Consider the following 111997-nt stretch of genomic DNA (forward strand, 5'->3'; position numbering starts at 1 on the left):
AATTTAAAAAGTTAGGTGAAAGCATGAAAGTGGGAGTTGTTTTCGGGATCAGTGAACTCGCCAGCCCAAAGGCCTTTGAGGAGAAGGTTTCCAGTTTTATAACAAAGCTCGCAGGGGAGTTCGACGTTTCTGGAGGGTTTATCGTATCGACCAAGGCAGAATTCAAAGAGGCAAAAAACGAAGTCAACTTCAATGACGTTGATGTCCTTCTTTTGTACCCCCTAACTGGAGGAACCGAAGGTGTTCTTAGGGAGTTCGCTGTTTTCAGGAGGCCAACCGTGATATACGGAGATCCGTACAACAACTCCATAGCCTCGGGAATAGAGCTCAGAGAGTATTTCAGGGAAAGATTAATACCAACAACCCTTGTAAAGAGCTTCGAGGAACTTAAAGCGGCTGTTCTGGCTTATGAAGATTTAAAAGAAACTCTCGAAAAGTTCCTACGAATGAGGATTGGCTTGATAGGCAGGATATCCCCGTGGTTGATCAACGAAAGGCTCGATATACCCTACACGAGAATAAGCCTGAAGAAGTTTTACGAATATTACGAAAAAACAACCGACGAAGAGGGCCTGAGGGCCATCGAGGAAACAGTGGAAAAAGCAACAGAGATAAAAGAACCATCCAAAAAAGACCTCGCAATCGCAGGTAGGGTATATCTAGCCATAAAACGCATCCTTGAGGATTACAGACTTGATGGGTTTACAATCGGGTGTTTCGACCTCATCGAAAAGCTGGGAGGAACTCCGTGTCTCGCTCTGGCCCTATTCAACGCCGAGGGAATTCCAGCAGCGTGTGAAGGAGAGCTGAACTCCCTACTCGGCATGATGATCATCAGAAAGTTCTTCAGCAAGCCTGCCTTCATGGGGAACGTTGCAGATTATGGCGGAGACTACTTAATATTGGCCCACTGCACGGCTCCCCTCATTGGAAGGTACGTTCTCAGATCGCACTTCGAAAGCGGCAAAGGTGTTGGCGTCGAGGTTGAGCTTCCGAAGGGAAAAGCCTCACTCTTTAAGATCAGAGGAAGGAGGGCAGTGGTTGCGGGGGTTGAGGTAATTGGCAGGGAAAAGAATGAGAACAGGTGCAGAACTCAAGTTAAACTTAAAATTGAAGATGCTCCAGAGTTCATAGACGGAACCCTAGGAAACCATCACCTTTTAGCTTATGTAGACAGCGAAGAACTTGCGGATCTACTCAGCGAGCTTGGGTTCGAAGTTATGCTCTATTGAAACACGACCAAAATTTTAAATATTTTTTTCACAAATTTAATAACAGGAGGTGATAATATGAGAAGGGCACAGGCTGCGATAGAATACTTAATGATGATAGCTGTAGCCCTCATGATGGTTGCAATAGTAATAAGGTACGTAAAGCAGGCAGCAGAGCAGACCGGAAAGACAATAAATGAATCAACTAAAAAAATAGCTAGTTATGTAAACGAAAGCTGGGAGGACGTTTAAAATTTAGAAGAAAGATAAGTCAAACGGGGGTAACGTGGCCCCACTTCTCCAAAGCCCTTGCCAGTTCTTTATGGGTTTTCGCGTATTCATCGAGTGGGATTCCCTGCATGATGGCATCGATGGCCTGTCTGACCGCCATTGCTCCTGCCTTTGGCCCGTCTGGGTGGCCCATCGTTCCACCGCCGAGCTGCAAAACGATGTCCTTTCCGAGGGCTTCTATGACGGGCTGGATGTTGCCGGGGTGAAGTCCTCCAGAGCTCGTCGGGAAGACGGGCTTGATGTGGTAAAACTTCTGCTCAAGGTGATAGACATCGTTCTCGTCCGGAACGTAGTGGTCCTCGGTGATTATCCTCTTGTACTGGATGACCTCCCACTTCTCGCCCTCCATCTTGCCGGCCCCAGCGGTGCCGATGTGGAGCTGGTCAACGCCGATGACGCGGTAGAGCTTGGCCAGGACGAACATCGAGATGCCGTGGTACTTATAGCGGGCAAAGGCGGTGTGCATCGCTCTGTGGGCGTGCAAAGCTATGCCGTAGTCTTCGGCAAGCTCGCGGATGTAGTCGAGGACGCCCCAGCCGAGGACGACAACGTCAACCATCGCGTGGGGAACGCCGTAGTCGGCGAGTATTTCAAGCCTCTGCTCCATCTCGAGTATTGGCGAGGTAATGTTAGCGAACCATGTCTTCTTTTCTCCAGTCTCGTTTTCTGCCTTCTCCATGGCCTTGGTGACGACCTTAACGCGCTCCTCGAAGCGGTTGTACCACGGGCTGGTGAGGTTCTCGTCATCCTTTAGATAATCTGCTCCACCGGTGTAAAGGTCGAGGGCAAGCTTGTAGAGCTCTTCCGGCGAGTAGCCTACCTTCGGCTTTGGAACAACACCATAGAGCGGTCTGTCGTAGATTTCGAGCTTCTTTCTGACACCCTCGATCCCGAAGGCCGGTCCCGGGTAGTTCCGGAGGAACTTCTCCGGAAGATAGATGTCCTCAAGGCGGAGCCACTCAACGCGCTTCATTCCAAAGACGTTGCCAGCTATACTCGCGAGGAAGCCGGGCATGTTGCCCTCCTCAAAGATGTGCTCCGGGTAGGCAATCCTGACGATCCAGCTGCCGTCACCCATGTCAACGAAGTCGTAGGCCTTGGCTGACATGTCGGCCCAGCGCTCCTCCTCGTACCAGGGATAAAGGGTCGTCCAGGTTCCGGTCGAGCTCTCGGCGGCAACTGCACCTGCCGCCTGCTCGATCGTGTATCCCTCTGCCGGAGTAACGCGGAAAACGGCTATTACGTCCCTCTTCTTATTGGGCTCGTAGCCCTTGTCCACGTAGTAGTCGTATATCTTATCAAACTTCTCAACCATTTTCAGCACCTCCAATATTTCTGAGGTAAATATTATCTTATCAGAGGACTATAAAAATCTATTGACCATATCTGAGTACTAAAGAACAGAAAGATTGAACAACATTAAAGCGAGCTTACGTCGTTTCAGGCAACTTCGGAGGTGTTTCCAAAACACGCAGAGATATTGCCCCCTCATCCCTAACAGGTTAAGGCCCCTCAATTCCAACCACCATCATCCAGCACGTCTTTGTGGCTTAAGTTCTAACTCGCTCATCTAAAATCGGCTGAAATATGCCCTAAAAACACCGTTTTTCCGAAAGGTTTATATATCACTTTGCTCCTAATTTAAAACGCAGAAACCTTCAAAAAGCAATAAGGAGGTGTTGTGAATGGCCGAGCTTCCAATTGCCCCGGTTGACAGGCTTATAAGGAAGGCCGGTGCTGCCCGCGTTAGCGAGGAGGCCGCCAAGGTTCTCGCCGAGCACCTTGAGGAGAAGGCCCTTGAGATAGCCAAGAAGGCCGTTGCCCTTGCCCACCACGCCGGCAGAAAGACCGTTAAGGCCGAGGACATCAAGCTTGCCATCAAGAGCTGATGGCGCTTCCTTTTTTCTTCCACTTTCTGGGTTACCAGAGCTTTATCCTTCTGACACTGATATTCTCCCCACTTATCTCAAGGATGGCGAATCCTGGAGAGTCGAAGCGGGGGAAGACTGGAGAACCGGGGTTTAAAAGATGAACTCTTCTCCCGTATAAAGAGTACGTGTCATAATAAAACTTATGAGTATGCCCAAAAACGAGAACGTCAGCGTCCATCTCAAGGGCCTTAAGGGTAAGGAAATGGGCGTTTAGAGAGACGAACTGGTGACCATGGACCATTCCAACGGACACATCACCGAACCTCTCAACCCTCTCTTCCGGCAGGTTCGCCCTGTCGACGTTCCCCCTCACTGCCAATGTCGGGGCGATTTCCTCAAGCTTTTCAAGGAGCTCGGGAGCGGTAATATCGCCCGCGTGAAGAATCATGTCGGGGGAAATTTCTTTAAGATGATCAAAGAGAAAAATGGGGAGATTCTTCGTCTTATCGCCGTAGTGAGTATCGCTGACAACTGCAAGCTTCATATTCTCACATCGGCACCTTTATGCCAAGCTTTTCAACGAGCTCTTTGTAGCGATTTCTGACAGTTACCTCGGTAACGTTCGCAACTTCGGCAACTTCCCTCTGGGTCTTTTTCTCACCTTCGAGCAGGGAAGCAACGTAAAGGGCAGCGGCGGCAAGACCGGTAGGACCTTTCCCGCTCGTGATGCCCATTCTTATAGCTTCCTGAAGTATCTCCTTGGCCCTTTTCTTCGTCCGTGCACTCACACCTAGGGCGTCCCCAAAGCGGTCAACGTAGTCTATTGGGCTGGTCGGACGCAGGTTCAAACCAAGTCCACGGGCCATAAAGCGGTAGCTTCTTCCAATCTCCTTTTTGGTAACCTTCGAATACCGCGCTATCTCGTCCAATGTTCTTGGCACGCCTTCCATCCTGCAGGCAGCGTAAAGTGCAGCGGATACCATTCCCTCAATAGAACGGCCGCGGATGAGCTTTTTCATAACGGCCTTTCGGTACAGCGCGGCCGCCTGCTCCTTTACTCTCTTGGGAAGTCTCATCTGAGCAGCCATTCTGTCGAGCTCGCTGAGTGCAAATGCAAGGTTCCTCTCGGCGGCATCGTTTATGCGCATCCTTCTCTGCCACATTCTGAGACGTCTCATCTTGCTTCGGTACATACCGGTTATCTGGTTCCCGTGTATATCCCTATCGCGCCAGTCTATGTCGGTGGAGAGGCCCTTGTCATGAATCATAAGCGTCATCGGCGCACCGGTCCTAACTCGCTTGGCCCGCTGATCCGGATCGAAAGCCCTCCACTCAGGTCCTTCATCGACTATGTTCTCCTCAAGAACGTAGCCACAGTTTGCACAGACGAGCTCTCCCCTACTTCTATCATAAAAAAACTCCGTTGAACCGCAAACGGGACAGACCTTCCTATCGGCCAAAGGCTCTCACCCCCTCCTTTTGGGGGCGGGGCGTTTCTTAACGCGCCGGGATTGCTTTTCTTTCCCTCGGCCTTTGGCCTTCCTAGTGTCAACGTAGAGCACAGCACCAACGTAATCGGAGGGATTCCTGACGCGCGGTTTAACAGCTATAAACGGTGCCTTTACGGGACCAAAAACATCCTTAACAACGCCCACAAAGTTCAGGTTCTTATCAACAACTCTATCGTTGAGATTGGGTACCCAAGAACTGCGAAGGATCAAAAAGCCCTGCTTGGCATAGTGAGAAACCTTGCCCAGTCTCTTCATAGCCCCACCCCAGAACGACATTTCCTTTTAAAGTTTTCGATTAATTGATTTATAAACGTTTCGGTCATCTGCAAAAAGTTTTTAAGAGGTAAATCGCTAGTAATGGAATTTAGACCACCCATACAGACAGCAATTTTTGTTTTGTACATAGACGGCACTGCGTTTAGCAAATTTATGTCAAAAAAACGCTTATAAAGTGGTCTTATTATCAGATACCAGTCAACATGGAGGTTGAAACCATGGGATGGTTTGAAAAGTACTTCGAATTTGAAAGGTACGGCACCGATATGAAGACTGAAATCCTAGCAGGTGTTACCACCTTCATGACTATGGCCTACATCCTCTTCGTCAACCCTGCGATACTCAGCGATGCCATGGGTAAAGAGGCATTCAACTCGCTGGTGGCAGTTACAGCCCTCTCAGCAGGTTTCGCGACAATCCTGATGGGCCTCTACGCCAAGAAGCCCTTCGCCCTCGCTCCGGGAATGGGCCTCAACGCATACTTCGCCTACAGCGTCGTCCTCGGGATGGGCTACGACTGGAGGATAGCCCTCGCGGCGGTCTTCGTCGAGGGGCTGATATTCATAGCCCTCAGCGTCACCAAGGTCAGAAGCGCGATAATCCACGCCATCCCCCTCAGCCAGAAGTACGCCGTTGGAGCTGGAATCGGGCTCTTCCTCGTCTTCATCGGCCTCAACGATGTGGGCCTTCTCACCGCCGTCGTCAACGACTCAGGTGTCCTCCAGTTCACCGGGCTGAACGCAAGCGCCCTCGCGAGCAAGGAGATAGTGCTCTTCTTCTTCGGCCTCTTCCTCGCGGCGATACTCATATCGCTCCGCATCAAAGGGGCTTTGCTGATCTCGATAATAACCACCAGCGTCCTAGGCTGGCTGACTGGGGCCGCCCCCTGGCCCGACCACCTGTTCTCAACGCCTGACATAAGCTACACCTTCCTCAAGATGGATCTCAAGGGGCTTCTCAACGTCGGGGCACTGGGAGTCATCTTCGCCTTCTTCATGGTGGACTTCTTTGACACCCTCGGAACGGTCACCGGGCTCAGCGCCAAGGCCGGCTTCCTGACGAAGGACGGAAAGGTCCCGGATGCTGAGAAAGTTCTCCTGACCGATGCAATAGGAACCACCATCGGTGCCGTCCTGGGAACCTCAACCGTCACGACCTACATTGAGAGCGCCGCGGGAATAGAGGAGGGCGGAAGGACGGGAATGACTGCTCTTGTTACCGGTCTGCTCTTCCTCGGAATCGGTCTCTTCATAGCACCCCTGGCCCAAGCGATACCGGCCTTCGCAACAGCACCTGCGCTCGTCATAGTCGGCTATTACATGCTCAGCGCCGTCAAGGAGATAGACTTCACCGACCACACAGAGGCCATTCCGGCATTCCTCGTGCTCGTCATGATACCCTACACCTACTCGATAGCAGATGGAATAGGGGCTGGCTTCATCAGCTACACGCTGCTCAAGCTATTCAGCGGGCGCGGAAGGGAGCTTCACCCGCTCATGTACGCCCTGGCAATTGTGTTCCTGGCCTACTTCGCCTACCTCAGTGGAGTCTTTTGAGGCCCTTTTTTTACCATTTTAAAGGTTTAAAGGAGTAAAGAAGAGCGGTGTTCATTCTGAAGCTTTTTCGTTCTCGGATAGCTTCTCCTTGAGGAACTGCTTGAGAACGTATGGACACTGTTCACGAATAAACTGGGCAAATTCCCTAATCCGCTCAACAGTTATATCGTGAACGTAGTGCTCAAACTGACAGGCGTCTTGTTCGGCTATCTCGGGCGGGATCCCAAGAACCTCAATAAAGAACTCAGTTAGAAGCTTGTGCTTTAAATAGGTACTTTCCGCGATCTCTTTACCCTTCTCTGTCAGCAGTATGCGGTCGTACTTCTCGTATTCAACTAGCCCTTTTTCGCTGAGCTTTTTGAGGGCATCAACAACGCTTGGGGGCTTCACGTGAAGGGCCTTTGCTATGTCCTTGACCCGGATTACTCCCTTATTCTTGTGGAGCAGGTACATCGTCTCAAGATATTCCTCTTCCCTCTTCGTTATTTCCAACCCCACCACCAGAATTTAGGTCAGCCAAAAAGATTTAAGTAGTTTTCGTTCACGGGACCAGCTCAATCTCAATTCTGGATCCCTCGCTGTTGTACGCCCACACGTTTTCCCTGCTGTAGGGGTAAAACACTATCAGGTGAACCCCACCGAACTTTGAGAAAAACCACAGATCCTGGGGCGAGGGGTCGGGTATCGGAGCTGGATGCGAGTGGACTGTACCTACTATACTATCGTCCAGGGGAAGCATCCAGGTGTTGAAAAACACGGAAGTGGGGCCGGGCCTAATGTCGGGAGCTATCAAAACCTCCTCCACGACACCGTTTTTTGCCCGGAGAAAACCCATGAACTCATTGGGATGGGCGTTTCTTGCGAGTTCGAGCAGGTAATCCAAGAGCTCCTCACGAATTCTCACTTTGGCAACCACTGGCTTCACCTTCAAAAAAATAGGGGTCAGAACACCGCTATAGCCTCCACCTCAAGATCGACCCCTTTGGGCAGGTTTGAGACCTCAACTACCGCTCTAGCGGGCTTGGATTCGCTGAAAAACTCTGAGTAAACCCGGTTGAACTCATCGTACTTCCCAATGTCCCTGAGGTATACCGTGACCTTTACCACGTTCTCAGCACTCCCTCCAGCGCCTTCAACGACAGAGAGGAGGTTTCTCAGGGTCTGCCTGACTTTCTCCTCAAAGCTGCCCTCAACGGGCTTTCCGGTTGTTGGATCAAGTGGGATCTGGCCCGAAATGAAGAGAAACCTCCCAGAAGCCAGGATCCCCGGGCTGTACGGCCCAATGGGGGACGGGGCCCCGGGAGGGATCACGATTTGCTTCTCCATTTTCACCACCTCAGCGAAGCGAAGACTCCTCATCGGAGCCCCTCAGGTGTCCTCGGCCTCATCATGGAGTCTTTTCGAGGTACTTTTCAAGGCTCTTCGATGGGACGTCAAAGGGCAGGCCAATCGTCTCAACAGCCTTTCTGAGGGCATATAATCTGGCATGGGGCTCAAATTCCCGGGGTGAAACTTCGGACGGCTGGAATTCTAAGAACCTTTCAACAACCTTCGGTATGTCAGACTTTTTAACCTTCTTAAATTCTGAAAAGGCATCCTCAATACCGGCAACATCAATATTCGCATAAACCGGGAGTTTTGTCGTTATCGTTTCGTTTATGCTCGCTAATAGTCTAGCAACGTCTGCCATTTGGGTTGAATCGTCTATTATGAGTCTCTTAACAACTATCCACTTTCCATGCTTTGCCGTGAAGTTGATGTGGTCACTGGCGAACGGGAGAACGATTCTAACCTCGTTTAAAGGCTCCTCCGGATAGTAAACATCCACAAACCGGGAGAGAGTTTCCCTGACAAGGAGAGCCTTTGCAACATCAAGGAGAAGCTTTTTGAGCTTTTTGTCCTCTTCGTAGATATACGAATTCAACTTTCTCGAGGTTCCAGGCGATTTAAGGGCGATTAACGTTTCGGCGAGATCACCCTTGAGGGTCTCATTGACGAGGCTAAGCACACCGGTCACGTTGATAACATCGCTGAGGTATTCCGGTATCTTCATGGAGACAGTGTTAGAGACGCTGGACAAAAAGTGGGCTACTTTAACGTGGTCATCAACATCGAGAAGCTTGTCCCCAACCTTCCAGTTCCGATGCTTTGCTGTAAATATCACATGATCCTCAACTTTCATTTCCCATCCCTCAACCCTGATTACCGGTGAGGTATTTTAGCTTTTCTTTCTCTTAAGATAAAGTTATAAACCACACCTCGGAGCCTTTACCATCAGAGAAACGTTTCGAGAGGGATGGGGATGAGCGAGAATCCGGGCCAGGAGCGTCCCCTGGAGGCCAGGTACGGCGAGAGATTGGATTTAGGCGTTGAATTCGAGACAACTGAAGAGATTAAAGTTCCTGAGCGACTCATAGATCAGGTTATCGGACAGGATCATGCAGTTGAGGTAATCAAAACGGCCGCGGGCCAGAGGAGACACGTTCTTCTAATAGGTGAACCAGGAACCGGAAAGTCCATGCTTGGACAAGCCATGGCGGAGCTATTACCTACAGAGAACCTCGAGGACATTCTCGTCTTCCCGAATCCAGAAGACGAAAACATGCCAAAGGTAAAAACGGTGCCCGCCTGCCAGGGGAGGAAAATAGTCGAGCGCTACCGCGAAAAGGCCAGAAGCCAAGAGAACATAAAGTCCTACCTTCTAATAGCAGTAGTTTTCATGGTCATGATGGCGATCATGATAGACTACAGCACCACCAACTTCATTATGGGTCTCCTCGTAGTTCTCTTCACAATGATGATCCTCTCGAACATGAGGCTTCGCACAACGGTGTTAGTCCCCAAACTCCTGGTGGACAACTGTGGAAGAACCAAAGCTCCATTCGTGGACGCAACTGGCGCGCACGCCGGAGCACTCCTCGGTGATGTGAGGCACGACCCGTTCCAGTCCGGGGGGCTCGGTACTCCCGCACATGAGCGTGTTGAACCGGGTATGATACACCGCGCCCACAAGGGCGTCCTCTTCATAGACGAGATAGCAACACTAAGCCTGAAGATGCAGCAGAGCCTCCTCACGGCGATGCAGGAGAAGAAGTTCCCCATAACGGGCCAGAGCGAGCTTTCGAGCGGTGCAATGGTTAGGACTGAGCCAGTGCCGTGTGATTTCATACTCGTAGCTGCCGGAAACCTGGACACAATAGAAAAGATGCACCCTGCCCTTCGCTCCAGAATTAGGGGCTATGGCTATGAGGTCTACATGAGAACGACCATGCCCGACACGATAGAGAACCGGAGAAAGCTCGTCCAGTTCGTCGCCCAGGAGGTAAAGCGCGATGGAAAAATACCACACTTCACGCGCGATGCCGTCGAGGAGATAGTTAGAGAGGCCCAAAAGAGGGCCGGCAGAAAGGGGCACCTTACCCTGCGTCTCCGTGATCTCGGCGGAATAGTCAGGGCTGCAGGCGACATTGCGATCAAGAAGGGCAAAAAATACGTTGAGAGAGAAGACGTGCTAGAGGCAATGAAAATAGCCAAACCTCTGGAAAAGCAGCTCGCTGACTGGTACATCGAGAACAAAAAGGAATATCAGGTAATAAAGACTGAAGGCGGCGAGATAGGAAGGGTGAATGGTCTGGCCGTAATAGGGGAGCAGAGTGGCATAGTACTCCCGATAGAGGCCGTTGTTGCCCCGGCGGCCAGTAAAGAGGAAGGAAAAATAATCGTCACCGGAAAACTCGGCGAGATAGCCAAAGAGGCCGTCCAGAACGTTTCAGCAATAATCAAGCGCTACAAGGGAGAGGACATAAGCAAGTACGATATCCACGTTCAGTTCCTTCAGACGTATGAGGGCGTTGAAGGCGACTCGGCGAGCATAAGTGTCGCGACGGCGGTAATCTCAGCCCTCGAAAACATTCCGATAAGGCAGGACGTTGCGATGACAGGTTCGCTCAGCGTCCGCGGTGAGGTTCTGCCAATAGGCGGTGCCACACCAAAGATTGAGGCAGCCATTGAGGCGGGCATAAAGACCGTTATCATTCCAAAGGCCAACGAAAAAGACGTCTTCCTCAGCAAAGATAAGGCCGAGAAGATACAAATAATCCCCGTAGAAACGATAGACCAGGTGCTTGAGGTAGCCCTGGTTGACTCTCCCGAGAAAGATGGGCTGATCAAGAGGATACGCGACGCTCTCCCCATTGGGAGGGCCTAATCGAGCTTTTTATCCCCCATTCCCTGTCATTACCAGGTTATATCTTCAGGCGTTTTATTACAACTATTTATATTGGTAATTTGTAACTATTAATCCCATTTAGCCCAATACTCTGCAGCAATTCGTATAACGTTTAGTCATAGTATCTTTCTAGACATGCTTAGATATTGACAGTTAAATGAGCATTATGTTAATTAAACGTACAATGTACCATTAACATATTGAAAAATTTCCGAAAGTTTTATAACCATAAACACACTTCTATTAGTGTTGATATCGGCGATGCCGGGAGGTGGCGCAAATGGCAAATAAAATCGATGAAATTGACATGAAGATAATCAAGCTTCTATCCCAAAATGCCAGAATGACTTACAAAGAGCTGGCCGACAAGCTGAAGACTACCCGACAGAGGATATCCCGAAGGATGAACAAGCTAGAAAAGCTTGGAGTAATACAAAAGTACACGGCGATTCCAAATTACGAGAAGTTAGGATACACCTATCTGATTCTCGGCATAACCCTTAGGGCGGGTTCAGACGTCGATGAGATAATTGAAAAACTTCAAAATATAGAATGCGTTAAGATAATACAGAAGGCCATTGGATCCCACAATCTGGTGGTTCACATAATAGCTCCTCACGACATGAAGAGAATACAGGATATTATCAACGAAATATCCAAAGCTATCCCCGGAATTGATCACATGGATATAACCTTCATAACCGAGACTACCAAAATAGAGTTTTTCTGATCCTGTCTCCTGTCTACATTTTTCTCGCCAATAGTCGAGGGAAATGGTAATAAACGGTTACTCACAACCCTTTCCAAAATTGCAGGACAAAACAAGGGGTGCCAGTAATGAACCAGGGAACGCTCATTGTCGGCATGATCACAATTGGTATCCTTGGAGGGATTGCCTACACAACCAGAGCCCTTGACAAATCAGGCGTTTTAGCATCCATTATTTTAGGGATTCTAACGCTGTACCTTGGAGGAGTACTACCTTTTCTGGCACTCCTTGTTTTTCTCGTTGCAGGAGTTCTCGCCACAAAATATCGGTTTGAAGAAAAAGTCATGAGAGGGTTTTCATCACCAAAGGAGAAAACCCGGAGCCTAGGCAACGTTTTGGGAAATGGCCTGGCCGTTGTAATATTTTTGATTATAGAGTCCATTACAAAGCAGGACACGTTCTGGGCGGCCACATTTTCGGCCATTGCAACGGTCAACGGCGATACTCTGGCGAGTGAACTCGGAAAGATCTTCGGAAAACGACCAATATTGATAACGAACCTTAAACCTGTCAAACCGGGAACCAACGGTGGAGTATCTCTAGCGGGAGAAGCCTTCGCCCTTCTTGGATCCCTAATGATAATCCCCTTTGCGCTGCCTCTAACATCTTATAAGGTACCGATGGCCATAGCAATTGCCTTGGGAGGCTTTATCGGGGTCAACCTCGATAGCCTTATTGGAGCGACCCTAGAAAACCGCGGATTAACCGACAACAACTCAACGAACTTCATTGCATCCCTTCTGGGCGGACTAGCAGGTGCCGTCATCTTCAGGCTCCTCATCGGCGGATGATGACTACGGCGGATTCCCGAAAGGGATGAGGAGGACCTTAGGGTCTGACGCCTCACTCGCTGTCTTCCTCACCTTCCCTCAGAAACTCCTCATAAACCTCCCACAGGGACACTAAAGCAGCAGGAATCCCGTGCTCTGTGGCAAAGGTCAGATACGGTGCAAGATCAACCACGTAGTCGGCAAACCTGAAAAGCCCTCTGGGAATACCCTCCCGAGAGCCAATAAATATCACGACCTCTTTGGCGTAGTGCATGTCCCTTGCAAGTTTCTTCCCGACTTCCGCCAGAGTCGGCCCCTTTGGGTCGGTTATTATCAGAAGACGTTTGTTCCTCCTCTTGTCCCTAACAACCTGATAGAGATCCCAGACCGAAATGGGAACCTTTTCGACTTTCCAGGGGTATGCTTCCATTTGTATTTGATATCTGCTCTCCTGTCCAACTTTAACTCCCCTAATGAACTCCATAAGCTCGTATGCATCCATCTTCTCCTTGGGGGCGATTATAAGTTCCCTGACCTCAAAAGCCTGAGCGGCCCTTCCAATCTTTTCTCCAAAGGAACGGCAGGCTCTGTAGTCTCCCCAATAGGGCATTTGGACTAGCGTAACCTTCCTAAAGAGCTTTCTTGCGTCTATCTTATCCGGAGTAAACTTTCTGAACTCTTCCCCGGGGACAACAGACACGTAGGCCCTATCCCCTATTATCTCAACTTGAACAACCTTATCCGGCCAGCTCAGGTTTACGTCAGCTTTTGTTAGCTCCTGAATCCTAGCCCCCAGAGCACGGTTAACATCGATGCTCGAAAAGTCATGCTTTCCTCTCCTCTTAGTTTTAACCGCAAAAGTCTCGTTCTCACCTATCATAGGAGCCACTAGCTCGGCGGTCTTGACTATTTCATCGAGAACCGCAGGAACTTCAGCGAGTACTGGAATTACCCTCTCAACCTCAGGAATCTCTTGTATCTTCTCCAGAGCAGTTTCATCCTCGCTCTCGACCAGAACGAGACCGGAATACCCCATGGGAGAAGTCCAAACTTCGGCATTGCTCAAAGCTTCCTTAATATAATTGGCGGCAACGCTTTCCATACCCCTCTGAGTTTTCACTATAAACTTCTTTCCCATATCAACCACCGGAGCGAGATTGGAGAACACACTTATAGCCTTTGTTCCGCAACGTTTAAGTTCATAGAGCCCAACAACTCACAGATACAAAACCGGAGGGGAACCCAGATGAAAGCTTACATAGGAGAAAACGTTAGGGGCGTTTACGCCTTTGACGAAAGCGGAAAGCTCATTGCAGAGAAGCCTTTCAAAGGAAAACCCGAGGAGAGCCTGGACAAGCTCCTGAACGGTGAGCCGAGTAACGAACTTCTTGCACTACTCGACGAACTGAAGGAAGAAGGCTACGACGAGTTCGTCGTTGAGGACACCGAGCTCAGCAGAAACCTGAAGGAGCTCGGCTACAACGCTACTGCCGAGTTCCCGAACTTAGCCGGTGAAAAGCTCCGCTCAAGTCCAGAAGAGTTCCTCGGAAAGGACTGGTTCAGCGAGTACTACAACGTCGGCGTCGCCTTGACAAGGCTCCGCATACAGGAGCAGAGCGGGGCAAGGGACAAGATGATTATCCAGGCCATTGAGGCCTTGGACGACATTGACAAGGTCATCAACCTGCTCGTTTCAAGGTTGAGGGAGTGGTACGGCCTCCACTTCCCAGAGCTGGACGAGATTCTGCCGAAGCACCAGCAGTACGTCGCCTTCGTCAAGGAAATAGGCCCGAGGGAGAATGCCACGAGAGAAAAGCTGGAAAAGCTGGGCTTCTCCGAAGGAAAAATCGAGAAGATACTCAACGCAGCCGAGAAGTCGATGGGTGCTCCTCTCGGAAAGTTCGACAGCGAAATCATAAGGAAGCTCGCGAGCGAGATAAGCGACCTCTACAAGCTGAGGGAGCAGATAGAGGACTACCTCGAGACCGCGATGGACGAAGTCGCTCCAAACCTCAAAGCCCTCGTCGGTGCCAAGCTCGCAGCGAGGCTCATGAGCCTCGCCGGAGGGCTTAAAGAGCTCGCCATGATGCCGGCCTCGACCATACAGGTCCTTGGGGCTGAGAAGGCCCTCTTCAGGCACTTAAGGACGGGTGCAAAGCCGCCCAAGCACGGTGTAATCTTCCAGTATCCAGCGATAAACCGCTCACCATGGTGGCAGAGGGGTAAGATAGCGAGGGCCTTAGCTGGAAAGCTGGCCATCGCAGCTAGGGTTGACTACTTCTCGGGCGAATACATAGGCGAGGAACTCAAGAAGGAGCTCGAGCAGAGGATACAGGAGATCAAGGAGAAGTACCCGAACCCGCCGAAGAGGAAGGCCAAGCCCGAGAAGAAAAAGAAGGAGAAGTTCAAGGGCAAGGGCGGAAAGCACGAAAAGGGCAGGAAGTTCGAGAAGAAGGAGAAGGCCAAGGGCAAGAAGGAGAAAGGCGGAAAGGACAAGAAGTCCAAGAAAAAGAAGCACAAGGGTGGAAAGAGGTGATGTAAATGAAGGTTAAAAAGCACAAGTTCCCGGGCGTTTACATCGTCGTTGAGGACGACGGGAGCGAGAAGATAGCGACCAAGAACCTCGTTCCTGGGCAGAGGGTTTACGGCGAGAGGGTCATCAAGTTCGAGGGAGACGAGTACAGGATATGGAACCCGAGCAGGTCGAAGCTTGGCGCGGCAATCCTCAACGGCCTCAAGAACTTCCCGATTAAGCCCGGTTCAACCGTCCTCTACCTCGGAATAGCGAGCGGAACTACCGCTTCACACGTCAGCGACATCGTCGGCTGGGAGGGCAAGATATTTGGCGTCGAGTTCTCCCCAAGGGTTCTGAGGGAGCTGGTTCCCATCGTCGAGGAGAGGAGGAACATCGTGCCGATACTCGGCGATGCAACCAAGCCCGAGGGCTACCGCGCGCTCGTTCCGAAGGTTGACGTAATCTTCGAGGACGTTGCCCAGCCGACCCAGGCGAAAATCCTCATAGACAACGCCAGGGTTTACCTAAAGAGCGGCGGCTACGGCATGATTTCGGTCAAGAGCAGGAGTATCGACGTGACGAAAGAGCCCGAGCAGGTCTTCAAGGAGGTTGAGAAGGAGCTTTCCGAGTACTTCGAGGTCGTTGAGAGGCTTTCGCTTGAGCCCTACGAGAAGGACCACGCGCTCTTTGTTGTGAGGAAGCCGTAAGATAACCCAAGTGTTATCTTTTCCCTTAAACTCTTTTGAAAGCCTCCCTTCACGACGGGGAGGGGATCAGTTTAAAGCAAGAAGTACAATGGAAACGACCCCTGTAACAAATAGAGGGAGATAAATGCCAACAAGCCTCGTCCGGGTTCTAAAGGCACGGTGACGCCTTATCATGTCCCCTGCGATTTTAACGACTTCTCGGGGGATTTTGGGATCATCCACCAGCGGCTCAACTTGAAATCCCCCATTGCTCTCCCTTAAAACCGCCACCGCAACACCCTCAACGTTCCTTACCGGCATCTTAGGATCTAGGTGCCTCAGGTTGTCCCCCTTAGTCTGTATTGCCCTACCATCGGTCCAAACGAGACGATGAATGAAGTTCCTAGCCCGTGACATATAACGCAATGGAATCCTAACGTCAAGTATCATACCCGGTTCAAGTTTTCCAGGAACTTTTCGTGAGATCACAACAACGTCCCCCTCAAATATGGTAGGATTCATGCTCGTTCCTTGAACGAGAGTGAGAATAAAATCACTCCCCGGAACGGGTCTAGGCCTGAGGAGATACGTCACAACTGACTCAACAATCTGCCTTGAGAGCACGTAGATCGAAGTCATCAGAGAGCCAAAAATCATTAGCTTCGCCATTCTGTCAAGGGGAGCCGGAGCGTTTAATATGGAGAACATGAAGAGAAAAGGGAAGAAGAAGCGATCGAAAAGCGATGGAGCATAAAGCCTCTCAAAGAGGAAAGCATCTATCAATGTCAGAAGGGAGGCAATCAAGAGCAAACCGTCCCCGACGTAAACCCAAGCATACCAAGCCGATGGTTTAGCAACCTTTCCAAGGAGAAATAGGATATTCGAATACTCCACGTTGGCCGCAATAAGAATCATAAAAACTGAAAGAGCAAAGGACACACCTATTCTCAGGAGCAATCTCATCAAAAGGCCAATGTATGTGTCCCTATCCTCATATTTCCAGACAAAGGAAATCCAGAGGGTGGAAAACACAAGTGCGCTGGTACCAGTTGAGATTGCCAAGGCAAACAGCTCAAGAATGCCATGGGGTAGCACAACGTTACCCCGTCCTGAGAGTGTGAGAGATGTTATTACGCCAGCGGATAGACCGTTGGTGTAGAGAACCTTAAGGGTAAGGAACATGCCAGTAAATCCCCCGAGGACAATATCAACGAGAATAAGGAGATTGTGGAAAAGAATCTGCCGGATAAAAGATCCTACATGAGAAGCATTAATGGGCAGCGAAGCACCCCCTCCAGTAGACGGCAGAGAATGATAATAATAAGCCGAGAGTAAAACGAACATACAGAAAGAGAAAACTCCCAAACCCACTCCTACTAAAAACACTAGGTTGGCCTTGTTTATAACTTCACCACTTCCCTCATGGGATATAATTATCCCCCTCTCCTTTCTCCAGATTTCATAAAACCTAGGAAGAACGAGTGTGTCCAGAATCACGTCTATCACAAGAGTCCTACAGGTACAGGTTCCTCTATGGTTGTAAAAATGCCAGAGAACATCGGTAAAAGCCATGAGTAATACGAACAAGAGCGTGGCCATTATTTGGAACGAGGAGGATACGCGGATACCGTTTACCAGAAGATTAGCCAGAGAAATACCGAGAAAAATCAAGTAATAAAGCTTCAAAATATAAAAAGAGGATTTAAGCATCTATCTTGCCTCCATCATGCTATTGCTGCGATACTGGCAGCAAAAAGTATGAGGCCCCAGAATCCCATTGCATCTTCTATAATATGCTCAAGTGCAAATGTCAATGAACCCTCCTCAAACGCCTGCCATGCCGCACTGGAGGTAAGCATCTTTACTGCCACACCTGAAGGTAAGCCCATAGCACTCAAAGCAACCTCGGCATCATGGAAGCTAAGGTGTCCAGTAAAGTAGGCAGCAACTATTGCGTCGTTGCTTGAATTCACTCCTCCAAAGTGGGAGCTAAATCCCAAAAAACCAAAGGCCAAAATTCCTACTAGCAGCAATGCAGTTTTGGGAGGGATATAGGTGTGCCTATGTGACATACGACATCACCAAATACAACACTACAATCTACTTTAAAAAGTTTTCTGATTATATAGTAAAATAGCTGTTCAGACACAAGGGAGTATAAACAGAAAAAACAAAAACAAAGTGACTCAATCTTTCTTCGGCAGGTGTGGGATTATCCATCCAAGGAAGCTGTCCATGCTTCTCGTCTGTATTTACAATGTACCAGTTCCGTGGAACTCGGCAACGAGGCCTTCCCCGCTGAAAAGGGTGCTCTTAAGACCGCCAACACGATTAACTTTAAAGTCCAAGCCCTCAGTAAAGGCCACCATGTTTCTAGTACCGATTATGAAACTCTCGTTGTGGAACTCCCTCTTGTAGATTGCACCAAAGCTCGAGAGGAAAACTGGGCCAGAACCAGTTATCTTGAGCAAAAAGAGCCCTTCCCTTTCGAAGAAAGACTTGGCACCACCCCATTTCGTATCGATGCTTATCCCTTCAGAACTGGCCAAGAATGCCCTGCTTTGAGCGTAAAGCGTCCCGTTCAGCTCAAAGGCCCCATCCTGCACGGAAGGTGTTGATGAAGAAGCTTTCACCACCGAACATTGACCTCTTAAAAGCTCCAAGGGCACCTCCCTTGGCCTTGGTTTCGATCCTAACGTTGGGGGGTCATGTGAACAATGGCCCCTGCCTCCACCTGAACGGCCTCTCCATCAGAGAGCTCAACCTTCAGCGAAGAAAAACTAGATCTGTGCAGTATTCCATATGCTTCAATAGTATCACCACGAGAAGTTCGTCATTCTCCTTTATATACCCATTCATCGTCGATAGTCGATTATATATTTCACTTTTACCGAAAGACTTTTATAAGTCCCTCTGAAACCTTAGGCGAAGTTCAGTTCAAGTTTTCAGGTGATGCACGATGGGAAAACTGTTGAGGCCAAACCGGAAAGTTGGCATAATCGGCTACGGCGCCTACGTGCCGATGTATAGAATCAAGGCCGAGGAGATAGGAAGGGTCTGGGGAGTTTCAAGCTTTCCAATTCAGGAGAAGTCCGTTCCGGGCCTCGACGAGGACACCATAACCATAGGAATTGAAGCAGCTAGAAACGCCCTCAAGAGGGCTCAGATTGATCCGAAGCTCATCCGCGCGATATGGCTCGGAACCGAGAGCAAGCCCTACGCGGTCAAGCCGAGCGGAACGGTCATAGCCGAGGCAATAGGGGCCACCCCCGATGTTAACGCAGCCGACTTCGAGTTCGCCTGTAAGGCCGGAACCGAAGCAATACAGGCCGCTATCGGATTTGTGGGCTCAGGCATGGCCGATTACGCAATGGCCATCGGAGCGGACACGTCGCAGGGAAGGCCCGGTGACCACCTTGAGTTTACCGCCGCGGCTGGGGGTGCCGCTTATATTCTCGCCCCCAAGATCTCTGAGACGGTTGCGTACTTCGAGGCGAGCTACTCTTATGTTACCGACACGCCCGACTTCTGGAGGAGACAGCACGAGCACTACCCGAGGCACGGCAACAGGTTCACCGGCGAGCCCGCCTACTTCCACCAGATAATAAACGCCGCCAAGACCCTCATGGAGGAGCTCGGCTACTCCCCGAACGACTTCGACTATGCCGTCTTCCACCAGCCCAACGTCAAGTTCCCGCTTACCGCCGCCAAGATACTCGGCATCCCGAAGGAGAAGGTTCTCCCGGGACTGCTCAGCGGAATAATAGGAAACACCTACAGCGGGGCAACTCTCGTCGGCGTTTCAGCGGTTCTCGACATAGCCAAGCCCGGCGACAGGATTCTGTGGGTTTCATTCGGTTCAGGTGCCGGAAGCGACGCCTTCAGCCTTGTCGTCCAGGATGCAATTGAGGAGAAGCGCGACCTCGCCCCGAAGACGATGGACTACGTGAACAGGAAGAAGTACATTGACTACGCACTCTATGCCAAGCACAGGGGCAAGTACATAATGTGAGGTGGTCGAGATGGAGAAACCCGTCATCATTGGAGTTGGTATGGTTCCGGTTGGCGAGCACTGGAGGGTATCATTGAGGGACATGGCCGTTGAGGCCCTGCTTAATGCAATGGAAGATGCTGGAATAGACAAGGTGGATTCCCTCTACGTCGGAAACATGGCCTCCGGTTCCTTCATCGAGCAGGAGAACCTTGGAGCTTTAATAGCGGACTGGGCGGGATTAGGGAACATTCCGGCAGTCAAGGTTGAAGCTGCCTGCGGTAGCGGCGGTGCGGCAGTTCAGGAGGGCGCAAAGGCCGTCATGTCGGGCCTTGAGGACGTTGTGGCAGTTGTCGGTGTCGAGAAGATGACCGACGCATGGCCGAGCGACGCGACGCGCTATCTTGCCTACGCCGCCGATGCCGAATGGGAGCTCTTCCACGGGGCGAGCTTTGTAGCTTTGAACGCGCTCATCATGAGGCTTTATATGAAGACCTACGGCTACACCGAGGAGGACCTGGCACATTTCGCGGTCAACGCCCACAGAAACGGTGCCAAGAACCCATACGCGATGTTCAAGAAGGAGATAAAGCTTGAGACGGTTCTCAACAGCCCCTACGTCGCCGACCCGATAAAGCTCTTCGATGCTGCACCGATGTGTGACGGAGCCGCGGCCGTTATAATAACCTCGAAGGAGAAGGCAAAGGAGCTCGGTGTTCCAAAGGACAGGATGGTTGAACTGGCAGGCTTCTGGAGGGCCATAGACACCATCAACCTCGCCAACAGGGAGGACTTCCTCACGCTCAAGGCGGCAAGGGTTGCCGCTGAAAAAGCCTACAAGATGGCCGGCGTTACTGCCAAGGACATAGACTTCTTCGAGGTTCACGACGCCTTCACCGTCATGGCCGCTTTAAGCCTCGAAGCCCTTGGCGTTGCCGAGAAGGGCAAGGGCGCGGTGTTGGCGAAGGAGGGCCAGATAGCCATAGACGGCGACTACCCGATACAGACGATGGGCGGACTGAAGGCGAGGGGACACCCCGTCGGAGCCACCGGTGTTTACCAGACGGTCGAGGCTGTCCTCCAGCTCCGCGGCGAGGCGCCGGAGGGAATACAGGTGCCCGACGCCGAGATAGGTCTGACCCAGAACATAGGTGGAACTGGCTCAAACATAACGGTTAACATCCTGAGGAGGGTCTGAAATGGGGAAGCCGATGCAGGTTGCCCGGCACTGGAGGCACTTCCGTGAGAAGTACGCCCTGATTGGGGGTAAATGCGAGAACGGTCATGTATTCTTCCCGAAGAGGCCAATCTGCCCGGTCTGCGGCTCAAGAAACGTTGAGGAATACCAGTTCAGCGGAAAGGGTAAGGTGATAAGCTGGACGATAGTTAGGAACCCGCCGAGCGGCTTCGAGTACTACAGGCCTTATCCGCTGGCTCTCGTCCAGCTCGAGGAGGGGCCCGTCGTTCTGGCCCAGCTCACAGACGTTGAACCTGACGAGATAGACTTCGGAATGGAGGTCGAGATGGTCACGAGGAAGGTCAGGGAGTTCGACGAGGACGGAATAATCCTCTATGCCTACAAGTTCAGGCCCGTTTTGAAGTGATCTTGAGCTTTATTCTCCTATTATTTTATCAGCAAAGTGGGGCAATTCGATTTAGATTTCAAAAAAACCTAATAATGAAGAACAAAATCGAAAGGGAGTTTTTGACATCATGCCTTCTCTATCTTCATCTTATCCCCGTTTTCGAACTCAAGTTCGAGCTTTCCACTCTTCATGTTGACCTTAACCCCATCAACAGTCGCCTCTATCTTACCTTCTTTTGCTTCAACACCAAGCATCTCCGCTATTTCCTCAACGCTCCTGAGCGAACCGTTAATCGTCGTTTCAAGCCTTTCCCCTTCGCTTTCGACGACTACCTTAACTTTCCCCTTTCCTTCCCGGATGAAGCTTTCTTCCTTCAACGCCTTCACCTTTTCAGGCTGAGGTGGTCTTACGCATGGCATTTTTCATCATAATACCATTGGCAGAAAAGCTTATCACTCTTTCGTATCCTTCACCATCCTTATCCAGATACCATGCTGGCCAACCTTTCTGAAGCCGTACTTCTCGTAAAACCTTATGGCACCGTAATTCTTCTCCCCAACCCAGAGCTCTATTCTCCCGGTGTCCTTCAGGTATTCGAGGCACTTATCCATCAGCCTGTGCCCGATTCCATGCCCCTGATAGGCCTTATCAACCGCGAACTCATGAATGGCGCCGACGGTTTTTCCTTCGTACTTGCTGTACCAGTCTTTGTCGCAGACAATGAAGCCGACTATCTTGTCCTCAATCCTAGCCACAAAAAAGCCATCCTTGGCCTTACCCCAGCACCATCTCAAATAGCGCTTCGCGTAGCTTTCACCCTCGCCCCCGTATTCCCTCATCCCCTCGTAGGCGCTCATGTATATCTCGATCAGCCTTTCCAGAGTTTCCTGATCCAGCCTCTGAAGCTTCTCTATCTTCACTTCACTTTTTTCCTCTGGCATCAGAAGAGAATAATCGTCGGGTTTAAAAAGCCTGTTGGGTACCTTCTATGTCATGAAAAGGTGATTGAAATGGGGAAGGCCAAGCCCAAGTACTGCGAAATATGCGGTGCCCCGATAAAAGGACCGGGACACAGGATAAGGATAGAAGGAGCCGAGGTTCTGGTCTGCGATCGCTGTTACGAGAAGTACGGTGGGAAGAAACCCGGAACCTTCAGTATAATGCCAACGGGGAGACAGCCAAGGAGAACTGCGAGACCCGTCTCAAGGCCCAAGCCCCAGTCGAGACCCTATCATGAGAGGCCACTCGTCACCGAGGAAATAGTGGAGGACTTTGCCGAGCGGGTTTATAAAGCCATACAGCGGAGTGGGAAGAGCTACGAAGAGCTGTCCCACGAGATCGGTCTTTCGGTCAACGACCTCCGCGCGATAGCCCACGGCTACCGCGAACCGACCATAAAAGAGGCCAGGAAGCTTGAGAAGTACTTCAAAATCAAGCTCATCGAGAGTACAGGCGGGGAAGCATACGAAGAAAAGAAAACAATTCCAAGGGACTACGAGCCTACCCTTGGAGACATAGCGAACATCAGGATCAGGAAGAGGAAGAAGTGAAGGTTTAAATTTTCCTTTAACTCATTCATTAGCGGTGAGAGTATGGGGGAGATAGTGATAAACGTGCCCAATGGGCTTGAGAAGGTCATTTGGCGGAAGATATCTATACTCCTCAAAAAGGAAGGCAAAAAAGGCGTTAAAAGACAAATCTTAGAAAAGTACCTGGGAAAATTCCAGGGCACCATTGATGAGGAGGAGTGGTACCTCCAATGATTGAGGTCTTCGTCGATTCTTCAGTCTTGATTGAGGGACTGAAGGGGAACCCAGAAGCCGTTAGGATCCTAAACCTGCTGGCGGAAAAGAATGCCATCGCAATTATAAACGATATCGTCGTCAGTGAGTTTCTGTTCCATTATATACGCCTGAAATCCGGTGTTTCCTCGTTTACAATTAAACAGAGGGGAAAGATAAAAGAATTTATTCTGGAAGATGAAGCGTGGGATTTTATTAACTAATTTCATATTCTCCCAACGGATGAAGAGACTATCGAGCTTTCATATCACCTGATGAGGGCATACAACCTCCTGCCAAACGACGCAATCATACTCGCATCATGCAAGATAAACGAAATTAAAACGCTGGTCACGTTAGACGAAGATCTAAAGAACGCTGCTTTGAAAGAAGGCTTAAAACTCCTCTAACTCCCACTCTCCCTCCGTCTTTTTCTCCCGTTTTCGCTTGAGCTCCTCAGCCTTCGTTCTCTTCGGTGGATGGAACCCACGGAGCTTCTCGAATGTCCCCCAGAGGCGCATCAGCTCTTCCCAGACTTCGGTGTCTGGCGGGATGACGAGGATGTGAGCCGGCGGGTGGATGTCCATGAGCCTCCCGATGGCCTTCTTGGGGGGCAGATCAATCTGGGCAACCACGTGGGCCTTGAACTTCTTCCTCGGCTTCTCATCGCTTATCTTCTCGAAGGCCCAGTCGGATAATGCCGGCGGAATTATCCTCGGATCACCGCGAATCTTCATACCACCGTACCTCACGAGGTCAGCTAACGCCACGCTCGCCTTCTGGAAGTTGTCGGTTCTCACTAAAACTATCGTGTTTCTCATGATATCACCACCACCACTTTGGTGGTTGAGCTTATTAAGGTTTGGAGATTTTAGTTACCGAAAGTTTTAAAAACTTAGTGTTTTTAAAATGGGCGGTTGGTTTATTAAGGGAGAAAACCAATACGGGAGGAGGTGTGGATATGTACCTGAAGAAGAGGCACATCGAGATACTTAGGGAGATGAAGAAGACCGATAGCCAGGCCGAGATTGAGGCCAAACTGCCAGAGGAGTTCCAGATAAGGGCCATAGAGCTCTACATCCTCGGCTTTGCCGAGCTCGAAGGCGGGAAGATCAAGCTAACGGAAGCGGGAAGAAAGCTCCTCGAGATAAGCGACTCACTCAACCTCGAGGAACTGCCAGACGTTATAGCGGACACCGAGATTATGAAGATGCTCGAGCTCCTTGAGGAGACGGGGAAAATCCTCGAAAGCTGGCTTGAAAAGCTCAAGGAGAGGAAGCTGGCCGATGAGAACGGCCTCACCGAGTTTGGAAAGGCACTTCTCCAGCTCTATCGCAAGACTCATCCAGTTGTTTACTTAACCCCAGAGATAGCGTCGTTCCTGAGGGGAATGCCCAAGCTCGGAACGCTCGACGAGCTGGTGACCTTCAAGAACTCAAGGCTCTACGGCGACAACATCGTCAACGCGCTCCAGGCCATGCGTTTGCTCTTGATCTCGCCGCCGACGGAGAAGGGAAGGGCTTTCACTACCACTCCAGCGGCGAAGCTTGCACTGAGGGCCCTGAACATGATTCCGGTCTTTGCAAGGGCCATAGTCCTGAGGAAGGAGGACTTCGAGGCCCTTAAAGCGGGCAAGACCAACGCCGAACTTGAGAGCATGGGACTCAGCGACGAGAAGGGAACCACTGAGTTTGGAAAGGCCATGATGGAAACCTACGAAGCGATGGGAAGGGTTGAAGAGAAGGTTCTCCCGATTTATCTGCTCGAAGACGAGCTGAACGTCCTCAAGGCGATCCAGGAGATAGAGAAGAAGTACGAGACGAACCCAGATATACTGCCGACCGAGAAGGAAATCGCGAAGAGAGTTGACGTTGAAGACCTTGGAGCGGTGCTACACCTCCTCGAGAGCAAGGAGCTAATCGAGAGAAGGCTCGTCAAGAACAAGGACACCTACTGGCTCACCAAGTGGGGCAAGGAGGCAATAAACTTTGGAGTGGTCAGTCCGGACGCCATGAAGGCCGTAACCTACGCGGAGAGCGGTGACGTGCCCATAGCCGAGTGGGTAATAAAGGCCCAGGAGGAGGGAGTCGTCAAAGCGGGCATTACCGACAAGGGCAGGTTCTACCTCAGGCTCAGCAAGGAGATAAGGAGGAAGCCCTACCTCACGCGCTACGATGCCGCGATACTCGCGAAACTGCCGAGAAAGAAATACATACACAGAAACGAACTCGTTGAGCTCGTCCAGAACTACGTAGGCGGCGACGAGAAGGAGATAGTGAGGGCAATCGGTGAGGCAGAAGCTAAAGGCTTCGTCGTTGAGCTCCAGAACGAAATGGTTAAGCTAACAGAGCTTGGAGAGAAGGTCAAGACGGCACTCGAGAACGCGAAGCTCCAGGAGATCGTAAAGGTCAAGTTCAGCGTCACGCCGACGCTCTACAACGCCCTCAAGGTCATCTACGACAACCTCGAGACCTTCAATAGGATCTGGAAGGAGAAGGGAGAGGCCAGAGGCTACAAGATGGAAGAGGTCGACGTCATCAGAAAGCACCTCAGCCTGAGCGACGACGAGATAAAGAAGGCCTTAACGATGCTCCGCGAGCTCGGCTTCCTCGGAAGCAAGAGCCTGACAGAGGCCGGAAAGACTCTGGTTGAGGCGTATATGGCTATCTGATGCCACCGTTCTTTCTTCTTTGTTATCCAAATTGCTTATAAGAAACAAAACAAAAATAAAGAAGGTGAAAACCATGGACCCCCTTAGCGGATTTTTAGGTTCTTTGCTGTGGTGGCTGTTCTTCCTCTACCTGCTGATGTGGCCCCAGCTCCAGTTCAGGGCACTCCAGGCGGCAAGGGCAAGGCTCATGGCTCAGCTCGCCAGAAAGAGGAACTCCACGGTAATAGCCATGATCCACAGGCAGGAGAGCATAGGACTCTTTGGCATACCCGTTTACAAGTTCATAAGCATCGAGGACAGCGAGGAGATCCTAAGGGCGATAAGGATGGCACCGAAGGACAAGCCCATCGATCTGATAATCCACACACCGGGCGGACTCGTTCTTGCTGCAACCCAGATTGCCAAGGCCCTGAAGGAACACCCCGCCGAGACCCGCGTCATAGTTCCCCACTACGCGATGAGCGGAGGAACCCTGATTGCCCTAGCGGCCGACAAGATCATAATGGATCCGCACGCGGTTCTTGGTCCCGTTGACCCACAGCTTGGACAGTACCCCGCTCCAAGCATACTCAGGGCGGTCGAAAAGAAGGGCCCGGAGAAGGTGGACGACCAGACGCTTATCCTTGCTGACGTCGCGGAAAAGGCGATAAAACAGGTCAGAGACTTCGTTTACAGCCTCCTTAAGGATAAATACGGCGAGGAAAAGGCCAGGGAACTGGCCCAGATACTCACCGAGGGCAGATGGACCCACGACTACCCGATAACCGTTGACCACGCCAGGGAACTGGGCCTCCACGTTGAGACAGATGTCCCGGAGGAAGTTTATGCCCTCATGGAGCTCTACAAGCAGCCGGTCAAACAGAGGGGCACCGTGGAGTTCATGCCTTACCCCGTAAGGCAGGAGGGCAAAAAGTGATTTCAGTTCCTTTTTTTATTTCCCTACATGTATGTACCTGTTAAGACACTGTGACCTAAACATTTAAAAAGCAACGTTCCCCATTTATAAAGGGTTTTTAAACCCACCATTTGGAGGTGTAAACCTTGGTGGACATGAGCAAGGTCAAACTAAGGATTGAGAATATAGTCGCTTCTGTTGATTTGTTCGCCCAGCTGAACCTTGAAAAGGTTATAGAGATCTGCCCCAACTCCAAGTACAACCCCGAGGAGTTCCCGGGGATAATCTGCCGTTTTGATGACCCCAAGGTCGCTTTGCTGATATTCAGCTCAGGCAAGCTTGTCGTTACGGGGGCAAAAAGTGTTGACGACATAAAGAGAGGTGTCAACAAGCTTATAGAGCTGCTCTCGAAGAAGGTTGGCACAAAATTCACAAAACCACCCCAGATAGACATCCAGAACATGGTGTTTAGTGGCGACATAGGAATGGAGTTCAACCTCGATGCAGTCGCCCTAAGCCTACCGAACTGTGAATACGAACCGGAGCAGTTCCCGGGAGTTATATACCGCGTAAAGGATCCGAAAGCAGTAATCCTGCTGTTCTCATCAGGTAAGATAGTCTGTTCCGGTGCCAAAAGCGAAAACGATGCATGGGAAGCAGTCAAGAAGCTCATACGCGAGCTCGAGAAATACGGCCTCATAGAAGAGGAAGAGGAATGGTAAAATTTCCCAGCTTTTTACGTTTCATTTCGGATTAAGGTGAAAGTCTAAACGAGAAGACGTCCTTTTCGTAGGCATCCTTCAGATCCTCTCCCATTCTAATTGAAGAGACAAAGGATCCCACATCACTGAGACAGTTCTGGAGTTCCGGTGCGGTTATGTCCACGATTTCGGGTTCAACAACTTTAACTGACTCGGGAAGATACCTTATGAGCAATCCCACCAGCGACTCCAGGGGAGAAACTGCCTCCACTTCCGCCACCAGTCCTCTGCCCTCAGGGTAAAACTCCATTGAATTAACTCCCGCTCCTTCCAGCAGAAAGAGTGTTGGGATTATTTCTCTAGCCAAGGTTTCGTTCTCGGTCGAGAACCTCAGCCTGATTGAGTAAAGCAGGTTCCTTCCCTCATCAATCAGCTCCCACAGTTCGTCATCGTCAAACCCAACCCTCGGCTCGGGCAATTCCTCAACGTCAGGGACTGCGGGAACGTAACCCTTTTCCCTCGCGACCTTTCTGATCTCCTGTATCAGGTCGTTCAGCAGGGAAGAAAGTTCTTCTGCTGAAAGCTCAATTTTCCCGGGTGACAGAACTTCAACCATGGTCGGGGAGTACTCCACTACTGTCCTGAAGAGAGCATCCAGCGGTGCTTTCAGGGTGACCTCCACAAGGGAGGAGAAGCGAAGTGGATCCATTGAGGGATCCTCGATTATCTCCCCCACCTCAAGTCTAACCCCGGTCAATCCGCGCTTGACGCTCTCAAGTCTCTCTTCAACCGCCTTCCTGCTTCTGCCCAGGATCTCCAAGTAGAGTATTGCCTTGATCTCGGGGAGGGCCATCTTCACCACCACATGCCGGGATAGTGCCTCTTACGGTAAGTTCCGATGATGGGAATCTTCTCACCGCAGTACTTGCACCTTCCATCATCGGTAAGGTTGTACTCGGTTATCTCAAAGCCCCAGCGGACTATTAAAGGTTTGCCACACCTCGGGCAGTAGGTGTTCTCACCGGGGTGGCCCGGAACGTTACCGATGTAGACGAACTTCAGGCCTTCCTCCTTAGCGACCCGGTATGCCATTTCAATCGTCTCAAGCGGCGTTGGGGGGAGGTGTGTCAGCCTGTAGTGCGGGAAGAAGCGCGAGAAGTGAACTGGAGTATCGTCGCCGAGCTCTTCAACCACCCAGCGGGCGAAGGCCCTGATTTCCTCCTCCTTGTCGTTGAGCGTCGGGATTATAAGGTAGGTCAGCTCGACGTGGATTCCAAATTCCTTCTTCGCTATTACAGCGGTTCTTTTACTGGGTTCTCCGCTGGGAACGCTGGATATCTTCATGTAGAACTCGTCGCTGAAGGCCTTGATATCTATGTTCATGGCGTCGATGTATGGAGCCAGCTCCCTAAATGGTTCTTCGTTGATGTAGCCGTTGGTTATGAGGAGGTTGTATATCCCCTCCTCACTGGCGAGCTTCGCGGTGTCGAGAACGAACTCGTACCATATCGTCGGCTCGTTGTAGGTGTAGGCTATGCTCTCGCAGCCGTAGCGCTTAGCTATAGCGACTACCATCTCTGGACTCATATCGTGGAGGTAGGGAAAGCTCTCATCCGCCTGGCTTATCTCCCAGTTCTGGCAGTGCTTGCAGTGCATGTTGCATCCAACGGTGGCTATAGAGAGGGCACACGAACCCGGCCAGAAGTGAAAGAGCGGCTTCTTCTCAACGGGATCAGCAGCGATGGAAGAAACCTTGCCGTAGTTGAGCGTGTAGAGCGTCCCGCCTATGTTCTTCCTAACCCTGCAGGAGCCGCGCTTTCCCTCGTTGATTATGCAGTTGAGGGGGCAGAGTTTACAGCGGACCTTTCCTCTCTCAAGCGGCTCCCAGTACATGGCCTCTCTCATGCCGTTCACCAATAAAAGGATAGGCTCATTCACGTTTAAGGTTTCCGTAGAGATCGTAGTACTCGCGCATTGTAAGGAACATTGCACCCTGGGACTTGTAGTGGTCTATGAGCATTCCGAGGAGTTCGATGGCCTTGTCACCCGTGTTAAAGCGGCAGTCCCACCGTATCTTCTCCCTTTGCATCGGCACAAACTCCCAGGGGTGGGCGAAGTAAACCCTGGGCTCCTTGAGGCGGGAGTGGATTATCCTCTGGAGCCTCCAGGGGAGCCTTATCACGGAGCTGGTCGTGGAGGCTGGAACCTCCAGAACGTTCCCGAAGAACTTCACACCCCCCCTGTAACCTTTGTAGTTAGCCTTAGAGGAGTCAATAAGGACACCGTTCTTCTCAAGGATTTCATAGTAGTAGTCGGGGAACTGCAGGTTTGGTGCGCGGAAAGAGACTACATCGCCAAATTCCCTGAGAATTTTGAGGGACTTCTCTATTATTTTTGCCCCCTCCTCCTTTGTCAGCTTGTCAAGCCTCTCGTGGTTGTAGGTGTGGCTCCCGAGCTCATGCCCCTCGTCAATAACCCGTTTCACCAGCTCGGGAAAGCGCTTCGCCATCTCCGCCGTGAAGAAGAAGGTAGCCCTTATCCTCTTTTCCGCCATAAGGTCGAGGAGCTTCGGGAGGCCCTCCTCCATTCCCCTCGTTGTTGTTAGGTACGGCGGGCAGTCGTGCTCCACATCGAAGGTTATTGAAACGATCATCCTTTGACCCTCCTCCATAGCTTGTACAGGAGGTACCTCTTGTCGCTTCCATCGGCCAGATCAATGGTCATCCTGTAAACGTCAAGGATCTTCTTCAAAACTACCTCCCATGAGAACTCCTTGATAACGCGTTTCCTGGCTTCTCTGCCCATTTTCTCAATGAGCTCCGGATTTGTAAGAACTTTTCCAAGCTTCTGAGCCACTTCCTCCTCGCTGTCTCCTAGGAAACCGGTTGTTCCATCCAGTATAAGGTCTGAGAGGCCGCTCCCATTCCTGCCAACTACCATCCTTCCAGTTGCCAGGGCTTCAAGACCGACTATCGAAAAGGCCTCCAGGATTCCGGGCATCAAAACCACGTCGGCCGCCCAGTAGAACTCCAACAGCTTCTCGCGGGGGAGGAAATCAAAGACTTTCGTACGGGAGCCCAGAGCGGTCTTTCTGAGGTTCTCCTCGAACTCCGCTCTCATCTCACCGTTGCCAACCGCTATGAGCTTTATCCGATCCTTTGAAATCCCTGAGCTCTTTAGAGCCCGGGATATTATGAAAGGCAGCCTGTGGGCCTGTTTTCTCTTCGTCATTCTGCCGGTGTAAAAAAGAACTATCTCGTCGGAAAGCCCAAGTTTTCTCCTTGCTTTCTCCCTCTCCTCCGGTTCTGGTGGGCGCCACTTCTCGACGTCGATACCGTTTGGAACAACGAACACGGGCCTGCCGTTCAACCCCTTCCCGAGCAGCCGCTTCGTGTCCCTCGCGACGGGTTTACTCACGGCAATGAAGGAATCCACACGTCTGAGGTAATGCCTGAGCAGGGGGCCTATTATAGGATCGGCCTTGGGATTTCCGTAGAAGGAGTGGTTGGTAGCGACGACGGGCACGTCGCGAATGCCCCTGGACAGGTTCGCCACCGCTATCGAGAAGGGGGAGTATATGCTGTGAACGTGGGTTATATCAAAGTGAACCTCCTTGTAGAACTGGTTTATCTTCCAGAGCTGGGAGGGGCCGAGGCTTATGTGGTGTTTCTTCAGGTATATGGAGGAGCGGAACCTGACCACGGGATAGGGGAACTCATCGTCCATCGGGCCAAGGTAGCGGTAGTCATGGGTAATGACGTAGGGCTCGTGCCCGGCTTTTAACAGGTTGCGGGCGAGCTCATCCATGTGAGTCTCGATCCCACCGATTTTAGGAAAAAACCAGTCGCTGGCTATGGCGATTTTAAGGCTCTCCATATTTCCCTTCCCCCCGAGGTCACGAGTACAAAGAAACCTACGACCGTGCTGAGCACGTAGGACACGAAACGTTCCAGAAGAGTCACCGAGACTGCCATGGCCAGGGGGAGGCCAAAGTACGCCAGAGTACCAACCAGGCCACCCTCTATGATGCCGACTCCTCCCGGGGTCAGCGCAACAAGGCCAAGGAGGAGGTTGGCTATTGAGACGACAACCAGGATGGATATACTGAGATGGAGCCCGAAAGCGAGAGTTATGAGCTTAAGCCTGAGTACATCGAGGATCCATATGGCCGAGCTAAGGAGGATCCCCCCGAGGGTTACGTTGTGGCACCTTTTGAGGGACACTATCCGCTCCATCTCCTCATAGCTCACTGAAGTCCTGAACACCCTGAGCGAGATCCTTACAAAGTCCTCCCACCTGATCCATACGAGGGCGATCCCAAGGACGCCCAGAACGAAGAGTAAGCCTGGTATCGAGGAGAAGTAGAGCATACCCACGAGGAAGAGAACAAAAACCGGTATGGTCTCCAGGATGCGCTCGTACACAACGCTCATGGCGGAAAGTCCAACGGGAATCTTTCCTTTCCGGCTTATCCAGGCTATCCTGAGAACTTCACCGCCGCTGCGGCTCATGGGGGTTACGTTGTTCATAAATATCGACGCAAGGATTGATTTGACCAGTTCGAGGAACGGGACGTCCTTTCCAATGCCTCCAAGAATCAGTTTCCAGCGGAAGGCGTAAATTAGAACGCTGAAGTAGTAAACGAAGATCGCGAGTAACAGGTACAGGACGGAAACGCGCCCGAGAAGCGTGAGGTACTCATGACCGTCTCCCAGAACACTCCCAGGCATCAACTTTTTAACCCCCCAACATTCTCATTTTCTCTTTAGTGGGGTAATCGAATGGGTGATTATAAACTTTGCCTCACGTGGGCACCGAAACAAAAATAAAAACTCAATCCGCGAGATCCCTAGAACGGTACTTCTCGACGGTTTTCTTGAGCGCCTCCTCCAAGTCTATACCATAGTAGTTGGCGATGCAGGAAAGGGCGAAGAGGACATCGCCTAGTTCTTCCTCAAGCTCCTCCCTTTTGGCGCTCCCCTTGACGCCCTCCACTGCCAGCATAACGTCTGCCAGCTCGCCGACTTCCTCAACAAGGGCAGCCAGCATCTCAAAGGGTCCCCAATAGCCGCCGAGAGTTTTTATAAGTTCGTCTACCTCCTTCTGGAGCTCCATTCCAACACCTCACAGGCCCAGCTCGTTTTTGAGGTCATCAAAGTACTTCCGCAGTGTATCCTCGTTAGTCCTGTAGAACCTCAGCTTTCCTTCACGTCTCTCCTCAACGAGTCCAAGCTCCTTTAGCCGCCTCAGGTGGTGACTTATAAGCGTCTGATCCTGACCAAGGGCCTTCGCTATGAGACAGACGCACAGCCATCTGTTCCTGAGCATTTTGATTATGGAAAACCTGAGGGGATTTGATAGAACTTTAACAAAGTCGAGAACGTTCTTCTCAATCTCAACTGATATCTCCTCTTCGGGATTGAGGAGATTGCACTTCTCAATACACTTCTCAACGCTCTTCTTCTGCTTTTCGTTTAGGCCTTCGATCAATTCCACGACCTTCATCTCCAATCACCATAGTTCTTTGGATCTTTCATCTTAAAAGTTTTCATGTGAAAAATGCTCCCATCCCAGATGGGGCAGTGGCTCACCATCGAGGTAAACACCGCTTCCTTTTTCAACCTTTCCAACGACCGAGAAATCGAACTCAAGGCAGGAAGCCTTTTCGGGCTCAACGGTGAAAACGAGCTCGAACTCCTCACCGCTCGAAAGGGCCAGCTCAACAGGATCTTTCCCGAGAAGCTCCGCAACCTCAAAGACTTCCTCCCTTATTGGAAGGCTTTCAGAGCTGAGCTCTATCCTCACACCGCTCCTCCTCGCCAAGAGATTGAGTTCCCTGGCAAGACCATCGCTTACGTCTATGGCAGAATTAGCTATTTCACTGAGCTTTATCCCTTCGCTCACCTTTGCCTTCGGTTCGAGAAACTTCTCATAGAGGGCCTTTCGGACTTTTTTGGATATGTCAAGCTTGTTTTTCCAGACCAGATAGCCTGCCAAAGCTCTCCCCAAATCCCCGGTAACGCAGACCAGCTCGCCCGGTCTCGCCCCAGAACGTGTGAGAAGCCTCCCCGTAACGCCTAGGGCAATACCGTCTATTATCAGATCGTCGGCCTCGTTCGTATCAGCGCTAAGGACTGGTGTATAGTAGAACTCCAGCGCTTTTCCAATTCCCCTCGCGACCCCTTCAAGGTAGTCCCTCCCGACATCCGGAGGAACACCGAGGGAGAATAGAAAACCTATGGGCATTGCCCCCATGGCCGCAACGTCGCTCACGTTCATGGTTACGGCCTTAAAGCCAACCTGTTCGGGCGTCATTATATCGGGAACATCAGTCTTCCTCACGAGCATGTCGTTTGTAGCTACCAGCCACTCATCGCCCAGCCTAATAGCTCCGGCATCGTCTCCGAGCGGAAGGTCGCCCTGTTTCCTGAGGTGTTTGAGGAAGAGATCAATGATTTCGGATTCTCTCAAGGTCTCACCCCCAGGAACTCCGTTATGCTCCTCTGCTTGGGTTTCTCCTCCGCTGGAAGCTCGACCTCAACGCTCTCCAGCTCGTCTATGGAAGCGTTCCTTATCTCCTCCGGCAGTCTAATCTCGCCGTACTTACCGCCACCGCCGGGAACAACTATCAGCTTGCCCTCCCGGTAGGCCCACACCGCCTTCGCCACTTCCTCGTTAACCTGAGCCAAAGTTTCAACAGGGGCATCAACGAGAACCCTTATCTCACTCCCGAACTCCCGCAAAAAGCGCTCCCAGATAATCCTGACGGCCTTCGTCTCTACGCCCTTCCCGATGACCATCGCTATTATCTCCGCGAGGGGTGCGAGGTGGATGTAAGGTGGCCTGTCCTTTGGCCTCTCGTTAGTATCGGCCAGCTCAAGGATTCTGTCACGAACGCCCTTTTTTATCCTGCCCCCGCACTTTGGACACTTCCAGTGGAAGGCCTTGGCCTCCTCAAGGCTGTACTTCGTGTAGCAACGGGAGCAGGCCGTCAGGTGATACTTACCAAGGCGAGGGTCGAGGCCCGCGTTGAGGACTATCCTCCTGCCGCCGCGCCTCAGGATTGCCTTTCTGATTTCTTCAAAGGTTACTTCTTTCACCTCGAAGCGGTTGAACTCCCTGCCAAGCCTGTGGGGCATTGGCGAGTGGGCGTCGCTGTTGCTGAGGTAGGTAAGCTTATGGTGGGCCTTTATCATGTCAGCCATCTCGCTGTCGGCAGAGAGGCCCAGCTCAAGGAAGTGGATTTTGGCGTTGCCATAGGCCTCTTTAAGGTTGTTGTATTCCTTGTAGAGGCTCGTCCAGGGCGTAAAAGCGTGGGCCGGTCCTATCAAAACGTCCAGCTCGTTGGCCAGGTCAGCTATCTCCGCCGCCGAGAGGCTCAGGTGTGGCCTTCCTTCAGTCTCAATATCGCTCGAATAGGGCCTCAGCCTCTCCCGCATCTCGCGGACGGCCTCTATGCTCGGAAAGATTAAGACGTGGTGAACCCTTCTATTGTCTTCAACCTCAGTCGTAAGAAGAAACCCGATCCCGTTCCTCTCGTAGGTCCCCTCGTCGGCCTTTTCTGTGTATTTAAGCAGTTCCGCCTCCCACTTCGGGTTCAGTATGTCACCGGTTCCAACCAGGCCTAGACCCTTAAAGCGGGCGTTTTCAGCCAAGTTGGGAATCGTCATTGCCTTCGAGACCGCCTTTGAGTATCGCGAGTGAATGTGGAGGTCGGCATCAACCTGCATAGAACCACCTCATTCTATGTACATGCCCTCCAGTCCGCGGTAGTAGGCGCGGTATATGTCCCTTTTGGTGACCACGCCGACGAGCTTTCTGCTCTGAGGGCCCTCCACGACAGGCAGGAGGTTCTGGTCGTAGGCCATGAGCTTTTCGAGAGCATCCTGGGCGGTCTCGGTTGGATAAGTGACTCCGTAGGCCCTCTTGAGGAAGCGCCTAACTTTAAGCCTTTTCATCGAGCTGGTTCTCTTAAGGATGTCCTTTACCCCTATGATTCCGATGATCTCCATGTTCTCGTTGACAACCGGAAAGCAGTCGTGGCCGGTTTCAGCTATCAGGTGCTCAACATCGAAGAGCGTCATGTCCTCTGTGACGTACACCGGGTTTTTGGTCATTATCTCGCCGACGGAGATTGTCTCAAGGATGACAGGCTTCCCGGTCTTTATGTGGTAGCCTTTTCTAAGGAGCTTGAGAGTGTAGATTGACTCACCACCCAAGAAGAACCTAGCCGTCAGAAAACCCATCGTTGCAGAGGTCATGACCGCTGGCAGAACCGCGTAGCTCCTCGTGAGCTCGGTAACCATGAGTATCTGCGTCAGTGGCGCCTGCGTCATCCCGCTGAAGAAGGCGGCCATTCCAGCCAGGGCGTAAACTGCAGGGTCTGCTTGCAGGGAGGGAAGAAGAAGGTAGATGGCTTCCCCGAAAGCCGCTCCGAACATCGTCCCTATGTAGAGGCTGGGAGCAAAGACGCCGCCACTCTGGCCAGAGCCTATCGTTAAGGCCGTTGCCAGCATCTTGGCGAGCCCAAGCGTGAGGAGAAGACTTATTCCCAGCTTCCCGTAGAAAGCGAGCTTCATTCCATCGTAGCCAATTCCAAATACTCCGTAGCCCGGGAGGAGGAAGCCTATGAGGCCAACTCCCAGCCCACCGAGGAAGGGCTTTGCCCATTCAGGAATCCTCGAAGCCGAGAACCTGTCGAAGACACCGTAGAGGAAGCGGGCGTAGAAAGCGGCGAGGAGGCCGAGGACTATCCCGAGGATAAAGAAGAAGGGAAGCTCAACAATGGTGTGGCCAAGGTTGGCCGGTATCTCCACCTCAAAGGCTTTCTTGAGAAGGGCGAGCGTTACGGCGTTGCCTGTTATCGCCGAAAGAAATATCGGGACGAGGTTTATTGAAAACGCCCCCATGTAGACAACTTCCAGGGCGAACATCGCTCCGGCGAGTGGTGTGTTGAAAGTTCCCGCTATTCCAGCGGCCAAACCACAGGTAACGAGGAGCTTCTTCATCTCCTTTGAGAGACTGAACCACCTGGCGAAGATGGAAGTCAGGGAAGCCCCAATAAACCCTATCGGTCCTTCCCTGCCCGCGCTCCCGCCTGAGCCTATCGTTATTGATGTCGCTACTGTTTTGGCTACCGCGAAGCTCCAGGGGATGTTCCCGTTCCTGAAGACAACGGCCTCTATCACCTCTGGAATGCCGTTGCCCTTGATTTCGGGATACCGCAGGACTATAAAGCCAACGATGAGGGCTCCAATTGCAGGAAGAAAAATGTAGCCGAGGTTAAAGCTTCCAGCCTGGAGGGTCACGAGGGACAGAACCTTGCCAAAGAAGAACTCATGGGTGAGGGAGATAAGGAACCTAAAAGCTATTGCTCCAAGTCCACCGATTAGGCCTGCCATGAATGAGAACACCAAAACTTTTGCCCATTTCCTGAGGTAGTGCTTCCTCCAGGCCACCGAGGTTCCCCAATGGAATACGATGAGAATACTTAAGCTTTTATACCCGACCTCCAAACTAAGGACGGTGAATGCTGTGAAGGTTGAAGGATTCGTTGCCTCTCTTAAAAATGCCGAGACCATCGGTGAGCTGTTCAAGATACTCCAGGAGAAGGGCGCTCCGATTGTGGAGCTCGACGGCCAGAGGTTCCTCATCGTTGTTGAGGGCGACTTCGAGGGGAGGAAGTTCTGGACCGAGATAAACGGCGAGAAGGCCAACCAGGCCCTCGGCGATGCGATGCTGAACTCGTCAAGCTTCCCCTTCAAGTGCAAGAGGCCTTACACCGGTGGAAACGTAATCTTCGTGAACTTCGACGACATTGAAGTTGAGAGGTTCCTGGTTGCCTACCGCGACCCGGACTATGGAATATTCTACCTCGTCGAGAACGGTGACGCGAAGGAGATAACGAAGGAGGAGTACGAAAAGCTGATTCCAGAGATGCCGGAGTTCAAAATAAAGAGCATGAGCGAAGAGCAGATGGACATGATGGGGGCCTTCTTCGGGTGAATCAAAGAGAATAATGTGGAAACAGGGGCTCACTGGGAGCCCTTTAGCTCTTTTATCTTCTCCTTGGTTTCCTGGATTCTCTCAACTTTCTTGCTGGCTTTCTCCGCTTTTACTTCCTCTATTTCCCTCCTGAAGGCCCACTTGAGGAGAGGTGGCGTTATCAGGACTGATATTGTAATGAATATCAGCGTCGCCGCTATGAACTCCTGCGCGTGGTCTGGGCTTATGGCACCGCCGTGGATGGCCACCATCAGGTCAACGAGTGCAACCTCAGTCCTCGGAACAGAGCCTATGCCCATCTGGAGCGACATCCAGAAGTTTTCCCTGGTGAAGAGGAAGTCCTTTCCGCGGCCCCAGGCTGTTATCCATGCTCCAAAGCCCCTGCCTACTATCTTTCCGACCACCGCTATGGTAGTCAGTACTGCCGCCAGAACGAGAGCGTTCCTATGCTCGAAGACCTTAAGGTTGAGCATCGCTCCTGTGTGCACGAAGAAGAACGGTATCAACAGGCCGTAGCCAATCGCCCTGACGTCCTCCATGAGGCGCTTTCCTTCCGGGAGCTTCGAGAGGATAAGGCCCATCATGAAGGCGCCCTCAATGGCCGCCGCAAACCAGCCCTCGGCTAAAGCAGCGAAGAGGAACATCATCCCAATGGTCATTCCAAGGATGCCCTTCTCGACGTGGAGCCTCTCGGCGAACCTGATGTAGTAGTCTATGAAGTACCACCCGAGGACGCCGGTTATTATGAAGAAGGCCACGATCTTAACGCTCAGGTCTATCAAACTGCCGCTTCCAACCGCGAAGATAACCAGGGCTATGCCAAGAAAGTCGTCCATAACGCTCGCGCTCAGTGAAGCCGCCCCAACCTCGCTCCTGAGAACGCCTAAGTCCATCATTACCCTAACCGTCAAGCCTATGCTCGTGGCAGTCAGGAGAACGCCGCCGGCGAAGGCTTCTTTACTGGAATAACCCATGGCCATGAGGGCGTACCAGCCGAGGATTAACGGAACGAAAACTCCCAGGAGGGTGGATACGGTTGCGGTAACGCCGGTTTTCTTCAGCTGCTCTACGTCGGTATCGAGGGCACCGAGAAAGAGGAGGAATATTATTCCCAGCTTTGCTAGAAACTCGGATATCTGGGAGACATCGGTGGTAAAACCCTGCCCGCTGACGATGGGCAGGTACTGGGGAGCAACGAAACCGAAGTAAACGAGGTTTCCGAGGAGCATACCCATTATCAGCTCGCCGAGAACGCCGGGGAGCTCAAAACGTTCAATTATGCTGTCCCCTATTTTAGCCAGGATGAGAGCGATGCCTATCGTCGCCAGAAGCCATGCTACTCCTTCCATTGGGCACCACCCACCCTCAAGAGCCTTAAGAACTCGTCTATCAGTATCCTCAGGCTCACTTCACCGACCAGCTTTTCTCCCTCAACAACCGCCAGAACCTGGGCCCTGTACCTCCTCATTTTGTTGAGGGCATCGAGCACTGTGGCGTCTTCTTCTATCGTGAGTGGATGCCTGTCGGCGACGTCCTCAGCCTTGGCGGCCCCTCCGAGGAGGGATTTCAAGCTTTTGCTGGTCATCCCCAGCTTGAACCTGTGGGATTCGGGGGGGAGGAGTATGTCGATTACGTCAAGGTACTTTATAACCCCAACCAGTCCCATGCTCTCCCTGTCCTTGACGACCCATACGTGGTGCCTGGTTCTCAGAACCTTTAGAACGCTTAGAAGGTCAGAATCTGCAGTGACGATTGGCATCATAGTCGTCGAGGGTATTATCTCGGCCAATTTCATGGAGTGAAACTTTTCAAGGGCTGTCTCAACCTCCATAACCACCACCGGACTGAAAATTTAGAAAAAGTCCTCTTAAGGATTTCTGAATCCTAAAAAACAGAAAAGCACAGGAGAATTCACCCCTCAACGGATGTGTGACCAGTAAAAAGGAAACTAACGGCCGAATTTGGCCACGGCACCGATGAAGTAGAAAAGCAGCTTTGCGGCGGTCAGTGCGGTGGGATCTCCCAGCCTTTCGCCGGCCACTTCCATTATGTCAAAGCCGGCTATTCTCTTCTTTTCGGCAAGCCACTCGATGGCCTCAACGACATCCCAGAAAGTCAAGCCACCGGCCTCGGGCGTTCCTGTTGAGGGAACCATCGAGAGGTCGAAGACGTCTATGTCAATGGAGAGATAAATTGGATCGGGGAGGGAAGAGACTAGGTCAACGAAGGCATCGAAGCTGTAGTCCCTCGCGTGAACCCAGCGTATTCCGTTCTTTTCAGCGAACTCCACCTCATCTTTTGTACCGCTCCTTATCCCAAACATCGCCTCCTTAATGCCCAGCTCCGCTATTCTTCTGGCAACGCAGGCGTGGTTGTGGGGGTTGTCCTCGTAGCTGTCGCGGAGGTCGAGGTGAGCGTCGAAGACGACGTAGCTCTTTGGCTTTAACGCTTCAACGGCACCGAGGGTCTGGGAGTGTTCACCGCCGAGGAGTATTGGAAGGGCACTTGGGTTGGCCCTCTTTATCTCTTCAATCGTCTCGCGCACCCTATCGGCTGTCCTCCTGGGATCACCTGCCACCACTGCTATATCACCTACGTCAGCTATCGGAAGCTCAGCTATGTCGATGTCGTAGTCAAGGATGTAGCTCTCGAGGTTCAGCGTCGCGTGCCTGATGAGAGTCGGGCCAAAGCGAGCTCCGGCCTTGAAACTAGTGGTACCGTCGAAAGGAACTCCTACGATTATGAAATCAGCACTTTCCGGCTCGACCAGGGGAAACTCAAGCTTAAGGGTCTCGTAGGTATACAGGAAGTCCATATCCTCACCTCCGGCCGGGGGAAGGGCACCATCTAAAAAAGCTTTCGGGCAAAAATTATTTCTACCCCTTCGCCGTAGTTCTTCAGGTGGTTTACATGGAAAATCCGGTGCTGGAGTGGCTGAAAACGGGGAAGGACGACGCAGAAGATATAGTCGACCTCCCCTGGAGCGTTAAGCAGGTTGGGGAAAACCACTACGTAGCTGAACACCCGAAGATACCATTCCTTCTGAACGTCCTCTTCATGGACGGCTTTGTAAGGCTCGCGGTTCCCTCCGGAATAGAGACTATAGCGATGAGGCTGGAGGACAAGGTGAAGACCTATCATACTCTCCTCGTTCTAAACGAGAGGATGAACCTTCTTAAGTTCACCCTGAGCGGCATGAACGATGAGATAATCCTCCGCGTTGATCTCGATGAAAAGAGCCTTGGAAAGGAGGAGTTCAACGACGCGCTGACCGCGTTGCTTGTTGGAATGAACATTCTCATGGAATCCCTCGGGCTAACTCAAGAGTTCCAGGAGATGATCTTCGAGAGACTGGCCCTGATGGTTCTCGAAAGGATGAAAAACGGGGCAACTGAGAAGGAGATAGTCGAATTTCTGACCAAGAAGGTCGGCATGAGCAAGAATGAGGCTGAGACACTGCTTTCCGAGCTCAAAAAGTCGGTAACGGAGGAGGAGAGGGGATACATTTGAGGTTCGGGGTTCTTTATTCCCCTGTTTTTCTCGAACATAAGCCCAGGGATTATCACCCCGAGAATCCCGGAAGGCTTGAGAGGGCAGTTGGGAGCCTCAAGAGGACGGGGCTCTGGGAAAACGTCATTGGGCCAAAACCCGCCCAGGAGGAAGAGCTCCTCAAGGTTCATAGTGAAGACTACGTTGAGCTGGTGAAGTCGCTGGGAAAAGAATTCACCTACATCGACCCTGACACCTACGTTTCTCCCGGCACGTTCAAAGCCGCACTTACCGCCTTTGGGGCATCAAGGATGGCTGTTGAGCTTGCACTTGAAAAGAGGGGGCTTTATCTGGCTCTAGTAAGACCGCCCGGTCACCACGCCGGAAAATCCGGTAGGGCCTTTAATGCCCCAACTCTCGGTTTCTGCATCTTCAACAACGCCGCCTACGCAGCCAAAGTGGCAGAGGAGAAGATTGGGAAAGTTCTGGTTATAGACTTCGACGCCCACCACGGCAATGGAACGCAGGAGATACTGTGGAACGACGACAGGGCTGTTCACATAGACCTCCACGAGCGTGACATCTATCCGATGAGCGGGTACGAATACGAGGTTGGCGGAAAAGATGCCGAGGGAACGAAGATTAACATCCCGATGCCCCACTATGCTGGCGACGACGACTACGTTTACGCCTGGGATGAAATCGTTCTTCCAGTAATAGCACAGCTCAGACCAAAGCTCATCGTTGTCTCGGCCGGTTTCGACGGTTTTCTCGGCGAGAACCTGACGACGCTCCGCCTTAGTGAGGTCTTCTTCGCCTACGCCGGCTCAACCCTCTCCCGCTATCCGCTCGCAGTCATCTTTGAGGGCGGCTATTCTATCGGCCTCGACAAAGGCCTGCCGGTCTTCATCAGAGGCTACCTCTCGGGAGAGATAAGGGAAGTCCCGGTTACGCCGTCCTATGGGGCCCTAACAACAGTCTCAGCCGTAAAAGAAGTGCAGAGGCAGTGGTGGGGGCTGTAGCTTACCCGGGGGTAAGGAGCTTACCGGGGGGTAAGTTGAAGGTTCCTCACGACTTCCTTAACAACTGGATCCGGGATGGCGTATTCGTTTCCCCTCTGTTCAAGGTAGCCGTACTTGAGGAGGTTCTTCAGGAGGATGGAGAACTTCGCGTCGTTTACCGGCCCCATCTTAAACTCAACGTACTCCTTTATGGTGCTCCATCTGGTATTTCCCATGGCGACGGCTTTCAGTATAACTCCATATCTCCTGCTGTTCTGGATAAGGGATGAAAGCTCCTCCCGGATTAACTTTTCTGCCATGTTAAAGAGCTCATCCATGGCCTCAGAGTGGGAAAGTCCTCTAACTCCGCGAAGGTACCCGTACATCGTGAGCCATCCAACTATGCCGTCGAGTCTCTCAACGGCTTCCTCGATCTCTTTTTCAGCAGGTTCGATACCTATCTCTCCAAACCCCTTTCTGAGGAAGTCCACACTCTCCTCCCGTTTGAACCTTTGGAGCACTATCTCCCTCGCATACCTGCCGAAGAGGGGTTTTTTGGGGTCTTCCAGGCCAAGGAAATCTTGGAGCATTCCCACCTCGGATCCCGTGAGTACAAAGGTTATCGCGGGCAGGGTATCCACTGCATAGGCTATCAGACCGTCGTACCTGATTCCGGAAAGCCTGAGGTATTGGGCCTCGTCAAAGGCAATTATCGCCCTTAGGTTCTCATTTTCGGCCCAGGAGTTTATCTTTTCAAGGATTTCAGCAAGATCCGGTTTTCTCTCGAATTCTACACTCAGGCCTGAGATTCTAAGCCCCCTGATGGAGGACAATGTTTTTTCGAGCCTCAACAGGAGGGATTTGTGTGGCTTAACCGTTGAGAGGAAAGAACTCAAAATTTTCTGTGCCAGAATCTCCTGGGGTATTGAACCGTGGGTGAAATAGAGAGAGCGGACATCTATTTTTGCATAGGGAAATCCCAGCTCAGTGAGGGCGACGTTCAGGAGGGAGCTCTTTCCAAGGCGTCTTATGCCGAGCAGAAGAATCAGATTTTCTCCCAAGTTCACTGCACTCCGAAACTCCCTCAGTTCATTCTCCCTATCGTACAGGTCCTCCCGCTTAGTTTTCGGCTGCAGGTCGAACAGCAACTTACCCCACCGTAAGTTACTTACCCGGGGGTAAGTTATAAGGGTTTCGCAGCGATGACACAAAGGTTCAAGAATGAGAATAAAAAGCGAGAGAAGAAAGAAGAAAGGAAGAAGCAATCAAAGCCCCAGCATCTCCCTCGCGGCCTTAACGCCCAGATCAAAGGCCTTCATGTTTACCTCGACGGTCTTCGGAGGGACGCTGACCTTTATGACCTCCCTTACGTGCTCTGCCGAGAGCGGAAAGCCAGGCGTTTGAGTTAAAGCACCGATAAGGACGACGTTGGTTGTAACGATGTTTCCTGCCTCTATCGCGAGCTTCTCGGCGTCGAAGGCCATGAACTTGCCTCCAAAGTCCTCCTCGATGATCTTCTTCATCTCCTCAAGGGTCGGGTAAGTGGCGAGCCCCATCGAGACCTGAACCGGCGGAATGGGTCTGGAGTTCGTGAAGACAAGGCCACCCTTCTTGAGGTAGTTGATGTATCTCAAAGCCTCAACCGGCTCGAAGGAAAGGATAACATCGGCCTTTCCCTCGGGAACCATGGCGCCGTAAACGTCCTCGCCAAAGCGGACGTAGGCGATGACGCTTCCAAAGCGCTGGCTCATGCCGTGGACCTCGCCAACGCGAACCTTGTAGCCGGCGTGAAGAGCCGCCCAGCCGAGCAGGTTAGCGGCGGTGAGGATTCCCTGGCCGCCGACACCCGTGATAACGATGTTGTACTCCCTCATCTCACTCACCCTCCTCCATGGGCTCGAAGGCCCCAAACGGACATACCTGGGCGCAGCCACCGCAGCCCCAGCACATTGTCGGATCAACCTTGGCCTTCTTGGTCTCTGGATCCCAGTAGATGGCCGGACAGCCGTAGGCGTTGATACATATCTTACAGCCGGTACACTTGTCCTCGATGACGTGGTAGATCGGCCACTTCTCGCCCCTCCTTCTCATCTGGCCTATCCTGTAGAGTGCACACACCTGTCTCGAAACGATGACGCTCACACCGTCGACGGCTAGAGCTTCCTTGATGGCCTTCTCAGTTGCCTTTATGTCATAGGGGTCAACAACCTTGACGAAGTCAGCCCCCATGGCCTTAGCCACGTCCTCTATTGGAATCCTCTTGCCCACTCCATGGGGTGTCTGGCCTGTGCTCGGATTCGGTTGGTCGCCAGTCATTGCAGTGACGAGGTTGTCAAGGACGACTATGACAACGTTGGAGCGGTTGTAGATGGCATTCGCTAAAGCCGGAAGACCGGTGTGGAAGAACGTCGAGTCGCCTATGGTGGCGACTATTATCTTCTTCTCCTTGCCGGTCTTTCTCTCTTCCTCGCCCGGAACGCCATTCAAAGCGACGTCGAGACCGTGGGCCATGCCTATCGAGCCACCCATCGCTATGGTCGTGTCAACTGTCCTGAGCGGCGGGAGAACACCGAGGGTGTAACAGCCTATGTCGCTCGGGAATATCGCCCTTGGCGATGCCGCCCTTCTTATGGCGTAGAAGGTGTTCCTGTGCGGACAGGCCGGACAGAGGCTCGGCGGCCTCGGCGGGACTATAGCCTGAACCTTCTCGTACTTCCTGTCAATCTCCTCGAAGTCTACCGGTGTTTCCATATCGAGGAACTTCGCTATGGCCTCAACCGCCCTCCTCGTCGTCATCTCGTAAACGCGCGGAACGATGTCTTTTCCGTGAATCGGAATTCTAAGGCCTTTATCGTAGGCCCACACCTTCACCTGCTCCTCAACGACAGGCTCAAGCTCCTCAACGATGAGGACCTTCTCAAGCCCATCGAAGAACTTCTCAAGAAGGCCGTAGGGAACTGGATACGGTGTTCCAAGCTTGAGTATCTTCACGTTCTCGACGCCGAGCCATGCTAAAGCCTCCTTCACGTAGGCGTAGCTGAGGCCTGGAGCGATTATACCGACCTTCGCGTTCTCATCGCCTTCAATCCAGTTGAAGGGGCTCTCGTTGAACTCCTCGCGGAACTTCTCGATAGTTTCGAGCAGCCAGGGATGCTTCTTCTTCTGGAATGCCGGTATGTCAACGTACCTCTCCGGGTTCTTCTTGAAGTTCCCGAACTTCCTCTTTGCCTGCTTTATCTCCTCCGGCAGTTCTCCAAGGACGACGTCGCCGCGCATGTGGGAGCTTCTGGTTGTTGTCCTAAGGATTATCATCTGGTTGTACTTCTCGCTTATCTCGAAGGCGTACTTTACCATGTCCTTGGCTTCCTGGACGCTTGAAGGCTCCAAAACGGGAATTCCAGCGTTCTTGGCTATCGCCCTTGTGTCCTGCTCGTTCTGGCTGCTCCACATGCTCGGGTCGTCGGCGACCATAACGATTAGCCCGCCGTCAACTCCCATGTAGCTGGCGGTCATGAAGCTGTCCATGGCAACGTTCAGGCCCACGTGCTTCATGGCCGTCATGGCCCTTAGGCCGCTCCAAGAAGCAGCTAAAGCCGTCTCAAACGCTACCTTCTCGTTGGTGGAGTACTCCATGTAGACGCCGGCCCTTTTGGCGACGGCCGCCATCGTGTCGGTAAGTTCAGAACTCGGCGTTCCGGGGTAGGCGGCAAAGACAGCTATATTGCCCTCCAAAGCTCCCCTGGCTATCGCCTGGTTGCCGAGGAGGAGAACCCTCTCCCCGGGCTTGTCCCACAACACTATGTCGGTAACTTTCGCCATCTAAACCGCACCTCCAGATATCTCATTAAGGTATTCATCAAGTTGGGTTTCGTCCAAAACATAAAACGCTCTAATACCCATCTTCCTGGCACGGGCCACCATATCCTTGTCAGATGATATGAGCATCGCGTTGAACTTCTTGGCGGTTGCTATGAAGTAGGAATCCGCGGCCCTTGGATGAATCTTCCGGGCTATCGTCTTTGCATCCTCGAAGATCCAGTCTTCAGAGACCTGGAGAACCTTTGCCTCAAGGTATTCCAGGGTTAAATCAACTGCTTCCTCTTTACTGGTTAGTCTCTTCACTAAGCTTATGGTTTCAACTACTCCCAGGCGGGGCATTAGTAGGGGAATCCCCCTGGCTTCAGCCGCGGAGATTGCCCTTCTCGCCAGTCTGTTTCTATCTTCTTTACCTTTAACCGGAATGATTGAGTCAATGAATGCCGATGTGTCAACCACGAGCATTTCGCATCTCCCGCAGGATTCTGTGGGGATCCTCCTTAACTTCACCTACCAAGGCCTTCATTCTCTCGTAAAGGTCGTCTATGGTAATGGGATGAATAGGAGTTTTGGAGACCTCTCTCTTATGAGAATCCGCTTTAGCCTCCACCATTCACTCCCCCTTCAAAACCCCAGCGTTCTTCGCCTGCTGGACGAGTGCATATGCGCCAGCGGCGACATCTTCCGGCCTCTCGTAGCTCGGAATTCCGTTCTTCTCAAGCAGTTCCTTGGCCTTCTCACTCACGTAGCCGGCCATGAAGAGGCCGAGAACTGGCTTGCCATTGTTTACTTCCTTAACTGCCCTGATTACTCCTTCAGCGTGCTCCGTCGGTGTCATGCCGGCGAAGGTAGGGACGACACATATGGCTATGAGCATGTCAACGTTCTTGTCCTGCAGGAGGGCCTTCGCCGTCCTGTAGTAGTCTTCTCCTCTCGCGGAGGCTATCATATCAACGGGGTTCTTCACTGCCGCCATCGGCGGGAGGAAGGAGCGCAGCTCTTCTATGGTTTTCTCCTCAAGCTCGGCAAGCTTGAGTCCGCGCTTGTCAAGCTGATCGGCGGTCAGAACTCCCGGACCGCCTGCGTTGGTCATTATGGCAACGCGCTTGCCCCTGGGCAGGGGCTGTGTGAAGGCCCTCGCCATGCTGAGCATGTCGTCTATGGTCTCAGCTATGAGAACGCCGCTCTGCTTGAAAGCAGCTTCATAAATCTTCCAGCTTCCCGCCAGAGAACCGGTGTGGCTTGAAGCAGCTCTTGCACCGCTCTCGCTCCTTCCGGCCTTGAGGGCTATAACGGGCTTCTTCTTGGTGACTCGCTTGGCAACCTCAATGAACTTCCTTCCGTCCTTAAGGCCCTCGATGTAGAGGGCTATCGCCTTGTCCTCCTCGGTGTCAGCCAGATACTCCATAAGCTCGGCGAAGTCGAGGTCTGCCATGTTGCCGACGCTCACGAACTTTGAGAAGCCGATTCCCTCTTTCACCGTCTTGTAGACTATTCCAGCTCCTAAGGCACCGCTCTGGCTGACGAAGGCTATGTCGCCTTTCTTGGCGTCCATTATGAAGGTCGCGTTCATGTCGTTGTGGGTGTTCATAACGCCGACGCAGTTCGGGCCGATGAGCCTCATGCCGTACCTGTGGGCAATCTCCACCAGTTCGCGCTCCTCCTTCTTGCCCTCCTCGCCGATTTCACCGAAGCCAGCAGTTATAATGACCGCTCCCTTGACGCCCTTTTCGCCACAGTCAATAAGCGTCTGCTTTACAAACCTCTTCGGGACGACTATTATTGCCAGATCAACCTCGTCCGGAATGTCCTTCACGTTCTTGTAGGCCTTAACGCCCTGAACGACCTCGTCCTTGACGTTTACGGGGTAGACCTTCCCGTCTTTGTATTTTTTCAGGTTCTTGAAGACCTCGTAGCCGAGTTTAAGCGGATCATTTGATGCTCCGATAACAGCTATTGCCCTCGGCTTGAAGAAGTAGTCGAGACTCATTAACCTCACCGTTTAAACCTCCACCGAATCGTATATAAGCTTTCCCAAAACGGTCATCGGAGAATTATAGAGCACTGTTGGGCCTTTTGAGTCACTGACGAGCCTAATTGGTCATCGAAAGCTTTAAGTAAGCTCGGGTTATTTTAATTTGGAGGTGGTGGAGATGGTGAAGGTGAAGTTTCTGGGCCACGCTGCATTCTACATCGAAGGGAGCAAGAAAATCCTCATAGACCCGTTCCTCAGCGGCAACCCGCAGGCGGCAGTCAAGCCGGAGGAGCTTGAGGCCGACCTTATTCTGGTTACCCACGCCCACGGCGACCACATAGGTGATGCCATAGAGATAGCCAAGAGAACGGGAGCTAAGATAGTAGCAATGTATGATATTGCCAACTACATCAGCCAGCAGGCCAACGGCCAGGTTGAGACGGTAGGGATGAACTACGGGCCGACGGAGGTTGACGGCGTTGGCATAATTCAGGTTCCGGCCTGGCACTCCAGCAGCGACGGCGTTCACAGCATAGGCAATGCCTCGGGCTTCATAGTCAAGCTCGACGGGAAGACGATCTACCACGCCGGCGACACCTTCGTGTTCTCGGACATGGCCCTGTTCAGCGAGCTCTACGGGCCGATTGACGTTGCCCTGCTCCCGATAGGAGGCCACTTCACCATGGGGCCAAGGGAAGCTGCCAAGGCCGTCGAGCTGTTGAAGCCGAGGAAGGTCGTGCCGATGCACTACAACACCTGGCCGCCGATCGCCCAAGATCCGGAGGAATTCAAGAGACTCGTTGGCAATAAGGCTGAAGTGGTTATTCTCAAGCCGGGCGAGGAGATTGAGGTTTGAAGAGGTTTCGGTTCTTTTTTTACTTTAAAACATTATTCGATAAGAAAGGGCGCATTCTAGTGTCTTCTGTTGACTATATATGAAAACTCCAAACCACGATTTAACTCCAATCACAAAATTTATATATCCACCCCCTTTTAATCAAATGTCATTAAATATCATTAAAGCTGGAGGTGTTTAAGATGGCTGAGGAGAAGAAGTACACGACTGTTTCCATACCAAAGCCGCTCTATGACAAGATAAAGGCCAGGATAGAGGGCACCGGATTCACTTCGGTTTCCGACTACGTGACCTACGTTCTCCGCGAGGTTCTTGCTAGTTTAGAAGAGGAGGAGAAGGAGGAAGTCTTCACCGAGGAGGAGGAAGAAAAAGTCAAGGAGCGCCTCAGGGCACTCGGCTACCTCGACTGATTTCATTTTTGGGTGATAACAATGGTTTCAAAGCCCCACGGCGGCAAACTGGTCAGGAGGCTCGTTGCCGAGAGAACCCGCGAGAGGATCCTGAGCGAGCAGAAAGAGTACCCGCGCGTTAACATCAACCACGGAAGGGCCATAGACCTCGAGAACATCGCCCACGGCGTCTATTCTCCGCTCAAAGGCTTTCTGACTAGTGACGACTTTCAGAGCGTCCTCGACCACATGCGCCTGAGCGACGACACCCCATGGACGATTCCGATAGTCCTTGACGTGAGGGAGAAGACCTTCGAGGAGGGAGACGCGGTTCTCCTCTACCACGATGGTTTACCGATAGCCAGGATGCATGTTGAGGAAATATACACCTACGACAAAAAAGAATTCGCCGTCAAGGTCTTCAAGACCGACGATCCAGCCCATCCAGGAGTGGCCAGGGTAATGGGCATGGGCGACTACCTCGTCGGCGGCGAGATAGAGCTCCTCAACGAGCTGCCGAACCCCTTCGCCAAGTACACTCTGAGGCCGGTCGAGACAAGGGTCCTCTTCAAGGAGCTCGGATGGAAGACGATAGTGGCATTCCAGACGAGGAACGCCCCCCACGTCGGCCACGAGTACGTCCAGAAAGCGGCCCTTACATTCGTCGACGGCCTCTTCATAAATCCGGTTCTCGGAAGGAAGAAGAAGGGCGACTACAGGGACGAGGTCATAATCAAGGCCTATGAAGCTTTATTCAAGCACTACTATCCAAAGGACGCCGCGACCCTCGCGACGGTCCGCTACGAGATGCGCTACGCTGGCCCAAGGGAGGCGATTCATCACGCCATAATGAGGAAGAACTTCGGTGCGACCCACTTCATCGTCGGAAGGGATCACGCTGGAGTTGGCGACTACTACGGGCCATATGAAGCATGGGAGATGTTCGACAACTTCCCTGACCTCGGCATAACCCCGATGTTCATCAGGGAGGCCTTCTACTGCAGGAAGTGCGGTGGCATGGTCAACGCCAAGATATGTCCCCATCCCAAGGAGTTCCACGTCCACATAAGCGGCACCAAGCTCAGGAAGATGATAATGGCCGGCGAGCAGCCGCCGGAGTACATGATGAGGCCCGAAGTCTACGAGGTCATCCGGAGCTTTGAGAACCCCTTCGTGGAGTGATTTCCTCTCAAATTTTTATCCGGAGGAATGAGCATGCACCTCATAGTTCACCACTGGGACACGGACGGGATAACCTCGGCTGCGCTTCTCGTGAGGGCCCTTGGGCTGGAGGAGTTCACAAACATAACCGCCCCAATAGGCGAGTTCAGGTTTGATGAGAGGATATGGAACGCCATTGCAAGAGCGGAGACGCTCTACGTCCTCGACTTCAACGTGCCGAACGAGGTCGAGAAGGTAAAGATTCCGACCATCTTCATAGACCACCACACCCAGCCGAGAATCAAAAACCCCCTCGTGGAGCAGGTGAACCCCTCGCTGGAAGGCAATTATTACCCCTCCAACTCCCTCGTCGTCTCGGAGTACTTTGGAATATGGAACGCGTGGAGCGCCCTCGGCGTCGTTGGCGACATCGGAGAGAAGGCCTTCGAGCTAGAGACCGTTAACGAACTCCTCCGGAAAGCGAGCCTATCGCGGGCGGAAGCCTTAAGGCTGGTAGAGCTAATCGACTCCAACTACATCGCGATGGAGAGGGAGGCCGTCGAGGGAGCGGTGACAGTTCTCCTTGAGAGCGAAATCAAAGACCTTCTCGAATACGAACCCTGGATCAAAAAAGCGGATGCGATAAAGGAGGCCATAGATGGCGCCCTTTCAAGCGTTGAGGAGAAAAACGGCTTTGCCTTCGTGGAGTTCGAGAGCCCGTTCAACATTATCTCCAAGGTCGCGAGAAAGCTCGTCTGGGAGATGGGCTATAGAGGAGCGGTCGTCGTAAACAGGAACTTCCACGGGAAAGCTCAGGTCTACTTCCGGATCTCCCCTGAGGAGGCGGAGAGGAGAGACATGGGTAAAGTCATCACTCGCCTTAGGGAGCTTGGAACGAACGCTGGCGGAAAAAGGGAGGTTCTCGGCTGCGTCTGTGAGAGGGATAAAATCGAAGACGCACTCGCAATCATTGAGGAATACCTGAGGTGAGAGTTATGGAGTTTGAAAAGAAGGTTAGGGAAGGAATGGAGAACACCAAGCGTGTCTTCGTCATAGGCCTTGATTCGGCCCCACCGGAGCTTCTGTTCAACCGCTTCATTGACGACATGCCCAACGTCAAGAGGCTCTTAGAGAAGTCCGTTTACGGCCCTATGCAGACCGGAATTCCTGCGATAACCATCCCGATGTGGATGGTGATGGTCACTGGAAAGACACCGGGCGAGCTCGGCCTCTACGGCTTCAGGCACAGAACTGGCTATTCCTACACGGACTACTGGATAGCCCACAGCAGGAAGGTGAAGGAAAAGACACTCTGGGACTACCTCGGCGAGCGCGGGAAGGAGTCGATAATAGTCGGCGTCCCGCCGACCTATCCGCCAAAGCCCATTAAGGGCCACCTCGTCAGCTGCTTCATAACCCCCGATGCCAGTGTCGACTACACATATCCCAAGGAACTCAAGGGCGAGATAGAGCGCCTCGTCGGCGAGTACATATTCGACGTCCCCTTCAGGAAGGAAGCCAAGGACGAGGTGAAAGAGGGCATCTGGGAGATGACGGAAAAGCGCTTTGAGGTGATAAGGTACCTCCTCCAGGAGAAGGACTGGGACTACTTCCACTTCGTCGAGATAGGCTTGGATAGACTCCACCACGCCTTCTGGCGCTACTTCGATGAAAACCACCACCTCTACCCGGGCAAGGGCAACAAGTACGAAAACGTCATCCCTGACTACTACAAGCTTCTCGATAAGGAGATAGGCGAAACCCTCAAGCTCATAGACCTCGACGAGACGGCCGTCTTCATAGTTTCTGACCACGGAATAAAGGCCATGCACGGCAACTTCGCCGTGAACCAGTGGCTGGCCGAGGAGGGCCTGCTGAAGGTCAAGAACCCTGAGGTTCTCCACGACGGGAAGGTCAAGCGCTTCGAGCAGATTGAAGTCGACTGGAAGGAGACCACCGCCTGGGGATGGGGCGGCTACTACTCCCGCGTATTCCTCAACGTCCTCGGAAGGGAGAAGGAAGGGAAGATACCGCTATCGAAGTTCGAAAAGGTGAGGGATGAGATAGCGGAGCAGATAAAATCCATACGCGGCCCCAACGGAGAGACGTGGGACACAAAGGTGTTCTACCCCGAGGAAATCTATCCTGAGGCGAGGGGCAGCAAGCCGGACATAATGGTCTACTTCGACAACCTCAACTGGCGCGCGGCCGGAACCGTTGGACATCCAACCAACTACCTGCCGGAGAACGACACCGGGCCTGACGATGCGAACCACTCCGAGTTCGGGGTGTTCTCAATGTACTTGCCCGGCTTCGACGAGAGCAGGGCAACTCAGCTAACCATCTACGACTTCGCACCGACGATACTCCGGCTCTTTGGAATAGAGGAGCCGATAAAGGATATGCACGGGAGGAGCATCCTCTAAGCTTTCGTTTCCCCCATTCCATCCAGCCTTTAGAATTGGAGGGAGCTGAAATGACAGGACTCAAAAACCTCGAAAAAGGATTCACAATCTGGCTTACGGGGCCAAGCGGTGCCGGGAAGACGACTCTGGCCGTTAAGCTGGCGAAAAGGCTGAGGGAGATGGGCTACCGCGTGGAGATACTCGACGGGGACACGATAAGGAAGACCCTCTATCCGGACCTCGGCTTCTCAAAGGAAGCGAGGGAGATGCACAACAGGGTTGTAATTCACATGGCCAAGCTCCTCAGCAGGAACGGCGTTATAGCGATAGTTTCCCTGATATCACCGTACAGAGCGGTTCGCGAGTACGCTAGGAAGGAGATAGGGGACTTCATCGAGGTCTACGTCTACGCGCCCCTAGAAGTCAGGATCCAGCGCGACCCCAAGGGGCTCTACGCCAAGGCATTGAGGGGAGAGATAAAGGGCCTTACCGGCTACGACGGGGTCTACGAGGAGCCTGAGAACCCAGAAGTTACGGTGGACAGCTCGAAGATGACCCCCGAGGAGGAAGTTGAAGCCGTCATAGCGAAGGCCCGCGAGATGGGCTACCTGCCCTGATTTTCAAAGGGAGGGAGGGCGTTGGATCCAACCTTCATCGGGCTGGGCTTTGTAGTGGGCTTTCTCGTCGGTCTTACGGGAGTTGGTGGTGGGGCGCTGATGACGCCCTCCCTAATATTCCTCGGCGTTGAGCCGCTGACGGCGGTCGGAACCGACCTCCTTTACGCCACGGTCACGAGGGTCTTCGGCGTCTTCTTCCACGGGAAGAAGGGCAGGATAAGGTACGACATAGCACTGAGGCTCTTCGCTGGGAGCGTCCCTGCAATAATCCTCGGGGGAGTGCTCCTCCGCTGGATTAATAAGGAAGTCCTCAACAAGTACCTTACCCTGCTCCTCGGTGTTATTCTGATAATGAGTGCAGTCCTGAGCCTTCTCAAGGGTGAAATCCACATTCCGATAAGACCCAGATGGGCCTATGTCTATCTGCTCGGCTTCGTGGTGGGCCTGACCGTCCAGTTCACCTCCGTTGGGGCAGGCGTTATAGTGAGCTTCACCCTCATGAACGTGGCCAGGCTCGAACCGAAGGAGGTGGTTGGCGTGACGATAACCTACGGCCTGGCCCTCTCAACTTTCAGCTTCCTGAACTATGCGAGCGTCGGGAGCGTCGATTATGGAATAGCGTCCCTCCTCATCCTTGGAACGGTTCCCGGAGTTTACCTTGGCACTCACGTGAGTAGAAACGCGGACGGGGCGAAGCTTAAAAAGGCGATAAACATCATAATCCTGCTGATAGGACTCTTCACACTGATGAGCAGATGAATGGAATGAGTGGGTATGTGAATTTGTCCGGGGAAGCAAAAGTGCCATTTTGAGAAGGCATACTATGGCCTCCTCCCCGCCCTAAAGGGCGAGGCCTGTTGAAAGAAAAACCTCAAAGATTGAAGTCAGAGCACTCCTAAAGCTCAGAGGCTAGAAAACAATAACCGAGCTCGGCTCATTTACATTTTTCTTCTGAAAGTCTCATCCCAAGGCAAGGAGAAGGCCCAGTGCATTTTTCACTTCGGTTTTACCACTTTTGGAGCGCTGGGAATAATCTCATCTTTCGACCTGGGCAAACTAGAGGTCTAGGAATTCACGATTCATTTAACTCACTCATTCTTCACTCCTTACCAAGAGTTTTAATGTTTTTAGATACTTCTAAAATCTCCCTAAACCCCTCACGCTTGAATTTCATACACGCTTCAAGTTCTCTCTTAAGATAGTCTATCATCAAATCTTTCAGCTGTATTTCCCTTTCAAGGGAAGATATCTGCATCCCCAAGTAGAACATATTCATCCAGCAGTTTGCCTCCCTCTCAAAGAGCTCTCTTTTTCTGGTGAATCGCCTAAATCCGGGAGAAGAAAATTTCTTCCCCAGCTCCTTCTTGTAAAAATTCCATATACCTCTGGCTTTGTAAGTATCTGGGGCGATAACCATGTTAAGTTTCATAATGCCAAACCTCATCTCCTCCAAGATTTCTTTGATGTCCTCGAGAACGGTGGGAAATAGAAGGGAATGTTTTTCTTCGTCCTCCATAAGTTGTCTCAGGTAGCTCCATCCCTGCTTGTTTATGCTGTACATATATTTGTAGCCACAGTTGTATCTCTTTCCCTTCTTGTTTTCACACTCCCTTGGAACCTTCCGACGCCTGAGGAAGCCCATCATATATAACCTACGGAGATCGTTGGATATCAGCTTTGGTCTCACCCTCTCAAGGAGCTTTATCAGAGTCTTGAGGGTCATCGAATGAACAGAGTAACGTTATCTACCATGTCTGGATTAGCTTGTCAACTTCACTCAGGATAACATCACTAACACACCAATACCAAGCCGTAGTGCTGCTCCACGTGCCGGTAAACATAGAGGCCTTAGTTCAAGTTCAAGAGGACTAATACTCTCAGCATAGATCATCCCGAACAATGGCATGTCTGATTCCGCCTCTTCAAGGACGAGGACGAAGAACTAGAGCCTCCTCCACCGCGAGACAGGAACTACGACGATACAGACACCAAGAACCTGATCCTCAAAGCAGTAAATGGGAACGATACAGCGCTTGAAGCTGAACGTTAAAGTCCGTTGAGAACTTGTGTAACCCTTCTAACTACGTTATAGTTATGTAATAGAATTTAGAATTGCTTATAAACCTTTGAGTACTATATAACAAGCATGAGGGGGGATAAGAGGAAGAAGTCAAAGATAGAAGAGCTCATCAAGAAAGGCCTAGGAACAAGCGAAATAGCCAGGCAGCTAGGCGTCACTCCGGCTTACGTTTCAAAGGTCAAAAGAGAGATCAGAAATAAACGGATGATTAACGAAGGTGAGCGCGAGGCTGAAGTCTTTAAATTGTTGAAAGAGGGCAAATCTCCTGTGGACATTGTAATAGAACTCAAACTTCCTGCAGAGGAAGTTAACAGGATATACGAGAAATATCTAGAACTGAATAACCTTCCTCCTGTGACACAGCTCGACATTATGGATTATGTTGATGAGAGCTGTGAATCCATTAGAGAGGAGATTCTTGGTGAAATCCGGGAGTACATACAAAGGGCTATCACAGAGGTTCACAGAAAGCTGAGTAAAGACGTTGAAGAAATCCAGGCTAAAACAGAGGAACTCGGGAAGGAGAAGGATGACATGAAAAAACTCTTGATCTGGAGTATAGGAGAGCTTAGTAGGATCCTAGCACAGATCTCGATTGAGAGCTTAATAGAGCGTATGATTGTGGTGCAGAGCTTTCCTGAAACGCTTAGCAAATCACAGCTCTCCATGTACCAAGAGGCCGCTGAGGATGCATGTAAAATGTTCATCCTATCCAATCCAAATCCATCTGAAGTTCAAAAGATTGTGAGCAAGCTTGAGACATTTAAACAATCCTTTGAGATGTCAGGAGATAAAGAAGCGGTGAACAGGATAAACGTTCTCTTGAAGATACTAACCAAATACCAAGTTAAAACGGGATGATATTTAACTTCTGATTAACTCCCAATTTACCTGAATTTACCCAGTTGGTTTATCCTAAAAACACTGGGGAGATGCCCGGTTTATTGGGTAGCTTGGTTTTTAACTAAAGTTAACTGCCCTTTAGTTAAATTAAACTTTGTAGCTGAGTTAATAAACTGAGGTGAGATTGCCCTCTGTTTGGTGTAAACTTTTATGGAGAAGCTGTTTTTGGATCTTTAATTGGTTAACACTTTAGGTTTTTATTGTATGGCAGAGGATCTTTGATTGCAAAGCTTTGAAGTTGCGTGAATTTTTCACGCGACTTCAGCAGGGATCATCAGTTAAGACATGATCTTTTTGAGGGGCTGAGCGGCCAATAACCAGTTGGTGTGGGTCACCAGCTTTCTCTTTAGGCTCACGGTTTCATCACAAAACAAAAATGTCTTATTAGCATTTGGAAGTGAGTTTAACTGGCCTATCTTGGGATCACGCGTGAAAAATTCACGCGGGCTACAGCGGTTCGAAAAGCAAATCAATGACGTGGCGGAAACATTGAGACAAAACTTTGACTAAAAAGCATCAAGACCCAGACTTACTTTTGTGGTTTGTAATGCGAGAGCAGGAGAACCTCTATCACGTCCCCGGGTTTTATCCCCATAACTTCTCTTAAGGGCTTGGGGATGAATATAGAGCCCTGTTCACCAACACGGGCCATAAAAGTGCCCTCCTTTGGCCTTTTATCACTTTCATATTTCAGTATCTTAACCTCGACGAAATCACCGCGCTCTATACCGTAGAACTTTCTCGTGCCAGCTGGGATTATTATCCTGCCGATTTTGTGGACAATCACGTGAAACTTCGCCAGGACTTCCATGCTAATCCCCTAACAACTTCCTCATTTTGTTTTTAATATGCTTTTGGGTGTCCAAAAACTTTAAATATCATTTTATGTGATTTTACATCAGAAAATGATGTGGTGATTGAAATGCTGAACCTTGACGAGGCTGAGGAAATCCTCGAAAAGATGAAGCTCAGGTTCCTCATCCAGGAGAAGGCCAAGATTGTTGGGGCCGAGGTGCTGGATTCAGTAGCCATTCTAAGAGGTGACCGCCTCTTAGTTCTCTTGCTCTTTGATAAGAGACCAAAGACTGTTAAGTTCCGTAACTCTGATGTAGAATTCTGGCTCGTCTGGAGAAGTGGGAAGAAGGTATACGCCCAGAATGTGAAGGATGAAGAGGTTATTCCTCTTGAGGTTGGAGAAGTTGATGCTTTCATAGACTTGATGCTTCAATGAGTTCTTTGCTATTTTTACAAAAACCATCGCCCTTCAGGAGATAGGCAAAACTTTTAAGATAGCTCATCTTTGCCATAAACGGAGAAACCTATGAGCGAGGCAAGCGAAGCTCTGCAGAAGATTGCAAGGGGGACCGGAATAGTTTTTGCCGGGACGGTTATCTCGATGTTCTTTGGATTTCTGAGCAGGGCGGTTATAGCGAGGTACTTCTCGACTGCAGAGTATGGAGTGTTTAATTTAGCTCTGACTGTTTTGAGCATCGCCCTTGTCCTTGCTACACTTGGCTTTCAGAACGGCCTGCCGAGGGAAGTTGCATTTTATAGAGAGAAAAAGCCTTCGAGGGTTAGAGATTTAATTTCGACAGCCTTGGTGATTGTTGCCGTGAACAGTTTTGCAATCATGATGCTCCTGATTTTTGGTTCGGGCCTCATAGCTCAAGTGTTTAATGAAGAGAGACTAGTCTATTCTCTAAAAGTGATGGCTTTTGCCCTGCCGTTTTCGGCTTTAATTAGCGTGATGATTTCAATTTCCCGAGGCTTTGGGAGAGTAAGGGAGAAAGTATACTTTCAAAACGTAGTTTATCCTGTAATATGGCTGGTGTTAGTCATCTCACTTGCTCTCCTTGACCTCCCATTCGCTTCCTTGTTCTGGGCATACGTCATCGCCCAGTTCTTGACATTCCTCACATTGATCTTTGAAACCTACAGGATTGAACTCTTTGGGTTCAGACCTTCTCTCGACGCTGGACTCGGGCGGAAGTTAGTTGCATTCTCCCTTCCTCTGATGTTTGTTGGAATACTGAACTTTCTGATGACATGGACTGACACATTGATGCTTGGTTACTATAAAGGTTCCGAGGTCGTGGGGCTGTACAACGCTGCAACACCGCTGGCCAAACTGATTCCGACGTTTTTGAATTCTGCGGCTGTTATTTACTCCCCCATAGTCACCTCACTGTATGCTCAGGGGAAAATGGTAGAAATGAAAAGGGTCTACCAGGTGCTAACGAAGTGGGTATTTCTGCTGACTCTCCCGCTGTTTGCCCTCATGTTCCTCTTCCCGGAGGCCACGATATCGTTCATTTTTGGAGAGAAATATGTATCGGCAGCACTCGCACTTCAGGTTCTTTCCCTGGGCTTTATGTTTCACACGTTTCTGGGGCTAAACGGCATGACGCTGATAGTTATCGGTAAGCCGAAGCTCAACATGATCGGGGACACTTTTGCTGTGGTCTCGAACATTGCTTTGAACCTCGCTCTAATTCCCTCATATGGAATGGTTGGTGCTGCCGTTGCCACAGCAGTCTCTTATTTTATCGCCAACGTGTTCAGGTCGTACTGGCTCTATAGGATGACAGGTATCCACCCATTTAGCTGGAGCTATGTGAAGCCCCTAGCTATAGGATTTGTTTTACTCGGAGCTATTAAGTGGCTGAGTCCCAATGTTCCCAATATATGGTACGCCTTCCTGGTTCTTCTGGTCTTTATGGGGGTTTATGCTGTTCTCGTCCTTCTCAGCAGGAGCATTGATAAAGAAGATATCGAGCTGTTGCTGGCTGTTGAAAAGAAGCTGGGGATTGATTTAGGAGTGATAAAGAGATTTTTGAAGAGGTTCGTTTAGACTTTGATTTTCGGGACTTTGGCAATGGTGGCTGTTTTCAGGAACTTCATGACTTCCTTTTTCAAATGCTTTACAACATCTTCTGTGACTTCTATGCCAGGATCGTATGAGATCACTTCATCAAACTTCCAGTCTGTGACGTTGAAAATGCCCTTGAAGTTCTTGTAGTAGACAGCTATGCGGTATTTTTCAAGCTCTCTTATTTTTTCAAGTTCTTCATGAGATAAATTCATCCTAGAATAATCTATATGAGTTCCATATACCTCTGAAAAAACAGTAGAAGAGTATAATTTTTTATCATTGTAATACCTGCCCTCAGCCACATCTATTATCAGATCTCTGATCTTTGTGAGGCTTATATATCCATTTGAGCATTTCACAGGTTCAGATTCCCATGGATATTTTATCCATAGTGGAACCTGGATTAGCTCATCATACAAAAATGTGCCATGGTTTATCTTACCATGTTCCCCTAAGAGCTGGCCATGATCGCTAAGTATTATAACCAAGGAGTTGTCAAAGAGGCCCTTCTTCTTCAAAGCATTTAGCAATTTTGGTAGATTTTCAGAAAGGTATTTAATTTCCATCTCGTAACCTTTCTTATATCCAGTCACTATTTTCTCAGAGGGTTTTCCAACCCAACTTTTTACAGTCTGATAGTTTATCACTGAACTCTTAGGAAGTGTAGGATAAGGTTCATGCATCTCCATCAAATTTATTGTCATAAACATTGGTGACTTAAATTTAAAAGAAGATATCCACTGTGTAAATTCTGATAATCCAAGATCAAGTGGCCATTTTCTTAATTTACCATATACCTTTAATGTGAGATAATTATCGAGAATTACTTTTTGTATGCTAGCTTTTAAGAGCAACAGAAACTCTCCATGTTCCAATAATTTGAAAGCTGTCTGAATTGAATTCGTAGATGAATATCGCTGGAGTTTTTTCGATTCACGCTTTGAAAGGATACGAGGAAATTTTTTAGTAGGAACTACTACCTTATCGAATCCTACAAATCCAAAGTATGGTGTTACAAACATATTTGCTGATAGTAAATAGTTAGAGTACCCCAAAAGTTTTAACTCCCTAGTGAGAATATTATTATGCAGTAATTTTACTTTATCACTCTTATACTTTTTTGTCTCATGTGCACCATGAAGTGCAGGATATAGACCAGTAAATATTGATGCATGAGATGGTGTTGTCCACGGCGCGGGAGCTATTGTATTAGAATAATAATTGAATCCATACTTTTTCAATATGGGGTGTAGATATTTTTCCCCGTAGTCTTTGCGAAGTGTATCCAGGACTATTAAAATAATATTAGTGGCCTCCATCACAATTCCCCCCTAGTCTACCTCGAAGTTTTAAGTAAGTTTGATATAATGGAAGTAATAAGGGATAATAAAGAAATACTTTTGAAAGTAGCCATGATGAAATAGAGATAGCGGTTTTTAGATGAACTTTTTTTAGCATAGAACGTATTTTGGGATTTTTTAGGAGCTTATTGAAATATTGCAGATTACCATCGCAGCTACTAGCTATATATACCCTCCTAAGAATTCCAACTAACATATTTGGGATAAGTATATTCCGAAGAATATCGAGTATATCCCCTGGAGCATTATGCTTTACCAGATAATGATAAACACGTTTTTGTGCAGATATCCATTCAAAATCTTTGACACTATACGTATGGCTTAGTGAATTCCCCCGAACCCGGTAGAACGCCAAAACTTCGGAAACACAATCCACAATTTCAGCATGAAATAGCGCTTTGGATATAAATTCAAAATCTTCCCCCCGAGAAATACCTTCAGGGAATTTTATTCTGTTTGATGTTATCAACTTTCTTTTATATATCGCTGAGTGAGTCCATATTCTGAGTTCTCTTTTTAGGAATTTCCTTAGTGCAGTAATCCCAGTAGATGGAGACAATGAGCATAAAGAGTGGGGCTTGTAACTCTTGAGAATCCCCTTTTCTGCAACAATAGCGTATCCAAACAGTACTATATCAGCATTAGAGGAAACAGCCTGATTATAAGCTTTTTCTAGGCAGGTAGGGGTGATGTAATCGTCACCATCTAAAAAGTATAAATATTCTCCATTTGACAAACTGACACCTAAATTTCTAGCAGCACTGACTCCCGCATTAGGAGAGATAATAAGTTTCCATTCAAATGGGGCGTCTACTAGTCTTTCTTTTATTATCTCAACGGTACCATCAGTTGAACCTCCATCTATAAAAATTACCTCAAAGTTTCTAAAAGTCTGGTTCATTAGACTGTCAATAGTGTCCATTATGTACCTTTTGACATTTAAGGTTGGAATGACCACGCTAATTTTTGGTTTCATGGCAAAATCACCCCCACAGTACTACTTGTGTAAACTTGTGTATATTTTACTTTGATTAGGGCAATATTGGAATAAGGCTGCAAGCCATAGTATTCAGAAGCGTGTTTAAATTTTGTTCCATAATATAGGTAGTTCCAATGTAGTCTTGGATACTGCAATACACCACCAGGAAATGAGAATTTACGGATATTTGTAGGATACTCCGAAGGATAAAGCTCTCTTGCGACTACAACCTTGGAATAACCAGGTAATTTTTCGTTTCCAAAATATCCAGCAACCAAGAGTTGTTCGTCTTGAACGAAAAGTTGAGGCCCTACAGTCAGATTAGTCAGCTGATTGTAAGTATACATCACAGGAGCTATTATCAGGATAAGAACAGTAATTATTGAAATCCACCTATTTGATTTACTAGATAATACATACCTCGAAAACGGCATAAAAACTACCTGAAATACCCTCTGCCCAAGGAAGTTTGTGACCAATCCAACAACAAACAACGCCCCACTACTCACCAAGATGGAGATGTCAAATATCAATTGGTATGGCAACTGTCCTTTCTCAATAGAGCGCTTAAGATACACGATAAATCCATACGTTGCAATTAACAGCAGGCTTATCAGGATGATCCTTAAAATCCATGCCTGAAGTTCTACGATCCATTTAGGCACAAGCTCATAGTGTGGGTGAGGGGTGTATTTTATGGGGCCAAATGCTCCAGACTTCCGAAGAAATCTACCGAATATCCACCACGTCTCCCCTTCAACCTCACCCCATCTCTCGATGAGCGCTTTTAACGGAATAGAGAGGAGATTGTAGAATAACCATGTAAATCCCAACCCCCAAATTGACACAAGAAGACCGATAGTGGATGTCCTTAGATTTTTTTTATGGGGGGAGTAGTGGTTATACAGAACGATACCTCCAACAGGTAGGATATAAAACAGGAACATAAATGGGTGAGTAAATACGAGGGCAAACCAGAACATCGCTAGAATCAGAAACTTCTTCAAATTCTGACCGTGATCTATAAAGTCGAAAGTGACCTTATACAGATATGGTAAAAATACAAGGGCAAGAGTTTGTGGAGCAACTTGATCGTTGATGACATAGAAAGATAGCATCATGTAGGTCATAAGTGATATTACTGCGAACTTGATATCCCTTCCAAGTTTGCTGTAGTAGTATATCAAACCAACGTACAGTGCACTCATAAAAACAAATAGACCCACGGTGTATATGCTAATTTTTCCTATTCCACCGACTAATATAATTGAGGTTTCAAGGATGAACGAGATTGGATAGGAGAGGTATGAAAGAGAATAGGTAGCGAGTGCATCATGGGTTATTTTTCCTGTGGAGAGCATGAATTCTATTATATTAGACGGAAATATGTTTTCAACTTGTTCATAAGGAATTATAAAATACAAATTTGTCAAATAAAACAAAAGGCCATACATCAGCCCTAAAAGACTTACAGCGTACTTGCTGGTGTTTATGTAATATATTATTATCACTACGAGAACAACTGAATTTACTAAGAGAAGAACCCAGTGCACCAATGGAATCGCGCTCAAAACATTGTCCCCCTTAGAGTACGAAAAGTGAGGTTGATTAATTATGTAGATTAGGATGATTATGTATACAAATAATGAAAACAGTACTAATTGTATTTTTTTCATATTACAGACCCCCAGTTAACGTGGCCAACGTTCTTCAATTTTCATCATGTACGGCAATAGTGGGAAAGGAGCATGCTTCTTCGCCCAGAGCCACAGAGCGCTTTTTAAGGACAAATTTTGGAGGAGAAAGTCCATTTGGATATTAATTACTCCTTTGAGTCCCCATTTCTTCAGGAAGTACTCCTTTGAGCGTCTGTATCTCTCTTTACTAAACCGAAACTTTTTGTATGTTTTATTGCCACCGGGATAATGTTTAAACACCACGGCAGGAGTTACTGCAAATTTCCACTTGCCAAGTTGTTTATGTCCCCAGTAGAAATCAAGATGTTCAAAATTTATAACATAATTCTCATCCCATGTGTAATCTTTCAGAGCCTTCATTCTAAACAATGCAGAATTAGCAATAAAATCAAAATATATGTATGGAATTTCCCCGACAACTTCAAGTTTTTCTGGGACATATCGGATGAGATATCCGTTTTTATAAAACAAATTATGTCCTCCTCCACTTTTGATTTTTCCATACTCGTTCCAAATACCGGATACTCCTCCAAGCTTCTTATCTTTTTTTAGAATTTCCTTCAATAAAAACACGTTCTTGGGAACCACCATATCATCGTCTATAATTAGTAAATATTTTGTTCTACATCTTTCGACTATTCTGGCTCTTCCATATCCCAGCCCTGCATCATATGGAAGCTTTAGAACTTCTAACGGCAATAGCTCACTCATTGTTTCATAAATCTTTTCTTTTTGAGGGTCTTCCGGACCATCGTCTGCCACAATCACCTTTTTTACACCAAGTCCCACCAAAGATCTCAGGGTCATCTCAAGTTTTTCTGGTCGATAAAATGTCTTAAGCCCTACGGTAACATCATTGAGGTCTTTCACGTGGTTTCCCTCCTCCTAAGTTTTGTATTTTTAATCCATTGGAATCCTTTTAGACATACTTAAAGCGAATTCTGAGTTCTCCTCGAAGATCTCCCTCAACACTCTCCCATCTGTATCATTTGGAATTGGCAACCCAAATACGTGAAGGACTGTTGGGACTATATCGTAAACCCTCGGAAGCTTCTCGAACTTTATGTCTTCCTTTATGTGTTTACCATAAGCTGAAAAGACACCGTGAATCTCATGATCTCCCTTGTAAGTTTTCTCCATAGGCCCTTTTCCCAGTTCATGGGAAAACTCAACCCCTTTCTCGGGAATTACGATGAGCTCGGGCATATTTTTCAAGTATGGGCCTTTGTGGACCATGCCAAATTCAAGGACATCAAACACCTCTTCATACTCGCTTAGAGCCTTCATTATCTCCTTCTTTTTGCCCATGTTCCTCACATAAACCCCCCAGGTTGCTGGTTCTACCATAAACGCACTGGCATTTTGTGCTACATAATTCACAGCGCTTGATGATATCTTTGTTTTCTCTGTTATCCTGTTTAATATTTTTTTGGGTAGAGTTCTCTTAGCAATTTTAACTAACTTGGCCTTAGATTTCCTGTATTTTATAAATCCCTTTTCAGATAGAGCTTCATTTACGTAGAAGATTTTATTTTTCACTTCAAAGCCATGATCACTGACGATAAACATGACGTCGGAGACTGCCTGTGCAGTTTCTATGAACTTTTTAATAAGTCTAAAAGTAGGAGCGACAATGTGGGTATCATTACCCTCCAAGATCTGGGGAAAGATATGAGAGAACCAGTCTATCTCGCTGAAGACTATAAAATACAGATTCCAATCCTGACGCTCCAGTAAATCGTAGTATAGACCCATCCTAGTTTCGGTATATTCCTTAACACGCTTCGGATACTCGCTCTTTTTGTGTTTTGACCACTCGTGAGGAGGGTCAATTAAATACTCTGAATATTTTTTCTCAAGCTCTTCTGGATATATGGCCTGTTTTGGAGCAGCCCAATCAGAAACTATAATTGTGTTCTCTTTTTTTCGTATTCCATTAAATGGGTACGTCATTGGCAGGTTTATTAGAATGCTCTTTAAATTGGCTTCCTCAAGAATCTCTGTGAGTCGGGGATATTTCACGTCCCGCGAGGTTGCTAAACTTACTTTCCCACTTAACTTAGATACCTTCTGCCACCCTATTATTCCATGTTTTGCTGGATTGACTCCTGTTAGAATGGATGTCCATGATGGTGGTGTATACGGTGGGATTGTTGAAATAAAATCATGAAGTTGAGTGTCTACTCCAACTAACTTTGCGGTTGTTTTGTTTGCACCATCGAGGCCTATTACAACTACTTTTTTGTTTTTCATAGCTCTTCCTCCTTATTTAGCACCTTCATATAAATTCCAAGGCTCTTTTTTGCAATATTTTCTCAAGTAAACTGCTCCGCGTACTTCCTTATCTTCTTTCTGTCTCACTCATTCTCAAGGGTTATTAAAATTTTCTCCGCGAGACACACTCTGGATCAGTGGGAGGACACAGCAAACCGTATTAAGCTTTCTCAACGTTATACGTCATTTGCATTATTAGCTATTACTCTGTACTGATGCCTCAATTATCCTAACATTATAGATATCCATATAACTCCATGAACTCATTCAGTGTCCTTTCAACAAATTTAGCTTCCTCATCTGTAAGATCTCTTTTCCATCTTCCTAAATTACTCCTACTTAAATCTACCTTGAGCATGTTTTCATCAAATTCAATATTTAAGAATTCCGAGAGTTTACTCAGAGTTTTTTCCTTATTTTGTACTAACTCTTCCAAGGAGATCTCTAGATATTTATCAGTGTCTAACTTTTGTTTTTCTTCTTCCCATTTTTCAAGGATGAATTTTATGGTATGTGTCGCGTCTTCAACAGTGTTGCCTCCCCAATGTTTCGTCAAGTAAGAGGCAACAACATCCCGGAGATCACGATGAATATGGATGATCTTACAATCAGGGAACATTTCACAGAGCAATGATGCATGGAGAATATTTGTTGGAGTGTGATCAGCCCATATTTTCTTATTATACTTTCTAAGAATAGGCTGAAATAAAGAATTTACATAATTCCTTGAAATTCTAAATATCTCATCTCTTTTGAACCTCTTGGTCACGTATATCCTAGGCCTGAACCTAAATGAGGGAGTACCCAACCAAAATCCCTCAAATTCCCTAACTATTAAAGTATTGATAAATTCGTCTAAACGTCTAAAATATTCAGTTCTAGATATGAATGGAGAAAACGGTGCACGGGCATAACTAAAAAATTCTTCTCCCCTCCATTGGCGAGCCATCGCATAAGTATACTCAGGCGGGGAAATATGTAATTTGGGTAATATGAGGTATAGTCCTAGTCGGAGCTTATAATTAACTGAGCTCGGATAAAGTTTACTCATCAGTTGTCTAAACCTCTTTATAGCCAAATCAGACTTGTATTGGTCCCAGTACTCAGAAAGCGAAAGAGCCAGAGTTATAAGCCCATCTGGGTCCACAATAAACCTCGTCTCAAAGGGAAATACAAAAATATCTTTATGATATGATAGTATTCGTCCTAGTATCGTTGTTCCACTTCGCCCAGTTCCACCAATGAAGATCTGTTCGACCATGTTACCATCCTCCATACTGAGTTAGCACCTTATAATACAACTCAACGTACTTCTTACTAATATGTTGCCATTTGAATTGTTCCGCATATGTCCTTATCTTCTCCCTGTCCCATTCCTTTTCAAGGGCTATTAAAATTTTTTTGGCTAGACATTCTGGGTCAGCAGGTGGGCACAGTAAGCCATAGTCTTCTGAAGTTATTATCTCGGGAACTCCCCCCACAGCAGTGCCAACGAAAGGCAAGCCAACACCTAACGCTTCAAACATCACTGTGGGATTGCCCTCACTCAAACTCGGCAGGACGAAAATATCAGCGGCATTCATCCAGTAGTTTACTTGATCTCCGGGCACGTATCCAAGAAGTCTAATATGATCACCAAGATTCTGCTTATTGATTTTCTTTTCCAATTCTCCCTTTAAAGGACCTGTCCCTCCAACGTAACAATATACATCCTGCCTCTTCTTGAGTACTAATGACATAGCGTCAATGAGATATTTATGGCCCTTCTCCGGATACAGCCTAGCAAGGTTAAAGATAATCTTGGCGTTCTTTTCGAGTTGTAACTTTTCTCTTGCTGTTTCGCTGGGGATAAGATAATACTTCTCTGGATTATAACCATTTGGAATGTTGATGATTTTACTTGGATCTGCACCATATTGAATGAAGAGGGGAATATCACGTTTAGTTACGCGGACAAGTTTGTCTGCATTTTTCCATGTGTAAATAGCCTTATCCTTTAGGTTACTAAGGATAGAGTTCAAGTGAGGACCATTCTCGTGGAGGGTTATAATCACGGGTACATTGAATTTCTGGCCAAGCTTCACTGCTGCATACCCCTGAGGATAAGTGAAATGGGCATGTATTATGTCAAATTGTATCTTATTCTTTACAATATATTCTTCGAATTTCTTAGCTAATTTATCGCCCAACTCTTTGTTTCTTCCATCTGGTAACAGATAAATAACCGGTATTAGGTGAACTCTAACATTTGGAGGTCTCCTTTTAGTATTAACTAAGTTCTGCTTTGTAAATCTCTTCAGGTGTTCAAAATACAAAATACCACTAAAATAATTAGAGATTTCCGAAAGAGGGTTATAGTGGATTAAAACATCCACTCTAGCTACATATCTGCTTGTGACATCCACAAGTTCTTTTATAAATGCATCATACCGATGGGCGATTACCAAGACATTTAGGTCTTTTTGTACCTGCATAATACTTCTCCCTCCTCATGCACCCTTATAAATTCTTTTTCTTGTCTCTCCCAAGTAAATACCTTGGGATCTATGTTATGTCTATAATAATTATTAGTACTATTACCTAGTTCTTCAAATAAATCTGCCAAGTGCAGAGGATCAAAATTTTTAATAATAATCCCTGTCCCAATCTTCCTAAGAAGTTTCGCAGCATAAGTACCCTCATTGACAATAGGAATAGCACCACATGCAAGGCTTTCTGAGAGTTTCCATGGGGTTGCAATTTTCATATTCTCTCCTTGGAGAATTATGTAAGAATAATCAGACGCCTTAAGATACATAAAGATTTCCTCTCTAGGGATCATGCTTTTAAACGTTGTTATATCCTCCAAGTTATTTTCTTTAATGAATTTTTTAACAAAATTGCTTAATGGGCCATGACCAATTATGACAAAATGTAACTTCTTTTTAAGCTTTCTTTTTTTAATAAGCCTAATTGCTTCTAAAAATTCCTCCAAGGCGATTCCAACCCTCATACTACCCACATAAGTGATTATGACCTTATCTCTTGGCAGGTTTAAAAATGCTCTTGCTTGTTGCTTACTTACTGAAGGTATTAGTTTAGAACTTGGAAAATTGTAAAGATGAATTATAGGCTTATCGTTTGAGATAATTTCAAAATAAACCCCTACCGGGTAACTTGGGACTAGTATGTAATCCACATACCTCACGAGTTTTGTTTCAACTCCATACACAAGCTTTCCAAGGTTCTCTGAATACCAATCAGAGTACACAAAAGGTGTTAGCTCATATGCATCATAGATCAGCATAATATTATTGGGGAAAACCTTTTTTAGGAGGTAAGCCCCAAATAGTGTGTTGAAATCATTTGCATGGACGATTAAACATCCATACTTTTTAACAAGATATGCCCCATATAAAAATTCAATAACCTGAAACAAGACAGCGTTTAAAGCATATTTTATTTTACCAAAACTTCTAGAGCGTAATAAAGTTATATTCCTAACAAACACTCGATTTAAGACATTCAAATTATCAAATCTGCCCTCTCGATCTAATTGTAACACGTACACTTTAAAGCCTCGTTGTACTAAGCTTTGAATTTTCTGTTTTGTTCTACTCTCAGGATACAAAGCCTTAGAAAGGAACATCAGCACAGGAGGTTTTTTATCATGCATTTTTCAACACCTCTCAAGAATAAAATACAAAAATATCATGGCCATGGCCACTCACTGTCTTCTCCTTTTAGCTCTCCAGGGCCGTTCTCCAAGAACTCCTTAACTTTCTTTTTAAATCTCTCGTCTGTTACATAACCGACAATTCTGGCTGGATTACCGACAACTATCGCATAGTCGGGAACATCCCTTGTGACAACACTCCCTGCGCCAACCAGAGCGTATTTGCCAATGGTAACCCCAGGGCCAATGACAGCCCCTGCCCCAATGCTCGCACCTTTCTTCACCACTGTCTTCAGCTCCCTCCATTTTCCTCTGACTCTCGGATACTTGTCGTTAGTGAAAACGACGTTCGGGCCTATAAAGACATCGTCTTCAATCTTAACCCCCGAGGGAATGAAAGTAAAGGGTCTCACCTTCACGTTATCCCCTATTTCAACCCCCTCTTCAATATAAACGAAGGCGTCTATCTTAGTATTCTTGCCGATCTTGCACTTATATAGGTTTACTTGATCGTATATTCTTGACCCTTCTCCTCTCTCAACGTCCTTAATGATAGCATATCTTGGCTCCTTCATTCCATTTCACCCCTTGAATATCTCCACGGTCTGCCCAGTCTCTAAACTCTCTCTAATTTTCTCTAAAACAAAGACTGTCATGGCCCCAACGGTTGCGCTGTTTAATGGTGGCTCATTGTTCAATACCCTATCGGCGAAGTGATATATCATGTCTCTGATCGTGTTGTTGGGGATTACGGGAATTTCCCCTTCTTGGGAATCCGAGTATATTTTCACAGTCTGGGCTAAGGTGTCGATTACCAGAGTTCCCTTTTCAGTTACAATGTTTACAGCTCTGGTCTTCTTTCCATAGTCAATCCAGCTCAACTCAATGTTGACCAAAACATCATCGGGAAGCTCTGCGATTATGAAGGCCATTTCCTCAAGGCCGGCTTTGCCCCTGATGTAGCTCTTTCCGTTTCCATACACCCTAGCTGGCCACTCTTCCGTCAGGTAGTTAACGATGTCAATTGGGTGTGGTGCCAAATCAAAGATTATGTCCCTGTTTTTTGGGGGTTCGAGATAAGCACTCCATTTCAGGGTCATATAGTAGAGATTTCCAAACTCCCCCCGTTCGAGGAGTTCCTTTGTTACCTTTAGGGCATTGTTAAACCGGAATATATGATCCACTAGCAAGATCACGTTATTTTTCTCAGCTTCCCTCACAAGTCTAAAAGCCCTTCTGCTTGATAAAGCCATTGGCTTCTCCAGCACAATGTGCTTGTGGGCGTTTATTGCCCGTATTGCCAATTCATAATGAGTTTCGTTGGGAGTGGCTATGTGGACTGCGTTGATGTCATCCCTATCCAGGATGTCCTCATAACTCGTCGTGAGCATGCTCTCTGGGAGCGAGAGCTCTTTTGCCAGGGTTTTTAGTCTGTTGAAGTCCACGTCATAAATTGTCTTCAGGTTTATATCTTCCCTCTCCTCGGAAGCCGCTAGGTATTCCCTTACAAGCTTCGTTCCCCAGTATCCAGTACCTATAACTGCTACATTAAGTGCTTTATCCATTGTTCCGCCTCCCTCTTAAGTTCTCCGTTGTTTTCATAAACCCTCTTATCGAAGAATTCGTATATCTTTTCTCCCACGTATTCAGCCTGTTCCTTTGTCATTTCAACGAACATGGGAATCGTAAGAACGGTCTTTGACCATTTTTCAGTTAGGGGAAGGTCCCCCTCTTTATATCCGAATTGGGCATACGCAGGCTGTAGATGAACGGGTATCGGATAGTGGATTGCCGTCTGGATGCCGTTCTTTTCAAGCCATGCTCCCAGGAGATTCCTTTTATCTTCAGGAACCTGTATAACGTAAAGATGATAGACCGGCTTTACAGAGGGCGAAGGCTTCGGAGGCGTGATAACCTCATCAAGGTCTCCCAGTATCTTGTCGTATATTGAGGCTATCTTCCTTCTCTTTTCATTCCATCTGTCGAGGTACTTCAACTGCACTCTTCCAATCGCGGCGTTCACAGTGTTGAGCCTCGCAGTATAGCCAATGACGTCGTGGGTGTTCTTGCTCCTTCTTCCATTGTCTCTAAGTTTTCTAACGAGCTCTGCAATCTCCTCGTTGTTGGTTATTACCATCCCACCGTCTCCGCCCACGGTCATGTTCTTTGTTGGATAAAAGCTGAATATCGCAACTTCCCCGAAGGTTCCAACTTTTTTGCCCTTGTATTCAGCACCGTGGGCTTGGGCACAGTCCTCTAGTATTGGAATCCCAGTTTCTTCGGAGATTTCCATGAGCCTTTCCATATCCGCAGGGTACCCATAGAGGTGAACAGGAACGATGGCCTTGGTCTTCTCAGTAATCTTCCTTTTGACGTCCTCCGGATCGATGGTATAGGTAGTAGTGTCGATTTCTGCGAAGATAGGCTTGGCTCCAAGCAGAACGGCCCCGTTCATCGTCGCAATGAAAGTCGCTGAAGGTCCGATCACTTCTGAAGTGCTGTTCACGCCCAAAGCCTGAAATGAAAACAGCAAAGCCGTATTCCCCGAGTTTACTGATACAGCGTACTTCACTCCAAAATACTTTGCAAATTCTTCCTCGAATTTAAAGACGCTCTCTCCGAGCACCAGCTTCTCATTCTGTAGGGCATTAACTGCGGCTTCAATCATCTCTTCGTTCATAACAGGCCAAGCAAGGGGTATCTTCATTCATCTTCACCTCCGAATATCTCTTTCTCAATCTCTGATTTAACCTGTTCTAATGGCACCTTATTGGAAGCCTCAACCATAGAGAGGCCAACCCATGCTAAAATCCCAAAGGCAAGGGTCACGAGTAAAAATAGGGTTATTTTTGAAACCAAAACCCAATAGCTGGTGAAAAACAACAAATAACCATAAGTTATGATAAAGCCAATCGAGAGCATAAATAGAGATACTCCAAACAACTGACCTTTCTTTTCGCTCATTTACTCAACCCCCTTTTCGTTTATAGTTTGTGTTAATTTCAATTTTTCGTAATTCCCTCTTTATCTCCACCGAAGTTTTGAACAGATAACTCATTACGAATCCTATCGCAAGGAACTGTATTCCGCCAAGCACGAGGATGGCGGTGACGACGGCCAGCAAATCATGAGGTACGTGCCTGAACCATTCCACAACATCACGTCAACGACCTCATATCCTGCAGACGCAAACAATACTGCCCCCGTTGGAAGACCCATATTTAACCCTAAGACTGAGATCTTCATTTCACTCCCTCCTAACCATCCTCGCCAGTACGTTCAACATCAGCCCTGCAACGAACAGCTGAATCCCAATAACCACAAAAATCCCAGCCCCAATCAGTTGGGTCAAGTACACTCTCTCACCCCGGTAATAGGGACTGAGACCCCAATATGCCAATCCGGCGGCAATGATGAAAGAGACCAAACTTAAAACCCCAAACAACAGCAACGGCCTTTTGTACCCTATCAATCCGATTAGTCCCGCAAGCACCTCGAATCCGTGCCTCACAGGGTTCTTCTTGTGCTTGTTAGGAACATCATAACGGACGTCTATCGAAACCTCTCTTATCCTGAAGCCCTTCTCTGAAAGGTGCACCAGCATATCGCTCTCAACCTTGTAGCCTTCACTGTTAACCCGCAGTATCTCTCCGAGCACCTTCCTGTTCATCGCTCTGAAGCCAGATTGAGAGTCAGTTATCTTAAGACCATCTCCAAGGTTCATGTTCGTAGTGAAGTTCAGAACCCATAAACCCAGCCTGCGGTAGAGGGGTATGTTTTTCTTGGCACCGTTGAGAAACCTCGAGCCTATCACTAAATCCGCTTCTCCTCTAAGCAGAGGTTCCAGGAGGGCCGGAATCTCATCAGGATCGTGCTGTCCATCGGCATCTATCGTCACGACGAAGTCATATCCATTGGAGAACGCGTACTCAAAGCCCGTCCTCAGTGCTTTTCCCTTGCCCCCGTTAACTTCATGCCGTATAACCACTGCCCCGCTCTCTCTGGCAATTTCGGAAGTTCTGTCCTTAGAGCCATCATCAACTACCAGCACATCACCATACTTCCTGGCCAAAGTCACCACTGAGCCAATAGTTAGTTCTTCGTTGTAGGCGGGAATTATTATCAGCGTCTTCAATTTCACTTCCCCCAGATCACTGCAATTTCAAGTTGTCTCCGAGACATTGAATATTAGAGGATAGGTTCCAATAGCAAATATCACCAAACTGACAACTTTCCAAGTGCTAATAAGCTTTTCGTCACTTCAAAGTGCTAGGATTTTTAAGTCCCACCGACAATATAGCCGGAACACAGCAGAGAATAAGGGCACCTCTCATTTAAAGGGGTAGAGTAAAAAAACCAAGTCACTGTCCAACCTTGATGTTCAGCTTCCGGCTCTGTTGATAAAATAACCAAAGACGGGAGAAAACTCAAGCCGTCCCAAGGAGCTCCCGAACGGTTCTCCGGACTGCCTCGTAACTGTTCAGCTTTGGCTGCCAGCCGGTTTTCTTGGCCTTTTCTATGCTTAGGCGCATGAACTTGACGTCACCCTTCCATCCGCGGCCGCCATCAACACCGCCGGTGAAGACGAACCTCGGCCTGAGACCCATCTCTTCGCTAACTATCTCCGCTATCTCCTTCACCGTTATCCAGTCGTCGTTGCCGATGTTGTAGAAGTCGATTGTTTTGTTTTCCTTTTTGAAGTGCTCGAAGATGTGGAGCATGCCCTCAACCGTGTCGCTCACGTGTAGGTAGCTCTTCTTCTGCGTCCCATCCCCCAGGATTTCAAGTTCTTCCGGGTTCTTTTTCAGCTTGTTGATGAAGTCGTAGATGACGCCGTGGTTGGAGCGCTCGCCTATGATATTAGCAAGGCGGAAGACTAAGGCCCTGAATTCAAAGGTGTGAGCGTAGCCACTAATTAAAGCCTCGGCCGCCAACTTCGCCCCGCCGTAGACGCTTATCGGCTCCAGCGGGGCGTAGTCTTCAGGAGTGGGGATTACTTTCGCATCGCCGTAGACAGTTGAGGAGCTCGTGAAGACGAGGTACTCAACGTTTGAGTCCCTCATAGCATTCAGAAGATTGTAGGTTATGAGGACGTTGGTCTCGTAGAGCAGTTCGGGGCTCTGGGCACCGATTCTAACCTCCGGGTTTGCCGCGAGATGGAAGACGACGTCAACGCCCTCAACGGCCCTTTCAACGATCTCAGGGTTTCTCATGTCGCCCTTTATGAACTCAAAGCGCTCGTTCTCGAGCCAGTGCTTGATGTTGTCGATGCTTCCCGCACTCAGGTCGTCGAGGACGCGAACCTCGTTCCCCGATTCCATAAGCCTGTCCACGAGGTGAGAGCCTATGAAGCCAGCACCGCCCGTTACAAGGGCTTTCATAAGTACCACCAGAGCCTTATACATACTGTTATTATTAACTTTTTGGAAAAAGTTTTTTATTCCCTACACAGGATTTTGAATCATGATGAGAATCTTCACGCTCCCGAAAAAGGAGAAGGAGAGAATAGTCAAAGAACTCCGGGAAGCTTTGATGAAAAGGAGGGAAATCCTATTCGCTTACCTTCACGGTTCGTTCCTCGAGGAGGGACCGTTCAGGGATATCGATGTGGGGATTTACATAAGGGGAACCGTTAACAGGTTCTATGAAATGGAACTAGAGGAAGAGCTTAGCAGGCTTGTGAAATTCCCCGTCGATGTAAGGATTTTAAACGACGCTCCGGTAGCGTTTAGGTTTCGGGCCATAGGTGGCAAACTCCTTTTCTCGAGGGATGAAAGGGCAAGGTGCAGATTTGAGGAGATAACAATGGCGGAGTACCATGACTATTCTTATTACCTTGAACTTTACAGGAGGGAGGCCCTTGGAATTCCTCAAGAAGACCTGCAGTCATGATTTGTATCATTCCCGTAAAAATCTCAGAGGGGTGATCGAATGAAAGTCCTCATAATGGCCGGTGGCTACGCGACGAGGCTCTGGCCCATAACGAAAGACAACCCAAAGGCCCTGCTCCCTGTTGGAGAGAAGACTATACTCGACTACATAATGGAGAAGGTAAGCGAGCTGGGCTTAGAGACCTACATCTCGACCAACCGCTTCTTTGAGATGCACTTCAGGCCCTACGCGGAGAAGTACGGGGTTGGATTAATCGTGGAAGAGACCCTCCATGAAGAAGAGAAGCTCGGCACCATAGGGGCGATGAAGAGAGCGGTTGATGAGCTTGGTCTTGACGACTACCTCGTCATAGCGGGCGACAACCTCTTCTCGTTTTCTCTTCGGGACTTTCTGAGAGCCTACGACGGCAAAACACTGATAGCGGTCTACGATATAGGCGACCTTGAGCTGGCAAAGCGCTACGGTGTGGTCGTCCTTGAGGAGGATAGGGTTGTTTCATTCCAGGAGAAACCAGCCCAGCCTCAGTCCACGCTCATAAGCACCGGCGTTTACGTCTTTCCAAAGAGGGTTATGGAGCGCATAGATGAGTACCTATCAAACGGGAACAGGGATTCGCCGGGCTATTTCATTCAGTGGCTTTTGGAGAAGGGGGAACCGATAAAGGCTTACCGCTTCTCGGACTACTGGTACGACATAGGAAGCGCAGACAGCTATCTTGAAGCACTTAAAACCCTCCTTAAGGAGAGTCACATCGAGGAAATTCAAATAAGCCCGTACTCTAAGATAATTCCGCCGGTGGTTATAAAGAAAGGCACCAAAATCCTCGGCCGCTCGATAATTGGGCCCTACGCGTACATCGGCGAGGAGTGCGTCATTGAGAACTCCGACGTCAGCGACTCAATAATCTTCAGGAAGACCGTGATAAGGAACTCGACTATATGGCGCTCCATCATCGACGAGAAATGTGAGATAAGGAACCTTGAGCTGAGGAAAAGCCTCGTCGGCGGGCACGCTAAGATACAGAGGGGAGAATGAGGGAAAGGGGAGACAGACACCGTGCTGAAAAAGCGGAAGTGAAAACTACTTACGGGAGTTTAAAGCCGAGAAAGTCAAAGCTCCACTGCCAGTGAGCTTTTAAAACCTGAGTCCCTTCCATCTCCTGGTGCGGAAAATGATCGGACTGATCTTTGACATGGACGGTGTGATCTACCGAGGGAACAAACCCGTGGAAGGTGCGAGAGAGTTAATGGAATTCCTGAAGAGGAGGGGGATTCCCTTCATATTCCTCACCAACAACTCAACCAAAGACCCGGCCATGTACCGGGAAAAGCTCCTCTCAATGGGAATAGATGTTCCCGAAGACAGGATCGTAACCTCGGGACTCGCCACCAGGCTCTACATGGAGAAGCACTTCAGGCCCGGAAAAGTTTTTGTTATAGGTGGAAAGGGCCTGCTGAGGGAGATGGAACGCCTAGGCTGGGGAGTTATCGACGTAGAAAAAGCCAGAAAAGGTGAGTGGAAGGAAATAGAATACGTCGTTGTTGGCCTCGACCCGGATTTGACCTACGAAAAGCTCAAGTACGCCACACTGGCCATAAGAAACGGGGCGAAGTTCATAGGAACGAACCCGGACACAACTTATCCAGCGGAAGAAGGCCTATATCCCGGGGCAGGGGCGATAATAGCCGCAATAAAGGCCGCAACCGACATGGAACCTCTGATAGTAGGCAAACCCAACGAGCCGGTTTATGAGGTGGCCAGGGACAAGCTGAAGGGCGTCGATGAGATCTGGATGTTAGGGGACAGACTCGATACCGACGTGGCCTTTGCAAAGCGCTTCGGCATGAAGGCCGTGATGGTTCTTACCGGAGTGAGCACGTTGGAAGATATCGAGAGGAGCGATATGAAACCCGACCTAGTCCTTCCGAACGTCGGGGAACTGATTAAATACCTTGAGGTAGTGGAGGAAGAGGAATGAAGCTGGAGGAACTCCTCAAGAGGGTGATATGGCAGGAAAACGAGATGTACAACCTGTACAAACTCGGGGAAACGTTCGCAACCTACGAGAGGCCCGAGCTTGTTGAAGTCTTTAGGCTTTTGGCCGAGGAAGAACTGAGACACAGAAAAACCTTCGAAGGGTTGCTAAAAGGGAAAAGTCTGGAGGAGACGCAGGTAATTGACTACCTGGAAGCCCTCTCCCTGGAGCCGATGCTTGAAGACGAAAGGTCAGAGCCCTCCTCCCTGGAGGAACTCATCGAAGATGCCATAATAAGGGAGAAACACGCCTACGAGTTTTATTCAAAGCTCTCAGAAATCCTTGAGGGCTCACTGGCCCAGATAATGAGGATGATGGCCGGGGAAGAGCTCAAGCACGCCTACCGGCTGAGGTTTATATACGAGGGGCTCTGAGAGAGCAGGATTTTTTATCCAATTATTGAACTCCCGCCTTTTTAACTCAGTGGCCCAATCTACAAAACACCAAGACTCTTTTCGTCACCATGGCAAAATCAGATAGGGCAAGATATATCTACCTCAACTTACAATCATCCTGTGCTGTTCCTTCTACTAAAAAACCCAGAAATGGGCAATAATAAGACAGGGGTGTTTATATGCCTGTTGAAAAAGTGATGAAAAGAGATGGTAGAATAGTGCCATTTGATAAGGAGCGTATAAGGTGGGCTATACAGAGGGCAATGCTTGAGGTCGGAATCCACGACGAGAAGCTTCTCAACAAAGTCGTCAGAAGGGTTGTCAGAAGGATAAACGAGCTCTACGACGGGCAAATCCCGAACATAGAGAACATCCAGGACATAGTAGAGCTCGAGCTCATGAGAGCAGGGCTTTTTGACGTTGCCAAGGCTTACATAATCTACCGCAAGAAGAAGGCCGAGATAAGGGAGGAGAAGAAGAAAATCCTCAACAAAGACAAGCTGGATGAAATCGACAAGCGCTTCTCTCTAAACGCCCTCCGCGTTTTGGCATCCCGCTACCTCATAAGGAACGAGAAGGGGGAAATCATTGAAAGCCCAAAAGAACTCTTCGAGAGAGTCGCAACTCTGGCGGTGATTCCGGATCTGCTCTACGATGAGCGGGTTTTTGACAGGGAAGGCAACCATGAACAGGATTTAAAGAGGGTCAACTACTACCTGGAACACTTTGAGGAGTTCGACGGAAGGTACTCAATAGGTCGCTTTAAGCTGAACAAGTACCACTTCGAGAGAATGGTAAACCTCTACCGCGAGCTCGCTGAGAAGGGCAAGATGAAGATTTCCATAGACGAGTTTTTGAGCATGCTGGAAAACGGCGCCTTTGACGACTACGAGGCTGAAATCGAGGAGTACTTCAGGCTGATGGCTGGTCAAGTTTTCATGCCCAACACTCCAGCCCTCATAAACTCCGGAAGGCCCCTCGGCATGCTCTCAGCCTGCTTCGTCGTTCCAATAGAGGACGACATGGAGAGTATCATGAAGGCGGCGCACGACGTGGCCATGATACAGAAAATGGGGGGTGGTACTGGAGTTAATTTCTCAAAACTTCGTCCGGAGGGTGATTTCGTCGGTTCCACTGCCGGAGCGGCCTCGGGCCCGGTCTCGTTCATGCACCTCATAGATGCCGTCAGCGACGTAATAAAGCAGGGTGGCGTGAGGCGTGGAGCCAACATGGGCATCCTCGAGGTCTGGCATCCCGACATAGAGAAGTTCATCCACGCCAAGGAGAGAAACACGGGAACAAACGTCCTCAGCAACTTCAACATAAGCGTCGGCATCTGGGAGGACTTCTGGGAGGCACTAAAAGAAGGCAAGCGCTACCCGCTTGTGAACCCGAGAACCGGCGAGAAGGTCAAAGAGATTGACCCTAAGAGCCTCTTTGAAGAGTTGGCCTTCATGGCCTGGGCCAAGGCGGACCCAGGGGTTGTTTTCTTCGACGTCATCAACAGAAGGAACGTCCTGACGGAAGCAAAGGGAGGGCCGATAAGGGCCACCAACCCCTGCGGTGAAGAGCCCCTCTACGACTACGAGAGCTGCAATCTGGCCAGCATAAATCTTGCAAAGTTCGTGAAGTATGACGACGAAGGAAAGCCCTACTTTGACTGGGACGAGTACGCCTACGTGATACAGAAGGTCGCGAAGTACCTCGACAACGCAATCGATGTAAACAAGTTCCCGCTGCCGGAGATAGACCGCAACACAAAACTCACGAGAAGGATAGGCGTCGGAATGATGGGTTTGGCGGATGCACTCTTCAAGCTCGGAATCCCCTACAACAGTGAGGAAGGCTTTGCCTTCATGAGAAAAGCCACCGAATATCTGACGTTCTACGCCTACAAGTACTCAATTGAGGCCGCTAAAAAGCGCGGAGCCTTCCCGCTCTACGAGAAGAGCAGGTATAAGGACGGTGAACTGCCCGTCGAGGGCTTCTACCACCGCGAAATATGGAACCTGCCTTGGGACGAGCTTGTTGAGGACATAAAGAAGTATGGAGTCAGAAACGCCATGGTCACGACCTGCCCGCCGACCGGCTCCGTCTCGATGATAGCCGACACATCAAGCGGAATCGAGCCGATATTTGCCCTCGTATACAAGAAAAGCGTGACAGTTGGCGAGTTCTACTACGTTGACCCGGTCTTTGAGGCCGAGCTCAAGAAACGCGGGCTATACAACGATGAGATACTGAAGAAGATAAGCGACAACTACGGCTCGGTCCAGGGACTTGAGGAGATTCCAGAGGAGGTGCAGAGGGTCTTCGTGACGGCCATGGACATCCACTGGCTCGACCACATATTAGCGCAGGCCAACATCCAGCTCTGGCTCACAGATTCAGCGAGCAAGACCATAAACATGCCGAACGATGCAACGGTTGAGGACGTTAAGGCCGCTTATCTGCTCGCCTACAAGCTCGGCTGTAAGGGTGTCACAGTCTACCGCGACGGCTCGCTCTCGGTCCAGGTTTACAGTGTCGAGGGAGAGAAAAAGAAGCGCGTTCCGGCGAAGCCGAGCAAATACGCGATTGAGAAGCTCAAGGCGGTTGTCGAAGCCGAGCCGTGGCTGGCGCGCTTCATCAACGTCGAAGCTATACTCAACGGTACGAACGGGAAGAAGGACGCTGAGAAACCAGGACTGACCTTCTCAGTTTCCCATGTCTCGGCTCCAAAGCCCATCCACGAGCACCCGCACCACGCCGAGAAGCCCGACATCCCCGAGGAGAAAATAAGAGAACTCTTAGGCGTTGCCTACTGCCCCGTCTGCTACGAGAAAGACGGCGAGCTCGTCGAGCTTAGGATGGAGAGCGGCTGTGCAACCTGCCCACGCTGCGGCTGGAGCAAGTGCGTCATAAGTTAGCTTCTCTTCTTCCATTTCTATGCTTTCCCAGAAATTGACATTTCTCTGTCAAAGCATCCTTTTTAAGGGCCACGTTTTAACTTTTGCCACTCAGAGGAAAGCCTTAAGTGAACCGGCCCTAACTTTGGGTATTCGGGGGTGTTGACATGGACAAGGTCTATCTCACCTGGTGGCAGGTTGATAGGGCGATATTTGCACTAGCCGAGGAGCTAAGGAAAAATTTCATGCCGGACGTGATAGTCGGAGTTGCGAGAGGCGGACTCATTCCAGCCGTGAGGCTCAGCCACATCCTCGGCGACGTCGAGGTCAAGGTTATCGACGTTAAGTTCTACAAGGACATAAACGAGAGGATGGAGAAGCCCGTGATAACGATTCCGCTTCACGGCTCGCTGGAGGGTAAGAAGGTCGTCATAGTGGACGACGTCAGTGACACCGGGAAGACTCTTGAGGTCGTCATTGACGAGGTCAGGAAGGCTGGAGCGAGCGAGGTTAAAGTTGCATGCCTCAGCATGAAGCCCTGGACGAAGGTTGTTCCTGACTTCTACGTCTTCAGGACTGACAAGTGGATAGTCTTCCCCTGGGAGGAGTTCCCTGTCGTTGTGAGGGAGTAATCCCTTTAACCCATTTCTCCAACTTTTCTCGGTGGTGCTATGAGGGCGTTCATAGCGATTGACGTCAGCGACGAAGTTAGGGACAATCTCCTAAAGGCCCAGAAAAGGATAGGGAGTAAAGCGGCAAAAATAAAGTTCGTTGAGCGCGAGAACTTTCACGTAACGCTCAAGTTCCTCGGTGAGATAGACGAAGCAACCGCTAAAGAAGTCAAGAAGGTTCTAGCGGAGATAGCTAAGAAGCATAAAAAGCACCGCGTCCGCGTTAAGGGCATCGGCGTCTTCCCGAACCCCAACTACGTGAGGGTAATCTGGGCGGGCATAGAAAACGACGAGGGGCTTAAGGCGATAGCTCAGGATGTTGAGAAGGAGATGCGTCGCTTGGGCTTCAAGAAAGAGAAAGACTTCGTTGCACACATCACAATTGGCCGCGTCAAGTTCGTGAAGGACAAGCTTGAGCTGGCGATGGCGCTGAAAGACCTCGCCAACGAGGACTTTGGTGAGTTCGAGGTTAGCGCGATAGAGCTCAAAAAGAGCACGCTGACGCCTAAGGGGCCGATCTACGAGACGGTGGCGAGGTTCGAGCTGGCGGAGTGAGGTGTCAACATGACCATCGAGGCCGTCATCGCGGAAGTCCTCCGACAAATCAGGCCAACAGAAGAAGAGAGGACCTTCGTCAAAAGGCTGATGGGGGAACTTAAAGAGCTTGCCGTGGAGACCGTTGAGGAGCTCGGCCTCGACGTTAAGCCCCACTTCGTCGGCTCCCTCGCGAAGGACACCTATTTAGCTGGAGACCACGACGTTGACCTCTTCTTGGCTTTTCCCCTCGAAACCCCCCTGCAAGAGCTCAGGGAAAAAGGCCTGGAGCTCGGGAAGGTCATAGCGAGGAAACTCGACTCCTATGAGATTGCCTACGCGGAACATCCGTATGTAAGGGCAAGCTATAAGGGGGTGAGCGTTGACATCGTTCCCTGCTACGACGTTAATAGCTGGAGAGACGTCAGAACCGCCGTCGACCGCTCGATTCTCCACACGCGGTGGGTGAACGAGAACATCAAAGGCAAAAACGATGAAGTCCGCCTCCTCAAGCGCTTTTTGAAGGGTATTAACGCTTACGGGAGTGAAATTTACGTGCGCGGTTTCTCGGGCTACCTTGCCGAGATTCTGGTCATAAAGTACGGCTCGTTCCTCGACGTCCTGAAGAAAGCGGACTTCATGCTGAGGCAGAAGATAATCGACCCCAAAAACTGGTTGAGAAGAGAGCCAGAGATAGCGATGAGGACCGTGAAGAGGGAAGTTGAGTTGGACAGGCCTTTGATAGTTCTCGATCCCGTTGACCCAAGGAGGAACGTTGCCGCGAACTTAAGCTGGGAGCGCTATGGAGTTTTCTATTTCAATGCTATTAAGTTCCTCAAGGAGCCCTCAACGAAGTTCTTCTTCCCGGAGAAATCGAGGGCAGGGAACTACCTGGATGAGCTCAGAAGGAAGGGAACCCACTTGGTGACGCTGATTTTTGGAAAGCAGGACTTAGTAGACGACCTCCTTCTACCCCAGCTTGAAAGGAGCGCGCGGGGTTTCGAGAAGGCCCTGGAACGGGAAGGCTTCAGAGTCTTTGGCTGGGACTACGGGTACTCAGGCGATAAAGCATTCATAATGCTTGAAGTTGATAGAGCTGAGAGGCCATCGGTAAGAATACACCCCGGCCCGGAGTTTTTCACCGAGAGAGGCAGGGACTTCTACAGGAAAAACGAAAGAGTCTGGTTGAGGGGCAAGAGACTCTACGCGGAGAAGAGCGTGAAAGAGAACATTCTCGATGTTATTTCCGAACTTCTGGAGAAGAACCAGGTCTCACTCGGAAAGAACCTAAGGGAAGCGGTAAAAGATGCCGACTTTCTCGTGGACTACGTTCCGGGTGATCTGGAGGGAGAAGCCTACCTTTTCCTGAGCAGAAAGAAGGAGGGCCTGAAGGGCTAAGCCCTGTGCTCGCACCACTCCCTGTTCTCCCACTGGCCGTGAACCTCCCCGGGGATGTGGCCGGTGTCGGCAACTGCTCCACTGAAGTCATAGAGCACTTCAAGAGCCTTTCTTATCTCATCCGGAAGTGCTTCTTTGCCCGTGTAGAGCGCCGCCCTTGTGACGACGTTGTAGGGACTGTTGGGGACTTCACTTTCAAGGGACTCAAACCAGGCTTTTTCGGTTGTCTCCCAGCCCTCGAGACCGGGGAGCTTATAGAGATCATAGTCGTAGTAGAGCTGCGGGAAAGCCAGGAGCTTCATGTATTCCAAGAGAAGGAAGTTTGCCCTCTCCTCAAGGCCTTCCTTTAGGTAGACTTCCATGAGCTCAATCAAAGCCTTACTTATGACGGCAACGTTTCCAAAGGTCACCCTCGTGTCGATGTTCTCCCAAAAGCGCGGGCAGGAGTGGTTCGAAAGCAGCATCAGGTAGTAGATCCTACCAAGCTTCATGGCCAGGGCTGGATCAACATCCTCTATGGGTTCCATCACGTAATCAACACCGGTCTCCAGACCAAAGTACTCGTAGTGCTCGCGGAAGAAGACCCTCGAATACCTGACGAGAAACTCCCGGATGTTTTCCCTGCCAATCCCCGGATTTTCTCTGGTTATCAGATCAATGACCTCAAAGCGCACTGCCCGGTTAAGCTCGCGGAAGAGCTTGGTGAATGCATACTTCCACAGCTGGGAAACTTTTTTACCCTTATATATGCGGTTAACCACCTTGCCATCCTCCCTCCTCACACCGAGCCACCTAATGTCTCCCGTTCTCCCATCGACGCTGAGATCGTAGTAATCGCTCCAGCTCGAGTAATCCTTTATGTTTATCCTGAAGTGCTCGCTGCACTCGCCGGGCAGACACTTGTAGATGCCTTTCTTTTTCCTCCTCACGAATTCGACTGCATTAACTCCCTCAACCCCTCTTTCATCAAGACCGGCCATCCATCTAAGGAACCTGTCAAGCTGTTGAGGATTGGCAAGAAGCGCCTCAAGGTCGCTGGCAAGATGAACCAAGTACGGAACTCCTTCTTTTTCTTTGAAAGCGTCGACTCTATCCTCAGCAACCGCCTTAATGAGCCCCTCAACGTCCAGGGTGTTGAAAGCGAAGGCATCACTGAGCTGGTGATCTCTCCCAAAGGCGTAGGAAATCCTGCCATCGCAACGGTAGGTGTTGCACGAATACTTCGCCTGAGGTGGATTAAGGCCAACAAACTGCCTCTCATCAAGGAGGAAAACGACTTCAGCACTGGTCGAATTGGCGACTATCCCCGCGGTTTCCCGGGTTATAACTCCCTCCGGAAGCCAGTAACCGACTATGTCTTTCCCTCCAATAAACGGGGTGTAGAAATCAAACGACATCCTGGAGAGAACTTCCTGTTCAAATACCCCAAGATGCGGCATTATAGGGTGGAAAGGAGCGGTTGGAACCGCTTCAACATGATCACTGAGAAGATCGACGATCTCTCCATATATCTTGGGCTTGTACTTCAGCACCATATAAAGAGTGAAGGGCTCAAAATCCAGGCTAACGCTCTTTTCAGGAAGTTTTTCAAGAAGGTCAGAAGTGTATTCATAAGCCTTTATCACAGCCCTCGTCCAGTTTCTGCCCTTAACTTCAATATCCCTTATCTTCAGGGACACCGGACTCAGCCGCTCAGAGTATTTTATGGGATCCCACCCAGAGCCATCGTGAACGTACACTATATCACCCGGCTGATAGGCGTGGAAATGATAGGAGCGCTTCATCATCATTGCCAACACCTCCGGAGAAACTACGAATTCCCCTTTATTGAGGTTTCGATAGGGAAGCACGCCACTACCCAAAGTTGCCCGACAATCTAATAAAGAAGTACATCAAAAAACGATCGGTGAGAGGATGAAAAAGAAATTGAGAGAAATCTTTGGTGATGACCTTACCAACTATCTGGAGCTTCTAAGGGCCAAGTTGGCCTTTGCGGAGGAGATATACGGCGTCAAGATGAACTACATCCCCCTGATTATCGAAGAGCCGATAGTGATCCTAGACAAAAGAGACGGAAAGATAAAATGGCTCAAAAACAAAAAAGAGCTGACAGAAGAAGAACTTCAGAAACTGTCTGAGAAGATGAAAAGAAACCTAGAATCAGGTTTCGTTGAGGCACTTCTTGCCATGAATATGTCCTGCATCAACGGTCCTGGCGAATAAATTTTTAAGACCAGAAAAACTGCCTTATTTCATGAAGCGCGCGGAGCTAATACTCCTACTTGTAACCGTGTTCTGGGGTTTAACTTTTCCCGTAATGAAGATAAGTATATCCTACATGCCCCCGCTCCTCTTTCTGGCCTATAGATTTGGCATAGCCTCCGCATTGATGCTTCTTATTTTCAGATCGAAGGCCGTAAAAAAGGAAACGGTATTTGAGGGGTTCATACTTGGCATAACGCTGTTCTCAGGACACGCCTTCCAGATAATCGGCCTTAAATACACAACTCCCTCGAACTCGGCGTTCATTACATCACTTTACGTTGTATTCACCCCCTTCATCGCTTATTTCCTCCTGAGAGATAAAATAAAGAAAAAAGATGTAGTGTCCCTGCTCATAGCCATTGCTGGCCTGTACCTGATATCAGGTGCTGGAAAAGACCTGAACCACGGGGATATCCTTACAGTATTCTGCGCCATCAGCTTTGCCTTTCAGATAGTGCTAGTCCACAAGTTTCAGGGATCAGATTATATCAGCCTCTCGTTCTGGCAGATAGTCTGGAACTTCCTGTTCTCTCTCGTTAGCTCATCACTGATAGAAAAGCCCATTTTGCCGACTACACCAGCCTCTTGGCTTGGTATTATCTACACATCACTCTTTGCCACGGTGGTTGCATTTACAGCCCAAATAAAGTACCAGGGTGAAACTACAGCGTATAGGGCAGCCCTCATATACTCAACAGAACCGTTGTTTGGAACCCTGGGAACCGTGATTATAATGAGAACGATTCCATCAGTACGAGAACTCATAGGTGCGGGGCTGATAATGATGGCCGTATGGATGGCCATTAAAGAAGATGATGTTGAGGCACCGCTTTCCTTATAACCTCAAAAAATTGTACATATCAAGGAGATGCCCATGAAGTTCGAAGTTGTTGATAAAGATACCATGAACAAGCTCTCCAGGGAACTCAGCAGAGCAGGGATTATGAACAGAAAATACGAATCAGTCGACTATGATATCGATCACTACTTAATGATAAGGGAAAAGTACTCAGAGCTCCTCAAAAAATCCGGTGAAATCGACATCATAGAGGACACGCTTTCAAATCTCAGGCAGCTCTACGATGAGCTCATCGAGAAGGTTCAAGATACAATGGAACTGAGCATTGAAGAATTCCTTGGAGATGGAGAATCAGAGAGGTTAATTCTTCTAACGGCACTAATAGAGGACAAAATCGCAGAAGAAAGAGACGGAAAAATTGTTTTTAAAAAAATTGTCCCATTGGAAGATCTAACTATTGAACTCAGGTTTTCGTTAGATGAAGTCGAAGAATGGCTTGAAGAAATAGAAAAAAGGTTCAAGACGACTATGACAACTGAGGTCTCTATAGTTAAGCGCTACTACGTTGAAGTCATTGAAGTCGATAGAGAGCTGATAAACCTGGCCTTAAAGATAGCGGAGGAATATTCAACCGAAGAGAGCTACTTAAAAGCCATGTTCACAGGAATAGCAAGGGCCATGCTTGCAGAGACGGTGCTCCAAACAGCGGAAAAAGTCCGGAAAAAAGATAAGCTCATAGAGAGCCTCCTAGAGAGAGAACCAATAGTTCTAGAAAACGAAGGCGAGAAGGTCTACGTTTACTTCGACGAGGAATCACTGGAGAGCTTTTTAAAGGAACTGCAGACCCTTGGCTATCTCAAGATCAAAGGGAACAGGATATGGGTATGAAACGAAGAAGAAAATTTTAAAAATCCGAAAAAGAGTGAATGCCGGGGGTGAAGAAGCGATGGTAGGGCTTAAGGCGGTAGTCTTCTTCGACAGAGACGGAGAACCCTACTATCGCTGTCCAAAATGCGGAATGGTCTTCAAGAAGAGCAAGGATTACATAAAGCATGTCAACAAGTCCCATGGATGGATGTTTGGCAGGGGTAAGGTCAGAGGCAAAAGACTCCTCAAGAAGGTAAAGAACCGGAATGAGGAAAAGCTAGGACGCTGAGCTGTGATGAGCGGTAGGGCTTTCTGACCGTAAAATCTTTTATTTTTTGTCCTGTTCTAGAAAACTTCTGAGAAACCCAAAACACATGGTTCTTGAACAAAACCTAAATTTAAAGGAAGAAAAGGAGGAAAAGGTTTTTCACTTCCTCCTCCTGAGGAGGAGCGGGATTACTGCCAAGCCGATTATGGCAGCTGGACCGCAGAGTCCTCCATTGTCCTCGCTGGTAGTAGTGGTCGTGGTCTCGCTCGTGGTTGTCGGCTTGTTGGTGGTTGTCGTGGTAGTTGTTGTAGTGGTTGGCTTTGTAACGGTTACCTGGACCGGGCTGAGGCCTCCGATAGCAACGTTGTAAGTTCCGGGCTTGACAAAGGTGTACTGGAACTCAACCTTCTGGCTCTGACCGCCGTTGAGTTCAACATCAACCCACTGGACAGTCTTGCCATCGACCTTGAGCTCAACCCTGTACTTGCCGCTCATCTCTCCGGTGTTCTTAACGACAGCGCTGACGGTTACAGTAAGCGGGGCCTCACCGCTTGTTGTATCAACGCTGAGGTCGCTGAGCTCGAACTTGGCGGGCATCTTGCCAACGACCTTGACATCTGCAGTTGCGGTAGCGCCTATCGGGATAGTGAAGTTCCAGCTGTAGCCCTCGGCACCGTCCTTTGTGGCATAGGCCCTGAAGAGCTCACTTTCGGTTGTCGGAACGTCGTCGAAGGCGTAGTGTCCGTCCTCGCTGGAGGTAACTTCAAGCGGCCTGCCACATATGTCCTCTGCCTCAACCCACTTGCCAGTGGTGTTGTCCCAGACCTCGAGGATCACAGTGGCACCTGCAACCTGCTCGCCGAAGTGGTTGGTTACGTCACCGGAAACGTGGCCGACGCCGACGAACTTAAGGAGGGTGTAGTTGCTCAGGTTGTACACAATCCTCTGGAGCCTCTGTCCGGGCTCTATCTCAAGGGTGCCAGTTAGATTTGTCTCCGTAGTATTCTGAGCGGTGTAGTTGTATATGTAAACCATAGCATTGCTCGGAGCGTTGATGTTCCAGTACTCAGGAACCTTAGCCGTTGGTTCGGGCTCAACCTCGCTGGTAAAGCTAACATCGACCTTGAAGACGTTCGAGACGTTAGCGATTCCGATGTTTATGTGCCTGGCAACCTCTCCCGCGGAGACTGTTGACCAGACCCTGAACTTGGCAGTTCCGGTGTCTGGGTTGACTGGAACCAATATACTGCTTCCGTTCTCCGACTCATACTCAAGGATTCCGAGGTTCGGATCGTCGATTGTTACGTTGATAGTCAAATTCTCAAACTGTATGCCTTCCTCCTCAGCCTTGGCGAAGTTGTAGGGGTTGCCCTGGTCGTCGGTTATGGTAACTTCGACCTCAAACCACTTTCCGCTGGCTGCAGGAAGCATCGGAGCATTGGTGGGATCGTGTGCAGCATTCTCCTGAACAGACTGGCCATCACACGGGCTTATGTAGGAAACCTTGTCAACTTTGACGTGCGGAAGGGTAACGTTGATTTCCCTAACAGTCTCAATGATAGCCGGAGCGTTGGCCTGGACACTGGTTGTACCGGGCATTATTTCCACATATCCAGGAAGAGCGCTGCGGTAGGCACTAGCTTCAGGAATAGTGAACCTCTGCCTCTCTATAACTTTAACGTAGGTTCCATCCTGAACAACGGTAACATTCTCTGCATCGGGTTTGTAAGCTAGGATGAATACCTTGTATGTCTGATTGGATTCAGGTAACGTGAGTGGGAAAGTGTACTCACCGGGGAATCTCGAATCGGTGCTTGACACGTCCACTAGTATGTAGGGGCTGCTTTCGTTCTGGAGATTTACAGTTTCGATCTTTGCAAAGATGTAAGCACCAGGAACCCTCTCAAGAGTTCCCTCATAGTATTCCTGTCCAGTAAAGTCATAGTACTTAATGAATTTGCGAGCCCATCCATAAACCTGGACTCTCTTCGAAGGTGGTGCTGGGATTACTTCAATAGTCTCGTGCTTTTCAGCTCCCCTGTAGCTGACGGTGACCTGGAGGAAATCTAACGTGGGAGTCCACAGGGTTATGATTGAAGTACCCGACGAATTCGTTGAAGAGACATATGAGTAAGGTTCAATAGTACCATTCTCAGTGAGGTACTTTAGAGTCTTGGAGCTTATGGAAACATCAGCTCCCTGAATTGGAATACCTCCGGCAGTTACGTTTACTGTGACAACAACAACCTGTCCCTGGTAGATCCTTCCAGGAGTTACTGTAACCTCAAGTGGAACAACATTCAGAGTAACTCCTGTGTCTGTACCGTTGACAAAGACGTAGAGAGTTCCGGCTTTCGTCGGCTTTAGGTTGTCAAAAGTAACGGAGCCATTAACTGTCGTGTTCTGAACAAAGACATCGGTGTTGTTGCTGTCCCAGGCGAGGGTGACGTTGACACCATCAGCGATTGGTTCACCATTTTCAGTTATACTGAGTTTTAGTGTGTGAGTTGCATTAACTACCAAAGTTGCATTATCCACTAACACGCTGGGCTCTCCTTCAAGTTGGACCTCATAAACCGACTGGGCCTTAGCGGGGAGTAAGAACCCTGGAGTCACTGATGCTAGTAGCATTAGTATAAGGCCCACGACTTTTATCTTATTTTGCCAGCCCATATTCCTTCACCTACCTTCCTTTTTTGTTTGCCACTCTTTGAGGCCGGCCTCATGGAAGGCCAATAGAATATAGTTAGCCAACCAAATATAAACCTTTCGCAGAATTATCGAGGATTATTCAATAAATTAAAGCATTAGACCACAAAAATTAAAAAGAGGATGTTCGGCCGGTTCTGTTTCTACCGATAAAGATTTCTGCGTCCGTCGTAATATTTCAGCCCAGAGAGGCCTGAATTGCCTTTAGCGTCTCGATCAGCTGGTCTATTAAAGAGTCTAGTCCCAGCTGTTTGGGGGTAAGTTTCACTGTATAATCCGTAGAAATCGGAACTTCCAGAGTACCATCCGTTATTCCAAGAATCTCGTCAAGCCTGACCTCAAAAGAGCCCTGGACAGGGACGTCAATAGTGTCCTCAAAGTGTGTTGTTGTGCTGATATCGATAGGGACAGTAACGGTAGTACTAATCGGGACGTCTACCCAGGTATCCAGTGGAACAGTTATCGTAACCTGATTCCCGTTCTCATCGTATCCAGTTGTTGTTATGTTCTGTACGATGTGAACCCTAGTCAAAACGTTAACCGGCACAGAAACTTCATAATCGTGTATTTCTATAGGAATATCCTTACTTACGTGAACTTTAACTGTCTTATCAAAAGAAACTGTTACAGGTTTTGAGAGGTTCTTAACTGGTATCTTTAGAGTATCATTGAACGGTATCGAGAATTCGATTTCCTTGTTCTTCTGCTCTTCGAGCTGTGTAACAACTTGATCCAGTGAGGAAGCGGCCCTATTCTTTACCTTCATAAGGGCCACAACTGCGGCGATGTCAACTACCAGAAGGAAGATAACAACTGCCGTTAATACTCCAACCCAGATCTTAAGTTTTCTCTCGTCCACCATTAACACCCCCAATCAAAAGTTTTGTGATAATATTCCGAATCACAAGCAAAATAAACCTTTCTACCAAACCCGGCTAATAGCGTAGCGGGCAAGGAACAACCAAAAACTTTTTAAACCCTCTATCAGTCCTAATCCCGGAAGCGCCCCGGTGGTGTAGCCCGGTCAATCATGCGGGACTCTCGATCCCGCGACCCGGGTTCAAATCCCGGCCGGGGCACCAGAATTCTCCTGGGCCCGTGGCTCAGCCTGGTCAGAGCGCCCGCCTGATAAGCGGGAGGTCCGGGGTTCGAAGCCCCGCGGGCCCACCAACACAAACTTCGCCTTCGCGACGTTGAAGCGAAGCTTCAATGCACGGGACAATAGTCCCGTTGAGTTTGATTAAGATTTGCACTTCTTTTCCCCAAAATTCTGGCTTTGAGAGGGCGTGTTCATCCATGGTCAACTTTTAAAGCGTTTAGCTCCAAAACACCCCAGAAAGTAGACTAAAGTCGAAATCTCAATAAAAAGAATCCCTTAGCCTCTCTTCCCAACTATTATACCACCGACTATCATCGCAAGCCCGAGAACGGTAGCGGGCGCTATGTTCTCACCGACGATAACCGAGATGAAGAAGAGGCTCAGGAAGGGCACGAGATAAGCCAAATTTGACGCGAACTCCATCTCGTCCTCAATAGCCCGATACCAGATGAGAAAGGTAACACCCATCTCAAAGAGGCCGACGTAAACCGCCCCAGCGAGACCTTTAAGGGGCGGAAGGGTAAGCCCGCCCGACAGCACAAGAACCACCGAAACGTAAGTGAACCCGAAGAGAAAGTTCCAGAACATTTTCTCGAGAAGTGGCCTATCATCCCTCAGGTTCAAAAGCCAGTAGGAGGCCCATATCACCGCGCTACCGATGCCGAGGGCGACACCAACCGGGTCGGAGAAGTTCAGGCCGGTTAGGTTTCCCTTTGTGGCCACGACCAGCGCGCCAAGGAAGCCGATGGAGAGCCCCAGCACAGTCCTTGCCCCGGGCCTCTTTCCTAGGAGTGGAATCGAGAGGAGGACTAGCATCAGCGGCCAGGTGTAGTTCAGGGCCTGGGCCTCCTGGGCCGGAAGCCTGTCGTAGGCCGAGAAGAGGACTATGTAATAGAGGAGGGGGTTTATCAACCCAAGGTATGAGGAGCGTAGGTTCTCCCGCCTCAGCGAGAACTCGCGCGAGTAGAGGGCGCCGAAAACGATTAGGGAGGTCAGAGAGGCATAAAAGAGCAACTGGAGTGGCGTTAAATACCTCAGCGAGAGCTTGAAGGCACTGGCGACTGTTGACCAGAGGAGTACCGCAAGGAGGGCGTGCCTTTTGGACATGGAAAAAGAAGGGAGAGGAGATTTAAAAAATTCACTCCTCCCTGAAGGCGCCATACTTCTTGGGGTCGTAGAAGGGTGGTGCAACGGTTACCGCCTTCTTGGGCTTGCCCCTTATCTCGACCTCGATTTCCACGCCCGGTTGGGCATACTCCGGCTTCACGAAGGCTATTCCAATCCCTATGCCGAGAAGCGGTGAGAGTGTTCCACTGGTAACCTCGCCGATGGGCTCACCGTTCGCGTAAACCTTGTAGCCCTCTCTCGGGATGCCCTTGTCGACCATCTTGAAGTGCACCATCTTGCTCGGAAGGCCTCTCTCCTTCTGCTTCAGCAGGGCTTCCTTCCCTATGAACTCCTTATCCCAGAAGATTGCGAACTCAAGGTTGGCCTGGAGGGGAGTTACCTCGTCGATGTCGGTGCTGAGGAGCTGCTTCTCCTTCGTCTCGTTGCCGTAGAGGGTGTAGCCTGCCTCAAGGCGGAGCGTGTCCCTCGCGCCCAGTCCAGCTGGCTTTATGCCGTACTGCTCTCCCGCCTCAAGGATTGTCTTCCAGACGTGGAGTGCCTTCTCCGGCCCGCCCCTCTTAGACGGGTCTGGATGATAAGGGTTGGCGTCCTCGAAGTAGACCTCGAAGCCGTTCTCGCCCGTGTAGCCGCTCCTCGAGAGGAGCATCTTGATGCCGTCCAGCTCGACCTCCTTCGCCTGGAACCACCAGAGCTCGTTGATGTCTATGCCGAAGAGGTCTTTGGCGAGGTCCCTAGCCTTGGGCCCCTGTATCGAGAACATCGCCATGTCGTAGGTCTTGTTCTCTATCTCAAGGTCTATATCGCCGAACTTCTCGATTCCGCGCTTTATGGCGTTGAACCACGCGTCGAGCTTCTCGAATGCATCGCTGTCGCAGACCATCATGTAGGTGTCGTTTCCGAGGTTAAAGACAAGTGTTTCGTCCTTAACGGCACCGCGCTCGTTAAGAACCAGGGTGTACGTTCCACTTATCGCGGGAGGCTTGCTTATATCGTTGGTTGTGGCGTACTGGAGGAACTCAAGGGCATCCTTACCGCGGAAGAATATCTCCCCCATGTGCGAGACGTCGAAGATTCCAACTCCGTTCCTAACGGCGAGGTGCTCGTCCTTTATGCTCGAATACCAGATGGGCATCTCCCAGCCGGCGAACTCCTCAACCTTCTTCGCGTGCTCCTTATGCCAGTCGAAAATGTGAACCCTCTTGACCATAGCTATCACCGTTCAAACTTGGGTCTGGGCGTTATAATCCTTTCCAATACATGGGCAACTGTAATAAGCATTGAAGTACAAAGAAATACTGAGGTGGACAGGATGTTCGAGAAAGTTTTGTACCCAACTGACTTTTCGGAGGTTTCCCTAAAAGTCCTTCGAGAGTGCCTCCCAGAATTGAAAACCCTCGGAGCGAAGGAGTTCCACATTCTTCACATTGTGGACATAACCCTCACAGAGTTTGAAGCCTTCACCCTTCAGGAAATATACAGGGAAAAAATCAAAGATCTAAAGAAGGAACTGGAGGAAAAGGGGCTGAAGGTGAGGACAGAGGTTAAGATTGGAATACCTTCAGTGGAGATAGCCGAGTACGCCGAGAAAGAAGGCGTTGATCTCATAATCACACCGAGCGTAGGCCAGAACATCTGGAGAAGAATGTTCGTGGGCAGCACTGCCTCCAATCTCGCCAGAACAACCAGGAGACCGGTGCTTGTACTCAAGTACGTCCAGGAGGACGAGGAGTATAAGCCAACGTTTGACTCATGTTTGAAGATATTCCTAAGACCTCTGGTTGCAATAGACTTTTCTAGGTGCTCTCTCAGGATCGTGGAGACTGTAAAGAAGTTTGAAGAGCTAACAGAAAAGATTATCCTGCTCCACTCGGTCGATTATGGAAGTATAGACGAGATAGAGACTAACATCAAGCTAGCCGAGAAAAACCTCGAAAAAACTTCCAAGGCATTTAAACGGCCCGTGGAGAAAGAGGTAATGGTCGGAACAGCCAGTCAGGCCATAATAGGGACTTCAATAGCAAAGAGGGCAACCCTTGTTGTTATCGGCAAAAAGGGCAGGAGCTTTCTAAAGGATCTCCTTCTCGGCAGTACAGCAGAGAGAGTTCTCCGGGACTCAAAACTGCCAGTACTGCTGGTTCCCTGTGAATGACCTCAGACTGGAACGGCTTCCACATCAGGATTCGGCAGCTACCCTGTTGCCATCATCGGTCGTTTCCTTCTTTTCCAGCTGGCTTATAAACCTACTCCCTTTTGCTCTCGCCAGTCATGACCGCACTGGCAATCATGTGGGCCAGTCTAAGGGGTTCCGGGGTCAGACCTGTTTTAGTCGTAACCTCGACCACCTCACTGGCAGTTTTAAAAGGAAGACCGACTGTCTGGATGTAGAGCTTTCCGGGGATGAGTTCCATCAATGGGGGGGCTCTTCTCAGAAGGCGGATTCTCTCCTCAGCATCGGAAAAATGCTTTCTAAGCGCCTCTTCCATGGCTTTCAGATCGGGCTTCTTTCGTATGACTACAATAACCGGCAGACCGGTTTCTCGATACAGCTTTTCAAGATCAACAACGTTGAATCCCGCGTAGGTTATGCCCTTCAGCATTATCACTCGAAGGTCCTTGAAGCGGGAGGAGTTCACCGCATCGATAATTGCATCCGTGGCATCGGTTCCATCAACAGTGATCCAGCGGGAAAGAACGCCCACCACTTCGGAGGAACCCTTCATAACAACGCCGATCAAAACGGTCTTTTCTCTTCGGAGTTTGGAAGAAAAGGAAAAAGTCCCGTCATCGAATCCGACCACGCGGATCTGGGGCTTTACTTTCCGTATCATCCAAAGAGCACCCTGGCCATCCATTCGGAGTACTCTCTATTCAGCTTATCGAGGTCTATCCTGGCTATGAGGGGTACTTCGTAGGGGTGAAGCTCCCTAAGGGTATCCCTAACTTCCTTCCACTTGCTTATCTCCGTCTTGTAGATGGCACCGACCTCCTTTCCCTCCTCAATCTTCCCCTCCCACCAGTACATGGCCTCGTGCTCGCGAAGGTTGGCACAGACTATGAGCTTCATTTCCAGCAGTTTTCTCGTGATCTCCTTTGCAGTGTCCCAATCAGGAAAGGTCGTGTAAACCATAACCATCTCCATGGTTTCCACCGGAGGTTTTTTGGACGAATAAGCTTAAATCGGTTACGGGGTAATCCAGAAGGGATGGTTCATGGTGAGGGTTAGAGCCCACCTCAGGATATATGGAAGAGTCCAGGGAGTCGGCTTCAGGTGGAGCATGAGCAGAGAAGCCAGAAAACTAGGTGTGGCAGGCTGGGTGAGAAACCTACCAGATGGAAGCGTTGAAGCAGTTATAGAGGGAGAACCCGAAAGGGTTGAGGCTCTAATCGGCTGGGCTCACCAGGGGCCTCCTATGGCCAGGGTAACAAGGGTGGAGGTAAAATGGGAAGAACCAGAGGGACTGGAAGGCTTCAGGATCACTGGATAGCCATGCGCTCGAGGAGGACTCTCTTTGGGCAGTACTTGACTTCACAGTAGTTGCACACGAACTTCTCCTTATCCCTTTCTGGAGTGTGAATTATGAGCTTCCTGAAACCCGGGATGTCCTTAATTTTTACGAAAACCTCAACAGGGAGGGTGCCGTCGATAACTATGTAGAGTTTAGCCGGCTCTTCCCTCAGATTTCTGCTGAAAGTTTCCATGACTGCTATATTGTTTTCGTGAAGAAGTCTAAATACTTCCGATGACGCCTTAAGATAAGCATTCTTTTCCAGCTCTATCTCCAGAACCTCCCAGCCCATAAGGGGGGCCACATCGATGAGGCTGGGAAGTGGGTTAAGCCTCTCAAAGATAAGTTTGAGGGGATATGTCTTTTCAATGTAGTCGATGGTATGGTAGATTATCTTCCTGTTGACACCTATGACCCTAGCAAGTTCACTTATTGGAATTTCGACGTTTTGGAGGTAGATTTTACCGTTTTTCACGCTGAGCCCGTTCTCGAAAAGGAATTCAGCAACCTTCCTTCTCGCGGGGTAGTTCTTAAAGTACTCCTCTAGTATTAGCATCATTTTTGTTCACCTCTTGCCCATATATGAGTAGAAGTGAATATTTAAGCTTTTCCCCGAAAGGGTTTTATCCGAACAAACCCCATCCACTACAGGTGCAATCACATGCTTGACCCATTCGGTCAAGAGGCCAGGAAAATAATCCAGGACTTCGGTGGGATCGAAGAGTTTCTTGAAAAGATTCCGCGTTACGTTGAAATAAGCGACGTCATGAGCAGAGTTACATGGGAAGGGAATATCCCCAATGAGCTTGTTTCAATGGAGGGCTGGAAAGACTTAATGGAATTTTACGCTCTTCTAGGGGCTCTCGCTCACTCCCCTTACGGCTTCGAAATGGAGCTCGTAAAGGAGAAGAACATGGCCATATACCTAAAAAGGATTGAGGGGAGTCAGAGCCTGGAAAAACTCTCCCTCCCAATAAGGATAGTCAGAGAAGGCGAGGTCCCAGAAAAAGACCGCCTAATCCTGGAAAAGCTCCGACACAGGGAAATAGCGGAGGAAGAAAGGAGAAAGCTGAGGATAGAGTACAAAATATGGCTGAGGCACTTCCTCCCACTGTGGAATGGAAGCCTGAAGGACTTGTATATACGGAACAGCTGGGTGTACCTGAAAAGGAGCGACGTGATAGACCTGTGGAAGAAGCACTTCGAGAGAAACCTTGAAAGAGCCGTTAACTTGCTCTATGAGATAAGGGACGACCTCCCCGAGTTCTACACCGAAGTATATGAAAAGCTGAGGGAACTTGCCCAAGAAAGATTCAAGGAAAGAATTGAGAAGATGGGTTCAGTTGGAGCCCAGCCACTGCGCTTTGATCTCTTTCCACCGTGTATTAAAAAGGCCCTCTCCGGAGTGGGAAGCGGAATGAGAAACTACGCTATAACAGTCCTACTAACGAGCTTCCTGAGCTACGCCCGAATCTGTCCAAACCCCCCGAGGAGAGACATCAGGATCAAAGACTGCGTAAAGGACATGGGGGTCATAGAAAAAGAGATACTGCCCATCATAATAGAGGCGGGAAATCGCTGCAAGCCACCCCTGTTCGAGGATCAGCCGAACGAGGTAAAGAACATCTGGTACCATCTCGGCTTCGGTTACACCGACAGTCCATCCCTGGAGGACAGCGGCAACTCCACTTGGTACTTCCCGCCGAACTGCGATAAGATCCGGGCAAACGCCCCAGAGCTCTGCAAGCCGGACAGATACTGCCGGGGGATAAAGAATCCGCTGACCTACTACCTAAGGAGACTTTACTACGAGAGGAAAAAGGGAGAAGGTGAGGAAGGTGAGCGAGCTCTTTAGGGAAGCAACGCCGGAGGAGAGAAGAGAGTACTACACGAAAGAATGGAGCGCAAAGAAACTGCCAGACTTTATTGTGGAGACCCTAGAGGAGAGAGAGTTCGGTTTTGATCACACCGGTGAGGGGCCGAACGACAGGAAAAACGCCTTTTCAGACATAAGGGATCTGGAGGATTACGTCAAAGCAACGTCCCCCTACGCCATCTTCTCCAGTGTTGCCTTGTACGAGGATCCACGGGAAATGGAGGGCTGGATTGGGGCGGAATTGGTATTCGACATAGATGCAAAAGACCTTCCCCTGAGGAGGTGCCTGCACATTCACCCCTCGGGCCAGGTTTGTCCGTTGTGTCTTGAAGACGCCAAAGAGCTGGCAAGGGACACACTGGTAATCCTGAAGGAGGACTTCGGATTCGAGGAGGTTCACGTTGTCTACTCGGGGAGGGGGTATCACATCCGCATTCTGGATGACTGGGCCCTGGATCTGGACCACAAGGCAAGGGAGAAAATTCTTACGTACGTTAGCGCCGCCGAAGAGATAACCTTTGAGGATCTTCAAAGCAGGAGAATAATGCTCTCAAGCGGCTATTTTAGGGTGTTTCGACTGAGGTTTGGGTATTTTATAAGAAGGATAAACGAAAACCACCTGAGAAACATCGGCCTCAGAAAAAACCAAATTGAGAGCCTCCTAGAAAAAAGAGAAGAGTTATACGAAGGGTTCGTTAAAAATGCCTTTCTCACGGCTTTTCCACAGGGGATAGGGCAGAAGGGGATTCTAAAACTCTTCGCGCTGTCAAGCACCTTTTCAAAGGCATACTTTGATGGAAAGGTAACAATAGACGTAAAGAGAATTCTAAGGGTTCCATCCAGTCTTCACTCAAAAGTCGGCTTCGTGACTACATACATAGGTCAAGAGGAGGATAAACTGGAAAAGTTCGACCCGTTTAAAGATGCCGTTCCTGAGTTCAGGCGGGGGGAAGTAAGGGAAGCTTACCGGCAATGGACAGAAGAACACGGGGAGAGCATATGAACGGAGAGATTAAAATAGCCGCTTCCATGCTCATCTGGGGGAGTGTTGGTATATTCGCGCGTTTTTCGACCCTAGATGGGCTCAGCCTGGCCTTCATGAGGGTGCTTATGGGGAGTGCCATTTTCCTCGTCGGCTACTCCCTGATGGTGCGCGGATGGCTGAGCAAAGCGTTTTCAAGCGTAAGACCAAAACTTGGTTTCGTTTTTCTCCTCGGGCTGGCACTGGCACTGAACTGGGTTTTCTTCTTCTCGGCGATACTGCACACAACGATAGCCAAGGCCACGCTGATATACTACCTCGCCCCGATCATCGTCGTCCTTTTTGCAGGCATTTTCCTCGGGGAGGACATTAAGGGAAGGCTCCCCTACGTGGGGATGGCCTTCCTCGGGGCCCTCATGATAGGTCTCCAAGAGAAGCCTTCGCTCTCCAGTGGGGACTTCTTCGGAATACTCTTCGCCCTTGCGGGGGCCTTCTTCTACGCCCTGGTCACCCTCCTGGGCAGGCACCTGAGGGACGTGGAAAGCGATGCCCTTACTTTCTTCCAGCTCTTCTTCGCCACTCTAGTGCTGGCCCCGCTTGTTGCATTGAGGGGCCTCTCGCTAACCCCCCGCGCACTCGGAGTTGTGAGTATAATCGCACTGGTGCACACGTTTCTAGCTCTCCTCCTCTACATGGAAGGGCTGAAAGAAGTCGAGGCCGGAGAAGCAGCACTGCTCAGCTACCTTGACCCTCTGAGTGCAGTCATTTACGCCTTCATTATCTTCGGTGAGGTTCCCGGGGTAACAACGGCAATAGGGGGCGCCCTCATACTCCTCGCCTCTGCTTTGGACATTTTGAGTAGAAGGTGAGGCGAGGGGGCCGTAGCCCGCCTTCTGTATCAAGGGGGCATTCGACTGAGCGGCCTACCACGGGGCTCACACCGGGAACTCATCGCCCCTCTCTCGGCCTTGCACCCCGCGGGACGGCCGTTTCACCGCATCCTCCGGGATAGTCCGCGGGTTAGCTCGGGCACCGTCGCCGGGCCCTTCGCACGCGTCATCCACATCCCCCGGAGGCCGTGTCGTTTCTGCGCCGTTGCCCGGCCTCTCGGCCGGTGCCTTGCGGCACCGCGGCCCCGGTGCGGTGGGCGGAACTTCCTCGGGAGCACCCCGAGAGCCCCCGACCCCCTCGCCCAGTGGAATTAAGTTAAAGGCCCGATAAAAACCTTTGGTTCCCCCTCAGCCCGAAGAAAACAGGTTAATACTGAGGGCAACCAAGTAAATCCCGGTTATCAAAAGAACAACTGAAAAGGCCAAGCCAAAACGGTACAGGGGGTTGGACTTGAAGTGAGGATAGACAACCAGATGAATTACGGTGAGCATAATCCCGTAGATCACGGAGAAGAGTCCGAGGACCAACTCCACCTTCAGCCCGAGGATGAAAAGTATTCCTAGAATTGCACCGGCGAACACTGAAACCTGAGGTATCGTGAACACGTAGTAGTCCCTGAGCACTTTTTTCTCGTCCACCATACCTATCACGGCTCCGCTATAAAGGCGTAGGTTGTTGTGGTGGGAAGAACTTTTCTTATTTTCGGAAGAAGGTAGCGGGGGTACCTCCCTTCAGTTTTCTCATCCATGGGATCAAACTGACCCAAAACAACCTCAATGACCTTTACTTCAACCTTCCCTCTGACCCGGAAATAGCCTCTGTCCACGGTGTTGATCTCGAGGATTATCGGGAGCCGTAGGGACATTTTCTCCTTCTCATCCAGTATACCGGAGAGGTACTCCAGCTCGGATTCTCTAAAGTAGTGTTTACTCCCATCCCTCAGCACAACGTGGTCGATGCCCCTTTCCAAGAGGTCGTAGAGACTCACCCTGCGCCTTGGAAGGTGGAGGTTTATCCTCACTATTTCTTTCTTCAACAAGTCTTCTGCGGTTGGCATGTTTAAACCTACACGCCCCACCTGAAAAACGTTGGTAGGCAAGTTGGTGTTAAGTCTAATAAAAAATACCAGGCCATTTTACATTTTTGACTAAATCTCTCTCAACCCGTGGCCTGTTTAGTCATTTTGACAAAAAATTAAGAGAAAGAGTTAAATTTGAAAATCCATGCACTAAACACCGTTAATATTCAATGGATATACAAAATAGGTGATGAAAAAATGAACGAAAGTGCAAAACTCGTCGGGGTTGGCACGAAGGGCCTCCGGTTCCTCCAGCTCATATTCGTGGATATAAACGGCGTTCCAAAGGGGATGGAGGTTCCAATAGGAAGGTATGAAGAAGCCGTTGAAGACGGTATTCCCTTTGACGGTTCCTCCATACCCGGTTTCCAGGGGATAGAGGACAGCGATCTCATTTTCAAAGCCGATCCCAGCACGTACGCAGAGGTCCCCTGGGAAGGGATAGCAAGGGTCTACGGCTACATCTACAAGGACGAAAAACCCTACTGGGCTGACCCCAGGGGGATTTTAAAGAAAACCCTTGAAAAACTTGAGAAGGAGGGCTTCAAAGCTTACATAGGGCCCGAGCCGGAATTCTACCTTTTCAAGAAAAACGGAACCTGGGAGCTCCACCTCCCGGACAGCGGTGGCTACTTCGACATAGTTACGCTCGACAAGGCCAGGGAATTGAGGCGGGAGATAGCACTTTACATGCCATCCTTTGGCCTCGTTCCAGAAGTGCTCCACCACGAGGTAGGCAGGGCCCAGCACGAGATCGACTTCCGCTATGACGAGGCCCTTAGGACAGCTGATAATGTAGTGAGCTTCAAGTACATCGTCAAGTCCATAGCGGAGATGCGTGGGTTTCACGCCACCTTTATGCCAAAACCCCTCTACGGATTTCCGGGCAACGGAATGCACCTCCACATAAGCCTCTGGAAGGGCGGGGAGAACGCGTTCATCGGGGAAGAAGGGCTTAGCGAGACGGCGTTGCACTTCATGGCGGGAATCCTGAAACATGCGAAGGCTTTAACAGCGCTCACAAACCCGACTGTGAACAGCTACAAGCGCCTCGTTCCAGGTTACGAGGCACCGGTCTACATAAGCTGGGGCTACAGGAACAGGAGTGCACTGATTCGCATCCCGGCTTTCCGTGGCAATGGAGCGAGAATAGAGTATCGCTGTCCGGACCCGAGTGCCAACCCATACCTCGCTTTCTCGGCCATACTGATGGCGGGACTCGACGGAATAAAGAGAAAACTAGAGCCGGAAGCATACGTAGAAACCAACGTCTACGAAATGAGTGAGGAAGATAGGGAAAAGCTCGGCATCGAGACCCTTCCAGGAAGCCTTGGAGAAGCACTTGAAGAGCTGAAAAAGGACAAAGTCGTTAAGACAGCCCTCGGAGACGCCTACCAGAACTTCATGAAGTACAAGGAGGCCGAGTGGGAGGCCTACACGGAGTACCTTGAATCCAAGGGTCTGCCGGAAGATACGAAAAATGTGACCGAGTGGGAGCTTGAGAGGTATTTCTACGTCTAATGGGTCTCTTCAAGGGCCGCTTCTTCCGGCCCCTCTTTCTCCCTGGCATGGACTATTATGGAACCACCGATTATGAGGGCCGCACCGAGTATCTGCCTGGGACTCAGCGTCTCCCTAAAGAGGAGGAACGCGAGTGTTATCGCCACGACAGGCTCAACGGTTGCTATTATGCTCGCCCTGCTGATCTCGACCTCTTTCAGGGCATGGTTGTAGAGGATGTAGCCGAGGAACGTCGGGAAGAAGGCCAGTGCGAAGAGGTAGGGAACCGCCCCCGCGGGAACGTTGAAGTCCGTGAAGGGGAGCAGGAAAAAGAGGCCGAAGAGGAGCGTGTAGAAGAGGGCCTTCTCAGGCTCCTCGTTCCTCACCGCAAATTTGGCGAGGACGCCGTAAAGGGCATAAGTGAAACCGGTCAGGAGGCCGAAGAGGAGGGCCTTAGTCGAGAAGCCGCCGTTCACTCCATTGACGAGAACGACGCCCGTCATCACAAGGAACAGCGCGAGAACCTTTTCTCCAGTCAGTTTTTCTCCGAAGATCAACTTCCCCAGGACTATCGAGTAGATCGGCGCCGTGTAGAGCAAGAGGACGGCAAACGAGACGGAAGATATTGTGACCGTGTAGAAGTAGAGGGTGTAGAATAAGAATATGCTGAAGAAGCCGTAGAGAGCATAGAACCTCAGCCTGGAGCGCTCGATGGAGAAACCGATGCCTCTGAGCCGGAGGTACACCGCCAGAATGGAGACAGCAAAGAGGACCCTGTAGAAGACCATAGTGAAGGTGCTCAGGCCAAAGCCATCGAGATACTTGGCGAATATTCCGAGGGTTCCCCACATGCTTGCGGCCAGAAAAACAAAAAGGTAGCCGCGTCTCATCAGATCACCTCAGAAGGTCGGCCCGAGGGGCAGGTGGCGTTTGTGCTCGCTTTTCTTTACCAGGCTTTCAACGTACTCGACCCTCTCAAGTGGAACCCCAAGTTCCCTGGCGATTTCCTCCTTGGGCATCTTTAAGTCAACGAGTCTCCAAAGTATCTCGTCCAGCAGGCGGTAGCTTATTCCCAGCTCGTCCTCGTCTGTCTGGCCCTCCCAGAGACCGGCAGTTGGCTTCTTCTCGATTATCCTCTGAGGGACGCCTAAGAGCTTTGCAATCCCCCATACCTCAGTCTTGTAGAGGTTTATCAGTGGAGCGTAGTCGCTGGCACCGTCGCCCCATTTGGTGAAGTAACCTGTTAAGAACTCACTCCTGTTGCTCGTTCCGAGGACGAGGCGGTTTAGCTGGTTGGCGTGGGCATACAGCAGAACCATTCTCGTTCTCGACATTATGTTGCCGAGGGAGCGCTTGTCGGGCTGGAAATCGAGGTGAGAAACAAAGGAGTCAACGATGGGTTTTATGTTTATTTCTCTGCACTCGATTCCAAGGGAAGAGCACACAAGCCTTGCATCCTCAACATCCCTGTTGTGGTAGTAGGGCATTATCAGGCCAAGAACCCGCTCCTTCCCCAAGGCTTTTACTGCCAGATAGGCCGTTGTTGCACTGTCTATGCCGCCGCTGATACCGAGTACAACCCCTGAAGCATTGGCCTCACTCACTCTTTTTTCAATAAAGTTAATGAGGGTCTGAAGCACCGAGTTGTAGTCGAGACTCCTCAAATCAATCCCTCCTCGAGTTAAGGCTTACGTACCCTGCGATTATTAAGGATGTCCCAGCAATCATAAAGATAAACCCCGGAATAGCAAGATTCGAATAGGGGTAACTAATTGCCTTGGCCTTATAGGTGTAGTTCAGCTCCCCGTAAAAGACCTCAATGGAAGGACGTCCCCTGAGGTTCAGCGTGACGGTGGATGTTACGTTTATATCCTGAGTCGGCACGTCGTTCTCGATAACAACCACCGATGCGTTGTTAGATGACAGAATGAGGGTACGGTTGTAGCCAAGATAACTGTTCTCAAAGGAAGAATCTCCAAGCGTATAGTTTCCTGGCCCGAGAGAATCGGAGTGGGTGTACTCAACAACAGAACTATGAAGGCCAATAAGTGACATTATCAACGCCACGAAAAGAAAAACTAGGCCAATTATTACCGGCTTGTAAAAGAGTATCTTTTTGGCACTCTTCATGGCAACCACCAAGAATAAATGAGAAAAAGGTCAGAATTTGCCAACAAGGTGGCATTCAGCGAAGTGGTTGTGCTCGTACTCTATCAGTCTGGGCTGTTCCACGTCACAGAGTCCCTTCTGAGCATAGATGCATCTCGGGTGGAAGCGACATCCTGATGGGATGTTGACAGCACTCGGAACCTCACCTTTGATCGGAAGTTCTTTGATAACGTTCCTCCTCTCAGGCTTCGGCTCTGGAACGGCCGCCAGGAGAGCTCTGGTGTAGGGGTGAAGCGGGTTGTCGATAACGCGCTTCGCTGGGCCCATCTCGACTATTCTTCCTAGGTACATGACCGCCATCCAGTCGGCGAAGTACCTCGCGGTGGACATGTCGTGGGTGATGTAGAGGTACGTAACGCCCATCTTCTCCTTCAGCTCTTTCATGAGCTCGAGAATCTCAGCGCGGATTGACACGTCAAGCATCGAAACCGGCTCGTCTGCGACGATGAAGGTTGGGTTGAGGATAAGGGCTCTTGCTATAGCGACACGCTGTCTCTGACCACCGGAGAGCATGTGCGGGAATCTGCTGACGTAGTCTTCAGGCGGAGTTATCTTGACCATCTCAAGGGCCTTGTAGATGAGCTCCTCACGCTCTGCCCTTGTCTCACCGATGCCGTGAATGAGAAGCGGCTCCTCAAGTATGTCAAACACTCTGAAGCGTGGATTAAGTGAGGCGAAGGGATCCTGGAATATCATCTGAACTTTCCTTCTGTAGGCCAGTATCTCCTCCTTGGTTGTTATCTGGGTAACATCCTGACCCTCAAGGTATATCTTTCCATCGGTCGGTTCAAGCAACTTGACTATTAGTCTTCCAGTTGTGGACTTACCGCAACCGCTTTCACCCACTAGGGCAAAGACCTGCTGCTTGTAGACCTCAAAGCTCACACCGTCGACTGCATGGACGAATCTCTGAGGTTCTCCTCTAAGAGCAGATAGGAGACCTCTCTTAAGCGGAAAGTACTTCTTAAGGTTCTCAACTTTAAGTATCGGCTCGGCCATCTCTCACACCTCACAGCAGCCAACATGCAGCGTAGTGGTCTTTATCAATTTCCTTCAGCTCGGGTTCCTGCTGGCGGCAAATGTCCATAGCATATGAACACCTCGGGTGGAAGCGGCATCCCTTCGGCGGGTTAATGAGGTTGGGTGGCTGTCCAGGGATGAACTCCAGCTTCTCAACGTCCTCATGAAGCCTGGGTATGGCTGCTAGGAGCTTCTGGGTGTACGGATGAGCCGGCTCATAGTAGACCTTCTCACTGTCTCCTATCTCAACGATCTTACCTGCATACATGATAGCCACTCTGTCACTTATCTCAGCGAGGATGCTGAGGTCGTGGGTGATGAAGATCATCGAGAGGTTAAGCTTCTTTTTAAGGCGCTTCATCAGGTTAATGATCTGAGCCTGGACGACGACATCAAGGGCAGTGGTAGGCTCGTCAGCTATGACGACGCTGGGTTCCATAAGCAGAGCCATTGCTATAACGACACGCTGCTTCATTCCACCGCTCAGTTCATGGGGATATCGGTAAACTATCTCGGGGTCAAGACCAACGAGCTCGAGGTACTTCTGAGCCCTGTCGAGGGCCTCCTCCTTGCTCATATCCGTGTGGTACAGAAGAGGCTCTATCATCTGATAGCCGACGGTATAAACCGGGTTGAGGACGTTCATTGCACCCTGGAATATCATCGATATCTTCTGCCAGCGGATTTCCCTTCTAAGAACGTCTTCCGGGAGACCTACTATCTCCCTTCCCTCAATTTTTATGCTGCCATCAACGATCTTTCCTGGGGGAGTCGGCATGCCCAAAAGGGTAAAGCCAAGGGAGGACTTGCCGCAACCGCTCTCACCGGCAAGTCCGAGGACTTCGCCCTTCTTGAGGTTAAACGTGATGTTGTCGACGGCCTTAACAGCTCCCTTGTTGGTGAAGTAATACATCTTGAGGTCTTTAACTTCGAGCACGTTTCTAGCCATTTCTACCACCTCAAATCCTCCTAAGCCTCGGGTTGAGTACCTTGTCAAGCGCCACACCGATAAGGACGAACGTTAGACCAACGAGAGTAATCGCCAGTCCGGGCGGAATGACCTCCCACCAGTATCCGTTGACTGCGGCTCCAGCACGTTGCGCTTCATTGAGCATCTGGCCCCACGTGATCTGACTGGGATCACCGAGGCCCAGGAAGCTGAGTGAAGCTTCTGACAGGATGGCCCCCGGAACACCCAGAGCAATCTGGGCAAAGGCATAAGGCAGGAGCTGGGGTACCATATGCTTGAACACTATTCTGCCGGTTCCGGCACCAAGTGCCCTCGCGGCTTCAATGTACGTCTGCTCCTTAATCTGGAGTGCCATACTCCTTGCAACTTTTGAGATGCCAACCCATCCGAAGGCTACCAACAGTAGCACAAGCTGCCAGAGCATGATGTGCCCGCCGAAGTAAACACCAAGGAGGATAAGGATCGGCAGTGTTGGGATTGATGCGACGAACTCGTTAATCCTCTGCAGGAACTCGTCCTTCCAGCCTCCGAGGTACGCACTAGTAACTCCATAGAAGATTCCTATGAGAACGCTGAGCAGTGCAACCGCAATACCTATGGCCAATGAGACCCTGCTCCCCCATATAAGCCCGATCCAGATGTCCCTGCCGCGGTCATCTGTTCCCATGATGCCGTAAGTCCTACCCTTGAACACTATCTCAATGTTGTTGAAGTTCACAGAGATGCCTGGCTTTGAGGTTACGTTAACCATGAGGATGTACGTGCCGTGAAGGGGCTTGGGTTTGTTCATCATGTCCTGTATATTAGGCTGTATCTGGGAGAATAGGTACCTCATGGTGTCCATTGTGGCAAGGAGCTGGAACTCCAGGGTGGGCTCAATATTAACTTTGTTCTGCTTGAGCCAGTTAATAACGTTCTTCCTAACCTGTGTGTTGGTCGACAGCTGAATGGTGGCGTTTGAGGAAACAGGTTCATCGATCAGCAACGGAACTACCCTGCTGTATCCGTTTTGGACTGGTCTCTTGAGGGCTATAGAGATGTGCGGGGCGTCCATGGGGGATGATGCATTGGACAAAAGTTTGAAGATGACTATATCGTCCACAGGCTCGTCGTACTGGTATTTGTAAGGAATCTCAAAGCTGTAAACGGTGTTTCCGAACTGGTCCTTGCTCTCTGTTATATGAAGGTCGTGGTAGGTATAGATGACATGAGGAGCCTTTTTAGTTGAGGAGAAGTAGTTGATCCACGCCGGCGGCGCATTCTGTGGATTCTCCAGCCAGTACGTTTTCCATTTATGGGGTATGTCCGGACTCGTAATGAACGGAGCAGAAAGTGCAGTAAACAGGAGGAGGATGAGGAGGAGTAGCCCGAACATTCCGGACTTCTCCCTCCTGAAATCGTTCCAAAAGCTCTTCATGCTATCCTTCAGATCAACCCATCTCATTTCGCGTCACCTCACATGCTGGCTGATGCACCGACCTTAACACGCGGGTCGAGGAAAGCGTATGCGAGGTCGGCCAGTATCATTGCCGTCAGGTACAGCAGGGTGAATATATAGGTGAGGCCAACTATGAGTGTAGTCTCGTTCTGCTGGAGGGCAATCCAGTACAACCTACCCATTCCCGGCCAGTTGAAAACGGCCTCGGTGATGATGGCTCCGCCGAGGGAACCGAGGAGGCCGAAGATGGTCATCGTGACTATGGGTGGCGCTGCGGCACGGAGTGCGTGCCCGTAAATAACCTTCCTCTCTGGGACGCCCTTGGCCCTTGCTGCCATGATGAAGTCTTCCTGCATTGTTCCTATCATGATGTTCCTGGTTGTCCAAGCCCATCCTCCAAAGAGAACGGTAACTATGGTAATAACGGGCAACACCATCCTCCACATGACGTCCTTAATGTGCGCCAATCCCGTGAGGGTGGGGTCTGGGAAGGAGTTAACGGGGAACCAGCTTAACTTGAAGGCAAAGATGAGGATCATGACCATTCCAAACCACCACATCGGAAGGCTTGCGGTGATCATTGCCAAGACAGAGATCGTCCTGTCCACAGTGCTTCCCGGTTTCTGAGCGCTCTTAACACCCAGGAGGATACCTATTAGGATAACGATTATCTGTGCTGTGGTGAATAGGAGGATTGTTCTCGGAAGGGCTATCTTGATGATTTCACTGGCATCCCTGGTACCAAAAATCGTCTGTCTGGTCTGGCCAAAGTCAAACTTTAACGTTTTAATTGTGGTTTGCCAGACCCTAGTTCTGTAGGGTTTGTTGAGGCCATAGTAGTTGATCCAGTACTCCATCCTCTTTTTTATAAACTCGCTCTGATTAACATTTGAACCGGGGTGGTGCTGGGCGTACGCATTCCATTCAGCTTGAACGGTTTCTTGGATCTGAGACTGCAGTGTAACGTCTGCCAATTTGACAAAGAGTATGGACGTTAGCAACACGACAAAAAACAAAATTAACGCCGCATTGAACAGTCTGTACGCGAGGTACCTTCCAAATCCCATAGTCATACCTCCATCCGCTTATTCAGTATCTGCTAAGGTTTCCAATCGTGTAAAAGTTTTATATAATTTTCCCTTAAATATGCACAGATGTACACATTCGCCAGAATGCCACGTTGGGTTAGGGAAAGTTTCAGAAGATTCTTGCAAAGACACGAGAAAAACAAATAGAAAAAAGAGAAAAGAAGTTCACTTCCTCTTTCTTAGGAGGAGTGGTACGATGGCGAGGCCTATAATAGCCGCCGGACCGCAGATGCTGGTTCCCTTCTTGCTACTGCTGGTTGAGCTGCTACTTGAGGCAGTGCTACTGGTTGAGCTTGAGCTGCTGGACGGAGTGGGCTGGGCCTTGCTGAGGGACCTAATGGCCATTGTTGAGGCCAGACCGGTCAGCGGGTCGGCTATTCCGACGTTAACTGACTTGCTAACTTCAAAGAAGTTCCACTGCTCGACGGTGAAGACACGGAGGGCATCCATCATGAGCATGCCCTCACCAAGCTTGTAGAGGTCCCAGAACTGGTCCTCACTGGTTACCGTGTAGATCTTGTTGTTGTACTCGAGCTTGTTGTTGTATATGAGCGGGCCCACCTGGGTGTTGGTCCAATTGAGTATCTCCTGGAGCTTGTCGCCGGTGTAGTACTTGAGCCCGAGCTTCTTGGCGCCTGCGTTCACGTCGCCGTTGCCGACCTGCTTGAGTAGATCCTCAACGGTGGTCTCCGGAGTGTAGCTCCAGCCAACGACACCCGGAGCATACCACACGTCGTACTGGATGACACTGGAGGTTGGGTAGAGGGCGTAGGCGCTCGCGACCCAACCCTCAGTGTACATGTTCCACTCGTAGCTCTTCGGGTCGGTGATGTAAACGGTGTGAACTGCCTTCTTCCTGTCCCACTGGAGAACGTTGGCCTTGAATCCGGCCTTCTCAACGATGGTGCCAAGGTACTGGCCCTCCTGCAGCCTGTCGTCCTCAATCCTCGCTATGATGTTAATCTGTATCGGCTGGCCGTCGAAGAGCCACTTGCCGTCCTTCTTCTCAAGGGTGTGGCCCTGGAGGTACGGGCTGTTGGCGGCCTTGTTGAGGGCATCGTCGATGAGCTTGAGGGCGTATGCCTCATCGCCCTGGGCAGTCATGCCGAGGGCCTGAGCAACAACCTCGACGTTCTGGTACGGGACGACTGAACCGCTGGTCGGGGTGCCGTACATCGGACCGCCGCTGCCCTTCAGTATGTTTTGAACTATGAAGTTCCTGCTGATGAGCCAGTTCATGGCATACCTGACTTCCCTGATGGCGAACGGGTTGAAGTAGACCTTGTCACCGACGGTGATGAGGTATGGGTTGTTGTCGTCATGAACTGGGTTGAAGACCACGCTCCAGAAGGTACCGATGGTCTTGATGAGCTGAACCTTGTCGCCGTAACCCTGAGCGAGGATTCCAGTAAACTTGTAGCCGGGCTCCTCGTACCAGTACAAGTCGTAGTTGCCCTTTGCAACCTCAAGGATCGCGGTGTCCTCGTTGGTTACACCGTAAACCTCGATCAGATCAAAGTTGGCATCGAACGGGATGGGCTTCTTGGTGCCGTCTGGGAGTGTAATGGTCTTGTCCATGAAGTTGACCCTCTTCCCGGTGAACTTAACGAGCTTGAGGTACATGCTACTCGGTTTGTATGTGTCGAGGTAGTACGGACCGTTGCTGATTATCGCGTTGTTGTGCTTGTCAATCCACTGGATCATGGCGGTGAACCCGGCCTTGGCGGCGTCGTCAGTGAGACCTGCCTTAGCTGAGTCAATGCCCCACTGCTGGAACCAGTCCTTGAGGGTGCTGAGGTAAACTGGGAGGCCCTGGCCCTCAAGCTTCTGAGCCTCGGCCTTGAAGTACGGCATCTGGTCCGGGGCGATCATGTCTATTTGGTAGCCGTTCTGCGGCTGGGTGCTCCATGAGAAGGACTTACCGTTAACGCCGTTGGCGACCATCTCACTCATGGTGTAGTAGAGCTGCCAGGGTATTGCAGCGTACGGGACGTAGTTGTCTGCGGTGTACATGTCGTTGATCGGGAAGTCGTAGTCCTGGTAAAGGGTGATGGTGACGTAGTCGTCGGTGAGCTCGCTGACCTTGACACCCATAACCTGCCTGATGGTGTCGCCCGCCCAGCTGTCCCAGGTGTCGTCGTAGTACATGTCGTTCTCACTATCCTGCGTGACCCACTCAAAGTCCATCGCGATGCCGAACATTATGTCAGCGAGGGTCATCTTATGGCCGTCATGCCACTCACCGAGGCCGCACTTGTAGGTGACGGCAGTCTTGGCGGTGTCGCCGGCGTAAGCGGCAACCCACTGCTTTTTGGTGGAGTTGTATATGATGGCATCGTTGGGAACCTGAACGTTCCTGTCAACCTTAACAACCTGGCACCTGTAGTTGTGCGGGACTCCATCCGCACCCCAAATGAGTGCTGGATCGTTGAGGAACTGCCAGACCCTGAGGGTGTAAACGTCGGTGAGACCTCCACCTGGAGCCGGGTTGAAGACGCCCATAAAGAGGGCACCTGTTGAGGCCAGCTGTGCTATTTTGAGCTCATTGTTGGGTGTGGTTGCACTCACTGGCTTTGCTATGTAGAAAGTACTCAACAACATTAGGCCCATGACAAACAGGCCTAGAACTTTCCTATTCATATTCAACTGCCTCCTTCTGTTTTTGGCACGTCTGCCTTTTATAGGCTATGGCAGCATTAGATTATACATCCGAACCCTTTTAAGTATTACGCTCCACAGCCCGCTATCACTCTTTGGGATATATATTTGAGCGTTAATCAACGAAAAAAGAAACACATTAAGTCGAAAAGAGCAAAATTTTAAAGAGAATGGCCACTAACCACGTGCGGGCTTTCATGGAAGAGCTCGTTATAGATGGTAGATTTCTATTCGAGGGGAAGATTACCAGAGGACAGGTAGGAATAAGGAACGGACGGATAAGTGCCATCAAAAAAACGGGGCTAAAGGGTGAAAAGACCATTGTTCTTAAAAGTGACCAGATACTCTTGCCCGGATTGATAGACGTTCACGTTCATCTTAGGGACTTCGAGCAGAGCAACAAAGAGACCATCGAGAGCGGAACAATGGCAGCACTGCACGGGGGAATAACGGCCGTTTTTGACATGCCAAACACAAAACCTCCGGTTATTAATGTGAAGACCTTCAGAAGAAGGCTCAAACTTCTTGAAAAAAAGGCGTATTCAGATTTTGCCGTTGGATTCCTCATATCTGGAAACTGCAACGAGGCAAAAAAGGCAAAAGCAGACTTCTATAAAGCCTTCCTGGGAGCCTCAACCGGGGGGATATACTCAGAAGACTTCTCAAGGGACTACTCATGTTCACCGGGTATGCTAAGCGTTCACGCGGAAGATCCGGAAGAGATAAGAAAACACCCGGAAAGGCCTCCCTCAGCCGAGATTGTGGCCGTTAAGAAGCTTATCAGACTAGCGGAAAGCCTAAAAAAACCTGTGAACATATGCCACGTCTCAACAAATGGGGCAATGGAGGCAATACTATCAAAGAAACTCCCCCGGGTAAGCTTTGAGGTTACCCCACACCATCTCTTTTTGACTGAAAAAGACTACAGAAAAAACCCTCTCCTCAAGGTGTACCCCCCTCTAAGGGATGAAGAGCACCGGCGGTATCTCTGGGAAAACTTCTCAAAGATACCGATAATAGCCAGCGACC

General features: G+C 49.7%; 117 protein-coding genes, 2 tRNA genes, 1 other RNA gene and 2 pseudogenes (1 of these 122 running past the window's edge). 52 read left to right on the forward strand and 70 right to left on the reverse strand.

All coding sequences use genetic code 11. The features are described 5' to 3' along the window. Positions 1 to 23: 23 nt before the first annotated feature. The gene (locus tag A3K92_RS07035; protein WP_088885581.1) at positions 24 to 1232 is read left to right on the forward strand and encodes a hypothetical protein; all 1209 of its coding nucleotides are present in this window, start codon (positions 24 to 26) and stop codon (positions 1230 to 1232) included. Positions 1233 to 1289: 57 nt separating this feature from the next. Continuing rightward, the gene (locus A3K92_RS07040; protein WP_088885582.1) at positions 1290 to 1463 is read left to right on the forward strand and encodes a class III signal peptide-containing protein; all 174 of its coding nucleotides are present in this window, start codon (positions 1290 to 1292) and stop codon (positions 1461 to 1463) included. A gap of 19 nt (positions 1464 to 1482) precedes the next feature. Here A3K92_RS07040 and rbcL read toward each other — a convergent pair whose 3' ends face one another. Then, on the reverse strand, positions 1483 to 2817 hold the full coding sequence (gene rbcL / locus A3K92_RS07045) for a type III ribulose-bisphosphate carboxylase (protein WP_088885583.1): 1335 nt from the start codon (positions 2815 to 2817) through the stop codon (positions 1483 to 1485). Between the two features lie 370 nt (positions 2818 to 3187). Here rbcL and hpkB point away from each other — a divergent pair, with 370 nt between their 5' ends. Beyond that, positions 3188 to 3391, forward strand: coding sequence for an archaeal histone HpkB (hpkB, locus tag A3K92_RS07050; protein ID WP_088885584.1), 204 nt, complete (start codon positions 3188 to 3190; stop codon positions 3389 to 3391). 31 nt (positions 3392 to 3422) lie between these two features. Here hpkB and A3K92_RS07055 read toward each other — a convergent pair whose 3' ends face one another. Genes A3K92_RS07055 through A3K92_RS07065 form a run of 3 tightly spaced genes read right to left on the reverse strand, consistent with a single transcriptional unit; the run spans position 3423 to position 5139 of the window. After that, entirely contained in the window at positions 3423 to 3917 is a 495-nt protein-coding gene (locus A3K92_RS07055) for a metallophosphoesterase family protein (RefSeq protein WP_088885585.1), read from the reverse strand. 4 nt (positions 3918 to 3921) lie between these two features. Further along, entirely contained in the window at positions 3922 to 4833 is a 912-nt protein-coding gene (locus A3K92_RS07060) for a transcription initiation factor IIB (protein WP_088885586.1), read from the reverse strand. A gap of 6 nt (positions 4834 to 4839) precedes the next feature. Continuing rightward, on the reverse strand, positions 4840 to 5139 hold the full coding sequence (locus A3K92_RS07065; protein ID WP_088885587.1) for a Gar1/Naf1 family protein: 300 nt from the start codon (positions 5137 to 5139) through the stop codon (positions 4840 to 4842). Between the two features lie 239 nt (positions 5140 to 5378). Here A3K92_RS07065 and A3K92_RS07070 point away from each other — a divergent pair, with 239 nt between their 5' ends. Further along, positions 5379 to 6716 carry an NCS2 family permease gene (locus A3K92_RS07070; protein ID WP_088885588.1) on the forward strand — a complete coding sequence of 446 codons (1338 nt, stop codon included), beginning with the start codon at positions 5379 to 5381 and terminating at the stop codon, positions 6714 to 6716. 51 nt (positions 6717 to 6767) lie between these two features. Here the strand turns inward: A3K92_RS07070 and A3K92_RS07075 are convergent, their stop codons facing one another. The 4 genes from A3K92_RS07075 to A3K92_RS07090 all read right to left on the reverse strand — a co-directional run bounded on the left by A3K92_RS07075 (position 6768) and on the right by A3K92_RS07090 (position 8898). After that, positions 6768 to 7208, reverse strand: a complete 441-nt coding sequence (locus tag A3K92_RS07075; protein ID WP_088885589.1) for a metal-dependent transcriptional regulator — start codon at positions 7206 to 7208, stop codon at positions 6768 to 6770. Positions 7209 to 7257: 49 nt separating this feature from the next. After that, on the reverse strand, positions 7258 to 7632 hold the full coding sequence (locus tag A3K92_RS07080) for a Mov34/MPN/PAD-1 family protein (protein ID WP_088885590.1): 375 nt from the start codon (positions 7630 to 7632) through the stop codon (positions 7258 to 7260). Between the two features lie 26 nt (positions 7633 to 7658). Further along, a complete protein-coding gene (locus tag A3K92_RS07085) occupies positions 7659 to 8042 on the reverse strand; it encodes a Rid family detoxifying hydrolase (RefSeq protein WP_088885591.1) in 384 nt (127 codons plus the stop codon). 61 nt (positions 8043 to 8103) lie between these two features. Further along, positions 8104 to 8898 carry a DUF2666 domain-containing protein gene (locus A3K92_RS07090; RefSeq protein WP_088885592.1) on the reverse strand — a complete coding sequence of 265 codons (795 nt, stop codon included), beginning with the start codon at positions 8896 to 8898 and terminating at the stop codon, positions 8104 to 8106. A gap of 120 nt (positions 8899 to 9018) precedes the next feature. Between A3K92_RS07090 and lonB the strand changes: the two genes are divergently transcribed. The 3 genes from lonB to A3K92_RS07105 all read left to right on the forward strand — a co-directional run bounded on the left by lonB (position 9019) and on the right by A3K92_RS07105 (position 12504). Beyond that, positions 9019 to 10923 carry an ATP-dependent protease LonB gene (gene lonB, locus A3K92_RS07095; RefSeq protein ID WP_088885593.1) on the forward strand — a complete coding sequence of 635 codons (1905 nt, stop codon included), beginning with the start codon at positions 9019 to 9021 and terminating at the stop codon, positions 10921 to 10923. Positions 10924 to 11224: 301 nt separating this feature from the next. Next, the gene (locus A3K92_RS07100) at positions 11225 to 11674 is read left to right on the forward strand and encodes an Lrp/AsnC family transcriptional regulator (protein WP_088885594.1); all 450 of its coding nucleotides are present in this window, start codon (positions 11225 to 11227) and stop codon (positions 11672 to 11674) included. A 107-nt stretch (positions 11675 to 11781) separates the two neighbouring features. Then, positions 11782 to 12504 carry a DUF92 domain-containing protein gene (locus tag A3K92_RS07105; RefSeq protein WP_088885595.1) on the forward strand — a complete coding sequence of 241 codons (723 nt, stop codon included), beginning with the start codon at positions 11782 to 11784 and terminating at the stop codon, positions 12502 to 12504. A 52-nt stretch (positions 12505 to 12556) separates the two neighbouring features. Here the strand turns inward: A3K92_RS07105 and A3K92_RS07110 are convergent, their stop codons facing one another. Next, complete coding sequence (locus A3K92_RS07110; RefSeq protein WP_088885596.1) at positions 12557 to 13621, reverse strand: SPOUT family RNA methylase; 1065 nt, start codon at positions 13619 to 13621, stop codon at positions 12557 to 12559. Between the two features lie 108 nt (positions 13622 to 13729). Between A3K92_RS07110 and A3K92_RS07115 the strand changes: the two genes are divergently transcribed. Further along, on the forward strand, positions 13730 to 15019 hold the full coding sequence (locus A3K92_RS07115) for a C/D box methylation guide ribonucleoprotein complex aNOP56 subunit (RefSeq protein ID WP_088885597.1): 1290 nt from the start codon (positions 13730 to 13732) through the stop codon (positions 15017 to 15019). 5 nt (positions 15020 to 15024) lie between these two features. Next, the gene (locus A3K92_RS07120) at positions 15025 to 15705 is read left to right on the forward strand and encodes a fibrillarin-like rRNA/tRNA 2'-O-methyltransferase (protein WP_088885598.1); all 681 of its coding nucleotides are present in this window, start codon (positions 15025 to 15027) and stop codon (positions 15703 to 15705) included. Positions 15706 to 15771: 66 nt separating this feature from the next. Here the strand turns inward: A3K92_RS07120 and A3K92_RS07125 are convergent, their stop codons facing one another. The 3 genes and pseudogenes from A3K92_RS07125 to A3K92_RS09715 form a co-directional block, all read right to left on the reverse strand. Next, entirely contained in the window at positions 15772 to 17394 is a 1623-nt protein-coding gene (locus A3K92_RS07125; protein WP_088885599.1) for a stage II sporulation protein M, read from the reverse strand. 14 nt (positions 17395 to 17408) lie between these two features. Then, on the reverse strand, positions 17409 to 17756 hold the full coding sequence (locus A3K92_RS07130; RefSeq protein ID WP_088885600.1) for a hypothetical protein: 348 nt from the start codon (positions 17754 to 17756) through the stop codon (positions 17409 to 17411). Between the two features lie 180 nt (positions 17757 to 17936). Beyond that, a pseudogene (locus A3K92_RS09715) lies at positions 17937 to 18327 on the reverse strand (TIGR00266 family protein). Between the two features lie 316 nt (positions 18328 to 18643). Here A3K92_RS09715 and A3K92_RS07140 point away from each other — a divergent pair. From A3K92_RS07140 to A3K92_RS07150, 3 genes are read left to right on the forward strand one after another with little or no spacing between them, the layout of a single operon-like run. After that, positions 18644 to 19696 carry a hydroxymethylglutaryl-CoA synthase gene (locus tag A3K92_RS07140; RefSeq protein ID WP_088885601.1) on the forward strand — a complete coding sequence of 351 codons (1053 nt, stop codon included), beginning with the start codon at positions 18644 to 18646 and terminating at the stop codon, positions 19694 to 19696. 10 nt (positions 19697 to 19706) lie between these two features. Next, positions 19707 to 20873: a thiolase domain-containing protein gene (locus A3K92_RS07145; protein ID WP_088885602.1), complete on the forward strand. Its 1167-nt coding sequence runs from the start codon at positions 19707 to 19709 to the stop codon at positions 20871 to 20873. Position 20874: 1 nt separating this feature from the next. Beyond that, entirely contained in the window at positions 20875 to 21279 is a 405-nt protein-coding gene (locus A3K92_RS07150) for a Zn-ribbon domain-containing OB-fold protein (RefSeq protein ID WP_088885603.1), read from the forward strand. Between the two features lie 107 nt (positions 21280 to 21386). Here the strand turns inward: A3K92_RS07150 and A3K92_RS07155 are convergent, their stop codons facing one another. Continuing rightward, positions 21387 to 21647: a hypothetical protein gene (locus A3K92_RS07155; protein ID WP_232460941.1), complete on the reverse strand. Its 261-nt coding sequence runs from the start codon at positions 21645 to 21647 to the stop codon at positions 21387 to 21389. A 66-nt stretch (positions 21648 to 21713) separates the two neighbouring features. Further along, complete coding sequence (locus A3K92_RS07160; protein WP_088885605.1) at positions 21714 to 22202, reverse strand: GNAT family N-acetyltransferase; 489 nt, start codon at positions 22200 to 22202, stop codon at positions 21714 to 21716. 69 nt (positions 22203 to 22271) lie between these two features. On the opposite strand from A3K92_RS07160, the gene A3K92_RS07165 reads away from it, so the two are divergent. The 3 genes and pseudogenes from A3K92_RS07165 to A3K92_RS07170 all read left to right on the forward strand — a co-directional run bounded on the left by A3K92_RS07165 (position 22272) and on the right by A3K92_RS07170 (position 23452). Next, entirely contained in the window at positions 22272 to 22811 is a 540-nt protein-coding gene (locus A3K92_RS07165) for a multiprotein bridging factor aMBF1 (protein WP_088885606.1), read from the forward strand. 42 nt (positions 22812 to 22853) lie between these two features. Continuing rightward, positions 22854 to 23024, forward strand: a complete 171-nt coding sequence (locus tag A3K92_RS09480) for a hypothetical protein (RefSeq protein WP_198361931.1) — start codon at positions 22854 to 22856, stop codon at positions 23022 to 23024. Next, positions 23021 to 23452: pseudogene (locus A3K92_RS07170) on the forward strand (type II toxin-antitoxin system VapC family toxin). The gene A3K92_RS09480 and the pseudogene A3K92_RS07170 overlap by 4 nt, the downstream one beginning before the upstream one ends. Here the strand turns inward: A3K92_RS07170 and A3K92_RS07175 are convergent. Further along, positions 23438 to 23863, reverse strand: coding sequence for a DUF356 domain-containing protein (locus A3K92_RS07175; RefSeq protein ID WP_088885607.1), 426 nt, complete (start codon positions 23861 to 23863; stop codon positions 23438 to 23440). The pseudogene A3K92_RS07170 and the gene A3K92_RS07175 sit on opposite strands and share 15 nt — an antisense overlap. Positions 23864 to 24003: 140 nt before the next feature. Between A3K92_RS07175 and A3K92_RS07180 the strand changes: the two genes are divergently transcribed. The 3 genes from A3K92_RS07180 to A3K92_RS07190 all read left to right on the forward strand — a co-directional run bounded on the left by A3K92_RS07180 (position 24004) and on the right by A3K92_RS07190 (position 27330). Next, on the forward strand, positions 24004 to 25713 hold the full coding sequence (locus A3K92_RS07180) for a DUF505 family protein (RefSeq protein ID WP_088885608.1): 1710 nt from the start codon (positions 24004 to 24006) through the stop codon (positions 25711 to 25713). 73 nt (positions 25714 to 25786) lie between these two features. Further along, positions 25787 to 26629, forward strand: coding sequence for an SDH family Clp fold serine proteinase (locus A3K92_RS07185; protein ID WP_088885609.1), 843 nt, complete (start codon positions 25787 to 25789; stop codon positions 26627 to 26629). A gap of 125 nt (positions 26630 to 26754) precedes the next feature. After that, the gene (locus A3K92_RS07190; protein ID WP_088885610.1) at positions 26755 to 27330 is read left to right on the forward strand and encodes a TATA-box-binding protein; all 576 of its coding nucleotides are present in this window, start codon (positions 26755 to 26757) and stop codon (positions 27328 to 27330) included. A gap of 31 nt (positions 27331 to 27361) precedes the next feature. Here A3K92_RS07190 and A3K92_RS07195 read toward each other — a convergent pair whose 3' ends face one another. The 10 genes from A3K92_RS07195 to A3K92_RS07240 form a co-directional block, all read right to left on the reverse strand. Continuing rightward, positions 27362 to 28162, reverse strand: coding sequence for a hypothetical protein (locus tag A3K92_RS07195; protein WP_088885611.1), 801 nt, complete (start codon positions 28160 to 28162; stop codon positions 27362 to 27364). A 2-nt stretch (positions 28163 to 28164) separates the two neighbouring features. Continuing rightward, a complete protein-coding gene (amrS, locus tag A3K92_RS07200) occupies positions 28165 to 29214 on the reverse strand; it encodes an AmmeMemoRadiSam system radical SAM enzyme (protein WP_088885612.1) in 1050 nt (349 codons plus the stop codon). A 25-nt stretch (positions 29215 to 29239) separates the two neighbouring features. Beyond that, entirely contained in the window at positions 29240 to 29962 is a 723-nt protein-coding gene (locus A3K92_RS07205; RefSeq protein WP_088885613.1) for a polysaccharide deacetylase family protein, read from the reverse strand. Then, positions 29959 to 31185, reverse strand: a complete 1227-nt coding sequence (locus A3K92_RS07210; protein WP_088885614.1) for a glycosyltransferase family 4 protein — start codon at positions 31183 to 31185, stop codon at positions 29959 to 29961. Before A3K92_RS07210 ends, A3K92_RS07205 begins: the two co-directional genes overlap by 4 nt. After that, on the reverse strand, positions 31161 to 32039 hold the full coding sequence (locus A3K92_RS07215) for a lysylphosphatidylglycerol synthase transmembrane domain-containing protein (protein ID WP_088885615.1): 879 nt from the start codon (positions 32037 to 32039) through the stop codon (positions 31161 to 31163). The genes A3K92_RS07210 and A3K92_RS07215 overlap by 25 nt, the downstream gene beginning before the upstream one ends. A 103-nt stretch (positions 32040 to 32142) precedes the next feature. Next, positions 32143 to 32424, reverse strand: a complete 282-nt coding sequence (locus A3K92_RS07220; protein WP_088885616.1) for a nucleotide pyrophosphohydrolase — start codon at positions 32422 to 32424, stop codon at positions 32143 to 32145. Between the two features lie 9 nt (positions 32425 to 32433). Next, positions 32434 to 32814 carry an ArsR/SmtB family transcription factor gene (locus tag A3K92_RS07225; RefSeq protein ID WP_088885617.1) on the reverse strand — a complete coding sequence of 127 codons (381 nt, stop codon included), beginning with the start codon at positions 32812 to 32814 and terminating at the stop codon, positions 32434 to 32436. A gap of 33 nt (positions 32815 to 32847) precedes the next feature. Beyond that, on the reverse strand, positions 32848 to 33780 hold the full coding sequence (locus A3K92_RS07230; protein WP_088885618.1) for a thiamine-phosphate kinase: 933 nt from the start codon (positions 33778 to 33780) through the stop codon (positions 32848 to 32850). Then, a complete protein-coding gene (locus A3K92_RS07235) occupies positions 33777 to 35039 on the reverse strand; it encodes a TIGR00375 family protein (RefSeq protein ID WP_088885619.1) in 1263 nt (420 codons plus the stop codon). The genes A3K92_RS07230 and A3K92_RS07235 overlap by 4 nt, the downstream gene beginning before the upstream one ends. A gap of 9 nt (positions 35040 to 35048) precedes the next feature. Next, the gene (locus A3K92_RS07240; protein ID WP_088886063.1) at positions 35049 to 36710 is read right to left on the reverse strand and encodes a chloride channel protein; all 1662 of its coding nucleotides are present in this window, start codon (positions 36708 to 36710) and stop codon (positions 35049 to 35051) included. A gap of 133 nt (positions 36711 to 36843) precedes the next feature. Here A3K92_RS07240 and A3K92_RS07245 point away from each other — a divergent pair, with 133 nt between their 5' ends. Beyond that, a complete protein-coding gene (locus A3K92_RS07245) occupies positions 36844 to 37314 on the forward strand; it encodes a hypothetical protein (protein WP_088885620.1) in 471 nt (156 codons plus the stop codon). 29 nt (positions 37315 to 37343) lie between these two features. On the opposite strand, the gene A3K92_RS07250 is transcribed toward A3K92_RS07245, so the two are convergent. The 3 genes from A3K92_RS07250 to speB form a co-directional block, all read right to left on the reverse strand. Then, positions 37344 to 38663 carry a cation:proton antiporter gene (locus A3K92_RS07250; RefSeq protein WP_088885621.1) on the reverse strand — a complete coding sequence of 440 codons (1320 nt, stop codon included), beginning with the start codon at positions 38661 to 38663 and terminating at the stop codon, positions 37344 to 37346. Next, a complete protein-coding gene (locus A3K92_RS07255) occupies positions 38651 to 39145 on the reverse strand; it encodes a CBS domain-containing protein (RefSeq protein WP_088885622.1) in 495 nt (164 codons plus the stop codon). The genes A3K92_RS07250 and A3K92_RS07255 overlap by 13 nt, the downstream gene beginning before the upstream one ends. Positions 39146 to 39262: 117 nt before the next feature. Further along, positions 39263 to 40129, reverse strand: a complete 867-nt coding sequence (gene speB, locus A3K92_RS07260) for an agmatinase (RefSeq protein ID WP_088885623.1) — start codon at positions 40127 to 40129, stop codon at positions 39263 to 39265. 95 nt (positions 40130 to 40224) lie between these two features. Between speB and A3K92_RS07265 the strand changes: the two genes are divergently transcribed. Further along, positions 40225 to 40824: a DNA-binding protein gene (locus tag A3K92_RS07265; protein ID WP_088885624.1), complete on the forward strand. Its 600-nt coding sequence runs from the start codon at positions 40225 to 40227 to the stop codon at positions 40822 to 40824. After that, a complete protein-coding gene (locus A3K92_RS07270; protein ID WP_088885625.1) occupies positions 40821 to 41825 on the forward strand; it encodes a histone deacetylase family protein in 1005 nt (334 codons plus the stop codon). The genes A3K92_RS07265 and A3K92_RS07270 overlap by 4 nt, the downstream gene beginning before the upstream one ends. A gap of 20 nt (positions 41826 to 41845) precedes the next feature. Here the strand turns inward: A3K92_RS07270 and A3K92_RS07275 are convergent, their stop codons facing one another. The 6 genes from A3K92_RS07275 to A3K92_RS07295 all read right to left on the reverse strand — a co-directional run bounded on the left by A3K92_RS07275 (position 41846) and on the right by A3K92_RS07295 (position 47610). Further along, the gene (locus A3K92_RS07275) at positions 41846 to 42952 is read right to left on the reverse strand and encodes an AAA family ATPase (RefSeq protein WP_088885626.1); all 1107 of its coding nucleotides are present in this window, start codon (positions 42950 to 42952) and stop codon (positions 41846 to 41848) included. Between the two features lie 117 nt (positions 42953 to 43069). Beyond that, positions 43070 to 43678: an indolepyruvate oxidoreductase subunit beta gene (locus A3K92_RS07280; protein WP_088885627.1), complete on the reverse strand. Its 609-nt coding sequence runs from the start codon at positions 43676 to 43678 to the stop codon at positions 43070 to 43072. Position 43679: 1 nt separating this feature from the next. Further along, on the reverse strand, positions 43680 to 45623 hold the full coding sequence (gene iorA / locus A3K92_RS07285; protein WP_088885628.1) for an indolepyruvate ferredoxin oxidoreductase subunit alpha: 1944 nt from the start codon (positions 45621 to 45623) through the stop codon (positions 43680 to 43682). Further along, the gene (locus A3K92_RS07290) at positions 45624 to 46085 is read right to left on the reverse strand and encodes a type II toxin-antitoxin system VapC family toxin (protein WP_088885629.1); all 462 of its coding nucleotides are present in this window, start codon (positions 46083 to 46085) and stop codon (positions 45624 to 45626) included. Then, entirely contained in the window at positions 46072 to 46233 is a 162-nt protein-coding gene (locus A3K92_RS09485; protein WP_198361933.1) for a hypothetical protein, read from the reverse strand. The genes A3K92_RS07290 and A3K92_RS09485 overlap by 14 nt, the downstream gene beginning before the upstream one ends. After that, positions 46234 to 47610: an acetate--CoA ligase family protein gene (locus A3K92_RS07295; protein WP_088885630.1), complete on the reverse strand. Its 1377-nt coding sequence runs from the start codon at positions 47608 to 47610 to the stop codon at positions 46234 to 46236. Positions 47611 to 47773: 163 nt separating this feature from the next. Between A3K92_RS07295 and A3K92_RS07300 the strand changes: the two genes are divergently transcribed. The 7 genes from A3K92_RS07300 to A3K92_RS07330 all read left to right on the forward strand — a co-directional run bounded on the left by A3K92_RS07300 (position 47774) and on the right by A3K92_RS07330 (position 53782). Beyond that, positions 47774 to 48451, forward strand: a complete 678-nt coding sequence (locus A3K92_RS07300; RefSeq protein WP_088885631.1) for a metal-dependent hydrolase — start codon at positions 47774 to 47776, stop codon at positions 48449 to 48451. Positions 48452 to 48633: 182 nt separating this feature from the next. Further along, on the forward strand, positions 48634 to 48861 hold the full coding sequence (locus tag A3K92_RS07305; RefSeq protein WP_014788819.1) for a ribbon-helix-helix domain-containing protein: 228 nt from the start codon (positions 48634 to 48636) through the stop codon (positions 48859 to 48861). 21 nt (positions 48862 to 48882) lie between these two features. After that, on the forward strand, positions 48883 to 50022 hold the full coding sequence (sat, locus tag A3K92_RS07310) for a sulfate adenylyltransferase (protein WP_088885632.1): 1140 nt from the start codon (positions 48883 to 48885) through the stop codon (positions 50020 to 50022). A 33-nt stretch (positions 50023 to 50055) separates the two neighbouring features. Next, complete coding sequence (locus tag A3K92_RS07315) at positions 50056 to 50991, forward strand: DHH family phosphoesterase (protein WP_088885633.1); 936 nt, start codon at positions 50056 to 50058, stop codon at positions 50989 to 50991. A gap of 5 nt (positions 50992 to 50996) precedes the next feature. Continuing rightward, positions 50997 to 52427, forward strand: coding sequence for an alkaline phosphatase family protein (locus A3K92_RS07320; protein WP_088885634.1), 1431 nt, complete (start codon positions 50997 to 50999; stop codon positions 52425 to 52427). Positions 52428 to 52477: 50 nt separating this feature from the next. Next, positions 52478 to 53023: an adenylyl-sulfate kinase gene (gene cysC / locus A3K92_RS07325; RefSeq protein ID WP_088885635.1), complete on the forward strand. Its 546-nt coding sequence runs from the start codon at positions 52478 to 52480 to the stop codon at positions 53021 to 53023. 21 nt (positions 53024 to 53044) lie between these two features. Beyond that, positions 53045 to 53782, forward strand: coding sequence for a sulfite exporter TauE/SafE family protein (locus A3K92_RS07330; protein WP_088885636.1), 738 nt, complete (start codon positions 53045 to 53047; stop codon positions 53780 to 53782). Positions 53783 to 54122: 340 nt separating this feature from the next. Here the strand turns inward: A3K92_RS07330 and A3K92_RS07335 are convergent, their stop codons facing one another. Next, positions 54123 to 54668 carry a hypothetical protein gene (locus A3K92_RS07335; RefSeq protein ID WP_157722437.1) on the reverse strand — a complete coding sequence of 182 codons (546 nt, stop codon included), beginning with the start codon at positions 54666 to 54668 and terminating at the stop codon, positions 54123 to 54125. Between the two features lie 501 nt (positions 54669 to 55169). On the opposite strand from A3K92_RS07335, the gene A3K92_RS07340 reads away from it, so the two are divergent. Continuing rightward, complete coding sequence (locus A3K92_RS07340) at positions 55170 to 55964, forward strand: hypothetical protein (RefSeq protein ID WP_088885638.1); 795 nt, start codon at positions 55170 to 55172, stop codon at positions 55962 to 55964. Between the two features lie 571 nt (positions 55965 to 56535). Here the strand turns inward: A3K92_RS07340 and A3K92_RS07345 are convergent. Further along, the gene (locus A3K92_RS07345; protein ID WP_088885639.1) at positions 56536 to 56817 is read right to left on the reverse strand and encodes an AbrB/MazE/SpoVT family DNA-binding domain-containing protein; all 282 of its coding nucleotides are present in this window, start codon (positions 56815 to 56817) and stop codon (positions 56536 to 56538) included. A gap of 111 nt (positions 56818 to 56928) precedes the next feature. Here A3K92_RS07345 and A3K92_RS07350 point away from each other — a divergent pair, with 111 nt between their 5' ends. Continuing rightward, a complete protein-coding gene (locus A3K92_RS07350) occupies positions 56929 to 57237 on the forward strand; it encodes a hypothetical protein (RefSeq protein WP_088885640.1) in 309 nt (102 codons plus the stop codon). A 90-nt stretch (positions 57238 to 57327) separates the two neighbouring features. Continuing rightward, a complete protein-coding gene (locus tag A3K92_RS07355; protein WP_088885641.1) occupies positions 57328 to 58857 on the forward strand; it encodes a flippase in 1530 nt (509 codons plus the stop codon). On the opposite strand, the gene A3K92_RS07360 is transcribed toward A3K92_RS07355, so the two are convergent. From A3K92_RS07360 to A3K92_RS07430, 15 genes are all read right to left on the reverse strand, one after another. Then, a complete protein-coding gene (locus A3K92_RS07360) occupies positions 58854 to 60197 on the reverse strand; it encodes a sulfatase-like hydrolase/transferase (RefSeq protein ID WP_088885642.1) in 1344 nt (447 codons plus the stop codon). The two genes, A3K92_RS07355 and A3K92_RS07360, sit on opposite strands and share 4 nt — an antisense overlap. Next, positions 60184 to 61215, reverse strand: a complete 1032-nt coding sequence (locus A3K92_RS07365; protein WP_088885643.1) for a glycosyltransferase family 2 protein — start codon at positions 61213 to 61215, stop codon at positions 60184 to 60186. Before A3K92_RS07365 ends, A3K92_RS07360 begins: the two co-directional genes overlap by 14 nt. Beyond that, positions 61212 to 62771, reverse strand: coding sequence for a hypothetical protein (locus A3K92_RS07370; RefSeq protein WP_198361934.1), 1560 nt, complete (start codon positions 62769 to 62771; stop codon positions 61212 to 61214). Before A3K92_RS07370 ends, A3K92_RS07365 begins: the two co-directional genes overlap by 4 nt. 138 nt (positions 62772 to 62909) lie before the next feature. Continuing rightward, positions 62910 to 63785 carry a glycosyltransferase family 2 protein gene (locus tag A3K92_RS07375; RefSeq protein WP_088885645.1) on the reverse strand — a complete coding sequence of 292 codons (876 nt, stop codon included), beginning with the start codon at positions 63783 to 63785 and terminating at the stop codon, positions 62910 to 62912. A 30-nt stretch (positions 63786 to 63815) separates the two neighbouring features. Then, a complete protein-coding gene (locus A3K92_RS07380; protein WP_088885646.1) occupies positions 63816 to 65168 on the reverse strand; it encodes an alkaline phosphatase family protein in 1353 nt (450 codons plus the stop codon). A 256-nt stretch (positions 65169 to 65424) separates the two neighbouring features. After that, a complete protein-coding gene (locus A3K92_RS07385; protein ID WP_157722439.1) occupies positions 65425 to 66450 on the reverse strand; it encodes a sulfotransferase family protein in 1026 nt (341 codons plus the stop codon). A gap of 1 nt (position 66451) precedes the next feature. Next, entirely contained in the window at positions 66452 to 67663 is a 1212-nt protein-coding gene (locus A3K92_RS07390; RefSeq protein ID WP_088885648.1) for a glycosyltransferase, read from the reverse strand. Then, the gene (locus tag A3K92_RS07395) at positions 67642 to 68844 is read right to left on the reverse strand and encodes a glycosyltransferase (protein WP_088885649.1); all 1203 of its coding nucleotides are present in this window, start codon (positions 68842 to 68844) and stop codon (positions 67642 to 67644) included. Before A3K92_RS07395 ends, A3K92_RS07390 begins: the two co-directional genes overlap by 22 nt. A gap of 35 nt (positions 68845 to 68879) precedes the next feature. Further along, positions 68880 to 69419 (reverse strand): acyltransferase, encoded by a 540-nt coding sequence (locus tag A3K92_RS09705; RefSeq protein WP_088885650.1) that lies wholly within the window; start codon positions 69417 to 69419, stop codon positions 68880 to 68882. Positions 69420 to 69425: 6 nt separating this feature from the next. Next, positions 69426 to 70409, reverse strand: coding sequence for a Gfo/Idh/MocA family protein (locus tag A3K92_RS07405; protein WP_088885651.1), 984 nt, complete (start codon positions 70407 to 70409; stop codon positions 69426 to 69428). Next, the gene (locus A3K92_RS07410) at positions 70388 to 71551 is read right to left on the reverse strand and encodes a DegT/DnrJ/EryC1/StrS family aminotransferase (protein WP_088885652.1); all 1164 of its coding nucleotides are present in this window, start codon (positions 71549 to 71551) and stop codon (positions 70388 to 70390) included. Before A3K92_RS07410 ends, A3K92_RS07405 begins: the two co-directional genes overlap by 22 nt. Beyond that, the gene (locus tag A3K92_RS07415; protein ID WP_088885653.1) at positions 71548 to 71808 is read right to left on the reverse strand and encodes a transcriptional regulator; all 261 of its coding nucleotides are present in this window, start codon (positions 71806 to 71808) and stop codon (positions 71548 to 71550) included. Before A3K92_RS07415 ends, A3K92_RS07410 begins: the two co-directional genes overlap by 4 nt. Before the next feature lie 4 nt (positions 71809 to 71812). Further along, a complete protein-coding gene (locus A3K92_RS07420) occupies positions 71813 to 71998 on the reverse strand; it encodes a hypothetical protein (RefSeq protein WP_198361935.1) in 186 nt (61 codons plus the stop codon). A gap of 93 nt (positions 71999 to 72091) precedes the next feature. Then, entirely contained in the window at positions 72092 to 72979 is an 888-nt protein-coding gene (locus A3K92_RS07425) for a glycosyltransferase family 2 protein (protein ID WP_088885654.1), read from the reverse strand. Between the two features lie 292 nt (positions 72980 to 73271). Continuing rightward, positions 73272 to 74225 carry an NAD-dependent epimerase/dehydratase family protein gene (locus A3K92_RS07430; protein ID WP_088885655.1) on the reverse strand — a complete coding sequence of 318 codons (954 nt, stop codon included), beginning with the start codon at positions 74223 to 74225 and terminating at the stop codon, positions 73272 to 73274. 82 nt (positions 74226 to 74307) lie between these two features. Here A3K92_RS07430 and mntA point away from each other — a divergent pair, with 82 nt between their 5' ends. The 8 genes from mntA (at position 74308) to cca (ending at position 82657) form a co-directional block, all read left to right on the forward strand. Continuing rightward, positions 74308 to 74736: a type VII toxin-antitoxin system MntA family adenylyltransferase antitoxin gene (gene mntA / locus A3K92_RS07435; RefSeq protein ID WP_088885656.1), complete on the forward strand. Its 429-nt coding sequence runs from the start codon at positions 74308 to 74310 to the stop codon at positions 74734 to 74736. A gap of 39 nt (positions 74737 to 74775) precedes the next feature. Continuing rightward, positions 74776 to 75771, forward strand: a complete 996-nt coding sequence (locus tag A3K92_RS07440; protein ID WP_088885657.1) for a sugar phosphate nucleotidyltransferase — start codon at positions 74776 to 74778, stop codon at positions 75769 to 75771. A 136-nt stretch (positions 75772 to 75907) separates the two neighbouring features. Next, positions 75908 to 76714 carry an HAD-IIA family hydrolase gene (locus tag A3K92_RS07445; protein WP_232460942.1) on the forward strand — a complete coding sequence of 269 codons (807 nt, stop codon included), beginning with the start codon at positions 75908 to 75910 and terminating at the stop codon, positions 76712 to 76714. Further along, positions 76711 to 77145: a ferritin family protein gene (locus tag A3K92_RS07450; RefSeq protein WP_088885658.1), complete on the forward strand. Its 435-nt coding sequence runs from the start codon at positions 76711 to 76713 to the stop codon at positions 77143 to 77145. Before A3K92_RS07445 ends, A3K92_RS07450 begins: the two co-directional genes overlap by 4 nt. 200 nt (positions 77146 to 77345) lie before the next feature. After that, positions 77346 to 80075: an adenosylcobalamin-dependent ribonucleoside-diphosphate reductase gene (locus A3K92_RS07455; RefSeq protein WP_088885659.1), complete on the forward strand. Its 2730-nt coding sequence runs from the start codon at positions 77346 to 77348 to the stop codon at positions 80073 to 80075. Between the two features lie 146 nt (positions 80076 to 80221). Continuing rightward, positions 80222 to 80686 carry a phosphoribosyltransferase gene (locus A3K92_RS07460; RefSeq protein WP_088885660.1) on the forward strand — a complete coding sequence of 155 codons (465 nt, stop codon included), beginning with the start codon at positions 80222 to 80224 and terminating at the stop codon, positions 80684 to 80686. Positions 80687 to 80725: 39 nt separating this feature from the next. Further along, complete coding sequence (gene thpR, locus A3K92_RS07465) at positions 80726 to 81280, forward strand: RNA 2',3'-cyclic phosphodiesterase (protein ID WP_088885661.1); 555 nt, start codon at positions 80726 to 80728, stop codon at positions 81278 to 81280. A 9-nt stretch (positions 81281 to 81289) separates the two neighbouring features. Beyond that, a complete protein-coding gene (gene cca / locus A3K92_RS07470) occupies positions 81290 to 82657 on the forward strand; it encodes a CCA tRNA nucleotidyltransferase (RefSeq protein ID WP_088885662.1) in 1368 nt (455 codons plus the stop codon). On the opposite strand, the gene A3K92_RS07475 is transcribed toward cca, so the two are convergent. Then, positions 82654 to 84447, reverse strand: a complete 1794-nt coding sequence (locus A3K92_RS07475; RefSeq protein WP_088885663.1) for a polysaccharide deacetylase family protein — start codon at positions 84445 to 84447, stop codon at positions 82654 to 82656. The genes cca and A3K92_RS07475 overlap by 4 nt on opposite strands. A 124-nt stretch (positions 84448 to 84571) precedes the next feature. Between A3K92_RS07475 and A3K92_RS07480 the strand changes: the two genes are divergently transcribed. The 4 genes from A3K92_RS07480 to A3K92_RS07495 are packed head-to-tail and all read left to right on the forward strand — an operon-like array spanning position 84572 to position 86877. Continuing rightward, on the forward strand, positions 84572 to 84880 hold the full coding sequence (locus A3K92_RS07480; protein WP_088885664.1) for a hypothetical protein: 309 nt from the start codon (positions 84572 to 84574) through the stop codon (positions 84878 to 84880). A 31-nt stretch (positions 84881 to 84911) separates the two neighbouring features. Next, the gene (locus A3K92_RS07485; RefSeq protein ID WP_088885665.1) at positions 84912 to 85763 is read left to right on the forward strand and encodes a DMT family transporter; all 852 of its coding nucleotides are present in this window, start codon (positions 84912 to 84914) and stop codon (positions 85761 to 85763) included. Positions 85764 to 85796: 33 nt separating this feature from the next. Then, positions 85797 to 86609 (forward strand): hypothetical protein, encoded by an 813-nt coding sequence (locus A3K92_RS07490; RefSeq protein WP_088885666.1) that lies wholly within the window; start codon positions 85797 to 85799, stop codon positions 86607 to 86609. A gap of 58 nt (positions 86610 to 86667) precedes the next feature. Next, positions 86668 to 86877 carry a C2H2-type zinc finger protein gene (locus tag A3K92_RS07495; protein ID WP_088885667.1) on the forward strand — a complete coding sequence of 70 codons (210 nt, stop codon included), beginning with the start codon at positions 86668 to 86670 and terminating at the stop codon, positions 86875 to 86877. Between the two features lie 138 nt (positions 86878 to 87015). On the opposite strand, the gene A3K92_RS09640 is transcribed toward A3K92_RS07495, so the two are convergent. Continuing rightward, a complete protein-coding gene (locus A3K92_RS09640; protein WP_232460860.1) occupies positions 87016 to 89529 on the reverse strand; it encodes a CGP-CTERM sorting domain-containing protein in 2514 nt (837 codons plus the stop codon). A 214-nt stretch (positions 89530 to 89743) separates the two neighbouring features. Next, complete coding sequence (locus A3K92_RS07505) at positions 89744 to 90424, reverse strand: hypothetical protein (RefSeq protein ID WP_157722440.1); 681 nt, start codon at positions 90422 to 90424, stop codon at positions 89744 to 89746. A gap of 145 nt (positions 90425 to 90569) precedes the next feature. On the opposite strand from A3K92_RS07505, the gene A3K92_RS07510 reads away from it, so the two are divergent. Together A3K92_RS07510 and A3K92_RS07515 are read left to right on the forward strand one after the other, a co-directional pair. Further along, positions 90570 to 90647 (forward strand) — tRNA-Glu (locus A3K92_RS07510). 10 nt (positions 90648 to 90657) lie between these two features. After that, positions 90658 to 90735, forward strand: a tRNA-Ile gene (locus A3K92_RS07515). 205 nt (positions 90736 to 90940) lie between these two features. Here the strand turns inward: A3K92_RS07515 and A3K92_RS07520 are convergent. Next, positions 90941 to 91771 (reverse strand): DMT family transporter, encoded by an 831-nt coding sequence (locus A3K92_RS07520; protein ID WP_088885669.1) that lies wholly within the window; start codon positions 91769 to 91771, stop codon positions 90941 to 90943. 31 nt (positions 91772 to 91802) lie between these two features. Beyond that, on the reverse strand, positions 91803 to 92999 hold the full coding sequence (gcvT, locus tag A3K92_RS07525; RefSeq protein WP_088885670.1) for a glycine cleavage system aminomethyltransferase GcvT: 1197 nt from the start codon (positions 92997 to 92999) through the stop codon (positions 91803 to 91805). Between the two features lie 102 nt (positions 93000 to 93101). Here gcvT and A3K92_RS07530 point away from each other — a divergent pair, with 102 nt between their 5' ends. Further along, the gene (locus A3K92_RS07530) at positions 93102 to 93941 is read left to right on the forward strand and encodes a universal stress protein (protein WP_088885671.1); all 840 of its coding nucleotides are present in this window, start codon (positions 93102 to 93104) and stop codon (positions 93939 to 93941) included. A gap of 91 nt (positions 93942 to 94032) precedes the next feature. Here the strand turns inward: A3K92_RS07530 and A3K92_RS07535 are convergent, their stop codons facing one another. Further along, positions 94033 to 94620, reverse strand: coding sequence for an endonuclease dU (locus A3K92_RS07535; RefSeq protein ID WP_088885672.1), 588 nt, complete (start codon positions 94618 to 94620; stop codon positions 94033 to 94035). After that, the gene (cutA, locus tag A3K92_RS07540) at positions 94617 to 94931 is read right to left on the reverse strand and encodes a divalent-cation tolerance protein CutA (RefSeq protein ID WP_088885673.1); all 315 of its coding nucleotides are present in this window, start codon (positions 94929 to 94931) and stop codon (positions 94617 to 94619) included. The genes A3K92_RS07535 and cutA overlap by 4 nt, the downstream gene beginning before the upstream one ends. A gap of 70 nt (positions 94932 to 95001) precedes the next feature. On the opposite strand from cutA, the gene A3K92_RS07545 reads away from it, so the two are divergent. After that, positions 95002 to 95277: an acylphosphatase gene (locus A3K92_RS07545; protein ID WP_088885674.1), complete on the forward strand. Its 276-nt coding sequence runs from the start codon at positions 95002 to 95004 to the stop codon at positions 95275 to 95277. Here the strand turns inward: A3K92_RS07545 and A3K92_RS07550 are convergent. Next, on the reverse strand, positions 95267 to 95857 hold the full coding sequence (locus A3K92_RS07550) for a regulator of amino acid metabolism, contains ACT domain protein (RefSeq protein WP_088885675.1): 591 nt from the start codon (positions 95855 to 95857) through the stop codon (positions 95267 to 95269). The genes A3K92_RS07545 and A3K92_RS07550 overlap by 11 nt on opposite strands. Positions 95858 to 95959: 102 nt before the next feature. On the opposite strand from A3K92_RS07550, the gene priL reads away from it, so the two are divergent. The 3 genes from priL to A3K92_RS07565 are packed head-to-tail and all read left to right on the forward strand — an operon-like array spanning position 95960 to position 99025. After that, a complete protein-coding gene (priL, locus tag A3K92_RS07555) occupies positions 95960 to 97153 on the forward strand; it encodes a DNA primase large subunit PriL (RefSeq protein ID WP_088885676.1) in 1194 nt (397 codons plus the stop codon). After that, positions 97137 to 98177: a DNA primase catalytic subunit PriS gene (priS, locus tag A3K92_RS07560; RefSeq protein WP_088885677.1), complete on the forward strand. Its 1041-nt coding sequence runs from the start codon at positions 97137 to 97139 to the stop codon at positions 98175 to 98177. Before priL ends, priS begins: the two co-directional genes overlap by 17 nt. Beyond that, positions 98174 to 99025, forward strand: coding sequence for a DMT family transporter (locus tag A3K92_RS07565; protein WP_088885678.1), 852 nt, complete (start codon positions 98174 to 98176; stop codon positions 99023 to 99025). The genes priS and A3K92_RS07565 overlap by 4 nt, the downstream gene beginning before the upstream one ends. A 1-nt stretch (position 99026) precedes the next feature. Here A3K92_RS07565 and rnpB read toward each other — a convergent pair. From rnpB to A3K92_RS07580, 3 genes are all read right to left on the reverse strand, one after another. Further along, positions 99027 to 99348: RNase P RNA component (gene rnpB / locus A3K92_RS07570), an RNA gene on the reverse strand. A gap of 46 nt (positions 99349 to 99394) precedes the next feature. After that, positions 99395 to 99688 carry a hypothetical protein gene (locus A3K92_RS07575; RefSeq protein WP_088885679.1) on the reverse strand — a complete coding sequence of 98 codons (294 nt, stop codon included), beginning with the start codon at positions 99686 to 99688 and terminating at the stop codon, positions 99395 to 99397. 5 nt (positions 99689 to 99693) lie between these two features. After that, entirely contained in the window at positions 99694 to 100104 is a 411-nt protein-coding gene (locus A3K92_RS07580; protein WP_088885680.1) for a DUF61 family protein, read from the reverse strand. A 219-nt stretch (positions 100105 to 100323) separates the two neighbouring features. Between A3K92_RS07580 and glnA the strand changes: the two genes are divergently transcribed. Continuing rightward, positions 100324 to 101646 carry a type I glutamate--ammonia ligase gene (glnA, locus tag A3K92_RS07585; RefSeq protein ID WP_088885681.1) on the forward strand — a complete coding sequence of 441 codons (1323 nt, stop codon included), beginning with the start codon at positions 100324 to 100326 and terminating at the stop codon, positions 101644 to 101646. Here the strand turns inward: glnA and A3K92_RS07590 are convergent. The 8 genes from A3K92_RS07590 to A3K92_RS09490 all read right to left on the reverse strand — a co-directional run bounded on the left by A3K92_RS07590 (position 101643) and on the right by A3K92_RS09490 (position 110950). After that, the gene (locus A3K92_RS07590; RefSeq protein WP_088885682.1) at positions 101643 to 102515 is read right to left on the reverse strand and encodes an EamA family transporter; all 873 of its coding nucleotides are present in this window, start codon (positions 102513 to 102515) and stop codon (positions 101643 to 101645) included. The genes glnA and A3K92_RS07590 overlap by 4 nt on opposite strands. A 9-nt stretch (positions 102516 to 102524) precedes the next feature. Beyond that, positions 102525 to 103289 carry an NAD+ synthase gene (locus A3K92_RS07595; protein ID WP_088885683.1) on the reverse strand — a complete coding sequence of 255 codons (765 nt, stop codon included), beginning with the start codon at positions 103287 to 103289 and terminating at the stop codon, positions 102525 to 102527. Between the two features lies 1 nt (position 103290). After that, a complete protein-coding gene (locus tag A3K92_RS07600) occupies positions 103291 to 103755 on the reverse strand; it encodes a hypothetical protein (protein WP_088885684.1) in 465 nt (154 codons plus the stop codon). A gap of 30 nt (positions 103756 to 103785) precedes the next feature. Beyond that, positions 103786 to 104793, reverse strand: a complete 1008-nt coding sequence (locus tag A3K92_RS07605; RefSeq protein ID WP_088885685.1) for an ABC transporter ATP-binding protein — start codon at positions 104791 to 104793, stop codon at positions 103786 to 103788. Positions 104794 to 104803: 10 nt separating this feature from the next. Further along, positions 104804 to 105763, reverse strand: a complete 960-nt coding sequence (locus A3K92_RS07610) for an ABC transporter ATP-binding protein (protein ID WP_088885686.1) — start codon at positions 105761 to 105763, stop codon at positions 104804 to 104806. Between the two features lie 10 nt (positions 105764 to 105773). Next, positions 105774 to 107228, reverse strand: a complete 1455-nt coding sequence (locus A3K92_RS07615) for an ABC transporter permease (RefSeq protein ID WP_088885687.1) — start codon at positions 107226 to 107228, stop codon at positions 105774 to 105776. Positions 107229 to 107239: 11 nt separating this feature from the next. Further along, positions 107240 to 108289, reverse strand: a complete 1050-nt coding sequence (locus A3K92_RS07620) for an ABC transporter permease (protein ID WP_088885688.1) — start codon at positions 108287 to 108289, stop codon at positions 107240 to 107242. A gap of 186 nt (positions 108290 to 108475) precedes the next feature. After that, positions 108476 to 110950 (reverse strand): ABC transporter substrate-binding protein, encoded by a 2475-nt coding sequence (locus tag A3K92_RS09490; RefSeq protein ID WP_088886066.1) that lies wholly within the window; start codon positions 110948 to 110950, stop codon positions 108476 to 108478. A gap of 215 nt (positions 110951 to 111165) precedes the next feature. Between A3K92_RS09490 and A3K92_RS07630 the strand changes: the two genes are divergently transcribed. Further along, positions 111166 to 111997, forward strand: partial view of a dihydroorotase gene (locus tag A3K92_RS07630; RefSeq protein ID WP_088885689.1) — the 5' portion only. The gene runs 422 nt beyond the window's last position; the window shows 832 of its 1254 coding nt (coding positions 1-832); its start codon is at positions 111166 to 111168; its stop codon lies off the right edge, out of view.

The sequence above is a fragment of the Thermococcus gorgonarius genome (genome assembly GCF_002214385.1).
Classification (GTDB): Archaea; Methanobacteriota_B; Thermococci; order Thermococcales; family Thermococcaceae; genus Thermococcus; species Thermococcus gorgonarius.

Excerpts from the sequence above, each read along its gene's own strand:
- A3K92_RS07140 (WP_088885601.1), top strand. The coding sequence starts at position 18,644 with ATGGGAAAACTGTTGAGGCCAAACCGGAAAGTTGGCATAATCGGCTAC.
- A3K92_RS07415 (WP_088885653.1), bottom strand. The coding sequence starts at position 71,808 with ATGAGCGAAAAGAAAGGTCAGTTGTTTGGAGTATCTCTATTTATGCTC.
- A3K92_RS07620 (WP_088885688.1), bottom strand. The coding sequence starts at position 108,289 with ATGGGATTTGGAAGGTACCTCGCGTACAGACTGTTCAATGCGGCGTTA.
- A3K92_RS07160 (WP_088885605.1), bottom strand. The coding sequence starts at position 22,202 with ATGCCAGAGGAAAAAAGTGAAGTGAAGATAGAGAAGCTTCAGAGGCTG.
- cutA (WP_088885673.1), bottom strand. The coding sequence starts at position 94,931 with ATGGAGATGGTTATGGTTTACACGACCTTTCCTGATTGGGACACTGCA.
- A3K92_RS07530 (WP_088885671.1), top strand. The coding sequence starts at position 93,102 with ATGTTCGAGAAAGTTTTGTACCCAACTGACTTTTCGGAGGTTTCCCTA.
- A3K92_RS07395 (WP_088885649.1), bottom strand. The coding sequence starts at position 68,844 with ATGCATGATAAAAAACCTCCTGTGCTGATGTTCCTTTCTAAGGCTTTG.
- A3K92_RS07390 (WP_088885648.1), bottom strand. The coding sequence starts at position 67,663 with ATGCAGGTACAAAAAGACCTAAATGTCTTGGTAATCGCCCATCGGTAT.
- A3K92_RS07040 (WP_088885582.1), top strand. The coding sequence starts at position 1,290 with ATGAGAAGGGCACAGGCTGCGATAGAATACTTAATGATGATAGCTGTA.
- A3K92_RS07145 (WP_088885602.1), top strand. The coding sequence starts at position 19,707 with ATGGAGAAACCCGTCATCATTGGAGTTGGTATGGTTCCGGTTGGCGAG.
- priL (WP_088885676.1), top strand. The coding sequence starts at position 95,960 with ATGCTTGACCCATTCGGTCAAGAGGCCAGGAAAATAATCCAGGACTTC.
- mntA (WP_088885656.1), top strand. The coding sequence starts at position 74,308 with ATGATGAGAATCTTCACGCTCCCGAAAAAGGAGAAGGAGAGAATAGTC.
- A3K92_RS07520 (WP_088885669.1), bottom strand. The coding sequence starts at position 91,771 with ATGTCCAAAAGGCACGCCCTCCTTGCGGTACTCCTCTGGTCAACAGTC.
- A3K92_RS07350 (WP_088885640.1), top strand. The coding sequence starts at position 56,929 with ATGCTGAACCTTGACGAGGCTGAGGAAATCCTCGAAAAGATGAAGCTC.
- A3K92_RS07580 (WP_088885680.1), bottom strand. The coding sequence starts at position 100,104 with ATGCCAACCGCAGAAGACTTGTTGAAGAAAGAAATAGTGAGGATAAAC.
- A3K92_RS07360 (WP_088885642.1), bottom strand. The coding sequence starts at position 60,197 with ATGGAGGCCACTAATATTATTTTAATAGTCCTGGATACACTTCGCAAA.
- A3K92_RS07345 (WP_088885639.1), bottom strand. The coding sequence starts at position 56,817 with ATGGAAGTCCTGGCGAAGTTTCACGTGATTGTCCACAAAATCGGCAGG.
- A3K92_RS07355 (WP_088885641.1), top strand. The coding sequence starts at position 57,328 with ATGAGCGAGGCAAGCGAAGCTCTGCAGAAGATTGCAAGGGGGACCGGA.
- A3K92_RS07475 (WP_088885663.1), bottom strand. The coding sequence starts at position 84,447 with ATGATGATGAAGCGCTCCTATCATTTCCACGCCTATCAGCCGGGTGAT.
- A3K92_RS09705 (WP_088885650.1), bottom strand. The coding sequence starts at position 69,419 with ATGAAGGAGCCAAGATATGCTATCATTAAGGACGTTGAGAGAGGAGAA.
- A3K92_RS07440 (WP_088885657.1), top strand. The coding sequence starts at position 74,776 with ATGAAAGTCCTCATAATGGCCGGTGGCTACGCGACGAGGCTCTGGCCC.
- A3K92_RS07550 (WP_088885675.1), bottom strand. The coding sequence starts at position 95,857 with ATGATGCTAATACTAGAGGAGTACTTTAAGAACTACCCCGCGAGAAGG.
- A3K92_RS07445 (WP_232460942.1), top strand. The coding sequence starts at position 75,908 with ATGATCGGACTGATCTTTGACATGGACGGTGTGATCTACCGAGGGAAC.
- A3K92_RS07610 (WP_088885686.1), bottom strand. The coding sequence starts at position 105,763 with ATGGCTAGAAACGTGCTCGAAGTTAAAGACCTCAAGATGTATTACTTC.
- A3K92_RS07575 (WP_088885679.1), bottom strand. The coding sequence starts at position 99,688 with ATGGTGGACGAGAAAAAAGTGCTCAGGGACTACTACGTGTTCACGATA.
- A3K92_RS07235 (WP_088885619.1), bottom strand. The coding sequence starts at position 35,039 with ATGCAGGTTGATGCCGACCTCCACATTCACTCGCGATACTCAAAGGCG.
- A3K92_RS07365 (WP_088885643.1), bottom strand. The coding sequence starts at position 61,215 with ATGAAACCAAAAATTAGCGTGGTCATTCCAACCTTAAATGTCAAAAGG.
- glnA (WP_088885681.1), top strand. The coding sequence starts at position 100,324 with ATGAACGAAAGTGCAAAACTCGTCGGGGTTGGCACGAAGGGCCTCCGG.
- A3K92_RS07240 (WP_088886063.1), bottom strand. The coding sequence starts at position 36,710 with ATGGCAGGCCTAATCGGTGGACTTGGAGCAATAGCTTTTAGGTTCCTT.
- A3K92_RS07120 (WP_088885598.1), top strand. The coding sequence starts at position 15,025 with ATGAAGGTTAAAAAGCACAAGTTCCCGGGCGTTTACATCGTCGTTGAG.
- gcvT (WP_088885670.1), bottom strand. The coding sequence starts at position 92,999 with ATGGTCAAGAGGGTTCACATTTTCGACTGGCATAAGGAGCACGCGAAG.
- cysC (WP_088885635.1), top strand. The coding sequence starts at position 52,478 with ATGACAGGACTCAAAAACCTCGAAAAAGGATTCACAATCTGGCTTACG.
- A3K92_RS07495 (WP_088885667.1), top strand. The coding sequence starts at position 86,668 with ATGGTAGGGCTTAAGGCGGTAGTCTTCTTCGACAGAGACGGAGAACCC.
- A3K92_RS07265 (WP_088885624.1), top strand. The coding sequence starts at position 40,225 with ATGGAAAATCCGGTGCTGGAGTGGCTGAAAACGGGGAAGGACGACGCA.
- speB (WP_088885623.1), bottom strand. The coding sequence starts at position 40,129 with ATGGACTTCCTGTATACCTACGAGACCCTTAAGCTTGAGTTTCCCCTG.
- A3K92_RS07180 (WP_088885608.1), top strand. The coding sequence starts at position 24,004 with ATGTACCTGAAGAAGAGGCACATCGAGATACTTAGGGAGATGAAGAAG.
- A3K92_RS07110 (WP_088885596.1), bottom strand. The coding sequence starts at position 13,621 with ATGGGAAAGAAGTTTATAGTGAAAACTCAGAGGGGTATGGAAAGCGTT.
- A3K92_RS07295 (WP_088885630.1), bottom strand. The coding sequence starts at position 47,610 with ATGAGTCTCGACTACTTCTTCAAGCCGAGGGCAATAGCTGTTATCGGA.
- A3K92_RS07485 (WP_088885665.1), top strand. The coding sequence starts at position 84,912 with ATGAAGCGCGCGGAGCTAATACTCCTACTTGTAACCGTGTTCTGGGGT.
- A3K92_RS07165 (WP_088885606.1), top strand. The coding sequence starts at position 22,272 with ATGGGGAAGGCCAAGCCCAAGTACTGCGAAATATGCGGTGCCCCGATA.
- A3K92_RS07150 (WP_088885603.1), top strand. The coding sequence starts at position 20,875 with ATGGGGAAGCCGATGCAGGTTGCCCGGCACTGGAGGCACTTCCGTGAG.
- A3K92_RS07070 (WP_088885588.1), top strand. The coding sequence starts at position 5,379 with ATGGGATGGTTTGAAAAGTACTTCGAATTTGAAAGGTACGGCACCGAT.
- cca (WP_088885662.1), top strand. The coding sequence starts at position 81,290 with ATGACCATCGAGGCCGTCATCGCGGAAGTCCTCCGACAAATCAGGCCA.
- A3K92_RS07115 (WP_088885597.1), top strand. The coding sequence starts at position 13,730 with ATGAAAGCTTACATAGGAGAAAACGTTAGGGGCGTTTACGCCTTTGAC.
- A3K92_RS09640 (WP_232460860.1), bottom strand. The coding sequence starts at position 89,529 with ATGGGCTGGCAAAATAAGATAAAAGTCGTGGGCCTTATACTAATGCTA.
- A3K92_RS07185 (WP_088885609.1), top strand. The coding sequence starts at position 25,787 with ATGGACCCCCTTAGCGGATTTTTAGGTTCTTTGCTGTGGTGGCTGTTC.
- A3K92_RS09485 (WP_198361933.1), bottom strand. The coding sequence starts at position 46,233 with ATGGTGGAGGCTAAAGCGGATTCTCATAAGAGAGAGGTCTCCAAAACT.
- lonB (WP_088885593.1), top strand. The coding sequence starts at position 9,019 with ATGAGCGAGAATCCGGGCCAGGAGCGTCCCCTGGAGGCCAGGTACGGC.
- A3K92_RS07175 (WP_088885607.1), bottom strand. The coding sequence starts at position 23,863 with ATGAGAAACACGATAGTTTTAGTGAGAACCGACAACTTCCAGAAGGCG.
- amrS (WP_088885612.1), bottom strand. The coding sequence starts at position 29,214 with ATGAGAGAGGCCATGTACTGGGAGCCGCTTGAGAGAGGAAAGGTCCGC.
- A3K92_RS07385 (WP_157722439.1), bottom strand. The coding sequence starts at position 66,450 with ATGGTCGAACAGATCTTCATTGGTGGAACTGGGCGAAGTGGAACAACG.
- A3K92_RS07210 (WP_088885614.1), bottom strand. The coding sequence starts at position 31,185 with ATGGAGAGCCTTAAAATCGCCATAGCCAGCGACTGGTTTTTTCCTAAA.
- sat (WP_088885632.1), top strand. The coding sequence starts at position 48,883 with ATGGTTTCAAAGCCCCACGGCGGCAAACTGGTCAGGAGGCTCGTTGCC.
- A3K92_RS07090 (WP_088885592.1), bottom strand. The coding sequence starts at position 8,898 with ATGAAAGTTGAGGATCATGTGATATTTACAGCAAAGCATCGGAACTGG.
- A3K92_RS07455 (WP_088885659.1), top strand. The coding sequence starts at position 77,346 with ATGCCTGTTGAAAAAGTGATGAAAAGAGATGGTAGAATAGTGCCATTT.
- A3K92_RS07035 (WP_088885581.1), top strand. The coding sequence starts at position 24 with ATGAAAGTGGGAGTTGTTTTCGGGATCAGTGAACTCGCCAGCCCAAAG.
- A3K92_RS09490 (WP_088886066.1), bottom strand. The coding sequence starts at position 110,950 with ATGAATAGGAAAGTTCTAGGCCTGTTTGTCATGGGCCTAATGTTGTTG.
- A3K92_RS07565 (WP_088885678.1), top strand. The coding sequence starts at position 98,174 with ATGAACGGAGAGATTAAAATAGCCGCTTCCATGCTCATCTGGGGGAGT.
- iorA (WP_088885628.1), bottom strand. The coding sequence starts at position 45,623 with ATGGCGAAAGTTACCGACATAGTGTTGTGGGACAAGCCCGGGGAGAGG.
- A3K92_RS07450 (WP_088885658.1), top strand. The coding sequence starts at position 76,711 with ATGAAGCTGGAGGAACTCCTCAAGAGGGTGATATGGCAGGAAAACGAG.
- A3K92_RS07065 (WP_088885587.1), bottom strand. The coding sequence starts at position 5,139 with ATGAAGAGACTGGGCAAGGTTTCTCACTATGCCAAGCAGGGCTTTTTG.
- A3K92_RS07225 (WP_088885617.1), bottom strand. The coding sequence starts at position 32,814 with ATGAAGGTCGTGGAATTGATCGAAGGCCTAAACGAAAAGCAGAAGAAG.
- A3K92_RS07195 (WP_088885611.1), bottom strand. The coding sequence starts at position 28,162 with ATGGCCCTCCCCGAGATCAAGGCAATACTCTACTTGGAGATCCTGGGC.
- A3K92_RS07340 (WP_088885638.1), top strand. The coding sequence starts at position 55,170 with ATGAGGGGGGATAAGAGGAAGAAGTCAAAGATAGAAGAGCTCATCAAG.
- A3K92_RS07130 (WP_088885600.1), bottom strand. The coding sequence starts at position 17,756 with ATGTCACATAGGCACACCTATATCCCTCCCAAAACTGCATTGCTGCTA.
- A3K92_RS07405 (WP_088885651.1), bottom strand. The coding sequence starts at position 70,409 with ATGGATAAAGCACTTAATGTAGCAGTTATAGGTACTGGATACTGGGGA.
- A3K92_RS07290 (WP_088885629.1), bottom strand. The coding sequence starts at position 46,085 with ATGCTCGTGGTTGACACATCGGCATTCATTGACTCAATCATTCCGGTT.
- thpR (WP_088885661.1), top strand. The coding sequence starts at position 80,726 with ATGAGGGCGTTCATAGCGATTGACGTCAGCGACGAAGTTAGGGACAAT.
- A3K92_RS07280 (WP_088885627.1), bottom strand. The coding sequence starts at position 43,678 with ATGAGGGAGTACAACATCGTTATCACGGGTGTCGGCGGCCAGGGAATC.
- A3K92_RS07055 (WP_088885585.1), bottom strand. The coding sequence starts at position 3,917 with ATGAAGCTTGCAGTTGTCAGCGATACTCACTACGGCGATAAGACGAAG.
- A3K92_RS09480 (WP_198361931.1), top strand. The coding sequence starts at position 22,854 with ATGGGGGAGATAGTGATAAACGTGCCCAATGGGCTTGAGAAGGTCATT.
- A3K92_RS07125 (WP_088885599.1), bottom strand. The coding sequence starts at position 17,394 with ATGCTTAAATCCTCTTTTTATATTTTGAAGCTTTATTACTTGATTTTT.
- A3K92_RS07305 (WP_014788819.1), top strand. The coding sequence starts at position 48,634 with ATGGCTGAGGAGAAGAAGTACACGACTGTTTCCATACCAAAGCCGCTC.
- A3K92_RS07250 (WP_088885621.1), bottom strand. The coding sequence starts at position 38,663 with ATGGAAGGAGTAGCATGGCTTCTGGCGACGATAGGCATCGCTCTCATC.
- A3K92_RS07205 (WP_088885613.1), bottom strand. The coding sequence starts at position 29,962 with ATGATCGTTTCAATAACCTTCGATGTGGAGCACGACTGCCCGCCGTAC.
- A3K92_RS07490 (WP_088885666.1), top strand. The coding sequence starts at position 85,797 with ATGAAGTTCGAAGTTGTTGATAAAGATACCATGAACAAGCTCTCCAGG.
- A3K92_RS07255 (WP_088885622.1), bottom strand. The coding sequence starts at position 39,145 with ATGGAGGTTGAGACAGCCCTTGAAAAGTTTCACTCCATGAAATTGGCC.
- rbcL (WP_088885583.1), bottom strand. The coding sequence starts at position 2,817 with ATGGTTGAGAAGTTTGATAAGATATACGACTACTACGTGGACAAGGGC.
- A3K92_RS07430 (WP_088885655.1), bottom strand. The coding sequence starts at position 74,225 with ATGAAAGCCCTTGTAACGGGCGGTGCTGGCTTCATAGGCTCTCACCTC.
- A3K92_RS07480 (WP_088885664.1), top strand. The coding sequence starts at position 84,572 with ATGAAAAAGAAATTGAGAGAAATCTTTGGTGATGACCTTACCAACTAT.
- A3K92_RS07220 (WP_088885616.1), bottom strand. The coding sequence starts at position 32,424 with ATGGAGCTCCAGAAGGAGGTAGACGAACTTATAAAAACTCTCGGCGGC.
- A3K92_RS07315 (WP_088885633.1), top strand. The coding sequence starts at position 50,056 with ATGCACCTCATAGTTCACCACTGGGACACGGACGGGATAACCTCGGCT.
- A3K92_RS07300 (WP_088885631.1), top strand. The coding sequence starts at position 47,774 with ATGGTGAAGGTGAAGTTTCTGGGCCACGCTGCATTCTACATCGAAGGG.
- A3K92_RS07545 (WP_088885674.1), top strand. The coding sequence starts at position 95,002 with ATGGTGAGGGTTAGAGCCCACCTCAGGATATATGGAAGAGTCCAGGGA.
- A3K92_RS07590 (WP_088885682.1), bottom strand. The coding sequence starts at position 102,515 with ATGAGACGCGGCTACCTTTTTGTTTTTCTGGCCGCAAGCATGTGGGGA.
- A3K92_RS07085 (WP_088885591.1), bottom strand. The coding sequence starts at position 8,042 with ATGGAGAAGCAAATCGTGATCCCTCCCGGGGCCCCGTCCCCCATTGGG.
- hpkB (WP_088885584.1), top strand. The coding sequence starts at position 3,188 with ATGGCCGAGCTTCCAATTGCCCCGGTTGACAGGCTTATAAGGAAGGCC.
- A3K92_RS07615 (WP_088885687.1), bottom strand. The coding sequence starts at position 107,228 with ATGAGATGGGTTGATCTGAAGGATAGCATGAAGAGCTTTTGGAACGAT.
- A3K92_RS07335 (WP_157722437.1), bottom strand. The coding sequence starts at position 54,668 with ATGATGGGCTTCCTCAGGCGTCGGAAGGTTCCAAGGGAGTGTGAAAAC.
- A3K92_RS07605 (WP_088885685.1), bottom strand. The coding sequence starts at position 104,793 with ATGGCCGAGCCGATACTTAAAGTTGAGAACCTTAAGAAGTACTTTCCG.
- A3K92_RS07380 (WP_088885646.1), bottom strand. The coding sequence starts at position 65,168 with ATGAAAAACAAAAAAGTAGTTGTAATAGGCCTCGATGGTGCAAACAAA.
- A3K92_RS07100 (WP_088885594.1), top strand. The coding sequence starts at position 11,225 with ATGGCAAATAAAATCGATGAAATTGACATGAAGATAATCAAGCTTCTA.
- A3K92_RS07535 (WP_088885672.1), bottom strand. The coding sequence starts at position 94,620 with ATGATACGGAAAGTAAAGCCCCAGATCCGCGTGGTCGGATTCGATGAC.
- A3K92_RS07320 (WP_088885634.1), top strand. The coding sequence starts at position 50,997 with ATGGAGTTTGAAAAGAAGGTTAGGGAAGGAATGGAGAACACCAAGCGT.
- A3K92_RS07600 (WP_088885684.1), bottom strand. The coding sequence starts at position 103,755 with ATGAAGAGTGCCAAAAAGATACTCTTTTACAAGCCGGTAATAATTGGC.
- A3K92_RS07215 (WP_088885615.1), bottom strand. The coding sequence starts at position 32,039 with ATGCCTGGGAGTGTTCTGGGAGACGGTCATGAGTACCTCACGCTTCTC.
- A3K92_RS07410 (WP_088885652.1), bottom strand. The coding sequence starts at position 71,551 with ATGAAGATACCCCTTGCTTGGCCTGTTATGAACGAAGAGATGATTGAA.
- A3K92_RS07460 (WP_088885660.1), top strand. The coding sequence starts at position 80,222 with ATGGACAAGGTCTATCTCACCTGGTGGCAGGTTGATAGGGCGATATTT.
- A3K92_RS07105 (WP_088885595.1), top strand. The coding sequence starts at position 11,782 with ATGAACCAGGGAACGCTCATTGTCGGCATGATCACAATTGGTATCCTT.